The sequence below is a fragment of the Sphingobacterium populi genome (genome assembly GCF_001586775.1).
Lineage (GTDB): Bacteria > Bacteroidota > Bacteroidia > Sphingobacteriales > Sphingobacteriaceae > Sphingobacterium > Sphingobacterium populi.
The window spans coordinates 115,343-230,685 of record NZ_LQXS01000002.1 but is presented as its reverse complement, the minus strand read 5'-3'; the positions used below and the strand labels follow the sequence as shown (position 1 = coordinate 230,685).

Sequence of the window (115,343 nt, the reverse complement as noted above, 5' to 3'; positions counted from 1 at the left end):
GTATTGGCGTGCTCAATGGCTATCTCTTTCATCGATTTTTCCCGAATCTTCTTACGCCTAAACAGCAAAATACAGTAACAACAACAATATGAGTCCGGCATCGATTATCTCTATCCTTTTCATTTCGGCCTTTGCGGCTGGTATCAGTGTGTTTTTTGTCAAACGCGACAATGCACAATTTCTAAAATTGATACTATCGTTTAGTGGAGCCTATTTGTTTGCCATCACGGTACTTCATTTAATACCACATGCTTACTTAGGTGGGCAGACGGATCCCGAGATTATCGGACTTTATATATTAGGTGGCTTTATTTTTCAATTGCTATTGGAGCAGTTTTCTCAAGGCATCGAACATGGTCATATTCATCAGCACGATTACAAGATCTTTCCATTGGGAATCTTGATCAGCTTGTGCTTACATGCTTTTTTGGAAGGTATGCCACTGGTAGCAGGCCATCAAAACCAATTGGTATTTGGTATTGCGATACATCACATTCCTGCAGCATTTGCTTTAGGTAGTTTGCTGCTCAACACCAACTTATCGAAGGCGAAGATTATGTTGTACATCGGTATCTTCGCCGCGATGACACCGCTAGGATTTATGACCAGTAAAACCATTAGCTCAGGCGGTGTTGGTGAGATTTCACAGCATTTTGATAAGTTAATGGCGATTGTAATCGGTATTTTCTTGCATATTTCTACAACAATCCTATTTGAGTCTGGCTCTGCCGATCACCACAAATTTAACCGTAAGAAGATGATTGCTATCGTTTTAGGTATATTGGTATCGCTTGCAAATTTCTTATTCGACGGGCACGACCACTCTCATCATCCTCACCACGGCACACATCCACATGAGCATCATGATCATGATCATAGTCCTGATCATGTTCACTAAAGCGCATCCTTACCTCTAAATTTGTCCAGCAATTTGTTGAGCTCGATACACTGCTTTTCGGTGATATTGTGTGGAAGTACATCTACTAGCATCATTTGATGTTCAATCTCCTCCAATAGATCTAATCCTTTTTGTGTAATTAACAGATCGACGGCTCTTTTATCTTTATCGCAAGACGTGCGTGAAACCAGATCTTTGGCTATAATCCTATCAATCAGACGTGATATATCTGATGTTTTGGTGAGCATACGATCCCGTAATAACGAATTTTTTACCGGTGACGGGTATTGGCCTCGCAATATCCGCAACACATTAAACTGCTGTACCGTAAGATCATATTTGCTTGCACGCTCTTCTAGCAGATTGGTCAACCAGTTATGTGTATACACAATGTTTATCGTGGCTTTGTGCCATTCGCTACTGAACTTTTTCGCTTGAATTTTATCTTCCAATCGTGCCATGCTTAAATTATTTATACGTGATCTAAATAGCAATTAGTAGGCAATTATCTATATTTGCACAGGTAGTCTGTCATTCACGAAGTACTAAAATAGCAAAAAATGCAAAAGAATGTGAATCTAGGAAGTTTAATTACTGGAGAAAAAGCAAAAATAAGTCAGTTAGATACCGAATCTTTGCCTGCCAAGTTTTACGAACTCGGTTTTGTCCCGGGGGCGCTAGTAGAGGTAAAGCACAAGGCGCCATTCCACGGCCCTATCTGTATCAATATCATCGCAAATAATACACTAATCGCACTCCGCAAATCAGAAGCGTTACGCATCACTGCAGAAAGAATATAATGAAGAAAAAAGTCATCGCATTACTCGGAAATCCAAACGTAGGTAAAACCTCTCTGTTCAATCGATTGACCAAACTAAATCAGAAAGTCGGTAATTACCCCGGTGTCACCGTTGAAAAGCGAGAAGGCACACTGGTTCATCAAAACACGAAATATCATATCATAGATCTTCCAGGCACATACACCCTCTATCCCAATTCTTTGGACGAGGAAGTGGTGTACGATACGCTATCGGATACGAAGGGTTCATATCATCCTGATCTGGTCGTAGTAGTAGCAGAACCTGCTACACTAAAACGGGCTATTGTATTGTATCAGCAAGTGAGAGAAATGGGATTACCTGCCATCTTCGTCCTTAATATGGTCGATGAGATGACTGAGAAAGGTATCAGTATTGATTTTGACGCTTTGAGACGATTACTACGTACTGAAATCTATCAAACAAATGCGCGCACTGGCAAAGGTATTGAAGAGTTGATTGCGGGATTAGACAACGATCCATCTCTGTACATCAGCACCTTTCAAGTTCCCGCAAAATATGCTGCTGCCTTAGTCGATGCAAAACGTTTATTCCCTCTGGCAAAAGAATATAGTACTTGGCTCAATCTTGCTCAGGAAAACTCTAAAGTACTAACCGCCGATCAACGCGCAGGTATTGTACAAATTCGTCAGCAATATGGCATCACGCCACAACAACTTCAAAGAGATGAATCGTTGGTTCGCCACGAAGAGCTGGATCGCGCTCTTGAGCAAATTGTGATCAGGGGCGAAAACAAGGCATTGACTACGACTGCTAAAATTGATCGTTTCTTAATGCATCCTTTGATAGGTTATGCTATTTTCTTAGGTGTTCTGTTATTGATATTTCAAGCGATATTCGCGTGGTCAGCCCCACTCATGGACTGGATCGACAATAGCTTTAGCGATTTGGCAGCATATCTCAGCGCCCAACTACCCGAAGGGCCATTAAGCTCTTTATTCACGGAGGGAATTGTAACCGGCATCGGGGGTATCGTAATTTTTCTTCCGCAGATTGTGATTTTGTTCATCTTTATATCATTCATGGAAGAGACCGGCTATATGAGTCGCGTCGTATTCTTGATGGATCGATGGCTTCGACCTTTCGGCCTGAATGGAAAATCGGTGATCCCGTTAATGTCTGGTGCAGCCTGTGCTATTCCTGCCGTCATGTCTGCACGTAATATTGAGAATCCTAAAGAACGTCTTCTCACTATGTTGGTCACTCCTTTCATGACCTGCTCCGCGCGCCTGCCCATTTATATCGTGATTATTGGCTTAGTGATTCCCGAAGGCACTTTCCTAGGATTCAACATACAAGGATTAGTACTATTCGGATTATACATTTTAGGTGTAGTTAGTGCGCTAGCTTCGGCCTGGGTATTAAATATCTTTATCAAAAGTGTACACAAAAGCTATCTAGTCTTTGAAATACCAACCTATAAGATGCCAGACTGGAAAAATGTGGCTACAAATGTATGGGAAAAATCATCGGGCTTCCTGATTGGTGCGGGTAAGATCATCTTAGCAATATCCATTATCCTATGGGTACTCGGAAACTTTGGCCCGAATGATCGATTTTATGACGCAGAAAGTTACGTAGCGACAGAGCAACCTTCATTGGAAGGCGACGAACTAGAAACGGCTGTCGCGTCGTATCAACTTGAGCATTCTTTTTTGGGCTACATCGGAATGGGCATTGAGCCCATCGTGCGGCCTTTGGGTTATGATTGGAAAATGGGAATCGGCTTGATTTCTTCTTTCGCTGCACGTGAGGTGTTTGTCGGCACAATGGCCGTGGTCTATAGTTTGGGCGACGACGTGGACATCGAAGACGATGGTGAACGCACCACACTATTTGAGCGCATGAAAAATGAAACCAATCGCAACACAGGTCGACCAGCGTACAACTTTGCCTCAGGTATCTCATTGTTACTTTTTTATGCCTTTGCCATGCAATGTATGGCCACAATCGCTGTAGTAAAGAAGGAAACTGGATCATGGAAATGGACATTGATACAACTTGGTTTTATGACGGGAATCGCCTATCTTGCAGCCTTAGTTGCCTATCAACTATTAAAATAAAGATCAAATATTCGTTATGATCGTACAATATATTATCATTGCCATCCTATTCATTATTGCCATTGTAATGGTTATAAAGCATGTATTTCCTAAAAAATCTACAGACGCAGGTTGCGGTGGAAATTGTAAATGTGATGCCAAACTTCAGAAAAATTAGTTAACCAAACGTGCAAGAACAAAACGACAATCAACTCAAGCGAGGCTTAAGTAACCGCCATATTCAGCTAATCGCGCTTGGGGGCGCCATCGGTACTGGCCTTTTTTTAGGTGTTGGCCAAGCCGCAATTCTTGCAGGGCCTGCCGTAATCTTAGGTTATGGTATTGCCGGAATAATTGCTTTTCTAATAATGCGGCAGCTCGGAGAATGGTAGTCCATGAGCCCGTATCGGGTTCATTCAGCTATTTCGCTAATCGCTATTGGGGATCTTTTGCCGGATTTGCATCAGGTTGGAACTATTGGATTTTATACATCTTGGTGAGTATGGCCGAGCTAACGGCCATTGGCAAATACATGAATTACTGGTGGCCAGAGCTTCCTTTGTGGATTTCTAGCTTATTCTTTTTCATCGTAATCAATTTGATTAATCTGGCCTCCGTTAAGATATATGGCGAAACCGAGTTTTGGTTTTCTATCGTAAAAGTGATTGCCATCATCGGGATGATCCTGTTTGGTACTTACTTGCTCATTAGCGGCACAGGCGGCGATCAGGCTTCACTGAGCAACCTGTATCAAGATGGAGGTTTTTTTCCAAAAGGATTGATTGCCCAACTGCCCGACGGCTCTTACGAAGGTTTGCTCGTGGCACTCGTGGTCATTATGTTTTCTTTCGGCGGGTTGGAATTAGTGGGAATCACCGCAGCTGAAGCGGAGAATCCAGAGAAAAACATTCCTAAAGCGACTAATCAAGTGCTCTTTAGAATTCTCATTTTCTACATTGGAGCCTTGATCATCTTATTTTCTTTACTTCCTTGGCAACAAATAGATCGAGATACCAGCCCATTTGTCACCGTTTTCGCATCGCTGGATGCGCTTAAGCTACAAATTTTTGGCGCTACGATATCGTTTTCCAACCTGATCGCTAATGCGCTTAACTTAATCGTACTAACTGCCGCATTATCCGTATACAATAGTTGTGTATATAGCAATTCGCGCATGTTATACGGCTTAGCCAAGCAAGGTAACGCACCACAGTTCTTGACCAAACTCAATAGGAGCCACTCTCCTATCAGTGCCATTCTCGTATCGGCTATTTTTGTGGCAGTCACCGTGCTGATCAACAAATTGATCCCGGAGCAAGCATTAGAAATCTTGATGTCGTTAGTCGTATCTGCGCTGGTGATTAATTGGATTATGATCACATTGACGCATATCTTTTTCCGCAGGGAAATGAAATTGCAAAGAACGAGCACGAAGTTTCCAACTATCCTTTATCCCCTTACCAATTACCTATCCTTGATATTCTTGATTGGGGTACTTGTGATGATGTGCTTCACAGTTTTCAAAATCTCGGTGTTACTTATGCCAATTTGGATACTGCTATTGTGGATTTGCTACCGATTCATTGTACAACGAAAAGCAAGCGTGGAATAGTCCTTTAAGGATAGGGGAATTTGATCACCTATTGGCTTAGAATCACATATTTTCTTCCGTCCCCACATCAGTTTTATAGTGCTTTCGTAGCGCGGATTCGTAATGTGTCTAACAAAGAAAAAGTGCCTGATGTATGACATCGAGGCACTTTAACGTTTATTGGATTTTAATTGTTGACTGATTAATCTATTTCAAGTTGTCGCGGTACACCTTCGCTTTTTTCAACTCCGTTTGGATATCCTTGCGGGATGCGTCAAACGTCAATACTTTCTCGAAATCAGTAACCGCTTTATTATACGATTCTGTCGCAGCAGCTTTGTTGTAACCAGCACCAGCATTACCTTTCAGGATACCCAAATCGCGGTACGCCGTACCTCTATTCTGGTACAATTTTGCATCCTGTGCATCCATTGTGATGGCCTTTGTATAATCGGCAATGGCAGACTCTAATAAGGCTTGACGTTGCTTAGCATCAATTTTAGATTCTGTACTCACTGCCACTGCATTATTGGCTTTTGCTTTGTAATAATAAGCAGAAGTATTTTTAGGATTTAACGCTACAACCTTGGTAAACGAATCTGCAGCTTTCTTAAACTCTCCATTTTGAAAAAGCGCATATCCTAGAAGGTAATGTACATCCGCATCGGCCGATTCTGCTGGCATCGATTTTTGCAAATGCGTAATTGCCGTTTTAAAATCACCGCTTAGCAGGGCTTTTTCTCCTGCACGTACGTTAGGGTTTTTATGTTCTGCTTGCTGCGCCTCCGCCGAATAAACAGATAATGCAAGCGCTAAGGCTGCCATTCCAATTTTTACTTTTCTCATATTCAATCTCTTAACTTAAATTACAAATAGACTTCAAATAAATCCCCTGTATGGAGTAAAAGTGTACTAAATAGTTTAATCAAACAATTAATATTTATAAACATTTCCACATTTCCGCTAGGGAGTGTTGCGCCAAATAATTAACTTACGTCAATAAGTCTGACATTAACTCGAACAAAACTGACGTTATTGCAGTTATTCCAGAGGGTGTAAGCATAAATAGTACCAAAATAATCTTTGGCACTTAGGTTGCACCATCTGCATTTTATCATTTAAAATTCGTAGCGGCATTCTTGCGTAGACAAGATGTCAGCAAACGTAAGCTAATATATGAGTAAAGACAATACCTTCGATTTCAATAATGTGCTACCTATCATAAACGAAGAAACAGAGTTTTTCCCGCTTTTGAGCCAAGAAGATGAGGATGAAATGAGTAATGCTGATATTCCGGAAGTACTACCCATTCTTCCGCTACGCAATACGGTACTGTTTCCCGGAGTTGTGATTCCGATTACGGTCGGTAGAGACAAATCTATCAAGTTAATCAAAGATGCTTATAAAGGTGATCGCACGATTGGCGTAGCTTCTCAGAAAGATATGACCGTCGAAGACCCTCTGTTTGAAGAATTAAATGATGTGGGAACCGTAGCCAACATTATTAAATTGCTACAGATGCCTGACGGTAATACGACGGTGATTATTCAGGGAAAGCAACGTTTTAAACTGAATGCTGTCGTACAAACTGAGCCTTACATGCTGGCACAGGTGGAACGTTATGACGAGGAAAAGCCAAAAACCAGTAGCAAGGAATTCAAAGCTTTAATTTCTTCGATCAAGGAGCTAGCACAACAGATAATTCAGCTTTCACCTAATCTGCCCAGCGAAGCAGGAATCGCAATCAAGAACATTGATAGCCCTACCTTCTTAGTCAACTTTATATCTTCCAACCTTTCTCTTGAACTAGGTAGTAAGCAAGAGTTGTTAGAAAAGGTGGATTTCGTGAAACGGGCGAAATTGCTTTTGGAACACCTAACCACAGAGATTCAGATGCTGGAGCTGAAGAATCAGATTCAGAATAAAGTGCGCGTAGATCTAGATAAACAGCAGCGCGATTACTTTTTGCACCAACAGCTGAAAACTATTCAAGAAGAATTAGGTGGCAATACGCCTGATCTGGAAATCGATAGTTTACGTACTCGTGCTAAAACGAAGAAATGGCCAAAAGATGTCGGAACGCATTTCGACAAAGAGTTGGAAAAACTGGCTCGTATCAATCCAGCAGCCGCGGATTACTCCGTGCAACTCAACTACCTCGAACTGCTACTAGATTTGCCATGGCATAGTTATACTAAAGACAATTTTGATTTGGCTCGCGCCGAAAAGACGCTAGACAAAGATCATTATGGCTTAGAAAAAGTAAAGCAACGGATTGTAGAATATCTAGCCGTTCTGAAACTTAAAAATGACATGAAAGCCCCGATCTTATGTTTGGTAGGCCCTCCAGGAGTCGGAAAAACTTCTTTAGGAAAATCTATTGCTAAAGCATTAGGTCGCAAGTATACGCGCATGGCACTGGGCGGTGTGCGTGACGAGGCAGAGATTCGCGGACATCGCAAAACGTATATAGGTGCTATGCCAGGCCGCATTATTCAATCGCTGAAAAAGGCAGGATCTTCCAATCCCGTATTCGTATTAGACGAGATCGACAAGATTGGATCAGATTTTAAAGGTGATCCATCATCTGCCTTACTCGAAGTATTGGATCCGGAGCAAAATACGAATTTCTACGACACTACGTGGAGATGGAATACGATCTTTCGAAGGTCATGTTTATTGCCACAGCCAACTCTTTAAGCAGCATTCAGCCGGCTTTATTGGATCGGATGGAGATCATTGAAGTGAATGGATATACCATCGAAGAAAAAGTAGAAATTGGTAAAAAACACCTGTTGCCAAAGCAACGTGAGATGCATGGTCTGAAAACTAAAGACATTTCACTCAGCGCGAAAAGTATCGAAAAGATCATCGATGAATACACACGAGAATCGGGTGTACGTGGTTTAGAGAAAAAGATAGGAAGTGTGGTGCGCGGTATAGCGACGAAGATCGTGATGGAAAAACCCTATCAAACCAATATCTCGGCTACGCAGGTAGAAGAAATATTAGGCGCTCCTATCTTCGACAAAGACTTGTATGAAGACAACAACATTGCTGGCGTGGTTACAGGATTGGCATGGACTTCTGTAGGTGGCGATATCCTGTATATCGAATCCAGCTTGAGTCGTGGTAAAGGCAAACTGAGCCTTACGGGAAACCTAGGCGACGTGATGAAAGAATCTGCCGCAATTGCGATGGCCTACTTGCGCTCGCACGCAGAAGATTTTGGTATTGATTATCGAATTTTTGACGAGTGGGATGTGAATGTGCACGTACCTGCCGGTGCCACTCCAAAAGATGGCCCTTCTGCCGGTATCACGATGCTCACTGCCTTAACTTCCTTATTCACACAACGTAAAATTCGTGCTAATCTGGCGATGACAGGTGAGATTACACTCCGTGGCAAGGTACTACCAGTTGGTGGTATCAAAGAGAAGATCTTGGCAGCCAAACGCTCCAATATAGACACCATCATACTTTGCAAATCCAATGAGAAGGATATTTTAGAAATTAAGGAAGATTATATCAAAAACATGAAATTCCATTATGTAAAAGATATGCGGGAAGTGATACAACTAGCCTTACTGGATGAGAAGGTAAAGCACGCTAAAGATTTGACTTACGTGGGGCAAGATCTGCACAAGAAATAATCATAACGATCAATTCATACTAAAAAAAGACCCACATGAGCGTGGGGTCTTTTTTTTAGTATGAATTGTATGCTTCATGAAGCAATTACAGACGTTGATTTGCTCCTGATGAATCGATAGTTGATCCCAAAATAAGTTATTATTAGGTATGGCGCCGATGGTTATTTCCTAGCTAAGCTTTAGCCAATCGTAATTTTTCAGTAGGCAAATCATCTTCCATACCGACAAAGTAGCTTTCAAACCCAAATTTTTGCAAAATCCGCTTGGAAGCAGTATTTGCAGGATCGATGATGCCGATTATCGCCATTTCTGGAGCAACTTCATCGGCTAAAGCAAGCATTTGCGCACACAATCGCGTGGCTAATCCCTTTCCCCAGAATGCTTCTTTCAAAATATATCCCACCTCGAGGCAACGCGTATCCAGTGGATAAAACTCTAGCTTACAATCACCTATAAAAGTATCTTTATGATCATAAACCTTAAAATAACCTAATCGCTCGTGCTTTGCATTGATTTGCAACATACTATCAAACTTTTCCCTCGCTTCTGCCTCGCTCAAAGCCTTTTCGGTAATGTACTTCATCACCGCCTCATCACTTACCATCTGGTAATAATCTGCAAAATCACTTGCCTGGTATTTTCGCAGAAAAATAGATTGATCAATCATGTTCATAGATAGTTGAAAACACTAATTTAAAATCTATGTTCAACATTTTGGTCATCATATTGCATTCCGTAATTAGTAAACAAGCGAAAAATATAACTATTCAGCGCCTACGAACAAGCCTATTCCTTGTAGGAATGATACCATGGCGACATCCATATGCCGTAGCCCTTCGTAGATTTGTGCATGCAAATGCTTTCCAACAGCCTGAGATTCCAAAACCTCCAATAAACGATCAAATGGCTTTAAGCTCCATTCTGCATCCTCTGCCCCACCAATGCTTAAGAATATCTGCTGATTGGTAAGCCGATCACTCTCAGCAAAATTCTTTTGAAGATAGAAATCATGGTACCATAAGGATGGGCTTGCAGATACAAAACCCACAAAATCTTTCCGTTGTAGCGAAGCTTGTTTTAGTGAGGTGTACAAAGTAATATATCCTCCAAATGAATGACCTGCCAATATCCGTTTGGGATTAGTAAACCCATCTTGCTCCAACTTAGGAACAAGCTCATCCGCAAGAAAGTGATAATATTGGTCGCCGCCACCTGATGTTTCCATTTCATCAGAGGGCAATGCTTCGGGATACAGGTAATCCCGATTTCGTAGCGAATCCATTTTGTGCAAAGATCCATATCCAATTCCCACCAATATCATTGGCGGCCAAATACCTACTTCTTCATACTGATGCACAATCGGAGCAACAAGTGGAAAATAGAGATCTGCATCTGTCAATAGTACGATAGGATATTGTTGCGACGCATTTTTATCGTAACCCTTTGGATATTGCACACTGACCTCGAAAGAATCTTGCACATTTTTGGAATACATACGCTCCACTGTCCAATCCGGAGAAAAAGAAATATTTTCCACCTTGGTGGTCGTCTGGCAGGCGCTTAAACCTATAATTAATAGCAGCGTAACAACAATTGAGTTCTTATTCATTTTCATGTTTAGTTTTAATATATCTCATTAATTCATAGATAACAGTATCAGAAATATCATGGACGGAAGGTCGCTGTAAGCGGACAAATTCCTGCAATTTGATCCCCGTAAGTCCCGTCATTTTCTTCACTAAAAGAGAATCGAAATGCTGTTCGATATAATGGTTTTTGCTATGCCACACGACGTCTGCATCATCCCCTACGCTTTTACTTTTACGAAGCTTGCCAATTACAGACAAAAGATCAATCGACAGTAAGCTAGACGTGCTGCTCCCTCGATTGGGCAACATGGGCTTACTCAATGTAGCACGATCTATGAAAATGCTTTGCCAGCTTGGTGTTGTTTTTTGGGATAACTTTTTAAAATAATCCCGCGCTTGCAGACTATCAGGCTGAAAAAGCAAACGATTGATCTGGATCTCTTCCAATATAATCGTGTCAGCATCTTGCTGAAGCGTCGTTTGAAGAACTGGCTGTTGCTGCGGGCTTGTATCTCGTTGCTCTATCTTTACTTTAGAAATCCCGCTATTCCTACTCAGCGAAGGTGTTTTATGAGGGTTGTATTCTACGTGCCATAGCATAGTAGATAGGCTAATAATAAAGCGATAATAAGTCAGAAACATTTTCAATAGGTTGTCGATTCTGGAGGCAATATAAGATCACATCTTATTGATCAAAAGAGTTTTAACGAACATTAACATCGCGATTAGGAGCATTAGGTAGTTTAACTTGTACTGCTGCCACGATGGTATTCAGCTGGTTAAGCGCTTGATTGACTAGCTCGATATGATATTATTATTGAGAAATATTCCCTAGATTTATGCAAATACTAAGGAAACTAACAACCTTCCGGTCAACGGAATTATGAATATGCCGCGTCATTATTAATATAAACTTAACGCAATGGTGAAACCGTTGATTTTAAGATATAGTACTTTTGTGACGCCAGAACTACTCATGAAAATGATAATAAAGCGACATCAAACGCCACAAAATCTTACTGCCATCGCAGCTGGCGATGAGGTCGCGTTTGCTCAATTTTATCAATATCATTTCGAACGATTAGCTACCGAAGTATTTCACATCTTGAAAGACAAAAGGCAGACCGAAGAGGTGCTGCAAGATGTTTTTACAACAATATGGCACAAAAGAGAAAATCTACTCACTATTAACAACCTCGAAGGATATCTCTTTGTACTAGCTCGCAATGCATCTCTGAACCAACTGCGTCGTAATGTGCGACAAGCGCGAATAGAATTGGATTATTTGCAAGAGCAAGATAGGTGGTCGGATACACTGGACGAACCCACGCGAGAAGAACGCTACCTACCATGGATTGATCTGGCGATCGAACAATTGCCCGCACAGCAAAAGAAAGCCTACATTCTATCTCAATTCAAGGGGAAAAAATATTTGGAGGTTGCTAGCGAGATGAATATCTCTCGCGAAACCGTAAAAAAATACTTGCAACTTGCACGGCTTTCTATTAAAAGTTATCTCACCAAGCACCGGGACTCTATCGTCAGTCTTTTTTTTACTTTTTTAATTTTTTAATACCCCCTTTTTTCGCACGGCGTTGTCCTATCAATGTAAAGCATTAGCTTGACAGCCATACATGCCAGACGAGAACAAAGAATACATTGCATTAATACAAAAACAAATCGACGGGACAATTACGAAAGTAGAATTGGTCCGCCTTGACCACCTCAGCGCGCAAATTCCTGAAAGCGAGCAGGCATCATTATTTGCGCAAGTGTGGCAAAACGCATTAGAAAAAGACAATCCCAAAACGCATCCATTCTCTGCGGAAGAATCCCGCCATATTTTTCAGCAAGTCATCGCGGAAGATAGCCATACAATCGAACCTCAGAAGAATTATATACGACAACCGAAAATATGGAAATGGATCTCTACTGCCGCTGCGCTACTTGTGATAGGAATCGGAGCTGCGCTCCTGTACCATAAGTACAACGTAGCCAGCTTACCGGAAAGAACTTTAGCTGACGTGAATTTGGCATCGCCAGACATAGAGCCCGGCCGTAATCGTGCCGTATTCCTTACCGAAGATGGAAAAGCGATCACCTTAGATAGCAATCGTGTGGGACTGATCGAGAAAGATGAAACTTTCTCTATCGTACAATCAGAAACAGGGGAAATCCAATATACCCATACGCAGAACGCTCCTATAAAACAGCATACGGTAAAAACGCCACGAGGAGGGCAAATTAACTTTCTTCTTCCCGATGGCACCAAAGTTTGGTTGAATGCCGAATCTTCGATCAGCTTCGCATCTAATATGGGCGCAGGAGATCGCATAGTAAAAATGACCGGTGAAGTTTATTTTGAAGTCACCAAATCAGCCGGCCGTAGCTTTGTAGTTGATGGGCAATTTGGGCAAATCGAAGTACTCGGCACAAAATTTAACGTGAACACGTATGATACCAAAGAGACAACTGCAGCCTTATTGACCGGAGCCATCCGATTACAGACATCTGCGGGCAGTGTGCATATGCAACCCGATCAGCTCACCACTATTGCAGCCGATGGCAGTATGCACACCGTACACGATCCCAACGTCAAAAATATTATACAATGGAAAGATGGATTTTTTCATTTCGATCGTGCAGATGTTCACACGATTGCCGGTCAGCTAGCGAGATGGTACGATATTGATGTCAAAATTGCGGGAAAACGCCAAAATACCGCCATCAATGGAACTATATCACGAAACGTAAAACTTTCTACAATGCTAGAAATGCTGGATTACCTAGGACTAAAAGCAACCTATAAAAATAATAACCTCACTGTGAATGTCAAAAACCCTTAAGCCTATGAAATAAGAAATCTGCCAATAAGACTACGGGAGCGACGCTTTAAAAGCCAGAAGGTGCAGCAACACCTTCTGACGAAATGATCTGCTCCCAAAGCAACTGTACCAATCACCTATTTAACGAACAAAGATCAATTTAAAAGTATGCATTTTGATTTGAATGTACATGGAGGTCATAAAAATATACTTTATCGCTTCCTAGTAATTACCAAGTATGTAGTGATAGCGCTACTGCTATCCATATCTAATGTGGGCGCTACCAGTTATGCTCAGCACTTCACACTAAAAGAGCCCCAGGCGAAATTAACCACATTGTTAACCAAGATTGAAAAGCAGATTACACATCGCTTTGTCTACGACAACTCCGAGATTGAGCACATTCTAATACCAGCGACCAATCTACAATCCGTATCCCTAACCGAAGGATTAGATATGCTGCTTAAACAGCAGCAGTTGGATTACAAAGTATTTGACGACTATATCATTATTCGCCGATCAAATGTCGCGAAAACGAAAAAACTCCCAGCAAAACAGCACACCATTTCTGGTGTAGTACGCGATCAATCTGCACAACCTATAGAAGGCGTCAATATTGCAATCAAAGGCCAACCTCAACAAAGAACCAGCTCAGACCGAAATGGTGCATTTAGCTTGAGCACTTTGCAAGCAGATGCCACATTAGTGTTTACTCATATTTCTTTCGTGACAAGAGAACAACCGATACCCAATTCCGGCGAGATGAACGTGACCTTGCAACCCGGCAATGATAATATTGATGAAGTGGTCGTTGTAGGCTACGGCACGCAGCGAAAAGCAAACCTAACCGGATCGGTAAGTTCCATCTCGGGCGAAGCATTGGAAAGCAGACCTATCGCTAATATTGGAACTGGCCTACAAGGGCAAATGCCGGGTTTGACAGTACGAAGTAATGGCAACACAGCGCCGGGCAATCGATCACCACAATTTCGTATTCGTGGAGTCGGCACATGGGGCGATGCTAATCCGCTGATCGTAATCGATGGTATTCCAGGAGGGAATATCAATATTCTAAATCCGGATGATGTAGAAAGCATCTCGGTATTGAAAGATGCCGCTTCCTCGTCTATTTATGGTGTGCGAGGCGCGAATGGAGTCATCATCGTGACCACCAAAAAAGGTAAATCTGGGCAAACCAATATTAGTCTGAACAGCTATTTCGGACAGCAAACGCCTACAGCGCTGCCGAAGTTTCTAGGCTCGGCAGATTATATGACTTTGCAAAACGAAGCCAACATCAATGCCGGTACCAACCCAACCTACACTGACGAACAAATTGCAATAGCTCGTAATGGTAGCGACCCCAACTATTTCGCCAATACCAATTGGATTGACGAAGTGTACCGATCTAGTGCACCGCAGCAAAATCATAATTTGAGCTTGAATGGCGGAAGTGACAATACGCAGTATTACGCTTCGTACGGTTATCTCAATGAGGGTGGCTCGTAGTAGGTGACAATTTCAAAGCACATCGCCACAATGCACGTATTCGCTTGAATACACAGATCGGCGAAAGGTTAAAAGTGGATGGAAACTTGGGTTATATCGATCGATCGAACGATGGTAGCGCGTCGGGCACTGGAGCTCTTTCTGCGGCCTTAGGTATTCGTCCGCTAGTGCCCGTGCGATTTACAAATGATAGTTGGGGATATCATGGTGGACAGAGTAATCCTGTCGCTATCGCCTCTGATGGCGGCACGAATAGTTTTACATCTCAAGAGATCACAGCGAATCTAGCTGCCACGCTAAATATTGCAAAAGGTTTGGATCTAAAGGGGCAGTATGGATTAGTAAAATACAATTCCAAAAGAACGATACATTTAAAAACCATCAATTACTATAGCCCGGATGATGAACAATTGATCTACCAGACCAATTTCCCGAATAAAGTGACGATGGAACATTACTCCGGTACCTACCAAACTTTTATCGGAACGTTGAACTACAACCGTACTTTTCAGGAAAAACATAATTTGACTGGTTTACTGGGTTATTCTCTGGAAGAAAATGTAGGAGCAGATTTTGGCGCATCGCGTACGCATATCCCTGTTGATTTGCCATCGCTATCGCTTGGTACCGAAAATCAGTTGAATGAAAGCTCGAGCAACCAAAATGCGCTAATGTCTTTCTTTGGGCGTGTCAATTATGATTATGAGGGTCGCTATTTGTTAGAAGGAAACTTCCGTCGAGATGGTTCTTCCCGATTCCATCCCGATGTGCGTTGGAATTGGTTCGGCTCATTCTCGGCAGGCTGGGTATTTACCGAAGAAGCCTTTTTTGACAGTTTGCGCGACACATGGAACTTAGGTAAGGTTCGATTTTCCTATGGAACACAAGGGAACGATCGCGTAGGACGCGATCATCCATTTATGCCGATTCTTTCTTCAGCACAAATCACTTCTAATAATCCAATTGGCAACGTTGGACGAGTGGGCTTCCGCCAGTCCTTTATTCCAAATCAGCTCGTTTCTTGGGAATCTTCCGAAAAGATGAATATCGGGCTGGATCTCGCCTTTTTTGCTCAGCGACTCACTGTGACCGGAGAGTATTTTATTAATAACACCCGTGATCTCTTACTCAATACGCCACTACCGGATGTGATTGGTGTGGGGTCGGGCTATCCTTCGCAAAATGCCGGCGCCATGCAAAACAAAGGTTGGGAAGTAGTCCTTGGCTGGCAAGATCACATCGGCGACTTTAGCTACCGTGCGAATTTCAACCTTTCTGATGTGAGAAATAAAATCACCCATTTGGATGATTACGCGGTGAGTTTGGGCAACAATGTTCGCTTAGTCGGCCACCCATTGGATGCCTACTACGGATTTAAAGTAGATCGTATCGCACAGGAAAGTGATTTTACCACGGTAGACGGAAGGCTTGTACCTAACTTTCCGTTTCAGCGCGGTGACCTTGTGGGGCCCGGCGATCTCATCTATGTACCGACGGATCCAGAAGCGACAGAAATTACCGTGGGCAATGATCGCCATGTATTGGGAAGTGATATTCCACGATATACGTATGGATTTCGCGGTGATTTGGCCTACAAAAACTTTGATTTCAGCTTCTTTCTGCAAGGTGTTGGTAAGGTTGATGGATATTTAGGTGGCAATGCACGTCACGCATTTATCAACAATAGTGCTTTGCCACAGGAGATACATTTGGATCGTTGGACTCCTGACAATACCGATGCATCTTATCCACGCTTCGTGTATCTGCGTGATCACAATACGCGCTTATCATCCAAATGGATCGAAGATGCTTCGTACCTACGGTTGAAAAATGTACAAATTGGCTACACCTTCTCGCCGGAATGGATGGAGCGACTTCGCGTTAGCAAATTGAGACTCTACGCATCTGCAGACAACTTATTGACCAAAACTAACTTTTTCTATGGTTATGATCCGGAAGTGCCGGGAGGTAATACTGGTGGATATTACCCGCAAGTCAAAACGTTTGTATTTGGCATCAATTTAAATTTAAGATAAAAGGCAATGACATTACGACATAAAAAATACCACAAAATCATTTATACATTTTCGGCGATCAGCCTGATCGGCTTAGCGAGTTGCAGCGATTTTTTGGATCGTGTACCGCAGGATGAAATCGTAAATGAGACGTACTGGAAAACACAGGAGCATCTTGAGATGGCGGCTACCGCTATTTACTCCCGCGTGAAAGCAAAGAATTTCGTAGATATGGAAAACATGGGCGAAAATACCATGTGGCCGTCGACAAATCAGTACAAGGATATTGGTTCTGGTGTATTTCCTGTTACCCAACCTACCGTAAATAGTGAATGGGCAAATATGTATCGCGACGTACGAGAATGCAACGCATTTCTGGAAAACTATGCCGGAGCGACGGAGAATCAAGTGGGTGCCAAAGAGCGATTAGCAGCAGAAGTGCGCGTGATTCGCGCACTGGCTTATAGCTTTCTAACTTCGTTTTACGGTGATATTCCGTTGCTCACCAAAACATTGAATCCTGATGATCCCGAATTGTATGACGACCGGACACCGCAGTCTGAAGTAGTGGATTTTCTCTTGCAAGATCTTGATGCTGCCGCAGCCGCATTGCCAAGTGGAATACCATCAGGAGAAAATCTAGGTCGCGTGAGCAAAGGAACCGCATTGACCTTGAAGTCACGTATTGCACTTACCTATGGTAGGTATGACGTAGCGGAGCAGGCTGCCAAAGCGGTGATGGATATGGGCGTATACGAACTATATAACACGGGAAATCCTGAGACGAATTATTGGGAGCTTTTCACTCGTGCTGGCAAATTGGCCGGAGGTCGAAATAAGGAAACCATTTTTGCACGCATGCACCTTACTGATGTGATTATGCATAATTTAAGCCGTGAAATTCAGGTTCCCGACCAATTCGCACGCTTTGTGCCAACACGATCGCTGGTAGAATCCTACTTATGTTCTGATGGATTGCCTATCGACAAATCTCCGCTGTACAAGGATGACACTTATGCCGACATATTTCAAAATAGAGATCCGCGTATGACGCAAACGATCTTGGTACCGGGCGATAAGTGGGGTGGTAGATTTGACGGACGACCGATTGCAGAAAACTCCGACCCAACAATTTTTCAAGTACCAAAATTCAGTCAAGATGGCCGTGGATCAGTGACAACCACAGGTTATTATTACAAAAAATATGTGGAGCCTACTGCGGTAGGATTAGTCGGTAGAGATGATAACGACATCCACCATATGCGCTATGCAGAGGTGTTGCTGAACTATGCAGAAGCCAGATTGGAGCAAGGAAAATTAACACAAAGTGATCTAGATATATCTATCAATCTTTTGCGCGATCGCGTCGGGATGACACGCATGAATCTCAACTTCCTCGCACAAAATGGTATGGATGTACGTGCCGAAATCAGACGCGAACGCCGTGTAGAATTGGTGTTGGAAGGACATCGTTATTTCGACGTCAGACGTTGGAAGCAGGGCGAACTGCTTGGCCGAGACATCGAAGGAGTAAAAGCGAGCTGGTTCTCCCAGTTGAATGCTGATACTTACCGAAAAAGCACCGATGGATTTTTATTAGTGCAATGGACACGTGCTTTCGAAAGCCCTAAAAACTATTTGTGGCCTGTGCCACAAACGCAATTCGAGCGCAATCCAAATCTGGGACAAAATCCAGGTTGGTAAGCTTACATTTTGCACATAAGGTACGGCAGCCGGTAATGCTGCCGTACCTTTTCATACTACTCAACTAACGCTCAAGTAAACCGATATGGATATCTTAAAACAAGTAGCACTACTTTTAACACTAACGCTTTCTGCCATTGCAAACGTATCTGCACAATATGCTCCTTTGGCATCGGGAGACCAAGATCTGAAGATCATGTCTTACAACATACATCATGCAAATCCACCTAGCATAGCAGAAAAAATCGATATTGATGCCATTGTGGCTACTATTCGCAACCAAAACCCCGATTTGGTGGCGTTGCAAGAGGTAGATGTACGCACCAAACGTAGCGGACAAATCGATCAAGCGAAATTAATCGCGGAAGCCTTAGGCATGTATTATTATTTTGCTAAAGCCATTGATTTTGATGGTGGCGAATATGGGCAAGCAATACTTTCCAAACGACCATTTACTAATCCGCAGATACATCGTCTTTCGTCGGTAACAGACTCAAGGTCCGAACCACGAATTATGCTGACTATTGATGTGCAGTGGAATACTGATCTAGTAATAACCTTCGCTACGACACATTTGGATGCGCAGAGAAACCCGCAAAATCGCAACTTACAAGCAAAGGAATTAGTCGAAATCGCGGCTAAAAATCCTCATCCAATCGTAATCGCAGGCGATCTGAATATGACCACAGATCAGGAAGCTTTTGCAGTATTGAGAAAGGTGCTCCAACCCACGTGTAGCGACTGTGGCTTCACCATTCCGGTCATTAATCCAAATAAAACCATTGATTTTATCTTGACCAGGATCAAGGATTCTTGGAAAGTGCTGTCGCATCAAGTTGTGCAAGAGCACTATGCTTCCGACCATTTACCCGTCACAGCGGTGTTACGCTGTATTGATTAACTATTTGTGATATTTTATCTATCTTAATCCTTTCGATTAGTATAATCTACATCTATACCAATAATCTACGGACGCATGTCTGAAAAACATCTAAAACATGACATCAAATAAAATAATAAGACGCGATTTTATTAAGAAAGCGCTAGTCGGTGCCACTGCCTTTGCCATCGTGCCAAGACATGTGTTGGGCGGAAATGGCTTCTTGGCTCCAAGCGATCATCTTACCAAAGGAGTAATTGGCGTGGGCTCTATGGGTCGCGGGCATTTTGAGTATGCCGGCACTAAGACGGTTGCCATTTGTGACGTGGATACGCGGCATTTAGCATTGGCGCAAAAACAATTAAAAGACCGGGCAACAGAATACCGAGATTATCGGGATCTGATCCAAGATGCCAAGGTAGACATTGTGCATATCGCTACACCTCCGCACTGGCACGGCATCATGGCGGTAGATGCTGCACGCGCTGGAAAAGATATCTGGTGCGAAAAACCAATGACGCGTACTATTGGTGAAGGAAAGCGTGTAAAAGAAGCTGTAGCGCAACACGGCAATATGTTTCGTTTGAATACGTGGTTCAGATTCGACAGTATATTTTACGGAATGCAAGTACCGACCAAAAAGATTAAAAAAGTGGTCGACACGGGTATGTTGGGCTGGCCATTAAAAGTAACCATCAGTAAGCATACAGGATTCGATTGGAAATTCTACTGGGTGGGCAATGAGAATCTGCCCGAAGAGCAAATTCCGACAGAGCTGGACTATGACATGTGGCTTGGGCCAGCGCCTTACAAACCATATAGCTCACATCGCGTGCATACCACGTTTCGCGGTTATTGGGATTATGATGGTGGTGGGCTTGGAGATATGGGCCAGCATTACTTGGATCCTGTACAATATTTCTTAGGCAAAGACAATGAAAGCCCGATCAAGATCGAAGTAGATGCTCCACAACAGCATTATGACGCGGTAGGTACTTGGCGCAAAATCACGTATACTTATGCAGATGGCTGCCAGATCATACTCGATGGAGACGGCTCAGAGGTAGGAAAACCTTACATCGAAGGTCCCGATGGCAAACTATTTAAAGGTTTTGTATCCGATATTCCCGACCTAGAACGCAAGCTATCGCAATATCCCGATCCAGCGCCACAGGTAGATGATTTTCTAGAATCATGCCGTTCTCGCGAGAAGTTTGCACTTAATGAGCAAAATGGATATTATTCGGCTACATTGGTTAACCTGGGGTTGGCAGCATTACGGCTGAATCGCACATTACATTACGATTCCGACAAGCAAGAGTTTGTTGGGGATCCGGGCGCCAACCTCCTGATTAATCAACCCATGCGTGGACCTTGGACTATTTAAGAAACTCCGATGAAAAAAATCACATATACACTACTCCTATTCTTCTTGTTGCAGGCTGCTGCTTATGCGCAGTTACCAACAGATCGAACCACCGCAACCAAAATAGCGGATCTACTCATGCAGCAACCTGCGATGACGCAGGAAGCATTCGCTGCGGCAATGCAGGAGCTCGAACACTTTAACGCGGCAGAGATCGCCACCTTGGTAACAGAAATAGAAAATAAAGACAACGACATCACTCCTATTACCTATGCATTGAATTCGTATGCCTACTTCGTGATGCAGGACGGCAAAGAAAGCCAGCGCAAAACTTTTGTGGAAGGACTAGGCAACAGCCTTGCGCAATTGCAAGCCAAAGAGAAAAAAGCCTTCGTATTAGAATTGTTGAAAAAGACAGCCGATACAGAAAGTTTGGCGATTATCGCACCATATTTGTCGGATGACGATTTGGTAGATGATGCTACGCTAGTGCTGCATGCTATAGGCTCGGAAGAAGCCGTGGCAACGTTGGCAAAAGCCCTACCAAATGCCAAAAGTGAGAAGCAAGCTGCCGCTCTGATTACTGCTTTAGGAGATTTAAAAGCCAAACAGGCAGAAACTGATATCATTGCTACGCTCCAGCAATACACCAATACTGCTTTTCAACGCAACGCGCTCATTGCACTCAGTAAAATCGGTGGCAGCGCTTCCGAAAGATTGTTTCTGGATAAAGCAGCACAAGTTAGGTATGCATTTGAGCTTACCCTTGCGGCATCGCTGAGCTTGGATTATGCCGAAAATCGATTAGCTGACGGTGATAAAAAGACAACGGAAAAAATCGTGAATACCGTTTTCCGCCAAAGTAGCGTGACCGAATCACCTGCACTTAAAGGACGCGCATTAATGCTATCCGCTACGATCAATAGCAACAAAGCCAAGAAAGAGATCATGCGCGGCATTGTGTCCCCTAACGCTAGCTATCGTGGTATCGCACTGCAACTATTGGGCGAATATGGTACAAACAAAGATACCCGTGCATTAATAGGAATGCTAAAAAATGCCTCACCGGATATACAAGAAAGCTTATTTAATTATTTGAGCCATCACGGCGAAGCACAAGATGCCAAGTCAGTACAGAACAGCTTACCACAGATCAAAGATAGTCGCGTGAAAGTGGCAGCATTGCATGCATTAATACAATTAGACAACGCCGCCGCAACGGATCTGATGATACAGCAATTGACACAAGTAGATCAGCAAAGCAAAGAGGCGATAAAAGAACTACTCCTGAGCACGCAAGATCCCATTGCTGTGCAAACCGTGCAAAAAGCATTGCCTACTGCCGATGCAGCCACACAAATCATCTTGTTGCAATTCTTATCCACCCGTTCTGACGAACAATCGATGCAATCATTGCTACCTTTGCTGGCCTCGTCTGATTCGCTGGTACGTCAGCAAGCCTACAAAACATTACCTACTTTAGCTAATGCAAATCATATCGAGAAGCTCCTTTCATTGGCGACTGCTGCGACAGCAGAAGAGATCCCGTATGTACAAGAAGCCGTGGTGAATGCCTTGCAGGCAGATGCTAACAAATCAAAACGTATAGAGCAATTGGCAGCAAACCTCTCGCTAGAAGACAATAAACAAGTAGTATTCCTATTTCCAATTTTTGCTGGCGCCGGCGATGATAAAGCCCTGCCGCTAGTACAGCAAGCACTTAATACAGCTTCTAATCGGGAGATCGCAATCAACACCTTGGCCAACTGGTCTGAACCAGCGGCACTACCGAGCTTGATTGCACTTTCTCGCGAAGAGAAGAGCACTTCATTGAATGTAGTGCTGGCAGGCTTGGTAAAGCAAGTGAATGGCAGTACTGCCACGCCAGAGCAGAAAACATTGTACCTGAAGGACGCTTTTGAGCAAGCAGAAAGCAGCGCACAAAAACGGACAATACTACAAAGTTTACAAGCGACAGGCACTTTTCAGGCATTGATGTTCGCCGGTAGTTTCTTGGAAGATCCGGATCTGAAACGTGCTGCCACAAACACCGTCATGAATATCGCGCTTGATAACCGAGCATATACCGGTACGATGGTTCGGCAAATGCTAACGCAAGCTATGGATAATCTGGCAGGTGCTGAAAGCGCTTACTTAGCTGCTGCTATCGCACGTCATTTGGCCGAGATGCCAAAATCAGAAAGTTTTATCTCCTTGTTTAACGGAAAAGATTTAAGTGGCTGGAAAGGTTTGGTCGAAAATCCGATCAAGCGAAACGCAATGTCAGCACAAGAACTAAGTAAAAAACAAGTAGCGGCAGATCAGGATATGCAAGCCAGCTGGACAGCTGAAGACGGCCTTCTGATCTTTGGCGGAAAAGGTGATAACATCGCTACCGATAAGCAATATGGCGACTTTGAGCTATTGGTAGACTGGAAATTGGATCCTCAGGGCGAAGAGCCAGATGCTGGCATTTACCTTCGTGGCACTCCACAGGTGCAGATCTGGGATATTTCTCGCGTCAATGTTGGTGCACAAGTGGGCTCCGGCGGTTTGTACAACAACAAAACCCATGCAAAAGATCCATTGAAAGTAGCGGATAATCCACTAGGCGAATGGAACACATTCAAAATCAAAATGGTCGGCGATAAAGTGTGGGTATGGTTAAACGGTGAGCAAGTTGTTGACAGCACGGTATTGGAAAACTATTGGGATGGCAACCAATCTATTTTCCCAATGGAACAGATCGAATTGCAGGCGCATGGTTCAAAGGTATGGTATCGCGACATTTACCTTAAGGAATTGCCACGCAAAGAAGTTTTTGAAGTCACCGGCATCGAAAAACAGGAAGGTTTTGAAATGCTATTTGACGGTAATGATTTAGATAAATGGACTGAATCTACTGCTTACGAAATCACGCCACAAGGTTATTTACGAGCTAATCCCGAAGCCAAATACGGAAAGAATCTATACACCAAAGAAGAGTTTGGTGACTTCGTATACCGCTTTGATTTTAAACTTACCTCAGGAGCCAACAATGGCGTGGGCATCCGTACGCCATTGGAAGGCGATGCAGCTTATGTAGGCACCGAGATTCAGATTTTGGATAATGACGCCGATATCTACAAAAATCTAAAAGAGCATCAATATCACGGTTCGGCGTATGGAGTTATTGCTGCTAAGCGTGAAGGATTGAAACCATTAGGCGAGTGGAATACGCAAGAAATCTATTTGAAAGGCAATCGCATTAAGGTCACGCTAAATGGAATCGTGATCTTAGATGGCGATCTGGCCGAAGCCTCCAAAAATGGTACACTAGACGGCAAAGACCATCCTGGCCTCAAGAATACTAAAGGGCATCTTGGTTTCTTAGGCCACGGTTCGGAAGTCTTTTTCCGAAATATTCGGATAAAGCGCTTGTAGAACGAATAAGTTTACATAAAAAAAAGGAGCATCTATTGATGCTCCTTTTTTTATGTCCTAGTACACATACGTAGTAAATCATTTTTATCAATACAGCATACCGTGTACCGCGGACTACTGCCCTATCATCACAAGATCATTAAAATAAAAACTTTTTAATAATTTTTAAAAGATTATCTTTATTTGATAATTATTATCTATAGATTTGCCTTAGCGAAACGATACGCACTGTAGCCAAACCTATCCGTTGTGATTGAAACAAAAATATCTATTATAAAGTCCTTATGCTATCGGCGTTTACAGTCGATCAGCGAAATCGCCAATAACATAACGCGTAGCATCCCGAGCACAACCAAAAAACTGCAAGAATTAGCTATAGATGGCATTGTCACCCCAGTTGGTTTAGCGCGTTCTACTGGCGGTAGAAGAGCTTTGCAATATCAATTACAAGTAGACAATCTTCCTTTGATTATATCTGTAGCGATCGACCAATACTATAGCAGCGTCGCCTTACTCAATTTTGATCATAGTTATCATAGTAAGATACTAACGATCAAAAACACATTAAGTGATGTTGGAGCTTTCGAGAAGCTGGTAGCGCTTATTAACGAATTGAAAAGCAAGGCTGGGAAGCGCAAAATATTTGCTATTGGATTGACGGTGCCAGGTTTTGTCGATACGGCTCATGGCATTAATGCATCCTATCCGGCAGAAAATCCGTTTTGCAATATCAAAAACCGATTTGAGCAGTCGTTTGGCGTACAAACTTTATTAGAGAATGACTCGGCGGCGATCGCCATTGCCGAAAAGCGATTTGGTAAGCAGCAGGCGTCTAAAGATATGCTCGTAGTTAATCTTAATTGGGGTATAGGTTTAGGAATGATTATCGATGGCAAGCTCTTTCGTGGACATAGTGGTTTTGCTGGAGAATTTAGTCATATTCCACTTTCTGAAAAAGGACAACTTTGCTCTTGCGGCAAGCGTGGCTGTTTGGAAGTAGAAGCTTCGTTAATTTCTGCCATAAGCTATGTCCACAGTCGATTAGCAAAAGGTGAACCGTCGTCACTCATGGAATATTATGCGCAGAACGGGCATATCACGGGCGAGTGCCTAATTGATGCAGCAAAGTTGGGCGATCATTTGGCGTTATCGGCTATTGAGTCTATTGCGTATGCAATTGGCAAAGGATTAGCCACCTTGATTCACATTATCAACCCCGAACACATTGTATTAAGCGGACGCGGCGCTCGATTGGGAGATATTCTTCCTAATGCAATTCAAACTTCTGTCAGAAAATATACTATAGAAAGGCTACGCAGGCAAACACAGTTTTCCATCTCAGAAATTGAGTATCCCCAATTATTAGGCGGTGCATGTCTTGCCATTGAGAATGCCGATTATGAAAATCTAACAAAACACACTAAACAACTATAACATGAACAAATTCTACATCACTTACTGCACTATGCTGCTCATCATGCTGTACAGCATGCCGGCGGCTTTTGCACAGCAAATCGTCACTGGGAGGGTGACTGATGCAAATGGACCACTCTCGGGCGTTACTGTTCGTGTAAATGGAACCGATAGACAAGCACAAACAGACGGGAATGGAATTTACAGTATAAGAGCGGCTAACGGTAATTTAGTTCAATTTTCCTTAATAGGATACGGCGCGAGAGAGGTAATGATAACCTCAGATGTGCAAGACGTCGTGTTGAGCGAAGATACTGGAGATATTGCAGAAGTTGTCGTGACGGCCTTGGGGATCAAACGAGAACGCAAGTCTTTGGGCTATGCAGTACAAGAGATTGGAGGCGCTGAACTATTGGAAACCCGTGAAGCTAATTTAGCAAATGCCTTATCTGGAAAAGCAGCTGGCCTGCAAGTAGCGCGCTCAAGTAATGGAGCTGGAAGCTCAGCAAAGATCGTATTGAGGGGCTTTAATTCGCTCACAGGCGATAACCAACCACTCATAGTTGTTGATGGTATTCCTATGAACAATTTTACTGGCACGACGGAGAACGGCTATTTCGGTGCTGGCTTAGATATGGGAAATGGTCTTGGTGATATTAGCGCTGATGACATCGAAAGTATGACGATTTTGAAAGGCGGCTCTGCAGCGGCTTTGTATGGCACGCGTGCAGGTAACGGCGTTATCCTTATTACTACCAAATCAGGGCGTTCTAAAGCAGGATTAGGAATCACGGCCTCTTCCAATATGGGCATCGAAACAATCTTTATGCAGCCAAAATTTCAAAACCAGTTTGGTCAAGGACTGAACGGCGCATTTGATCCTACTAGTCCCATGAGTTGGGGTCCGCGTATTGAAGGACAATTAGTAACCAAATGGAATGGACAAGAGGAAGCACTAGCTGCCCACGACAATTTGAATGCGTATTTGCAGAATGGAATAACACAAAATCATAATGTGGCGTTTCAACAGCAGTATGGAAATACTAATATATACACCGCCGTTAATCGATTAGATAACCGCAGCATCCTACCGACCAACCGTTTTACGCGAACAAACTTGACCACACGTATGGGCACCAAATTCGGTGCAGACGAACGCTGGTATACCGATGTGAAGGTGCAGTATAGCAATACGCAAGGAGTCAATCGTCCGATCAATGGTCGCGATTGGAGTAGCATCTATGCCTTGCAAATGTTACCAAGGTCATTAAATATTTTAGATTTTCGAGATAATGTCAATGAATTTGGCCAGATGATCTGGTACCAAGGTGGTGCCGCGAGCTTCAATCCCTACTGGCGATTAGACAACAACCGCAATGAAGATCAAAGGGATCGATTCTTACTCAACGGATCGCTCGGTTATCAATTCAACGACTGGTTAAAAGGCGAAATAAAAGCTGGCGCCGACTTATATACCAATAATACACAAATGCGAGAACGCGCTGGCGGACCATCATCCGAAAATGGTAGTTTTAGTACTGGCAAAAATGTATTCCGCGAGACAAACTATCAAGCACTATTAATAGCCCAAAAAGATAATATCTTGGGTAAATTTGGTGGTAACGCCACTTTTGGAGGTAACTTAATGCACCAAAAGTCCGATGGTATTAACATTCATGTGGGTGAATTGCAAATTCCAAACTTATTTACACCAACTAACTCTGTCGGAGCACCAACCATTATTCCATTTTATTCTGAGCGGAAAATTAATTCTGTATTTGCCTCAGCAGGAGTTAACTACGATGCTTTTATATTCTTAGAATCTACTTTTAGAAATGATTGGACATCCACTCTACATCCAGATAATCGGTCATTCTTTTACCCTTCGTTCAATTTATCTTATGTGCTGACCGAACATATTACGAAAGCTGGCGGTACCCTACCTACGTGGTTAAATCATACCAAGCTACGCGCATCGTATGCCGAAGTAGGTAATGATATGAATCCATATCAACTGTACAACCTTTATGAGATTGGCGGTGATCCTAATGGAAATATTACTGCAAATCCACAACCCATTTTCTTTGATTCGATGGTGAGAAATGAGTTGATCCGTAATATCGAATTTGGTGGTGAAGTTCGGTTATTCGAGAATCGAATATCTCTTGATTTGAGTTGGTATAAATCGAACGCTTTTAATCAGCTCATAGACCTACCGCTTGATCCGTCAAGCGGATTTGCCGCGCGCAAAATTAACGGTGGAAACATACAGAACAAAGGTTGGGAACTTATGGCAAATGCCAACATCATTAACAGAGAAAGTTCTTTCCGTTGGGACGCCACACTAAACCTCAGTCGCAACATCAACTCTGTAATAGATATTGCTGCCAATTTTGATGTCGACCGCTATTCGATCGGTGGTTTTGACGATTTGACATTCTTCGCTAGAACAGGTGGCATGTATGGCGAAATTTGGGGTCATCGTAATCGTCGGGTTGATGACGCCAGCAGTCCATTTCACGGACAATTGCTGCTTAACGAACAAGGACTACCAATCCGTGCCGAAAATCCAGAATACCTTGGTGAGCAACAAGCACGCGAAATGGCTAGCATAATAAATAACTTTTCCTATAAAAACTTTGGCTTGTCATTTCAGGTCGATGCGCGCTTTGGTGGCCTAATGTACCTTGGTACACATCGTGGAATGCAAAGCGTAGGCACGGCAGCGATCACGGCGCAAAATGGGAATCGCGAGAATTTTGTAGTAGCTGGTGCAGTTGGATCTGCTGGCAATTATACTCAAAACGAAACTGCGGTAACACCACAACAGTACTACACCGCAATCGCCACTGCTAACAACTTAGGTATACACGAGGAGTACCTGTATGATGCAACTAATATCCGTCTACGCAATGTGCAGGTTAATTATAATTTCCCAAGAAAAATTTTGAGCAAATCTGCATTTCAAAGCGCTCGTATTTTCGCCTCTTGCAACAATGTATGGATGATTCACAGTAAGACCGATGGTATAGATCCCGAATCTACCTTCGCTACTGGAAGTAATGCCATCGGATTTGAAAATGGCGCTCCTCCCACTATGCGCTCATTTATCTTCGGATTTTCACTAGGGTTTTAACGCGTTCGAGAAAAAGATTTTGATATGAAAACAACATTAAAAAGAGGGATGATCTTCGTCCTAGCATCGTTGGCAATATTATCTTCCTGCAAGGATTTTGAAGATCTAAACAATGATCCCAATGGCGCTAATAATCAACAAGTTCAGATAGAATATTTCATTAATGGATCGATCACTGGTGCTCAGCAGGATCCACATATCGCCGAGCGCATTTTCGTATTATATTGGAAAACTGCAGGCCGCCAGCAATTGGGTGGTGGCATTGTTAGTGGTGCACACAACGACGGTTGGTCCGTAGATTATTATGGAAGAAGTTATATGTCAGGTTGGTTAGCCAGCATCTACTCAGCTGTAGATTTAGCCAATCAGCGCATAGCAGCGAATGCCGATGTACCGCATACAAACAATATGTTGCAAGTGGCGAGAATTTGGCGGGCTTATTTGCTCAGTGAATTAAGCGACACCTTTGGGCCCATCCCATTAGATGGGTGGCAAGGGCACAATCCTACGTACTCTTCTGTGCAGGATGTCTATAATTTTTTACTTACCGAATTGCGCGAAGCAAGCGAATCGATCAATACCTCAGTAACTGTACCAGCAGATGTGCGTCGATTTGATCCTGCGTACGGTTTTGACTTTGTTAAATGGCAGAAGTATGCCAATTCTATGCGCATGCGCTTGGCGATGCGTCTGTCTGAGATAGATGCGGCTAAGGCACGGACAGAATTTGAAGCAGCTGTATCTCAACCCTACATCGCAACAGCAGACGATATGTTTTCCGTTGCTGAGTTAGGAACAGCTTTTAATCCTCTTGCAGGTGTAATGACACGTACTTGGAATCCATTTATACTCAGCGCTACGTTGAATAACTTATATCTTGGTTTAGGTGGTATACATACGGCTACTTCTTTAGGTGCATCATATACCGATCACATAAAACCAGAGAATTATATCGGAATATATTACCCAAACCATTTTGCCACAGCCACCAATGATCCTTCTGCCGGATACTGGTTAGATGGATTGCCCGCAGTAATTGATCCACGAGCCTACGCCAGCTTTGCCATTCCAGGAGATTTCACCAATCCACAATTTAATTTTAGCCCAGATCAAGCGACTGCACGCGCAACCACTCGCAACCTGCTAAATAATGATGGCACCGGCACATATCGTACGATAAACGCTGCATTTACTTGGAATGCTTTTGCGCCAGGCGACTGGGCTGCAAAAGGCGCGAGAAATCAGGCAAGGGCATGGCCAGGTGCCATGCCTCGCTTAACAAACCAATTCCGAAATGGAACCAACAGCCGTGTGTTTTTTGCCAATTGGGAAACAAGTTTTTTGATTGCCGAAGCTGCACTACGTGGATGGGCTGTGCCAATGTCAGCACAAGTAGCGTATGAGGCTGGAGTAACCGCTAACTTTACGTACTGGAACTTGTCTGCGCACGCAGCCAATTATCTAACAAGTACAGACTATAACCGCATCGGCACATCAGTGAGTTGGACACACACCATAGAGCCGGGAAATACCCATACCATGCAGTTTGTGGATGGTGAAACAGGTGCTTCAGGTACAGTACAAATTCGTTATCCGTCGAATGGTTTGTACCGCGATGGTGCAGTACGCAATGATGCGTTGACCAAAATCATCACGCAGAAGTTTATTGCTCAAAACCCGTACTTACCTCTAGAAACTTGGAGCGATCACCGTCGCCTAGGTTTACCATTCTTTGAGAATCCTGCTGTAGAGCAACCGATCGTAACTATGCCGGACTTGAACGCTAGTAATTATATGACGAGTAGCATACGTTTCTTTCCACAACGGGTGAACTATCCGTCAACGCTACGCAACAATAATGAAGCTGGATACAATCAAGCTGTGAGTGCTTTGGGCGGACCCGACGCGGTGCTTACTCCGCTTTGGTGGGCAAAGCAACAGTAACATATTATCGATAAATAAAAATAAAGGCCATCTAAATAGATGGCCTTTATTTTTATTTACTGGACTGATTAATGACTATCTGCCAGTGTCCAGTCATTGTTAAAAAATCCAACATCTACTAAGCCAGATGCACCTTTCGTTAGCATATCAATCGAGAAAAACATATAATCTGGAAATCCGCTCGCACCTGCAAAATATTGATTGGCCGTAGCTGCTTTCATTCCTGTTATACCAGTCCCGGTGATGACGCCGATAGAATGGCTCGTACTTCCTGACTTTGGCCAAACAAAATATCCGCCAAAATCCTTGGCTGAAAGCACTTTTTCGCCCATCTTCAACGTGCCGGCATCAACTTGAATTGGACAATCTGCCAGCAACATACTCCACGCACTGTTTGTTTTAGCATTTCCAACCAAGATAATATTGCGATCAGCATATTTAGCTGGATCAAAATCCTTATCGGCTACGATATCAAACGAACCGTTGCCGCGGTAATACCAGGATTCAGCATCATAACGCACTTTTTCCCATGCCCACGCGTTCTCCTCTGCCGTCCCGTTTGTACCGTAGACGTAAACCATATTATGCTGGAAAGCTTCCTTAAAGGTGCCGTTGCGATGCGGACCTTTATCTGCTAAATTGGGCGCTGCTACGATTTGCCAATTCTCCGACTGTTTCAGTAAATAGATATGACCGTCTTGCACTTGCGCCAAAGACGATTCAATTTGGCTCAAACTATCCAGTACGATTGTCACCATTCCTTCTTGCCCAAAGTTAGAGACATCAAGCTTCAACATTTTAACATTATCCGTTTTTCCGATTATTTGGCGCTTTTCCAAATCGCGAGTTAGTTGAATATGTGAATAATCCAACGCCTTTTCCTGCTGATAAATGGTAGCCCAATAGTAGCTGGCTGAAATACCCGGATTCGAGGTCTTGAAATCCACTTCGTTCACCTCGCTGTCCGATTTGCGCTGATGCCATTTAAAATAGTCAAACAGAGGTTTCCAATCCACACTTTCATTGCTATACCAATGCGATCCACCCGGATATTCATAATAATTAAAATCGGGGTGAAAACTGCCCAATACGGCTCTCATTTGTCGAGCGTATGTAACTGGAACGGTACGATCTGCGTCGCCATGCAGTACATACACGCCCAAAGGTTTATAATTTGTGGCATATGCGATGACATCGCTCTGATTGCTCGATCTTAGCAAAGTATTTTCCAATGTATTACCTCCTTGATCTGGGATAATTCCATCTGCCGAGCCATATCCTTTCAAGGTTGGGTAACCAGCGCAAGGTGCAATCGCCGCCCATTTGTCAGGATAAGTAGCGCCGAGAAACCACGTTCCGTGGCCGCCCATCGAATGGCCAGTCAAGTAGACGCGTTTTGCGTCATGTTGAATAGTTTTCTTTGCTAGGCTTAATACTTCCAACGCATCCAATCTGCCCCAATCTTCCCAGTTAAAGCCGCGTGGTCGGCGATTGGTAGGTGCTACCAATGTACCCCAATCTTTGGATTCATACGCTTGCGCTTGTCCTAGGGCTTCTACTCCTGCACCATGCACCGAGAAAAACAAGCCTTTATCTGCTGCATCTCCGCCAATGGCTGGATTTACTGCATAATACTGCACGCTACCATCGATCTCACTAACAAAGGTGATGCGATAGGCTTGGCTATTGTCCAAAGAGCGTAAGGATATGACTTGTTCGTCTTTTACTTTCGCACCTTGCACCAACGCAATAGATGCCGCGATGTCACCCGTTTGCTGTACCCCAGATCCGTCAATTGCTGCCATCACCTTTCTCGTGCTATGTGGCGCGATAGCCGGTATTTCGCGTTCTAGCGATTTGCCAGCAACTGTAGTTCTAATTATGGTGTTTGTCATTGCTTTATCCGTCGCATTCACTACCGTAACACCGAGCAGCAAAGCTGCATTATCACGACCAGTGACGATATCTGGAAGCGTTAAATCTTCTGTAGCTAAGAATAAAGATTTTTCAGGGAAAACCAGTTCTGCGGCCACGAACGTTCCACGCACGTAGAATTCATTCTTTCCTTTTTTAAGACGCACTGGGATATTGAGCCAGCCCATTCTGTATGGATCGCCTGCATGCAGTTCACCATTCACCACTACCGCGCTATTACCTTTGATATTTAATACTGCATCTTGATTTTTAGCAGCTTGGTAGGTCAAGTACAAATAACTTGATCCAAATCCTCGCCTTTGTGGCGCCGGGGTGCGTGGCACATTTTCCGTTTGTACTGCAATGCGACCTGGCCCAGGAGGATTATTGGGGTTAGATAAATTTCCGCCCGCATTTCTTTGCGGCCGAAAGAAACCTGCGGTATCTGCCGTAATTTTCATCCAAGAGGATTCGGTGTCGCCCGTCCACGACTTGCCTTCTGCTGGATTTTCTATGCTATTTTGATAAAATTGGCCTAGAAAGGAATCAGCATAAACTGCTTCTCGACCGTAATTGAATGGAATTTGAAGAAATAATCCTTCGGTGAATGTGTGTTTTTTCTGCGCTTGCAACGTCAGCGCCATTCCGAGGGTACAGAGCCACGTGAGGGCGGGTTTAAGTGGAGAAAATGTCTTGTGTCTGCTCTATTCATAGATTGTTTACTAAAGTATAATTAAGGTTCGTTGTTTATTGCTGTATGCTGGTTTTCGTCGCCTGGTTGGTAGGGTAAATAGATCATCAAGAGCGTCATCATCTCCTGATCGGATTTCATATTGGAATAGGAGAAAATATTTTGCGGTGGCGAGAAAGGATTGAAAGGGTTAGCTGCGGTGTTGTCATATGCACATTCCATATGAATAACTGCGCCCTTCGGAATTTTCATGAATTTTTTGTACCGATACATTTCTTGCCATCGATAATCCCAGTCTGGGATATTTACTAACGGGATGGTATCATTATTCTCCAATGTGGCATATACTTTGAAAGATTTGCCGATGTAATGCATATGCGGCCATATATAGAGCATGGAAAGATCCTCCCCGGGATTTTTAAATTTCAAGGAGTAATGACTGACTTTATCAGCAGGAATCATAAAGAAGGAAGGCTGAATATCCAGTTCCCCTATTCCTCCGGATCCGAAACTGACCACTTTTACTTCTCGCTCCACTGGTACATCCGTGAAGAACAAGTGAACGCCATTGACCGATAGCTCATCAATCGGTGTAGCGGAAAAATGAACGGTTAATAAGATCACGCCGCGTTTTGGCATCTTCCAACCTATTTTTGGCGGATAAGCTTCTGCGGAAGCACCCGGAATCCAGCCGCCATAGTAAGCCATGTTTCGCTTAAACTTTTTATAGGGATCATTATATCTTATTTCTCCATCGGTATGATTAGCGATCGCTGGAGCAGCATGAATGTCTATTGCGGGATCTTCAATGATTTGAACCGCATAGTTAACATGATGAACGAGTTTTTTATTATTGGAGTAGAATTCGATGGCCTCCACGTTAAACGATCTTTCCAATTCAAAAGGAATCTTGAACTCTACGAAGCGCTCTCGGTTATTACCTTTCACTAAAAAGGTGTCTGCGGTGACCAATGTCATATCGGCAGCACGACCATAACCCGTGAATGGAGCCGCATCAGGTTGATTTTCTCTTACATTTCTTTTTCCTTCTTTTGCACCAGCATCTACCCAAGATACAATGGTTTGGATCTCTTTTTCGGTGAGCGAGCGATCATTGTCGAAATGCACATAATCATTATCTGCTTTCCAAGGTGGCATATAGCGCGATTGCACGACTTCTTTAATAAAAGTAGCCCGCTTGGCTAGGTCATCATAGCTAACCAATGGAAATGGTGCTGCTTCACCATCTCGGTGACAAGACACGCATTTACGCTGAATGATTGGTCGTACATCTTTAAAAAAAGTCTGTGCAGGCAAATCGAAGGGAAACCATAGGCTGACAAACCCAAATAGGAGAATAATAAATGTTTTCATCGTTATCGCATGTTAATGAAACAGCCTTTTGCGACCGTTTTGCTGATTCGAATAGGTTCGTGATGCAGCAAACTTTCAATAGCGTCTTTCAGGTAAAAATCGGTGACTACGACACGTTTTTTTCCTAATTCTTGTAAGGCGTTATCAATGGCACCAAAATATTGTACGCCTTCTGTATTGTATAAGGCTACTGAGGGCGTGACAGTAGCTCCTACATCTCGCGTCAATTCAAAATCGGAATCTTGATACAGCGCGATATCTAATGCATATTTTTCGGCGAATTTTCGGATCACATCTGGAGCATAGGCTTTACCAGGGAAAATGCCCAAAAATTGGATCTTTGATTTGTATTGCTGATTGAGTTGGATGATGGTTTGGGTATAGTTTTGACAGAGAGGGCACTCCGGCGACAGAAAAAAAAGCACTAAAGGCTTTTGTGTATCAATATGATAAGGCAATTCGGTAAAAATATCGAGCAATGTGTGCTTCTCGAAATTATGCTGTTGTGCTACCAACGCATGGCTCAATAGTAAGGAAATGAAAACAAGCAAGCTGCGTAGAGTTGAAGTAATAGGCATAACCGAAATTTATTTAAAAATAAGTATTGCTTGGTAGTAAGCAAATAGCACCAGCATAAAAGCTGGTGCTATTGCAATTATTAGATTTATTGTTTATCCCACCATATTCTTCCTTGAATATCGGATGGTTGTCCAAACTCTGGATCACTCATCATTTGGTCAATAGCGGCTTTTTTATTATCAAAATTGTATTCTCCAGTCACTGGGAAACCAATATTAAATCGGCGAGGCATTTTTGATACGCTGCCGGTATTTGTCCAATCTTCGAACATTAGCGCTGTATTTTTATTTGGCATACCTGTACGTTTTACCAATGCCCAAGCCTCATTGAAGTTACGGAAGTAATTCAAATATGCTTGTAACACGATTTGCTCCAATCCAGTAGCTGCATTGTAGGCAATTCCCGGTTTGGCTTTAAAGGCAGCGATCTCTGCGTCGGTTAGTGCTACGTAATCCACAATTTGTGTTGATGCAGCAAGCTTATCATAAAAACGCAACGAGGCTTCGATACCTTTGGTGTACCATTCGCTCGCATTTTCGCTAGACCAACCGCGTTGGGCGATTTCTGCTCTTATAAAGCATAGGTCTGCATAGGTAAGCACTGGAAAGATACCAATTCCTGTTCCTCCATTATTCTCTGGCTGAAATAAGCGATCCTGTATGCGTGAGACGGTATCTAAGGTAATGGTATTTTCACCATCACGAATCTGTAATGGCGCAAAGAATCGCGCTTTCGTAGGATCTTCCGCAGCTTCTGGGTTAGAGTATTGGCCGTAGTAACGTCTTGGATTATAAACAGCATTTGCAGGAATTACATTCTGCTCTTTCGCACGCTGGAAATTTTCCTCACTCCATTGATTAGGACGGAAGAAAAAGCGTAATCTTGGATCTTCATTATTCCACATGTAATTCACCACGCCTGACTCACCAACGAAAAGGCGACCATTACCGGTGATATTCCAGTTACCTCCTTGCGTGAAGTTCGGGCGAGCTGTTAAACTCCAATCGTCATCAGCGCTAGCGATCAATCCGGCAGGGTGATTCAGTACATCCTGTACTACAGCTTGCAATCTTGCTGGATCACGTTTCATCAATCGCAAAGCAATCATCAGCCGCAATGAATTGGCTGCTTTTGCCCATTTGGCCGCGTCACCATTAAAATACAAATCTTGATCGCCGTAGCTGAACTGCTCCACTGGCTGTGGTGTGCTTAGAATAGTCGCTGCCTCTTTCAATTCTTGATCGAAGATGGTGAATAGTTCCGACTGCGTTTCATATTTTGGTCGCAAGGTACCATTATAGCGCGCTTGGAATGCCTCTGTATATGGAATGCTACCATTTACATCTGACACATACCACGCCTGCCAAGCCTTGAGAACACTTGGAATCGCTCTTTTATATACATTTCTCGCTTTTTCGTCTTCGGGCATACGGTCGATGAGCGTTTGTACATCCACCAACAATGGCCCAATATCTTCAAAAAACTTCCCATAGCGATTGTTCGCGTTGGCCGCGTTGTCGGTCACCCCAACACTATTACCAGTGATCTGCAAGAAGACTCGAGACCATCTACTAATGTAGCTATAGTTATCATAAAAGGCTTCCATATCGTTATCCTGCGTCATGATAACGGCTTGGGTAAATAAGTAATCTACCGGCGGATTGAGTACCGCATCGGGATCTGTATTGTACTCTGCAAACTTGTCTCGGCTGCATCCCAAGATGGTGGCCTGTGCGACAAGGGCAAAGGTGATATATTTTACTGTTTTTAAAATTGTCATAACAGAGGTGTATTAGAAATTGGTATTGATAGTGAAATTGAAGTTTCTCATTAATGGTGTACCTCCACCTAACATAGATGCTGCTGCAGATGTAGAGCGCAAATCTTCAGGGTTCAAATTATCAGGCAATGAATTGTATAAGAAACCTAAATTGCGACCATTAACGGTCAATCTCAAATTGTTCAACTTAAGTCTGCTAGCTACTGTCTGTGGCAGGTCATAACTGACAGATACATCACGAACCATGATCCATGATGACTCGAATGCAGAGCGCTCACGAATACCTGTACCCCATCCGTAAGATGAGTTGTAGTAATTTACGTCACTGATCGGTACTGTTAATCCACGATCGGTGGTTTCTTGGTAGGTTAATCCGCCAACATCCTGTCCGCCAATTCGTGTACCTTGTGCAAATACACCATCAGGTACAACGCCCCAAGCTTGATTGCCAGCTGCATTAGTGAATTCGACACTACCCTCCATGCCTGGTCTACCCCAAAGCGAACTCGCAATTTGACCAGTTTGCATACCATAGTTGTATGTCGGTGAGTAAACGTAGCCACCAAATTTAGCATCTAGCATAAAACTTACTGAAAATGACTTGTAGTTGAAACGGTTAATAATACTTCCCATAAAGCTAGGCAATACGGATCCAATAACCGTTTCTCTTTCCAGTCCTTGTCCATAATCTTGAGAACGAACGAATCTACCCATGTTTGTGCCTAACAAAGTCATCACGTTTTTACCATTATTCACATGATCAACTGGATTGCCACTCGCATCTCTCGCTTGGAAAAGCGCATGTCCGTAGTTGGATACCATTGTACCATAAGAACCTCCTACTTTCGCAATGGTACGAATACCATCATCCGACTCCAACTCGTGGATATCTACGCCTGGTGCCAGTCGCAATATCTTATCGCGATTACGTGTAAAATTGAAGAATGTATCCCAGGAGAAGTCTCCCACTTTTACAGGAGTACCATGCACACCAAGCTCTATACCGTAGTTGCGGATATGGCCACTATTGATTAATGCTCTAGTTACACCGCTCTCACGAGATACGGGCAAATCAATAATTTGATCTCTAGTGTCGCGGCTATAGTACGTCGCATTAACACCAAATCGGTTGTTGAACATTTTCATTTCTGTTCCTACTTCCCATGTGCTACTACGCTCTGGACGAAGATTGCTATTTCCTAATCGCTTAGAATCAAAGTTATAAACTGAGATACCTTGTGTGTAAGGATCGCGAGGCGTATAGAAGCCAGTCATCGCGTTGTATACATTAGTTCCTTTACCTACCTGATTGTAGGAAGCACGTAGTTTACCAAATGATAAAACATCTCCGGTAAGACCTAACATATCGGAGAATACCCAAGCCGCATCCGTTCCGTAGTAGAAGTAGGAGTAATTACCCGTTCCATCTGGATACACCAAGCTCGAATCCCAGTCATTACGCCCGTACAAATTCAGGGTCAGACCATTTTTGTAATCGACCGCTGTTTGAAAGATAGCCGATACGGAACGCTGTTGGTTTGGCTTATCTTCAGTGGTGATAGGGCGCAAACGCGAATTGCTTAATCTGAATACATCAGGAATCAGCATACCATCGGTTCTCGAATTGATACCATTTCGTGAGGAGTGATTTAATTCTAGACCTGCTTGTCCCATTACATCAAAATCTCCGAAAGAGCGATTGGCACGCAAACTGTTAATGTAACGAGTTTGAAGAACTCTACTACTATAGTTACTGTAGTTACCACCTTCAAAGCGATCTTCAAAACCACGATTCATAATCTGGCGGTTGGTAGCAAAAAGGTTGGCGCTAAAATTACTTTCGAGCGTAAGCCATTCCGTAAAATTGATACGGCTATTTAAGTTACCTCTAAAATTATCTTCGGTATTCATCTGCTTTTGTTCGTAAAGATTGAAAAGCAGCGAAGTACGGCCCGAAGCGTCATCGGTATTCACTCCACCATTGATTGGATCGATATAGTTATCTCTCCAGTATAACAAATCATATTGTCTAGGTAACCCGAACGATAAACGGTACAGCAGGTTGTTGTTCATGTTCCAGCGATCACCTCCATACTGCGGGTTAAACGCCGCACTATTAACATACGTAACTCCCCCATCCAACTGAATTGCATTACCAAGTCTTTGCGTAGCGCGAAGATTAAAGTTATTCCGATCCAGTCTATTATTAGGGGAAGCACCTTTGGCATAAGCATTAGAATATGAAAAACGGAAAGTTGTACGCTCATTTCCACCTTGCAATGACAAGTTGGTATTCATATAACGCCCTGTCTCATAAATATCTAACGGATGATTATTTACCTGAAAAGGTACTACTCGACCATCTACGTCGCGTATTGGGCGACCATCGAATTTTTTACCAAAACTGTAAGCATAATTGGTAGTTGGTATCTGCTCGATCCCATCCGCTCCTACCACATACTCTGCATTGGGATTGGTTCCTGGACCATAAATATCCTGAAAATTAACCGTAGAATACGGTTGATCAAAACCCTGCGTATGTGTCAGTCCGATACCAAAACCGCGCTGCGAATAACCTTTTTTGGTAGTAATCATGATCACACCATTACTCGCGCGGCTACCATACAATGCCGTTACCGAACCGCCATTTAACACTGAAATAGATTCGATATCATCAGGGTTGATGTTTTTCAAAATGTTACCGAAATCCTGATCACCACCACGGTGTGGTAATACGACCTCTTCATCCATAATGATACCGTCTACTACGATTAGCGGGGTATTTCCGAATGGGTCTAAAGATCCTGCACCACGGATTAGGAAACGTGGTGAAGATTGCGGCCCGCCAGTTCCGACGTTCACCTGTAATCCTGGTACCATACCTTGTAAAGCAGCAATAGGATTGATTGCATTGGTTTGTCTAATTTGATCACCCGAAATTTGTGTCATGGCATAACCCAATTGGCGGCGCTCCCTCTGCTCGCCCAATCCGGTAACGACCACTTCATCGATATTACCCGCGTCGGCTTGGAGCTGTATATCGATAGTAGGCGCAGAACCGACCTGAAGTTCTGCAGAAATAAAGCCAATACTAGAGAAGCGCAAACGATCTCCAGAAGTAGCCGTAATTGTAAAGCGCCCTCGACCATCCGTCTGAGCAACACGATTCGTTCCGACCAACGTTACCGTAACTCCCGGTAGAGGTCCATTCACATCCTTCACCGTACCGGTGATCTGTGACTGCTGCGCGAATACTGCACCAATGGCAAATACCATTAGTAGTAGCAAAGCGCATGTTTTGAAATTGATTTGATTCATAATTATTATTGATTTGGTAATGTGCTGGCTAATGAATAGGCGGTTATGGTAGAGAAATCGAGTTCATAAACAGCTAAGGCATAGGTCCCAATAAGCTGTGGATTTTCAATATCGGATATAATTATTTGTGTAAAACGTGCAATATGCGGTATCGCATATTTTTGAATGGCAATTTGTATTTCTGGCAATAGAATGGCGTTCATTTTCGCTCCACGACCACTTATGGTAATATACTGTGGGTTGATAATATGAATGAGTGTCGCTATACCCTTACCTAGCATTCCAGCGATCTTCTGAGCTTCTTCTACAGCAAGCTGATCTCCTAGGTTTACGGCCTCTATAAATTCATCACCTGTTATCGATCCGTTTTGCTGATAAGTTACTGCCAGTAACGATGGCTCGCCCTTGTCAATACGTTTTACAACGGCCGTAAGCGCCGTAATTAGAGAAGCGCTTACTTCAAGGCATCCTCGCTTCCCGCAAGAACATAGCAATTCTGTATCGGCTAGTGGAATATGGCTAAATTCTCCCGCATGACCGCTGTGCCCCTTAAAAAGCTTACCGTCTATGATGATTCCCAATCCAACTCCCCAATTTAGATTGACGACTAAAAGATCCTTTGCATATTTCTGGGCACCGAATGACTTCTCGGCCATAGCTATAGCAACCGAATCATTTTCGACAACTACGGGCACATCCAACAAACGCTGCAAACCTTCTCTAAGGTTATGAAAAGAATCGGACTGCGGATAAGAATTATTGACACCTGTACGCGAATCGATGAATCCAGGCATAGACAATCCTATCATACATATTTGTTGTCTGCCGTACTGTGCAACAAAGGTTCTGCAGCATTCGATTAGCTTATTAAATGCCTCCTTTGTGTTTTTTAGTGGATTGTAAATATTCTTAATAGCACAAATAGGATTGCCCGAGATGTCATACACGCCGAAGGAAGTATAATATTGATCTATTGCAATGGAAAGAACGTAAGGAAGTTGCGCAACATTTAATGCAAAACGTTGCGCTCTTCTGCCCCCAGTAGATGGTGCTAACCCCTGCTCGACCACAAGATTTGCATCTAGCAATCGATTGATTATTCCTGTAATATTAGGAATACTCTTGTTTATCAGTAGAGATAGCTCTGCAATGGAATGCCCACGATTTATCGATAGACACCGCATTATTTGGCTAATTGATTTCGCCATTGGTAGAAAATAAGAGCTTGCACGGTAGACGTAACAGGCTAATAAGATTTGGTTTGTTAATAATATGTGGCAGCAAGATAATAACAAATTGTTATCAAATTAAAATCTTTTTAATTTTTTTATAAAGAAAATTTTAAATCGGATTTATTGTAAGTCCTTCGAAAGGTAATTTGACAAAAGTCAGATCGTACCTTTATTGTACGATAATGGTTGTTGAGGCCAGCATGCTGCGAACCTTAACGCGATATTCTTAAGTAGAAGAACGATTAAACTGATATTGAGTTACCAGATAAATCGTATTACCTTAATGCATAAATGATATACGCCACATATCAACACATATTTGCGCTATATCGCACACAGTCTTTTACGTTTGAAAAGATCAGCCAAACGGGAAGATGGCAGCACTCCAATTCTAAAAGAAAAATATTCGTAACGCAAAAAATCCCATCATTTCTGATGGGATTTTCTTGCGGAGAGTGAGGGATTCGAACCCCCGGACCTGTGACAGTCAACAGTTTTCAAGACTGCCGCATTCGACCACTCTGCCAACTCTCCGCGACAAAAGTAGAAATTCTGTACAGATTCCCAAAATTTAATTTCAAAATATTTGACTCAACACTTAACTATTCTTCAATTAAGGAAATAATACACTGTATAGCAACTAAATAGAATTTGCTACATAATTTCTTGTTTTTAGAATGCTAGCACTCTGCGCAGATCTGTTTTCGGATATATCCTTTTAGGATATACTTAAGGCGTAGAATTTGACAAAATAATTTTGCAATGCTGCGACAAATAGCTACTTTTGCTCCACAATAAGGCGCGCCAATAGCTCAGTTGGATAGAGCAACGGTTTTCTAAACCGTCGGTCAGGGGTTCGAATCCCTTTTGGCGTACTAAAAGTGCTTTAAACATGTTTAAAGGCACTTTTTACTAGTAAAATTTCTTCGCAACGTACTTATACTTGCGAAGTACCAAGTTTACAACGTTATCGTAAACAGCTGGAAACCATACAATTACCGTTCGTCAAAGATCAATCGCAAATTAAAGCACGAATAGCTCCAGAAGTATTTCTTTAAAAAATATCGCACTTCGCAACGCTATTTGTTATGAATGATCAGAACAATGATGTCAAATTTTATGTGGCATTAGACAGTAAAAAGAAAGCAAACGGAACTCAGAAAGTATTTCTTAGGCTTTATCAAAAGGGAAAAAAAATTGATTTCTTCACAGGAATTGTATGGACTGCTGAATACTTCGATAAATCGAATGAACGGTTAAAACCTAGATTTTCCGATGACCCTGACGTACATCCCCACAATATGACGATCGGTCAATATAAAAGCCTTGTTCACAAAATCATCATCAATGCTTATGTAAACGACTTATCAATCAGTATCGATGATATTGTCACGAATTTGAAATCACTTGATTCAAATACCGATTTCCTAATGTTTTGCCGAGAACTTGGTTTAAAAAACGTTAGAAGTGGGATCATTACATATGAAACATTTCAGAGGCACAGAGTTAGTTTCAATAAATTAATTGAGTTCTGGAATTCTGATATCATCCCCATTGATGAAATTACCACAAATAAAATTGAAGCATTAGATGCATACTTTCGAAAGCTATATAAAGCACATAATACAATCTCTGGCTATCATAAAGATATTAAAGGTTATTTGAATAAGGCAGTTAAAGCTGGACTTATTAAAACAAACCCTTACGATCACTTTAGACCGGTTAGATACATTCAAGGTGACCGAGAAGTTTTAACTCAAGATGAATTGAAGAGATTAATGGACGTATTTCGTAGCGGAAATTTACTTCCAGAAGAGCATGAAGTACTCAGAAGATTTTTATTTAGTTGCTTAACAGGAATCAGGATATCAGACACACATAGCCTTAGATCCGACCAAATAAAAAATGGATTTCTATTAATTAATCCCCACAAAGGCAGAAAATATGGTAAAAAGATCAAGCTGCCAATTTCCTTGACAGCTCAATCCTTAATTGCCAATCGCGAGGGTATCATCTTTACAAAATCAAGTGACCAACAGATAAATAGAATGCTTAAGGTGATAGCAGCTCATGCAAAAATCTATAAACGTATTTCCTATCACTGTGCAAGAGATACTTTCGGTACCATATTTATTGAAAGAGGTGGAGACGTAAAATCCCTCTGCGATCTTATGGGGCACAGCGATATAAGAATCACCATGATATATCTTAAAATGTCTGATCAACGTAAAGTACAACTCATGAACAATTTTGATGATATTTTTGATTAGGTTTTAGCGCCCTCCGCATGCTTTTATTTATTCTATTAATTATTCAAGAATTACAGGATTGCGTACGCTCCACATGTCCATTACAGCTAGGAATGCAGAATTTTGACACACCATATAATTGCTCTCATCAACCGCCATAGCATTAGCATTGTCTCCACTTCCAGCGGTAGCTGGACGTCTAGCAGCTGAACCTAGCAACGGGACGTTAAAGAAGGGAGATATAATGGCATAGAAGAATGTTGCTGCCGCAATGTAAGTACCGGTGCCAAACGCGAGATGTGTTCCGTCTCTTGTTAAACCATTTCCGCCGTCAACTATTGGATCGGTAACAAGTCTAGCATTTTGGATAGCTACTCCAGTCGGAATGATTATATCTATACCAATTTCATTAAAAACCTTTTTAGAGGCTTCCAACGTCAAATTGAGCCTTTCTAAACCAGTCGGTTTTGTAGCGTAACTGTCTGCATAACTCCATATGGAATTCCATGCAAAACAAACTTTTTGGTTTGTACAATACTTTCTAGCATGATTAATGATTTTCGAAACATTGGAGTAAGTCGCGAAGTTTGTAGAATATAATGATGCCTGTTGGAATACGATTACATCCCAATGTTTAGAAAGTATTGAATTAATTGATCCACTTTCTTCACCAATAGACAATGTGCCGCCACGACGTTCCAGGCTTACATTGCTATTATTTTGAAAATTACTCCACCAGTCATTTAGAGATCCTCCAGATTGAAAGGCTACAAATACTGCAATATTAGATGCTGGGATATTTGAAGCGTCAATAAATCGATTGATATCACGTGTAGTATCAACTGCGTAACTATTGGAAATAAATAAGATTCGGAGAGTTTGCCCTGCTGTTGGTAACGGATTATTCCTGAATCTAGGTGGTGTAAATAAGACTGATGGCTGATCACCACCCATAGCAGACTCTACAGCAGTTAATCTGGAGTCAAGTACTTCCGCTCTATTTCTCGTGATAGAAAGTGAAAAAGCAGCATAACCTGTTTGAATACAGGTTGTGTAAAGCCATCCGTCTTCGATGACCTCATAATTAAAAGGATTAGTCAATGTATTCACATTTGCAGCAGATAGTAGTTTGACTACTCGACTCACATTCGTGATATAATAACCTCTAGAATTTGCCCCACCTCTAGTTCGTAAGCTAATTATATCTCCCTTGAATATCTTCACCTTACCTGCATTAAAATCTTGTGTTGTGCCGTTCCCAAATATAGAAGGAGATTCGGGCATAACACCACCAACTCCTGCACTAGTATTCCAAAACCTACCCGTAGTCAAAATTGAATTATTGTAAGAAATAGTCTGAATGCTACTGTCTGGTATTTTTCCAAGATCAACCAACTGCCAGATTGAGTCATCCCAGTAGAAATACCATCTCTTATCACTTGTCACCTCAGGAAAACCCTGATAAAACCCAGGCCGTGGCTCAAACTTTCGCTTTTTCCCAGCTGGACCTGCTGGAATAACTGCTGGAACTTGCGCAGTTCCTGGTGCTATTGGATCTATTAAATCCCCAACGAGTCCATCTGCAATTTCTTTTTTAATTGCAGCCATTTTTTGAACCGCTTCCCATGCCGATGCTCCATCATAAACTGTAATATTTACATCGTTCATATCGTTACACTTGATTTTATAAAAAATTTGCCAGCAACAAAGCGACGAGTGGTGGTCGCTTTCTTAAAAAGAATATCATAATACAATACGTTTGCTCTAATTGTAATCAATTCCGCTCCAAAAGAAACTTTGACAGTATTATCATCCACACTAATTCCTGCACCAATTGTCTTTTCAAAAACTGGATAAGCCTCACTATTTGGCTCTGTTCTAGCGGTTAGTTTAATATCGTATCCAGCCAATGGGATCGCGCTACCAGCATCATCATTAAACTCCAAAATAACCTCACGGGTATCGCCTTGGATCAATGAAATATCCAGCGATACTTGGGAATCAAAAAGCGTCAAATTTTCAAACATTGTACTAGTTTTTTATCAAATATCATCACGCTAAAACCTTAATAAAAGGACACAAAAAAGCCATCCACGATTCACATCGGAGATGGCCCCAAGCATACAACAACTATCTACCAATTAAAACTAAACCATTCACTTCATCATATCTACATAATGCCGCAGAATCCTCAATATGTCGCACTTCTAAAACGGTATTCTTCCCTAACTTTTTATACTGCACAGGATGTTTAATACCCCACACAGTCAGCACATTTTGGCACCATTGCTTCACGTACGTTTGATCTTTCCCAAGCCATAATTCGGGATAAATGTAAACTACAGGCTCATCAGCAAACGCTTTCATTAAGCCCATCTCTTGTAGTTTTTTAATTGCGCTGAACTTCTTAGTTAGATCTTGAATTCCTTTTGTGATTGACATGATACAAATATTGCTTAATTGGTCACATAGGGAAAGGACACTAAATACCGGAATAGGTATTCAAGTCATCTGGTACAATTTCAATCGTGGTGTATGAATAGCCTCCACTTACATATCCAGTTATTAACCATTCCTCATCCGTATACAATGTCACATTTTCCGCCGTCTCAACATCGTAATCGGCAGCTGATTCTCCGGTAGGCACATGTAGGATCCTTTTAAATCTGAACTTAAATTTTGAGACTGTTTTAGGTATAGTCGCAAATGGATCAGAAAAGAATAGTAACTGAGGTTTTGCGTGGATCTCGTAGCTTCCGTTAGGGAATTCAGTTCTTTTTTCATCAATAAACCTCCACGCAATATAGACATGTTCAGCAGGCTCTACTGTTTCGAATGGTACTGCTTGCATGTCAGCAGGATTTATCAATCCATAGACCTTATGGTATAAATAGCCTTTGACTTTCGCAAAAATATTACTGCTTCTATAAGCTGGTTCAAATGTAATTCGATCTGGAAGGAACGGCGTTTTTATTCCGTTATATAGTGACATACTGCTGATCTGCATCGGGTTGACATGCATCCATCGATCTATTGGTATTCTTGCATCAAACTCTACTGATTCCGTTAGCGTCATCATCCGGTAGAATTTGCTCGCAATAGTTTCAAGCCAATTATTTGCTGCGTCTAGATTTGTACTGACCCAGCCCTCCCTTAATAATCCATTAGCATCACGATTGTCGCTAGTCGCGTACGGTATAAGTCGATCAAAAACAAACTGCCCAGTAGATCGAATGCCTCGAAATGAAACAAATCGCAACGTGAAGCCATTCTTCGAAATTTCCCCTTTTTTATTAAAAGCACTACTGTTGACATACTGATCACTATATACGTTGGCAACCTGAGAAACCTGAATTTGTCTAAAAGGTAGTGGCATAAATCCCGAAAATTTACCGCTATTCATAATTGGTGCGCTGATGGTGATGTCTACAGGTTTATGATCACCAGGCAACCCTAGGCGTTTGCTTCGCGTGAACGGCAAAAAATTGTATGTATCATCCCCATCATCGACGCCTAGGTTGAATAAAAATGCCTTATCCTTCACACCTTTCACTTTCGTCGTTTTATCAATAATCCAGCTAGAGAAATCGAGGACAGATGGATTACTGAGTATCTCCCCTGGCATTTCGAAACGCGCCTTTTTTGATAATGAATCGAAATAGATAAATAGTCCTAAATCATTTCTAAGTAATTTAAAGAATGAGCTGATCGAAATTTTTGGAAGATGCCTAGCTGGATAGATTACAAAGTTCCCTGCCGATATCTCAGATGCAGTGTAATATCCAGTGTTATAGATAAGCCATGTCATAACTTCCGGATCATTTAAAAAGCTCCCTTCTGCTTCAAATCCTACTCTTTTGCATATTTCTTTGATCACCCACACCAAATAGAACATGGGATTAAATAGGCGATCTCCGCTCACATCATATTGATCACCTGAACCGTCGGGTACGTACTGTGATAAAAAACGGTTGACAATTGCGGATTCGCTTAAATCTCTATTTCCCCAGATAGCAAAGTTTGTGTATTGAGGAAAGGCGTAGGGCAAACTATAGGGCGTCTGTGCAGATAATTTCATCTGCCTCTTCGAATCTTCCAGATCGTTACCAATATGCATGGACTCAGGATCTCTATTGAGTCCATCTACTTTAATGAAAATATCAGATAAGGTTTGCTCAGAAATCTTTTGTGATATGATTGCATTATCCACCAGTAGAACAGCTGGCAGTTTCTGGTGTTCAATATCTAGGCTTAATGTTGCGTTTTTCCATGTCTGTCCAAATAGAGATATGGAAACTTGCAGATCGATACGAGCTAATCTGTTTTCAATTAAGTTGGCAAAATTTAAAGCTAACAGATTCTTTTCAGACCATTTTAGATTTACTGGATAGGAGTAGCTTCCACGAAACAATTCGGATTCATTGAATACAGTGGAATACCACTCAACAGTGAGCTGGCTTCCATCCTCAATATCTAGATCAACATTTTTATATGTAATTGAAAAACCGTGTGCCATCTATTTACTCCAAATTCTGTTCTCATTTGCCGCTAACAATTCAAACGCAATTGCCTTTAAATTATCTCCATCCACGTCATCTACGATACTATCCGTATTTAAGGTGACCGGTACATATCGATCATCAATGATAATGTACTTGTACCCTGATAGCATAAAATCACGGAAGGCTGCAATTTCTGTAAGTGCGCGATATCCGCTGTTTACTTTCCACGTATTGCGTGCTGCAATATCCATTTCTCTTGTTTGATGCACTTGCCTATTATTGCTTTTCACGAATGTATTATCGGATCTTTTGATGTCATATCCAGATTCTTTTTTCCCATAAACCCAAACCGTTGAAAGTGAGCCCAAACTATTTATAAAAGCCAAACTAGTCACGTTCACCAGAAGACGACTTTCAACCTTTTGAGAATAAATAGTTGTGATTGGTGTATCTCCGGATTCCAGCCAAATAGAAAAATGTGATATATCTTGATCATGCATCAAAGCTGGATCCCATTGCGGAACTCCAACAGGAATAGTAAGCTTTTCATTAGATGACCAAGTTCCTATCGATTTACGAAACTGCCGCTGTAAATTATCTTTATAGATCACATTCATGCAAACAAATACATCAGCTCGATCCTCTTCAATGTTGAGAATACTTACCCATTGTGGTTGGGTAATATGTAAAGATCCCACATCATTGCTTAGCCACCGGAAAAGTCCGTTCGAATACTTTTCTCGAATATTGACACTATCGTCCGAATCAATGCCCCCCAATGCTACACGTAGTGTTTCCGAATTATGTATTGTTTGAACACGTTGTGGTTCTCCATACATTTCAGCAAAGCGGATGAAGAAAGATCTAATTGCGCGAGAATCACGTAACGGTGTGGTATCGTTTAAGTGAGGAAGTATCGGCGGAGTAGCCTGCAAAATTGTGGTTAAATAATCTTGTATATCCCACTTAACAGATCCACTTTGATCCACCTCTGCAATGGAGGAAGAAACTAATGTACTATTTACCCATAGTTCAAGATGAATTGCAAAGTTAGGTCTGTAAACTTTGTCAATAGCAGAAACTTGTTCAGATCCTACGATATTACTTAATCCAGGCTTTAGGGTAATCCCCATTTTAATGCTCGGATGTTTTGAGACAAATCGAATAGTAGTTTCATTAGGCATGGATAAACCAAAATCCTTATCGACATAGTAATTTGTCTTTAGCACATCCATTACATTTTGTTGCCATGTTCGATCACCATCACCGGTAAGTGGAAGAATAAAGCCTTTTGAGAATACCTCCGTCTGAAAAACAAAAATATAATCTGCTCCATTCCACGAGAGAATAAAGTATGATCCTACCGATGGTGGAACAATCAAACTGATGTCAAATACCTGTGGTCTGCCAGTCTCAGAAATTAAGCTGTCGGTTTTCAACTCAAAAACTACCGGATTACGGCTAAAGGCCACTTCGGGCGGATGCTGAAGGATTTGGATAGCCATCAAAAAGTAATTGGAATAGTAAAAGATATTGTAAACTGATAACCGTAATATCCAAGCAGTAGTGGACCTATCGGAGAATAGGTCGATTCTAGTTCATAGGTTACCAGTTTATTTGGAACAATACCTGTGAATCTTTTTTTACGAGTTGTCATCACAAGATCAAGACCGATTTGTTTGCAGCGATTGCGTACATCCCGAACTCGCTCCTTCCCCTTTTTGGAATCTACGATCATGATGTTAAAATTCATCGTATCCGTGTTGTTGGCAGATTCGTTACCCGACAATCGACCGTCAGGTTCATCAACTAATAAAGCCGGTGTACGGAGCAAATTGCGAAGCGCGTTATCTAATTCATCAAAATCATAGCCATCATCAATAACATAAAAGCTTACCCTTTTACCCGCTTCATGTGAAATCAAAGGATGTTCTGTAGCTAAGCGCTCAAAATAATCAAAGATGTCGCTGTGATTCATACACGAATATCGCGCACATCAGATCACAAGGAAAGGACAGTATTACTGCCGCGCAGCCATTGCGCGTTCATACTCATCGATGCGCTCAGCCATGTGCTTCAAGAAAAGATAAAGATTGGTGTTGCGTGTATGATCGAAGCTGCCAAACTTATCCCCACTATATGCTAAAATATGATCTTCTAAATCTTGCAATCCAGTATTAGGTCTAGTAAATGGCCCATCACTTGGAGCCGAAGTTTTGTAGATGGTTGGAAATGATTTTCGGACATATGTTCGACAGCTTTCATAATAAAATTTTATAGCTAGCAGCTTTACTGGATGTAATGTCCATCGAAATAAATTAGCGCGTTTACCAACAGTGTAGTCATCTAAGGGCAATCGTATATCATCCCCTCGACGCTTACCTTTAGGCCGAAAAAGTGTAGCAGCTAAAAGATGTAGGAATTTGGTTTGTCCAGTATGAAGGTACATATCGTAATAAAGCTCTGTTTGCCGGTATTCTGCAATGGTCAGATTAGACAACTTGTGAGCAGGGCCATAATACTTCATAAACCCTATGCGAAAAGAATCAAGTATATTATCCGTAGCCTGCGCGCTCAGTAAAAAATCCAATTTTTGGCGCAGTTCGTAACGATGCGCCGCATTAAGGAGTTTCCACCACTTGCCGGAAATGTTGTAAAATAATCTGGTGGCAAGATCCAGAGCTTCATCAACATGTAGCTCCATTCTCAAAATACCACACCACAGTAGGTATTGCCTGCGCGAAAGATTACTCCAACCATCCACTCGACGAAACTTCAAAGTCCGCCCTTTATATTCCAATTTGATTTCTTTCATATTAATTCGATTGATCAGACCACTGTTCCCCTAGCCATGCCGGTATCCGGTGCCCCAGATCCTCAATTAAAATTTCCTGTAGTCGAAGAGATTCAGCAGTCTTTAATTTACTGTACCATCTCTTGGGTTGACGAGATGCGTAGGATACATTTGCACCATATCGTTTACTAGCGATTAGGTTTGCTTTATTTGTTTTCCTTTCATACGCTTTTACACCTCGGCCAACTCCCATATCACGAAATCGCCCGTACATCGCAAACTTGATCATTACCGCTTCGACATCACCGCCGTTCATTTCTAACTGCCGTTTGAAGCTATTAAATAGATTTTGAGTAATACCAATTTTGTGTTTGCGTAACGATTCCTGAAAATGATCAATTGCATACTTCGCCCACGCTGAGACTATTCGACGTGGTACCAATTCCATAAGACTCTGTTCGTGGTTTGCCATTATGCATTCACTCTATTGGTAATCCGGTCAATCTCCTCTTGATGATCTTGGAAAACCCTGTTGCTGATCACAATTTGACGATTAGAATCATCCTTCTCTAAAATTTGTTGCAGGATAGCCACTACATCACTATTATCTGTACGCGGTGCACTAACTTGTACTACCGGTGCTGATGTTGTCATTGCTGATGATCTTCTGTATCTTTCAGATTCAAGTGCAGTAGTGCCAATATGAATTCTAGCTCCATTTTTCCGCTGTGAGCTATAAAGTAATGTGTCTACGACTTCCCGATTATTTGCATAGGTATTTCGTGATAGAATAGGTTCGCCGCCTTCAATATTCCCTAGAATATTTCCACCACGAGAATCCACCAGATTGATGCCGCCTTGGCTGTGTTGCGATCCTTGCGGAAGTATACCGCCCTTTTCAAATTGCGGTGCCTTCTGGCTTGCAATTACAGCAACCTGCGCCGCACCAGCAGCGCCAGCTGCCGCCGCTAGAAAGATATTAGGTAAAGCCCGAGTAACTGCCAATGCGGTACTGATTACTGCTTGTAGTAAGGATGCCTTTTGCTCGGCTTTCCAAGCGCGCAATTTTTCTGCACGCTCGAGTTTATCGTACTTATCATTGATCGCCTTTTTTTGGCGCTCAGTAAGATTCTGATTTTCGAGTTCACGCTGGCGATCTTTCTGCATCTGAGAAAGTCGCGCAGATGATTCGGCAGCGATATTGTTGGAGATAATAGAGAAGGTTGCATCAGAAATACTTTGAGCAATCCCGACCGCCATCTGCTTGCGCTCATCTTGGTACCGGTAATTAATTTCATTTATTTCTTTTTGCTTATTGGATTCATAAGCTGCAATCACTTCTTTGAATGCTTCAGACTCCTGAATCTCCGAGCTATTCTTCTCCTTTAGAAGCTTAATTTCCTTATCGTAATGCTTTACAACTGATGCGATACGCTGCTCACGACGCATATGGGAGAAGTTTTCGCCATCTTGTTCCAACTGTCGTTTTACTTCTTGTAGTCGCTCTTCCTCTCGGATCTTGGCGTCCGTAATTTCAATTTCACGGCTGACCTCGATTTGCTTTTTCATTTCTGCATTATCACCTGTGTCTTTTAGTAAAGAGTCATAATGCTTATTTATACGGACACGTTCTTGGTCATATTCAGAAAGTGATTTTTGAATCATCTGCTCGCGGAAAGCGAGTATGTTTTTCATTGCATCCTCTTCGTGTTTGACACGTAAATCGTCCGTAGCTTTCTTTTTTGCTGTTTTGAGGTCTTCAATCTTCTGGATAGCATTGGCTTTCTGTTCAGCTGTTACGCCTTCACGCGTCAAGAATTCAGTAAACTTGTCAATCTTTTGTTTGTATGATAATTCCAGCTGCTTGATTTCCTTATCATTCTTCTCCATCTGATTGATCAGTTGCTGCGCGGCAAATAATTCCTCCTCTTTAAGCATACGCTCGTAATGCTCTTTTGTCTGCTTTGCAATACGCTCCTGTTTTTCCTTCTCGCGCTCAGCATCTGTCTTAGGTTTCTTATTTTCCTTGCCGATGAGTTTGTTTCCTTCACCTTCTTTAGCTTCGAGTGTTTTTAATCTTTTTTCGAGCTTGTCAACCCATTCACTTGCCTCTTCAAAAACAACGGTTGATGTAGACGGATTTGCCATAACATCCTTCAGTTCCTCAATTCGTTTTTTGATGGCATCTGAGTCCTGCATGAATTTCTTAGTTCCTACAGATGATAATGCCTCCGCTGATTTCCGGAGGGCATTCGCCCCTAGTTTGTCAAGATCAACCTCTGTTACATATATCTCATTACGAACCTGCTCTAATTGGCCATTGATACTAAGGATATCATCATTTGTGGCTTTCCTAATGCTAGTCCTACCATCTCCATTTTCGTTATAAACTGAAATATTACCGCTTTTACGAATATCAGCAGCCTGAGCCAACAAACGTTTTTCACGCGCTTTTAATCGATCTCGTTCTGCTTTTCCTTCTGCAATCGCGGTTTTGTTAACGATAGATAAATACCGTTCATGTTCTAAAATATTATTTTTCAGAATACCGGTATTGATGCTTAGCGCATTCCCATATTTATCCACTTCTTCCACAGCGATAGGCCACTGCTCAGATAGCTGCTTGATAATATTTCTAAGTTCAATATGCTCCTCACGGTTCAATGTGCCTTTTGCCTTTAACTCTTCATACCTAGTTATCAATGGTGTAAGACTAGATTCCATTTCATTAAATTGCCTTTCTGTACTTTGGTAGGTACTCATTGCCTTTTCGAATTCGGAACGATTGTCAATTATTGCAGCGGTGATATCAGTCATCCATTTTCGAAAGCCTGAACTTTGCCACATTTGGTCTAATTTGTTCCAAATCTTATCAAGATTGGCGGCCAAATTATTGTTTACTGTATTGAATTCTTCCAGCACTGATGTGCCGGCCTTAAACTCATCATTGGATAACCGCTGACGACGACGAAGCATTTCGGTATTTTCAGCTAATGCCCCTAGTGCGGCAATTCCGCGTGCACCGGAGATCTCCAAAACACCCATGTTGGTTGCCAAAGCTTCCAATCCACCACCAGCAGTACGAGCCCCTTCCAAAACACGGATCAATGCCTCGTTGGCATCTTCATTCAAAAGTTTGGCAAATTCAGCCGTCGACATTCCGGCTATCTTGGCATTTTTCGGAATATCCTTACCAAGACCGACGATAAACTGACCAATCGCAGTGGCACCAGATTCCATTGATTGACCCAGCTCATCCACTGTCGCAGCAAGCCCTAAAGTATCTGCTAATGATATTCCAGCAGCTGGAGCGATACCGGCCATGCGCTGGGTGAAATCGACCAAGTTCTTTTCTGCCGCGGATCCACTAGCACCTAAACTATTGATGGCAGAACCCACTTTCATCAATGCTTCTTCTAAGCCATAATCATCCTTGATATTGAAAATATCGACTAGTTTACCAAGCGAGCGCACTGAATCTTCAACACCTCCAAGGTCTTCACCCAAAGCGACCCCAATTTTATCAGCCGCACGTACGAATCCTTCGACATCTTTTGATGCCGTGTAACCTAATTTACCAGCGATTTGCGCTAAGCCCAGCAAGTCATTACTAGCAGTCCTAGTGTCCATCTGCTTAAATTTTTCATTTAAGCGATCCACTGCTTCTTCGGAAAGTCCGGTGGTTTTCTGCACACCAGCCATCACATCAGATAACTCTGCATTTTTCTGAATGGCTGTAATTAAACCTGATTTTACAGTTTGAAAAAGCGCGGCAAAACCTAATCCAGCCGCTGCCTGCTTAGCGAGAGTTTTCCAGTTTAATGAGAGTTCCTTTGATTGATTATTGACGCCACGAATAGCATCGCGTTGTTCGTCCCAAGCACGTTTAACTTTTTGAAGCTCTTGAACTTTCCGTTGATACAATTCAGGATTGTCCGCCTCTTTCATCTTATTGAGCTCAGCGTTCAACTTGAAATAAGTATCACGCAAATCATTCACCGCTGTTTTTGCTTGCTTATTGTCAATTATAAGCTTTAAAACACTCTCCGTATCCGTCCTTCCCCTCGCCATAGAAACAAAAATGCCCCTTAAAAAGGGGCACCGAAAGGACAGTATACCTACAAAAAAGCCTGTTAACGACGCATATACAATATTATTGATATTATTACGATAGCTACTGCCATACCTATCCCAATCCACATTCCCCACGTTGCAAAAAAGGACGGTTTACTTTCACTTTCTTTTTTATGTTGCTCAATTTGTTGATTCTGACCTTCCTGTTCTACACTGTCTTTCTTATGTTGCAATTTTTTAGTTGCTTCTCCTGCTATATCGCGAGCCGCATCCGTATGCCGTTTGGTATCCTGTGTGATACTATCCGCTTCAGCTGTAATTGTACCGTCAGGTGCAATAGTTACTTGAGATCCTTTAGGTGGATAAATTTTTGTTTTCCCATTAAATGTCGTTACTGATCTCTCGTTTACATTTATGCGGCCACTTTCCACTACGGTCATATCGGTTTTTACCTGAGCATTCCTCGTAGATTCAACTTTTTCCGATGACTTCTCCGACCGTTTAGACTTTCTGAATAAGCCACAACTCGAAAGGGCAAAGCAGGTTAGCGCGATTAACAATATTTTACTCATAGCTTTTCAATTTTGGTAGATACGTCAGTTAATTTCACTGTAATAGAATCCAATAACGGCACAAGATCATCTAATGGCTGAGTAATGCTTTGCGTTGGTACTGGTCTACTCTGCGGTTGATCGCCAATTGTGACGATTAATGTTATTAGAATTATCCATTTCATTTTCTGTTCCCTCTCTGCTTTTGTTGTTGAGCAACACTATCCACCTTCACTGCTGCGCTATCTACTTTGATAGCTGCCTCAGTAACTTTGTTTACCGCCGGTCGGATCTCCTCGATCATCTGCTGATATAGTCCACCTTGCATTTCTAGCATCTTCTCATTAAGCTTTCTTTCTGCGTCGCGCGAATCCTTATTCAAATCAATGATGTAGTAAAATACTAGATTGAATACAGTTACTATGACAACCATCGCGTACGTAACTGGATGCTTTACAATCTGAAAGAAAGTTGGCTGCTTGCCTTGATCTTCCATTTTCATTTAACTGATAAGCTTAAAATAATACTGTACCCATTTACGAGTATCGTCAATACCATTGTACCCACCATTTATTCTAAAACGTATCAATCTGATGCTATTCTCACTAATATCCCTGACCAGATTCCAGAGATTCCTATCTTCAAAGTAAAAAATAGCGCTTTCCCAGTAATACTTATCTGCTACTTGTTCGGGGTGGGAAACTAGATCAACATCTAAAAAAGCACCCATACGCTCATAAGACCATTTTCCTGTTGCCTGCAATGCACCACGTCCTCGATAATTCCATCCGTCGTCTGGTTTGTCGTTTCCCATTCGTCCACCGTAAACATTGTTTGCTAGTGCTTTCGGATTACGTACAAAGGGCTGTGCATCGACGGTAGTTTTGAATCTCCTAGGCCAAACTGCCATAATTCTCTGTGCGGAAGTATAATTCATGTTTTCGGTATGAATTTTAAACCCGCCAGTTTCGTGATGAACATTACCAAACCAGTGAGCAACCATCGCTTTCGTAGGTACTTTAAAGTGGCATTGGAATTTTGTTAAGGTCTCATTCCCAATTACACCATCCGGTGTAGCTCCAACAATTTTCTGTAACGCTTGAATTCTCTCCATCATCACCCTCACTAATCGCATTTACATTAAATAAACATTACTTTCCGGATCATTAAAGCCCTCCGGATTAAATGGCTTTGCCACATTGAAACTTCCCCAATCTTGAGGATTTGCATCTATTAATTTTGCTGCCAAAATGATTTGAGATTCCCCTTCGCTAGTAAGTTTTGTTAACAAAGAACTCAGTATGCGTTGTTGTACAACTGTCAAACCTTCAATGTTGTCGGAATTCGTGCCGAACGTGGAAATTGAAGCTTGAAAGACTCCTGATTCGGTAACTTGAACCGCTCGGTATGGAATTGCCTCTGCAACAGCCAATGGCCCCAGAATTCTGTGAAAAATTCTTAATAACTTTCGGTCGACCATTTGCAAAGAGTCTTGTAATAATTTTGAATGCAAATGTGAGATCAATTCTGAACCAAAGTTCTTCACCAATACATCATCTTGTATAAAGCGTAATTGGGGTCGAATGATCTGAAAAAGATGTGCAGTAATAGTTATGCCGGAAAATTGAGCTAGTTCGTTTGAATTACGGAACAAGGTATCAAAGTAGTTCAGCCGCTCAATCGAGCTATGCCATAACGGAAATGATTTTTTATGCGATTCCATGTAAGATAGCAGCTGTTCAAATGCTTTCCATCCGCGCTCTTTGGCGTCACGCCGAAACGTGATGAGCTTCTTATCACTCGCAGGAAGCATCGTTCCAGATTTCATAACGTGAATACCGGAATTCGATATTTGCACCGCTCCAGTACTCGCATATCCATCAAGAGAAAGATTAACAACAGCCTTGCGCAGAATTCTTGCCCCGAAATTGTCTGCTAATAATTCGGGTAACGAGTTATCACCGATAAGTTGCAAAATTTCAAACTCTGCATCATCAATGAAAGTCTGTAAACCAACTAAGGAAAAATTGACATCAACGCCACTACAGGCTTCTTTGATCTGGTCATCTTGCGTAACTATTCTCATAATTTAGTTTACTACCTCCTTACTTGTCGAATGGCTCTTGTCTAAAGTTTCCAATTCAATTTCAATCATCTTAAAACATAAACCCGGATACTTCTGTGTCCAGCCATTGTACTCTGCTATAAAATATAGTGGTTCAAGTATCACGTCACGGTAAGGTTGGAGCAAAGCGACATATATGTTAAATGCCACTCGCTTATCGGAGCCAGATCCTCCACCCATTTTCTTGCCTGGTCCATCACCAACCAATGTCGGATCTACACCCAGTGCACGCATTAGGTGTTCGGACGCCTCGCGACTATCTTCTAAATTGTTGCCATCAATCTTGACCTGTTCAATCGGCACAATCTTCCAACCCGGCAGCTCTTTCCCAGCCATGTCGTATCCCACTTCTACAAGAATAGTTTTGCCCTCATTTAGTGATCCAGTAAGCTGATTATTGACTTCTTTAACCTTATTTTTCTTAATCTGCTTTTGCTCTTCCATGGTCAATTTATTCCAATCCTTATAGGCAGATGGCCAGTAGTTGACAGGAATTTGCAGTATATATTTTGCGGATAGCATTCGCTCCAATAGCGAGCGTTTACTAAGCGGTATCCTGCGTGCTATATCTGCCCAACCAGAGGTGAGAAATCCATTCCATTTCGCTAATTGGTAATATGATTTACCGGGACTTGGATACGATACTGGATAAATGAAAGAATCCTTTTTCAGATTTTGAACATCTTCTACCCTTGTGTTACTGTATGGATCAACGACATCATATTTTATAGTTTCCGGATCCTTAGCTTTTGCTTCCGGCCAATTTGCATTGACATAACAGTTCTTTACAGAACCTCTATTATCCATGCGCGACCAACGGCAAAAACTTGCGTCTTGCGTACCTAGGTATGCAATAGATTTCCCATCAACTGATTTTATCAATTCTGGAAATACATTCCAAAACCAGAATAGATCTGTAGCAGCTTCGCGCGTATATCGCTTGAAAGTAGTGTCTTGTAAAAAGCTATCTATATCCAGATCAACAACAGGTTTGAAAGCCCACGTTTGAGACTCTTCATTAAAGTAACGCTGAAATGCTACTACTTCCTTTCCTTGTAATGCGCGTGCCTGCCAATCTAATAGAGCAGGAAGTTCTGTGCTTTGCTCAGCTGCTTTGATAACCTTTTGAGGAAAATCATTGTCTTCGCCCCAGTTTGCGATCTCACTACTTTGACTCTCACCTTTTATTTTTGGACTAGAAGGTGGCTTGGATAATGGGGCAAGATTATTTACCTGCCCCATATCTACGAGCACTTCACCGCCACCTATTAACGCATATTGCTCATCTACAAAATCAACCTCACCAGCCATACATTATTGCGTTATTTTCAATCCGTTAAATTTTATCACTAAGTGAGGATGTATAGTCGTAATCCGGTCGCTATTTTTATGACGGATATTCCGTGTCATATTATCATAGTGATTTGGATTACGCACTTTATCCTCTCTCTTGGAGGGACCACCTACAAAAACGGCTGAATCATAAGTGATCCTCTTCCCTCCTGTTCCTTTCTTCAGATCTGCCGTTACGAAAGTGATGGAAAACGGGATAAAATCTCTATCCTGTCCGCGCATCATCATCGTATTAAGCATATCTCTCACACTTATGAATTCAACCATGGTCAAATATCTCCAGATACGCGCAGGCGCGAAAGGACACTCCAAAAGGAAAGTATTTCATACGCAAATCATTCCAGTCAAAAAAGACACATCTACCTTTTAATGAATAGTTTACCTCCAAAAACGAAAAAATAGCGTTAGAGAGACAGACAGATGACCCCGCCACGCACTATCGGCGAGGGAAAGTGAACGAGCAAAAAAAAAGGATATATGAATGGCTCGCCTCATACGCGGCGAGCCGAATTTGATTAGGCTGATATCAGATCGCCGATTGGAGTCTGGTATCCGTAAGTGGTATTGAACTTCCCGATGTAAAGCGTATCCATTGCATCGCCCAAGTGCGGCGCATCCTCGGGTTTGACTGCGGAGTTCTGCTCAGGACGTTTATCCTTTTCAAATCCATTTTTAGTTTTACGTGTTGCCGTTTGTTGCATTGAAGTCAGCAAAGCATCGCAATTGAGCTTATTGAACCGAACTGGAATAAACCGCTCATCTCGCTCAGCTAAGATGGACTCCCACATTCTAAATCTTATATCATGTCTAGGCTGTTGACCGATATACCTACGCTCTACAGACCACCCATTATCCTCATACCGCTTCACTACCATGTCCGCTAGGGTTTCCAAGCGCGTCGCGTCGGTTACGAGCGCAGTATGGTCATAGTAATAGATTACATGCCGAGTGTCGTGATATGTGTAGTAAGTGCAAAATTCATCAATCAAATCGTCCAACACTTTTCTTTCATCACGCTTCACATACATGGATTTCAGTACACGATACGCTCTTCTTGTTTCCTGTGCACATACCAATGATTTTATCTTGGAATTATAGTCTAGAGATATATCTATTGGCATCCCCTTTATAAGATCCGAATCCATCCGGCAATCTTTCACTAATCCATTAGGTAAATAAATACCTTGGCTATCTATGTGCGTATAGTCGAATGCATCATAGGTGTGGTGATCACTGTCTAGCAAATGGTAGAATCCATTTTCAGTCGTGATTGTTCGCTCATTCAATACAGCAGCACGAAATACTGGCCATATCAACTCACGTCGCCATTGCCGGATCTGCTCTTCTCCTAAAATCTGGATGTTATCTAGGCTCGATGCTTCAGAGTAGTATACAAGACCTTTGCGTAAATGATTAAGAACCTTGCTGTACTCCTTCAGTTTACGCAATAGGTATCTTTGGCGTGATACATTATTTGCTGACACGGCCTCGTAATATTCCAATTCCAGCTTATTAGCTTCCAGCTGAATCGCCATCACCTGAGAGGCATCCTTAGCGTCCATTTGCTCGCGCTTATCCAAAATCCAACGACCCTTGGGATCAGTAGGCATATCAGTAAACATCGTAATCATGTGGTGTTCAGGAAGGTTTCCAAAATATTCCAGATTACCACGATTAATTGGCGCAATATCATCCATATAGCGTTGGTGGTTTAGAAATCGTGCCTCATCAGCGATAATAGCATCTACGTTCTTACCATTTGCTAAACCTGGTCGATCTTGAGATATCAGATGAAATACATGACCATTGTACCACGTAATGCTATGCTCATAGTGCAGCACTGGGTAAATTGCAGGCTTAATGTTAAGTGATGTAGGCGGACGTTTCCGAACGAAAAAATGAAGATTCTCGACATATCCTAATCGTTCCCAGCTTTTAATCAATGGAGGCAACGTTCTATCAAGTAATTGCATGTAGGTCGTACCTACAATTCCTGTGGCACCGCGAGGCATTACATTGGCAGCATGAGAGGATCTATATGCAATCGGCCCTTGGGTTTTGCCAGTGGCTCTTCCCCATACACCATATTCTTCCTTTGCTAAAGTTAGTATCGATCTAAGCTGTGGCTTGTTCCACCACAACTTTACATCTTTATAATTACTCTCCATCTTCCTCCTCTACATCTTCTGCATCGTCAAGTATCTTTTCAATAACGCCTTTCTTCATTTCTTTCAGTAGTCGGGCTACCAAAGCATCAGGATTGTCAGTTTTGGGAAACGGTTGATCCAGTTCTGATGGATCACTAACAATAATAGGTCGTATTGGATGAAAATCCTCTGGCTTGAAGTTTTGATCATCTGGTCTATCCAGCTGGCGAATTTTTGCGAGTTCTCTGTATATTGCTGCAAACGCACGATAATCACCATCAGCCTGCGCTTTTGCTGCAACATCTTCGCCCCAATGAATCATCATACCTCTTCCAAATTCTTTATCAGCTCTACTTTCAGTAGTTAGGAAGAACTTTTCAGCCATTTGAATATCTGCATATGCTTGAGAAAGCGATACCTGAAATCGTGAAACTTGCCATTGTGCAAGCTCAGATTTCCGGTATGGCCTGCTATACTTAAAATCATATGCCGCTCCAGTAAGTACGCTTACTCTAGGCTCAGTCACTATGTACCCCTTCCGTAGGCGGTTGTCCACTTCGCTGATCCGTTCCAGAACCTGTTTATCATCAGGGGACAATTTATCCAAATCGCCTTTTAGGAAGGCTTTTAATATTCGATCTAAAACTGTTGTTCCTTTCACATCTTTCGGACGTAGAAAATTAGCCATTAGCAGCCTCCTTTCTCAACTCGTCCAATAGCTCCAATTTCGATTTTAGTAGCTGTTGTGTTTGTTCCCGATTACGCAATTCCGGTTTTTCCAGTCTTTTCCGAGTTTTCCATATCTGCACATATAGACGCTGTATTTCTGGGGTTGTGAATTCCGGCTTTTCCGCTTTTTCCGGTAAGGTTCCATGTAGCTCCAGATGGTCGATTTTGTCCAATGTTTCCTGTTTTCGACTCTGCAATCTTAATATTTGAAATGCAGTTTCTTTTAGCACTGATTCGGATCTAGCCTTGGTAAGGGCAAACATATTAGCATCTATTTGCCGGTAGATTTGCTGGCGCTCATGACGAAGTTTTTTGAGCAGGAATGAATTGTCTCGATGTGGCAATTCCGGCTTTGAGATCGGATCGGAATTACCGGAAATTCCGGAATTTCCGATAATTCCGGATAATTCTTCAACCAATTTGCTGCGCGTATAATCGCTCTCACCCTGTTGAAAGATATTCTTCAAAAACTCGTTCGTTCCGAATTGCGAATAAAGACGAACGCCACTTTCATAATCTGGATTTTTTAGCCAAATTCTCACACTCTCCATACATCAAAAATCCGAAAGGGAAAGTATCAGGGAAAGGACATATATTTGAACAATTAACCTATTAAATTTAACTTATGATCATTGTTCCGCATAGCTTACATTCCTATTCTGTTTTTAGATTTATTAATAAATTGTCTGAAGCTGACACTTCAAAAGATCTTGTAATTGATTTTTCGCAAAACACATTTATGGATCCATGCAGTATGTTAGTATTAAGCAGTGAATTAGCATTTTGCAAAAAAAAGTTTTACAATGTTCATTTGAAAAATTATGATCACCTAGGATATCCACTACATATGAATTTTTTCCACTCTCTTGGATTATCTGAATTAAGTAATGCTAATGCTCATCCTAACTATATTCCGATAATGATTCGAAGTTGTAAAGACATAATTAAAGATGCAGCGGATAGAAGTATGTTATATCAAGAATATTTGACAAACCATTTTGTAAAACAATTCACAGAAATATTGTCGAATCATTTAAACGAAGTTTCAAGTGAAATTACTGAATATTGTATACGTGAAATGTTAAGAAATATTTTAGAACACAGCGATTCTCCCCAACTTGGAATATGTGCACAATATTTTCCTACAAAAGGCCAAATCCAGATATCCATTAGAGATATTGGTGTAGGACTTACCGACAGTCTAAAACTAAATCCAAAACTAAAAATATCTTCACCTTTTGATGCAATAAAATACGCCACTGAACCAGGTATTAGTGGTAAAGTATACTCAGGCATGAAAAATAAGCCAACGGGAGAATGGGTTAATTCTGGCTGGGGCATAGCTATGACAAAATCCATCTGTACATTAGGAGGAAGCTTTTTAATAGCGAGTGATAATCTTAGTGCATATTATTGCACTCCAAGTATTTGGAATGATGGTGCCCCGATATACACAAAAAGTAATTTTTCAGGCACTGTAATCTCAATGAATATTCCTGTAAGATTCAACGAGAAGTTAAAGGATTTACTAAATCACTTCAACAATAATAGGCCAATCAAAGGTTTGAGGCCATCGCCAAAATCGCTGCAACTTTAAAAAAAGCTTCCCTTTTGGAAAGCTTTTTTTCTTACTTATTTTTTTCGGCAATTGATTTTCCCAGAGCTTGAGCACCAGCTTCAGGTGTTCCTGGCAAATCGCCCTTGTATACATAAAATGGCACTGCCGAATAAGCTTGGAAAGCGGAACGAATTCCAACTTCACCAGCGGGGCCGGTACCAAATGATACGTTTCCAGAAACAACTTGTGCTGCCAGTTCCTCGCTGCCTATCTGGTAGAAGTCACCTCCACCAATTCGCTTAATTAATACAATACCACGATAGTTTTTGATTGCTGCAGCTGTACCTAAATTACCGGCGTTGATGTTTGGCAAAAAGAACTCCGCGGGCCCTTGTCTAAATACCTTTGATAATTCTTCACCTTCCAACTCAGCTGTTGCACCAGATTTGGAATAGAGCATTTGAAATTCAATAGGGGTTTTACCGGATATCATTTCGTGACTTTCGGTAATTTCAACTACTGATGCTGCTGTGGTTCCATCTGTCGCAACTTTAGCCACTTTTGACATCCAAGACAATGGAATAAAGTAGGCTTTCTCCTGAAGTCCAGATGCATTTTCTTGACCATCAACAAACGTCTGCTTTAAGTCTGTAATGTTACTATAGTTTCTTCCCATAACTTATTTTGTATTAAAGTTCTGTAATTGCTCCAGAACCAATTTCTACTAAACGATTCAAAACATCGTTATCCTTGGCGATTTCCTCCGGTGTTTTACCATCTACGCCGAAGTTTACTTTGTATTGCTTGCTGCCAACTTTTGCTTTGACAAAGTTATCTTTTGGAGTATTGACTTGAGCGATGGCATCGTTTGCTACATCGGTAGCTTCCTTCAATTGCTTTTTCAAGCCATCATTTTCATCCTTTAGTTTTGCACTTGATTGCTTCAGGTTTTCAATAGTTTTATCTTTTGATGCCTGAGCATTTTTTACGGCTTCTGCCGTTTTAGTTTTGCTATCCGAAACTAACTTATCGTAAGCTTCCTGCGCCTCTTCTAGTGTTTTAAATTTTGACATGTGATATTGAATTAATAATGAGAATAAGGGAGCCATACCACGGCTCCCTTGTTAGCTAGATCTGATCGTTGATGGCCATGGCATCATAGTCTTGAACACCAAATCCAAGAACTCCAGTAATACCGTAGTCCAAATGATACATTTGTGGAATTACTCTGATATCACTGTAGTCGCTTTCTTCATCAGTTGCGGCAATTAGATTGTCTTTAGATACAACCTCCAAAGAGTCAGAGCCAGTTTTCCAAGTAACTGGACGCAATTCACATTTTTTGTCTGTCAACGGCAAATACTTCATTGTGCCATCTTTCTCAGTATATTTTGAGATGTTCTCAAAACTGTCTAGCAACTTTTCGAAGTTGGAGAAAGAACAATACAAAATGCCGCCTTGAGTACGTAACCATTCAGGCGCTCCACGCCATACAGCTTTGAACTGCTCGTATGCGTTATCTCTAGTGATTGCACCAGTTGAAATAACATTTTTGATTAACATATTTGCGCGAGCCTTACGGATTTTGGTGCCTAATCCTTCGGTGATTGCTTTTGCATCAGCTGCTTTAAATTTTTGAGGTGCTGTTAATGGCGTTTCGCCAGCAGATGTACTTGCCGTTACCTCATAAAAGCGAGTCTCACCATTCACTACATAATGAATAAGATCATCAACCGCATAAGTAGCACTCGAAGAATAAGCGGAGAAAGCGGTTTTTCCTTCACCCCACCATACGGTCACATCATTAATATCAGCTGCCAACTGCTTATTCACTTGCTCAAAAGTAAATTGAGCAAAGGGGATTGTCATGTTATTAGCTCCTTCTCCACGCCCACGCAATGATGAAAGATAAGTATCACGGTATCGATCTGGTTGAATTTGGAAATCGCGCTGCCATTTTTCCACTGTTAGCTCCTGATCAGAAAATACAATATCATTACCACGTGGACTGAATACCCCTGTAAATGGCTTTGGCTGATTATTGATTTTTAGCTTTAACAATTGCTCCCGATCTTTGACGCCATAACGGGCATTAACATCTTGAAATATAGTAAGGCCGTTAATAAATCTTGTATAAATTTGCTTTCGATACTTTCCAACATACTTCGCCAGAGCTGATAAATCGGGATTCATTGTATCAAAGAAAGCGCCTTGAGCTTTGGGGGCAAAACTCATAAATAAGGAAAACGCACCTACTCCCCAGGCAGCAGCTCTGCTTCCCGTGATCATCTCCACGAATCCCATCAACACCATAATCATCACAAGTCCTGCGCTTAGCAAGTAGAGTGCTCCAAATTTTTTCATTTTTTATTATTAGATTTTCGATTAATTATTCAGTTCTTTCAAAATGAACTACTTTGCGTTCATTTGTTGCGCTTTACGATCAACAGAAGTCATAAACTCTTCATCGCCAGATTCCTGCTCACCTGTGTTTACGACATCGTCCTTGTCGGTAGATGGCTTCCCTGCTTCCGCAGCTGGTTTACCTTTTAACGCAGCAATCTCATCCGACAGTTTCTTGATCTCCGAATCCTTTTCGGAAATAGAAGTTTCAAACGCCTTCTTGTCTTTCAAAAGGTTTTCTTTGTCAGTTTTCAATGACGTGTTTTCATTCTGAACCGTTTCCAATTCGGAATCCAAAACCATTGTAACGCCTTCAATCCCATTTTCCACCATCTGTGCATTTGCTTCCTCAAGCTCTTGAGCGGTGATTGATCCGGCGGCTTTTTTGGCTAGCGCGGACATTTTTGAAAATTTATTCCCAAACATACTTTCGTTATTAAGATTTTGATTTAATACAGGTTTAAGGCGGTTCGCCAATTTGTTCACTAATTCATCTGAAGGTTCCTGCGCATTTTGATCATACCATGCAGCTATTTGGCCGACCGACATATTTCGAACATTATCTGGAGTTTCGGTAGCCTCGTAATTTTCAATCACATCGATCAGACCTTCGTTAAGTGCTTGTTTAGGACTAAAAAAATGATCTTGATGATTTAGATATTCTGCTTTAACGTTTTCAAGAGATTCGCCAGTTCTGGCTGATATTAGATCGCCTAATACATCATCGTATGTATCCAAGACGTCAGCTTCCGTTCGAAGGTCTAAAGCGTTTCCATAAACAAGCGTGGATACTGAATGCAACATTAACAATGAACCTTTCGCCATATGTACCCGACCTTTCTTTGCCGAGATGGCAATCATTGCTCCCATGCTGTAGGCAATACCATCCACATAGGTATGAACTTCTTTAGTTGATGCCTTAATCAAATTACAGATCGGCAATCCTTCATGTACACTTCCTCCAGGGGAGTTGATATGTACATTAATTCGATCACAGGTTTTTTCAAGATTTTTGAAAGATCTAACAAAGTCATTCGCAGTATTGTCATCCCAATAACTGCCGATTACACCATAAATTCTCATCTCACCCACGTTCGGAGATTGTGAATTCAATACCGCGAAATATCTTTGTTTCATAAACCTAACAACCAATTAACAAATTCAATAACTCAAATATCAACATGTCAAAAGGTGAGAGAAAGGACAGCTAAAAGCTACAGCAGGGCAGGCAGTAATTGATCTACAGAAAAAGTCACCACATTATGATTCATATCTTTCGGGGCAGATCCTGTGTCGCTACTTCTTGACACTGTTACCGGTTCCTCAGGCGTTCCGATTACTCTGGACCGCCCATTAAGATCAGTAATTTTTAAAACTGAGACTTTGCCTATGTATGTTCTTAATTTAAATGAGACAACGTTCGATTGGTATTGTATTTCAAACAAGCCTTCGTAATGATGGTAAACACCGTTGTCACTATCTTTTTCCTCACCTTTCATTGTTCCAGAAGATGGGATAAAAGCTATCTCTTGCCAGCCTTTATTGGGATGAAATGATACGGGGTTGAATGACTTGAAATCAGTAATGTGAGCTATTTGAACTTTAGCAATACCACCAATATTGTCGCCTTGATGTAATTCGAATAATTTAGCCATAGTACAAAATGACCTATTGAATGATCAGATGGAAAGGACGAATTTATTTATTTGTGCGGAGACATGTATGTTTTTGCGTGGACACAATGGACATAAAGGACACGGATGTGATTGGGTTGTGTTTAAAATGTTGTTATACAGTGTTTTATATTATTTGTGTTAATGTTTTTTGTGTCCACGTGAAATGAAAACGTGCTAAATACTGTGTTTTTTGTGTCCACCTGTGTCCTTGGTTATTTGAAAAAATGTAGTATTTCTTTAAAATAATGAGAATTGGGTTTTCTCAACAGGTATTTCTTGTATCATCAATGGGATAGTCAATAGCGGCTCTTTAATCTCAGCTACCTTTCTTTTTTCTCTACGTTCACGGTTTCTATAGTACCATCTTTTTAGATTGTCGAAGGTAATATCATCTTCATAAAAATTATAAAACTCGATGTACCTGCGAATGTTGTAATCGACTAATTTATCAGTGCTGTTTGGATGATGGCACCACCGATACATGTCTTGCTTGATCATTAGATCTACAGCCTTTGAGAAACTTTTAATATCATCGCCACATATATATCCTCCATGTTTACGCAACATGCCATCTGAAACAATAATATCAATCCAGCCGCCAAGATCATATTTGCGAGATGGCCGCACCTTTGAAGGATCTACTTTATCAAATGGGCGAAATACACTTTTTAGTAAAGCGGTAATTGGATTATCCTCTGATAGTAAAATCTTTTTACCATACCAAAAGTTGATAAATATTTCAACATGAGGTTCAACCGTAAGTCGGATAAGGTTAGACATAGAGGTAATTATTGTTTGACAAATCAAAAATAAACAATCTAATTCTTTTGTTTTCAATATTTTACAAAAATAGCTTTACCTGTTTTACTGGTTGGACATGCGTGGACACGGTTGGACACGATTAATATGATTTGTAGCAGGAGAAAGTAGATAATCTATTTTATATAGTATTGATTATGAATAGTATAATATTGATCTATATAAAGAATGTCCGTAGTGTCCATCGTGTCCACGTGTATTATACGGTTTACGTACAAAATGTAAAAACTTTTTTTTATTGCTAAATCTAACTGCATTGAATATATATTTGCTAATAATATTAGTTTTTTAGATATGATTACAATCTACCATACATCTCCGCAATTCAGCTTTATTCCACTAACATATATCCATCAGGGTGTTAGCGCAGGTTTCCCATCTCCTGCAATGGATTTCGAAGATTTAAAGATTGATCTCAATACGGAAATTGTGAAGCATCCGAGCTCTACATACTACGGACGTGTAAAGGGTGTATCAATGAAGAATGCTGGTATTGATGATGGTGACCTGCTAGTGATTGATAAAAGCCTCGAGCCAATTGATGGTAGAATAGCGGTATGTTTCCTTGACGGAGAATTTACAGCCAAGCGGATACGTATTGTAGGACGTAGTGTAATGCTCATGCCAGAGAATGATGACTATAAGCCGATCACCGTTACCCCAGAAAATGATTTTGTAGTTTGGGGAATCGTTACGCATGTTATTAAGAATGTGTAGTCATGTACGCGCTGATCGATTGCAACAACTTTTATGCTAGCTGTGAGCGTGTTTTTCGTCCAGAGCTTCGTGGGAAACCCATTGTCGTGCTTTCCAATCAGGATGGCTGCGTCATAGCGCGAAGCAATGAAGCAAAGGATCTCGGTATTCCTATGGGCGCCCCAGCTTTTAAATATCAAGAGATCTTCGATAAGCAAAACATTCATGTGTTTTCCTCCAATTATCAATTGTATGGTGACATGAGCAATCGTGTTATGACAATACTTGGCCAGTACAGTCCGGAAAGTGAGATATACAGTATTGATGAATGCTTTTTAAAGTTTGACGGCTTTGAGCACTTTGACTTGTTTGATCACGGTCAGCGTATGCGTTTGGAAGTATTGCGCGGCACCGGTATTCCAGTGTCGGTGGGAATCGCACCAACAAAAGCATTGGCCAAGCTTGCCAACAGAATCGCAAAGAAGTTTCCCAATGAAACCAAGTCGGTGTTTATCATGGCAACAGAAGAACAACGTACTAAAGCTTTGCGCTGGCTGAAGGTAGAAGATATTTGGGGAGTAGGGCGGAAGCATGCGGCAAGGTTGATGCAGCAGGGAATAAAGACCGCTTACGATTTTACCCAGATGGAAGATGCTTGGATACAAAAGCACATGGCCATCGTCGGTATTAGATTGAAGCGTGATCTTTGTGGACACCGCACTTTAAACCTTGAAGAAACAGGCATCCGCAAAAACATTGCATGTACCAGATCCTTTGCGAAAAACATTAATAGCATCGAAGAGTTGGGAGAACGTGTATCAACCTATGCGGCCACATGCTCCGAAAAATTACGAAAGCAGAACAGCTGCTGTAAAGAGATGTCTGTTTTCCTGCTCACCAATAAACATCGTGCAGATCAGCCACAATACAATCGGAGCATCAATATAAAACTTCCATTTGCAACCAATTCGGCCATTGAGTTGTCAAAGTTTGCAACGCTTGCACTAATCAGGATATATCAATCCGGCTATGGGTATAAAAAGGCTGGAGTAATCGTACACGATTTAGTGCCAGAGGAAGCAGTGCAGCTATCTTTATTTACTGATAAAGATAACCGGCACCCAGATCTTATGAAGGTGCTGGATAAAATGAATAGGCGTTACGGACAAAACACCGTACGCCTGAGCATTCAAGAAAAAGGAAAGTGGCTCATGCGAAGGGAGAAGCTGTCCAAAATGTACACCACTGATATACGAGATATCATTACAATCGTTCTCTAAATAGCATCTTGAATGCTTGGATAGTTGGTGTCGCCTCTCATCTTAGTTACTTCCACCGTGCGATGGCTAGCAAGCTCACCTTTAAATGGGATGATCAGCTGCTCAATCTCCCCACGGCCATCAGCGAATAACCAAGCGTCACGACTTTCTTCCGGAACGATTAGAGGCATGCGTTTGCCTACGTTATGGATGCCAGCCATTTGCTTGTTTGCTTCTGTGGTCAATATGGAAAATGTAGGATACTCTTTTCCTTCTTCATTTCGCCACATATTGTAGACTATGCCTAAAGTAAATATCTCTCGATCCGGCATGTACACAAAGAAATTCTGATTATTGACTTGGCCATCTGTAGCATGCGGCTCAAAAAATCCATTAACATATAGTAAACCTCTGAATTTTCCAATTAGGTATTTGTAAGAGTTTTTCTCATATATCTCATCACCTCGGGCATTGAGCGTGTTGGCTGATTTGTTCGCATCTGCTTCGCTTTTTTTCCAATAAGGTATAAGCTTCCACCTGGCTGGAATTATCTCATCTACGTTGCTATTCAGTGTTACTGGAAGGTATGGCCGAGCAAATCCATTGATGTGAAAGATCTCAGGCTGATCGTAAAGCACGTCTTTCCCTTTAATCGCTTTCTGTAGTTCCCTTTTTCCTGGAGTGGCTGTATGATAGCACATAAGTAGTATATTTAGATACAAGTTACATCTATCTATGCGCTTTGTCAAATTAACTCATTACGAGCTGCGCAGGTTGCGCGACCAAGGATATAACATTCTGAGATCAACATCGCCGCTAAGCAGCGAAAATCCTTCTTGGTATCCAGATACTGTAAACCTAGATGATTTTATGCATTGGGAGAACAAGGATTTTCAATTACTGAATGTTCCATTCGAAGAAAAGCACCTGCTGGTTATTACAGATGCATTGGATAATATTCGGGAAGAGGATTTGATTGGTGAGGTCTGGGTGTGACAAAACACTAATATAACTAACCAAATTTAACTATGATGAATTATGAAATAACACTGCCTCCTATCTTTATGAAGGTGTCAAGTAAAGAAAGATTGGAAAGTTTTAGAAATGGAGACATATTTTTCTCAGATTTTAAAACTTTTAGGGACGATAAAAATCCGAACTATATAGACAAACTTGCTGCATCTGTATATGGTTTGGAGGCTAAAAGGCCAAATTATGATTATTATAGAAACGATCCGTTAGAAGGAGTTAAATCTATACATTTTGGCGAAAACTATGAAGTCAAAGTTACTTATAGAGATGATTTTGCAAAGGTTCTGTGTTTGTTTGGTTTCAGCCACAATTGGGCACCAAATTCTAAAATTTCTGAAGAGATGTCAGAATTCGGAACTCATTTTTTGATATTTAATTCACGATCATTTTTAACCAACCTATTTCCCGAGGTGCAAAAATATAGTCTAGGACCATCGCCAGTATTTGATTATGTAGAATTCTACGATATTGTGCCCAATAAAAACATAGATAACTTATCACAGCTTCACAAAAAAAGATATTACGAATATCAATGTGAATACAGAATATTAGCAAACTTAAATGTAGATACAATTAATATAGGGCCAAGTTTGACTACTGAGAACTCCAGTATATTACTACCAATACAGGAACTGAAAAATGCTGAATATATATTTGAAGAATTGCCAAAAGATAATGTATAACATATAATTTCAAACTTTTCTATTCACTTTCATTCTTACTCTTATTACTTAATCACTACACGATCCAGCGTCACAATTTGAGTAATCAATAAAATCCAATTGTGTCTGTAGCGGTAAACCTTTGATCCATTCCATTGATGCTGAGTAAGTACGTTTCCCGACTTGCCTACGCTTGAATGTATTACCTTTGAACTTCTCTGCATCATCAGCCCATTTCATACGATTCCAATTGATAGGGTCATTCCATTGCTGCTGTAGCTGTTGTATGGTATGGTGAAAACACATTACACAATTGGATATTGGAGGGAAAACATATTCCGGTCTGCCTTTCCAATATTTCACCACCTCGGCTTTTGTAATACCATGCTCAATCAATGGGAATGACGGCACGCGGTAGTAATCCTTTTTATAGTAGTTGAATGGATTCGGTTTCAGTTTTCGCTCACCTTTGCGTACCATATTTTCTACACCCATTATATCCCACCAACGAACCAAGTAAGATGGAATCTGCATTTGGTTGATCACAGTTTGGAGATCGAAAGTAGGATCCGGTACGCGATCCTTTATTTCAACTAGCCGAAAAAACATGTTTACCGTTCGGTCGAGCTCGTCTAAACGAAAACCTATGCGACACTCTACAGGGTCAACTTTAGATATCCTATTTCGAATGTAATTGTACATCGGAACAATCTTTAAATGCTCTGTGCACATGCGGGTTTGGGAGTTTGGCAAACGCTCAATTGCCATATCATCATACGTCTTGAATTTTGAAAGTCCCCAATTATGAGTAAATACGACTTCAACGCCACCTAGCGAAACAGGATCGCTTGAGCTGCATAATTCCTGTGAAAGCTTATGCATAACAACTAATGTCCGATCATCTTCCGCGCTCATCCAGAAGCCCGGGTGAAACATCCGAAGCCACGATTGAGCCGCAAGCAGTCCATCCACTTTGCCGCGTGCGCAATTAGATTCTGGAGTATACTTGTACGCTTCCTGTTCGACGCAAGCAAAAATGTTGTGATCAGCAGGGAAATGGATGCCCATGAATGATGATGTTTGTCCACCGGATAGGCTATTTACTTTTATCATTATGGTTTGGGATTTGAGTTTGAATATTGTACCCAAACTTATTGGACAATTCGATGATGGCTCGTTTGTGTTTGGGTTGAAGCAGTTCCAGATCAAGATGTGATATGTAGACGGTCCGCTCCCTTGAAGAATATTTTAACACGCCTTTAATTCGCTGGTGTAAACGATATCGGCGGCGTGCATTAGATTTTTGATTCATCTAATTAATCGGTTTTCATAAATGTTAGCCAAATAGTTCGACCGTGCTTTCCGGTAGTATGACCAAATAAGGGTTTGTAAGGAATTAAAGTCAAAACTTGACTGAGCTTAATTTGAATCTCATTCCATTTGAAAATCAGCACACCATTTGGTTCAAGCACGCGCATACATTCGTCGAACCCAGCTTTAATATCTAACTCCCAGGTCGGAAGTAATACACCATATTTTTTCGCCATCCAAGTCTCATGACCCAGCTGCTTTAAATGCGGGGGATCAAAGACGACTAGTTTAAATGACTGATCGGGATAAGGCATATCTCGAAAATCAGCAATAACATCTGGCTTAACGATTAATTGACGGTCATCGCACAATACATGTTCTTCGCTACGGATATCCTGATAGATAACATCAGGATGATTCTTATCAAACCAAAACATTCGACTTCCACAACATGCGTCAAGTACTTTTTTGCTTGTTAATTGCACTTTGACCCTCCTTTCACCAATTCTAAAACATCCTCTGATACTTCCAATTCTTCTAGCCAAGAAACGTAGCCTAGTTGTAGCATGCTCTCCTGTTTTACCAATACAGTCTCGCTGTAAGGGCGCAAATGCTTCACTCCACAATTATCGATCAACACGATCTTATCAAGCCTATGTGGCCTTTCGCCAATCACCGGCATACGCTCAGCGATTGGTACTTCTATGTATATTTTAGGCATGGGTTACCTCCGTAGCTGATTTGATAAGTTCTTTTGCCTTTTCTAAGCTTTCCATTAATATAGCAGAAGATGATTTTGATGAGTTTTCAAAGTCTGAAACAATTGTGTAAAGAAGGTTTAGCATTTCGGGAGCCTTGCTAATTAGTAGGGCGTCTGCATATCCCTCAGTTTCACCTTGCGAAATGCCCTGCGCGATGTAAATCTTTCCAAAGCTCCATCCTTCTTCCACAAGTCTAACGCCGTATGAATCATCAAAATCATCATACGTTGTTGTCCATTTTCCCTTTGTTCCTTTAAATTCCATTGGACACCTCGCTTTCTTGGTTTGCCGATCCTGCAATTGTACTTTCCATTTCAACGACTTTCGGCAAAATAGTAGGTTTAGTGTATTTCTTTTTACGGTTTACTATTGTGGTTGAGTTTTCCATTACGCTTGAGATATTTTTAAATACATATCCTTTAAATGCCATATTTTCAATAGTGTAATTGAGGTTGTATACATCCCAATACAATAGACCTTCACCAGTTCTTCCCTGCACGGTAAGTGTTTGAGGGTTCCAATTCTTTCGAAGAATATCAATGTAGTTCTGAATCGAATTGATGTAGATATTTGCTTTTAGCTTATCCAAATCAGTCATGTTTTGGAGTAATACTTCTTCGCTGATCGTTTTCATAATATTCCTTTTTAAAAATCCGCTGATAATTGCTGAGCAGGTGGGAATCCTTCCTCACCGCTGCTACCTGATTCCTCTTTGTCAGGATTGTATTCTAATTTCATTTCCTCATATTTCTGACGTAGTTTGGTTTCATCAGGATCGCGTATAAGGTCAACGTCCAACTCTTTGTAATTGAATTGAAGTGCGTAGCTATACTTCTTTCCAATTTTCTTTTTGATACGTCCTACGTAGGACTTTGAATCAGATTTTAAATAGTTCTCAAGCGTTGGCTTATCCAGTACATTGACTTCGCGACGATCATGCATAGCCTTTACATAGTGGTGGTATACATCCTGTAGGTAGATGTAGATGTATCCATTGGCAAGCTTAAAATGATCATCTTCGCTGATTTGATAGGTGGTTACCAGCTGCTCTACTACTTGCCAGAATTTCGAAGTATCATCACTTCCTTTCAGAATGAAATACTGATGCATTACCATATCAATGCACTGCTTTTTAAAATCTTCTATAGCAAATGGCAGCATATTAAGTTTGTCCATCATTTTCGCTACGGCCAGCAGCATCGAGTAATTACCTAATAGCCGTTCGTCTACTTCGTTGTTGTTGACATCGGTTGCCAACTCGCGCAATGTAGCTTCGTAGATCCCTTGAAAATCCTTTGCAAAATGTTCGCGGTTTTTAAGCATGTCCATAGTTAAATGGGATAGTCCCAAGTCTTCCATTCGCTGTAAATCGCGATAGTTTTTCCGCTGTTCCTCAGTTCGCTTTGTCTCAGCGAACGTTAGTAGAATGTGACGAGTGAATAATGCAGGTTCGGCAGTAGGCATTTCTTGGCCAGACAGCCAAACGGCAGACAGGATCGGTGTGGACTCTGTCGTGAATCCGTTATCTTTTTTACCGCGCTCATAGCCGATACGGTCGTACAGGTTTTTGATGGATTCAATTACTTTGATCGGAAGGTTATTCTTGTATTCATCTAGCCATACAAGGCCATTACTGAACTGCGCCATTTTGCGCATGAAGCCTACAATCGTGGTAGCACCGCCTAGCATGATCTGATCTTGCTTTAATCCCCACATCCGTGTTAATGATTGAGTCATGGTGCCTTTACCAGATCCGCGCTTTCCGTAGCTAAATGGCATGGGCATTCTCAAACCCATAGATTTGAAAAGGATATCGGAAAAGAGAGCACAAACCCAGAATACCAATCCGATGCGGCCATTCTCACCAAATACCTGCACATACTGTTTTGCCCAATCTTCGTACTTAACGGGACTGTCAATGTAAATGAACTTCTTCTCATTCATAAAAAGATCATCCTTATCGGCAAACACCTTCGATAAAGCCGGTATGAAGTAGTTCACTTTCTGCCCATCTTTCTCTTTGGTTACGATACCAAATTCGTCGATTTTATGAAATGTATTCTGGGTAGTATCAAACAAACCATTAGCAAAGCCATAGAACTTACCGCGTTTATTCCAGCCTAGTGTGCTGATATTTTCGGTGTGCAGCTCGTGGCGTTGCAACATGTCTTGTAAGCGTACTAAGTCCTGATCTGCACCTTTAAAAATGAAGTTTCCTAAACGTGCAATCACCTTTTTGAAAGATCCGGCACTCACAAAATCATCTGTATTGATTCGAAGTATCTTATCCAGTCCGTGTACATTGGTAATCTGCATCAGGCGGTAGGCTTCATCCGCTCCGGTGTTGATGTGATAGAGCACGCGCAGCTTGAAGTTTGATATCTCCCTAGCAATGCCTTTCAAATCTAAAGACCAGTATGTACCAGTTGACTGTTTGAAGTAAAGACCATACTTTATGTAATCATCTGATTCGATCCTATTCCCGATAATCTGAAATGCCTCATTAGCTTTCTGCGCTTCTTGAATGGTGCGTGGTAGTTTAGAATCTAAGCCATAAGCATTCGCTAGCGAAAAGAACTTTGCGGCGCTTTTGAATCTTCCTTTTTTGATAGCATCGGTGAATTTATCATCTGCTGCTTTATGATCATAAAAAGCATAGATCTGAGATACGCGGTGAAAATATTCTCTAGCTGATTCACCTAGCGAAGCAAGAGAAAATGCAATTAGTTGCCAATCATCGTAGCCAGATGTCAAATCCAAGTTTCTCGATTCCAATTGCTCTACTACATGTTTTACACGTAGCAATGTTTTGTTATCTGAGAATTGAGTTTCAGCATCACTTTCCTTTTTATCAGAATTGACAATGGCGCGCGCCGTAGCAATATCACCAGATGGCAAAGCTTCGTCCATATCGGGAGAAACTGGATACACTTTTGATGTAGCGTTGAAGTACAGATTCGAATCCCATGAGGTAAAGCAAACACGTGGCACATCCTTGCCTGACTCATCGATAGCAAGCTGAAAGTTATCGTCGAAGAATTGCGCAAGTGATCTAAAAGCTTGCTGCTGGTAAGCGGCTACTGTGGGAAAACGCTTTTCACCATCTATCTTTACTACTACTTTTAATCCGGCTCCAGATGGTGAAATGAAAACTAAGGCAACAAAGTCTATACTAGAAAAATCCTTTTTAAGCTGTTCGAGTTTTTTTGGCTCAATATCATCGAAGTCAAGGACAATAAGACCAGAATGAGACTTCAAAGCATCGGCAATGCGTTTGGTGAATGTACCAGAGAAAGTGAAGTAAGGTAGTGTATTTTTCAATCCGCGTCTTATATCTGGATTGTCGGCATTACGGATTTGCAGCACCTCAGCTTTGAATCGATCTGAACGGATCATTTCTACGGCTTCTTGAAGCGTGATCTCCCGTTGCGGAACTACACTACGTATTGGGCCAGGGTAATAACTAAACTTGTAGGTATTCATTTATGGTTTTTTGCGGTTTGATAGTTTGTAGATAAGGGATGCGCAGCACAACACTAGCGCGATCCCTATGTCAAATACGTTGATTTGGAAGTTAGAAAGGAAGGTCATCATCGTCCCCAGCTTTTGTAGCTTCCGCGATTACCGTAATCTGCTTCAATCCGACATTTACAGAGTAAGCCTTTCCTCCAGTGGATTTGTCGAATGATCGGCCTTGTAATGTGATGTCTGCTTCGACTACCTTGCCAACAGAATTGACATTGAATCCATGTTTATCAATATTCTCATTGAATACGCTAACACCCCATTCTTCATCTGCTGATTTCTTTTCATTGGTGTAACGATCCACATATCCTGGAACGAAAATCACGATTGTCTGGATTCGACCTTCGCCATTTTGCCCATAAGTTTGTACTGGTAATACTTCTTTGATTATTCCTTTGATTTTAGTTAATGCCATGATATTTTATTTAATGAGTGAGCGGACTTGATCTAGATTTACCATTGGTAGCATTGTACCGATGGTTTTTTGGGGTAGAGCATCATATGCCTCCGGGAAGTGTTTTTTCAATTGCACTGGGGTACGTAGATTAAGGATAGTATTTTCTACAATGGCCATCGCTTTTTTGTAATCTTTTCTTGCTTCATCCAATTTATTCTGTAGATCCTTTATCTCATGAAAGTCTTTTAGATTCAGATCTAGATAAAGATTGTATCCTTTAGGCGTAGTGGGAACGCGATTATTAAGACTTACCAAATCGGTTGTTGAGCGAATGTTCTGTCCAGTATTTTCATAGATAAAGAAACATTGCTTTGTGCTGCCGAAGTAATCTACGTATGTCTCAAAAGCTTTAAGTAATTCAGGTTTGTAGCACTTTAAAGCTTTTTCGGTTGCTAAGGTTGATAATTCCGTCTGAATGGTCTGAATTGATTTTAATTTCTTCGCTAGAAGTTTTTTGGCAATTTGACTTGCCAAGTTTTTTGAAATTCTTGTTGTTGACATGATTGTATAGTTTAATTATGAGTTTTATTGATAGCGTCTTTATATTCCTTGCACCACATCAGCATTGGGCCAATGATCTTATGTGCATACTCAAATTGTGAGCTTCCATTTTTTGGAATCAGGAGAAGAAAAAATTCCAGATTATCGACCACTCTTTTGCACAGAACGTGAAGCTTCGCAGATTGACTGTTAATCAGCATCAGCAAAATTTTATCTACAGCTGCCGCACGCTGCCCGTTTAGTTCCTTAGTCGCTTTGTAGGCTTTGTTTCGTTGGATAGTCCAAGAGCGAAGTGAATTGTATATAAAGCTGTGCACTTCGCTTTGCCACTTCCGTTCAACATCTACCCAACTAGATACATTGATCTCTTTGGAAGGGATGCGCATTTCTTTTGGGTAGAGAATAACCGCCTTGCGGCTTTGCTCATTAACATTTATTTGTAGCATGGTATTAGGGTTATTTGGGTTCGTAGATGTTTTTCCGGATAGCAAATGCGGTCATCATAGCTTTGCTATTGACACCTAGCTTCTGCTGTATATTTTGATTATGACTGGAAACGGTTTCCTCAGATATGAAAAGGCGATCTGCGATAAGCTTATTTGGCAATCCTTCAGCAACGAGTTTCAATACAAGTAGTTCCTGCTTTGTAAGGTGTCCGTTCTCAACTTTGATAGTAGCACACAACTTTCCTTCTTGTGCACAATTGCCGCGACGGCCACAATCGAAGTATTCGGTGTAATCGATCACACCATCAGAGTCGATATCTGGATCGTTATCAAAACCACCAAAGCGGCAAATAATGTATTGGCGAAGCATTTCCTCTTCTTGAGTAAGATCCCATTCCAATAATGCTTTGATAACTTCTGGATGTTCTTGCATATCCTGCAATACGCGCTCAAGAATCCAAGTAGGGAATTCACCCCAATTGTAAACCTTACCATCATGCAGACATTTGATGTCGTTATTATGTACGTAGAACTCTACACCCTTATCCTCCAATCCCGGTGGAATAGCTTGCTGTATATTGGTTAAATTGATCATTTCACAGCATTTTTTAGACGCTTAAGCCTTTTGTGTTTTTGCACTTTGCTTTCTTCAATTAATCTAATAGCGATGTCGATAACACTATCATTCATTCTTTTTCCCGAAAGCACGTAAGAAACCATTGATACGCTCAAACCAGTTTCGGACGATATAATTGTAATAGCGCCTTTTGGTAAGTTTTTCCGAAGTGTGTTTAGATCCTTATTCTCCATTTAGTATTTATATGGGATTTCAATAATGTAATGTAATGTGAATATTTGTTCCACAATTATAGAACATATATTCTTAAAGTGAAAATATTGTCAAATAAAAGTGAATATTATGTCTACAACATTCTGATTATCAAGGAAAAAAAATTCAGATTTTTACGACATGAAATTCGTAATAGGCGAAAAAATTAAGGAAAAAGTAGAAGAACGTGGCGTTACGCAAAAGGCTTTTGCTTCTGCAATAGGAATGACTCCTCGAAATCTAGAGCGATTTTTCGAGCGTTCAGACATATCAATAAATCAATTAGTAAGAGCTTCAGAGTTTTTAAACTTTGATTTTGTTTCCTTGTACATTGAGAACTCACCTCATGGAAAAAATATTCCACAAATAGTGAAAGAAAATTCTGTCAACTACCATAATAAACTGAAAGATGTATCGGTACAGATATCTATATCAGGAGATGTAGAAACTATATCGAAGCAACTTTCTTCATTACTGATTAAAATACAATCAGAGGCTGAGCAACGAGGACTGCATTTAATATAATGGTGATGATTAAAGATTTAGAGATTGGGAACTATGTTCTCATTAATAAGGAAGCGTTTGGAAAAATTGTTTCAATACAGAATGATGTGGCATTGTGCGATTTTAGAAATTTCAGAAATAACAGCCATGGTCGCGAATACTTTTTATTATCGATAGTACAACAGTTCGACCTTCAAACTTATTTGGAACAGGGAGGTGATTTATTATGCTAACGTCTTTATTACAAGAATGAATCGAACTTACATATCTTATATGGCCATTTTAATTGTTTATAAACATGATAAAATGGAATAGATTTTTGAGCTTTAGCGCTATAGTAATATATTCTATTATAGCGTTAGTGACATATTTTTATGTTCAACATTTCTTAGAAAATGCTCGTTTGCATACGATTATCTCAATCTCTATAAATGTAATCTCAGTAGCAGGGTTTTTAGTTACTATAAATCAACTGATGACTGTGCGAGAAAATGAAACTGCAAATAGAAAAGAAACCCAAAAGGAATTACAGAACTATTTTAATACGCTTGTATTTCAGGATTTAACAATGAAATTTCATGTATTGGATAGTACAGAAAGTGATATAAGAGGTGATCGATGGGAAGATAGTTTAAGAGGGTTAAGGGATATTACAAAATTACTTGACATACTAGAAACTTTAATTTCGAAATTAAACCTTGAAATTGATTTGGACACGGTTGCAGTTTATCGAAGATCTATCAACCATCATATCAGCCTAGTTGAACGTAAAATACAATTCCCGACTGCGAAGATTACAAAGCAGGATATTACCTCAAATCTACGTGACTTGTCAACATTAATACATAAGCAAATCATTAGTTTAAAAGCCAACACATACAATGGAGAAAATATATAAAATACTTGAACAGTTGCTTGAACGAACCAAAGCTAAAAAAGCAAATTGGAAGAAAGTCGATAACGGTTTTTTGATTAGTCTTGATGGAAAGTCTTATCTCACTATTTCATCTTATGAAAAAAATCAATGGGAGTATGTTTACATATTAACGATTTATAACGATCAAGGTTACAGAATTGTTAATCAGGACACTGACGGAGATGAGCAATTGTTTAATATTCTAGATCATTTGTATGAGGCAATCAACAATCTTTATTACAAAGTAGATGAGACACTCGATTCTATTATTGGCAAACTAGAGGGGTCAAGTGAAGCGGTAGGTGATCCCAATTTTAAAATCAAAAAGGTTGACGATGATCTTCCCTTTTAAATCTGAGTATTAATTATTCTCAAAATTTTTTGAAATTTTCGCACATACATCGCAATTTTAATATAAACAACTGAAATATAATACTCTGGGGTTATCCTTTTGGCGTACTACTCTAAAATACATTTAAAAGCCCTTTTTCAATCGATTAAGGGCTTTTTTTATGCGATGACCAAATGAGAAGCAACATTCCGTATAAGAACTACTCCACGGTATAGGTTTTTCTAAGATTGTCTAAACTTAGTCTGATCTACCTAGCATGCTATTAGCCATCATTACCTTTTCATCAAAAATATTATTCCTAAATTTTACCATATCTAGTTTTATAATATTCCTATGATAATAAAAATAGAAGTCAAATGATCCACCTACAATACCTTTCTCTGGAATATAGACAAACCTATCAATACCTCGATCTACCTCATATAAGTGAGATGGCATATGCCAATCTGTCAAAGACCAAAATTGATAAGCCTCTGAGTTTCCAATAATGAATTTTCTTGAAAGAAACTCCCTTCGATCTCTTAACCGATCAAAAGAAGAATAACCGTCGGAATAACTTTCTAATGGAAAATCACTTTTAATCCCTCTATAATATTCCGCCATTGAATTGATAGTGACCGGAGTTTGTTCCTTATTTATTGTACCCCAAACTGAATTGAACATATCAGGCTGATCACGTAATGCAAAAAACTGAAGCAAAGTGTTGTAAGCCTTGTAATATTCTCCATGTCTTTTTACAACAAATTTGTATTCATTCAAAAATTTATTGTTCTCGTTATACGTGCCAGAATATAATTCATATAATGAAAGCTGCTTTAATTTCAACAAGTCCTGAAAGCTAAGCGTATCGTCGGCAAGATCAGATAAATCAATTTTTTCCCATAAATCCAAGGATTCGACATCAGGCAATACACTAAACAAGATGATTTCTCTGCCATTCCTCGTGTCAGTCTTAAATTTTGGAAAAATATTAAATATTTCGACTTGCGAATTTACAGCATATAGTTCTTCAGTGTCGAGCGTATAACTCTTGATCGTATACGATGAATGCTCTTCGTTCAGTACAAAATACTTTTCTTGTGCTTGGCTGAAAGAGACAAGAACTAGAAAACTAATAAAGGTAAAAGCAGATTTAATTAAGGCATTCTGTCCCATAACTTCCATTTTTATAAGCTTTTTTATAAAAAAGATCACACATGCTACTTACATCTCGAGTTTTTTATAGTACTTCTGCCTCGTAATCGGCAGATTATCCACTATATTTATCAAAGCACAAAGCTATATTCAGCTTCACTTTTGTCAAAAAATATAGATGCGTGCCTAGCTTCGTGATACATGATGAAGCAATATATACTCTTTTGGCGCAGTATTGAATATTTTTTTGATTTAAAGTAATAGTTTTCATCGTGCCTATCTCAGGACATCCTATGCATCGTAGTAAATCTTATCAAATCAGTCGCCTTTAATACCTCGCCAGCTTTCATGATTCAGAGAGCACGCTGGCGAATGCCTGCCATAGCATTTATTACTTTTATAAATTCGGATTTAGGGTTATCATGATCTAAGGTCGAATAGAACTTCTTCCAATGATAAATGAATTCTAATAGAGTATAAAATTTCCGTTCCTTAACTTATGGTTATAGCAAATACGAAGTTTGATTCGTAAATTATTGATCAAAAAATACCAGCCTCTTTACTAGGGTAAAACAAAAAAAACAGATCTACGATCTGTTTTTTTACTAGTTAATAAAAAATAATCCCGCTCTATTTCCCAGATAGAGCTTTGTGGATTACTTAATCCATACGTTTGAAAACACCGTTTGCATCGAAAACCAGATCGAATCCATTCGTCAATTCGACATCGAATTCTTTTCCATCTTTCTCGATACTTGTGATCTGTTGTCCTTCGTAATTTCCATTAACATACGTAACGATTGGCTCAGGAATGAAGGTGTAAGGTATAGCAGTATTGTTATTTCCGTCCACTTCCGTCCAGTTGCCATTTTTATCAAAAACGATTTCGGTTCCATCGGTCAGGTAAACCGTGTACTCCCGACCTGCCAAACCTTCTTTCTCTTTCTTCACATGCGATACCTTAATATTCGCAAAATGTGTACTTAAAAAAGTGTTTGATGCAACAGGAAGATCTTCAGATTGAATTACTTCTTCTTTATCGCAGGATACGGTTGCCACGGCCATTGTCAATAATACCAAAGCGTTTAAGATAACATTTTTCATTTGTTGTAGTGTAGAGTTATTGTTGATTGATCTTTAAAAATTCTCCTTTATTATTAAATTCTAATTCGATTCCGCTGGATATCGCTACGATATACCGCTGCTTGTTTCTTTCTATTTTTGTCACCGCCATTCGCGGAAAGCTACGTTGCAAATAAGTAATAATATTCGTCGGTACGATTGAAAGCGGAACAGCTTCTCTCCGAGCATCTATTTCGCTCCAATTTCCAGATTCATCAAATTTGATTCGTTCTCCACCTTTAAATACCACGCGATAAACAGTACTTTCAAACCATGATTGTACATCTTCCGTTACCGAAAACACATTCATGCGCGCATAATGCCGCTGCAAAAATTCTCGTGATTTATCAGGCAGTCTAGAAAGCGAAATGCGTTTATCTTGACTGTACGATTCACCTGCATTTGACAGGAGTACCAAACAGCTCAAAAAAGATATATGATGCATCCTCATACCCTTGCTAAATCTTATTAGGAACAAAGATGACGTGGCTTTTGGGAAAGATTTAGGAATTTGAGAAACTAATCGAAAAAATGTGAAAATTTCTTTCAAAGTGATATTCTACAGATCCTCCAGGGGTTATTTGAAGGATTGACTTCACGAGGGAAAGCCCCAATCCATTGGATTGTATACTGTCAGATCCTTTGTAAAAGCGATTAAAAATATAACTTTCTGGCAATGCACCTAAAGTGGTGCTATTAGCTATTTTCCAATTCTGTGAATCAACAACTATACGAATTTCGCCGCCCGTATCTGTATAACGTATTGCATTCCGAATTAGGTTTGAAAAAGCCATTGTCAATAAATCACGATTACCTTTAACGTAAAGATCTGCCTCCAACTTCACGTTTACTGTAATCCCCTTATGCTCGGCTACATCCAAAAAATTATTAAGCAACTCGTTCGTCAACTCATTAACATGAATTAGCTCATTCTGTACAAACTGTCTGTTTTCAATTCGTGATAGAAATAATAATGAGCGATTGAGATCGATCAATCGCTTCAAAGATGCCTTCGTGTCGGCAAGCTTAGACATGATCGCTTTTGGCACATCTTTCTCTTCTAAGATCAAATCAATTTTGTTAATAGCGATCGCTAATGGTGTTTGCAGCTCGTGGGAAGCATTTTCAATAAACAGTTTCTGATCTGCAAAAACGGCGGCATTTCTTTCGACCATTGACGCTATGTGTTGATGCAGATGCTGAAATTCCAACACATTCGTCTCCACAGGAGCAAAGGAAGTTGTAATACCAACTTGATAATCATTCAATGCCTCTAAAATATCTCTGAACGGACGTAAAGCTCTTTTGACAATATATTCTCTTAGTAAATAGATACTGGAAATCATTACGATATACAGCACTAATAAGGCCGTGGATAGATCTATAATCAGATCATCTCTTTCTACCGTAGATGCGCGAATTTCTAACAAATAGGTTTGCTTATCTGGCCCATAAAACATAGTAGTAAGTACACGGTAAGGCTCTTCTTCATCGTCGTACGGCATATAAAAAAATTCGTGCGAAAATCTATTGCGCTCATCAAACACGGTATCACGCAATGGTGTAATACGAAACTCATTCACAGCGTACTCACGGAGCTGCAATAAGGATGGGTCTTCGTACACCGCGCGTAGTATGTTGATTTTTTGATTTCTCAATCCATCATCAACATTATCATACACCTCATCGAGTATGTACGCATAGAAAAGGAGTGCCCAAATGGTCATGACCGCAAAAATTGCAATCATCAAATACCGCATTGTAAATTGCTTGATCGAAATGGCCATAACGTAACTATTATACTAATTTATATCCCACGCCATATACAGCTTGTATATCGACATCTGCGCCATGGTCACGCAATTTTTTGCGCAAATTCTTGATTTGAGAATAAATGAAGTTCAAACTATCGGCCTGATCAATAGCGTCGCCCCAAATGGATTCGGCAAGCAATACTTTTTGAACAAGTTTTTCGGGTCTGATCAGAAAATAATATAAAACGTCGAATTCTTTCCTATTAAGTGGTAACGCTGCGTCATTTACAAATACCATACGATCATCCGGTGCCAGTACGACATTTTTGTACGTGATTCGGTTATCTACATGATTATTATGTCGTCTTACTGCCGACTTGATCCGAGCCAATAATTCTGCCAAGTGAAATGGTTTGGCAAGGTAATCATCTGCCCCAAGATTTAATCCCTCAACCTTGTCCACGATTGATCCTTTTGCTGAAATAATTACCACTGGCGTATTATCTCCCTGCCCTCTTAATTTCTGTAAAAGTTGCATACCACTACCTCCTGGCAAGGTAATATCAAGCAGAATACAGGAATACGTATATAATGAGATTTTTTCCAGTCCTTCAATAAAATTATTTGCTACCTCCACGACGTATCCTTCGGCCGACAGAAACTCTGCCATAACATCTTGTAGGTCAATCTCGTCCTCTACGATCAAAATCTTCATAAAATGAATAATAAGGTTAATTTAAATTTTCTTTCAGCGCGTAAAAAAAAGGAACGACATTTGCTAAAAAGTATTAGACAACAAAAATAATGCTGCAATTCAAAAGGTTGTAATTTTGTCTGTAGCAATAGTACTTTGTTGACCAACTTTCTGACTCCTGCAAACATATACAGCTACCAGGTGTTTCTAACGTGAATATTAACAATATATACTCGTATTTTGAATAGATTTGGAAAAATCGCACTGAAGACTCTTCTATGGATCGTCGGTTCTGTTATCCTTTTAGTGCTTCTACTTATTGTACTAATCCGAATGCCTAAGATCCAAAACTTTGTGGTTGGTAAGGTGACTAATTATGTTGAAGGTAAGATTGGTACACCTGTGCGAATAGGTTACATTAATATTGCTTTCCCGAAAAAATTGGTATTGGAAGACATTTATTTTGAAGATCAATCCCAAGACACATTACTTTCTGGCGAACGCATTTTGGTAGATATCAATATGTGGCGCTTGCTCGACAATACAGTGGAGCTCCAGGAACTGGAAGTAAAAGGTGTCACTGCAAAAATCAATAGAACGCTACCCGACAGCACATTCAACTTTGATTACATCGTCAATGCTTTTGCTTCGCCAGAAAAACAACCTAAACAAGAAGAAAGCGAATCCAGTATGGTGTTCGACCTAGACAAGGTGCTTTTCGAACGCATTCGATTTGTGTACGACGATCAAGTAATTGGTACAGCTGCAGACCTCAATCTACAGCATTTTAGCACGAATATTAAGAAATTTGATTTGACCGGTGATATGGCTTTTGCGATGTCTACCATTAATTTGGATGGTGTGCAGGCCAACGTACGCCAGTGGACAGTAGCCGATAGTACTGATGCACCAGATGCTTCAGATTTTGGAATCGAAACTGCCGACACATCTGCTAGTGCCGCCATGCCAGCATTGGCAATTAACACCATCAACTTAACTAATATTCATATCAAGTACGATGACGAAGCATCGGGTATGGATACCAAGTTTGACTTGCGCAAACTAATTGCCAATATCGACGAAATGGATCTCAACAAAGAAGTGGTTCGCATCAAAGACGTCACTTTAGAAGAGTCTGATTCTTACGTATTATTTGGCAAAACAGACCAGCCAACTCCATCAGCTGCTGCATCGCAAGATACAAGCGCGACCGAAGCACAGCCGATGAATTGGGTAGTTAGCTTAGGAAAATTGAATGTAGAGAAAACCAATTTCTGGTTTAAAGATGAAAATCAACCAAGAACGAAAGGTCTGGATTTTTTCAACATGCGGTTATCCAATTTGGAGACCGATTTACAAGATTTGTATTATTCGTCGGATTCGATATCGGGCTCTTTAAAAAATTTATCCGTAAAAGATCACTCTGGTTTCTTTCTGAAGCAGGTGAAAGCAGATTTCGCCTATCATACTACTGGTGCAATGATCGAGAACCTATACGTCGAAACTTCTAAAAGTTTGATCCGCGATTATGTAAAAGTGAGTTATCCATCATTAGACGCCCTGTCTAATGACTTGAGTCAAGTACAGATTGAAGCGAACATCAAGAAAAGTCATATCGACATGAGCGATCTACGCTACTTGGCGCCCGATCTAGAACAGGAAGAAAGCATGAAGCCGTTATTGGCTCAAAAATTCTATATCGATGGCAGAGTTCATGGCCACGTCGATGATTTGTATATTCCAAATTTTGAATTCAAAACACTGGATAATACACACATGCTCGCAAAAGCCCATATTAAAGGCTTACCAGATGTGGAGAAATTATATATCGATTTGGATTTAAGAAAGTTTACCACAGGTAGAAGAGATATTGAGCGACTAGTAGCCAAATCGATGTTGCCAGACAGTATTCAGCTACCAAATTCTATTAGCCTTACTGGAAAGTTTAAAGGTGGAATGACCGCCTTTGCGACCAACATGGATCTCATTACCGAGCAAGGAAACGCTAGCGTTAACGGTAACATGAGCATGGCGCGAGATACGACGTACGATTTGCGTGTAGCCATTAATGATCTTAACATTGGTCAGATTCTTGGTCAAGATTCGGTCCTCGGCATTATTGCTGCCGAAGCGCATATAAAAGGTACAGGTTTGGATCCGAAAACCATGCTAGCACAAGTTCAAGGAACCGTAAATCGTGCGGACGCCATGGGTTACTCCTACCGCGACATTACGATGGATCTGGAAGCTGATCGCGGCGATATTCGCGGTAAAATAAATAGTCCGGATCCCAACGTACGCTTCGATCTGGATCTGGATGCTAATATGCACGATACCTATCCGCGATTAACGGCTTCCTTGATGATCGACAGCGTGAATTTCCAAAATCTGAAACTGATGAACGATGATTTCCGATATCACGGAGAAATTGTAGCAGACTTCGAAACTTTGGATATTGATTACTTGAATGGATCACTGAAAGTACTTAATTCAAATATAGCGCACAACAATGATCGCTATTACTTAGACACTGTGGCATTGACCGCGATGACTACTGCCGAACGCAGTAGAATCCTATTCAACTCAGAGATGCTGAATGCGCATTTGGTTGGCCGTTACAAAATTTCTGAACTGGGAACATCCATTCAAGACATTATCCGTGTTTATTATAACCCCACGAATACGATTGACACCACGAGTTACTCTCGCCAGCAATTCGAATTCAGTGCTCGTGCTAGCCATTCGCGAATTGTCCGCGAATTAGTCCCAGATCTGGAAGAAATGCGCGACATCACGTTGGATGGTACATTTGACAGTGATTCTAAAACTTTGATAGCGAAGATTCTAGCGCCTAAACTAATTTATTCGGGCACAGAAATAGAAAATGTTGGAGCAGACATCATTACGGTAGATAGCACGTTGTACTACAATACCTTGATTAACAGAATAAGTGTGAGTAGTGTGGAGCTGATCAATACAGTAATAAGTGGTGATGTCGCTAATAACAATGTAAACTTCGGCCTGTGGATTCGAGATAAGGAAAGCCAACCACAATACCATCTTGGCGCTAAAATGACCGCAGATAACAATAATTTCATCTTAAGCATGCTTGAAGATGGCTTGATGCTGAACTATGAAAACTGGAATGTGATGCCCAATAATCAAATTGCTTTTGGTGATGCAGGCATATTGGTACGCGATTTTGTGCTTCGAAATAATGGACAGGAATTATCCGTTTTATCACAAGACTCCACCTTCAATTCACCTATAGCATTGAATTTTAACAACTTCAGAATTGAAACCATCAGCAGAATGGTAGATTCAGAATCACTAGATGTCGGTGGAGGTATTAATGGAACAGCTACCGTATCCCGCTTAGAGAGCAGTCCAGTATTTATTTCTGATCTCACGATCGATGCATTCAGCTTCGCAAAACAAGAGGTAGGTGATATCAGCATAAAAGTCAACAATGAGCGAGAAAATACTTTTGCTGCTGACGTCGCAATCACGGGGAATGGCAACGATGTGCAGTTATTAGGAACATTCGTATCGCCACCACAAGGTGACGCGCAGATCAATGCAAGCCTTGAATTTAAACCGATGATGATGAAAACCTTGGAAGCATTTAGCTTTGGCAACCTTCGAGATACAGAAGGAACTATCACCGGCAAGATCGATATTGCAGGTACGACAACAACGCCTCGTATCACAGGTGGACTTACCTTTAACGACAGTAAGATGAATGTAGCGATGTTGAATTCAACCATGTTGATTAACAATCAAACCATATCATTAAACAATCAAGGAGTACAATTTAGACAGTTTGAAATTCGTGACGCCAAAAATAATACTGCCCGTATCAACGGAGCCGTGCGCACGACCGATTACAGCGATTTTGCTTTCAATCTTAACCTCAACATGGATGATTTCGAGGCGATGAATTCTACGATGGAAGACAATGATATGTTTTATGGTAAAATGTATCTCACCACCAACCTTCGTGTAACAGGCGATATGAATAGTCCGCGCGTAGATGGAAGTATTCGAGTGAACGACAATACAGACTTTTACTTTGTCGTACCAAACGAAAATCCGGGTGTAGCCGAGCGTGACGGTGTGGTGAAGTTTGTCAATCGTAGCGATAGCACGAGTAGAAATATATTTGCCCAGCTTGATTCCATCGCCACTGCACCTGCAGCACTTACCGGTATGGATATCAGTTTAAAATTACAAACAGATCCTGAAGCACGTTTTACCGTCGTACTCGATCCGGGTACACAGGATGAGCTGCATATTCAAGGTATAGCCGAGTTAACCGCCGGAATAGATGCGAGCGAAAAAATCACGATGTCAGGCACCTATACGATCGAAAAAGGAGAATACACCGTGCCACTCGGACCTTTGTCTCGCAGGTTTACCTTCCAGAAAGGAAGTGTTATCACCTGGGGTGGCGATCCATTGGATGCGAACATGAACATTACCGCAGTATATAGTAATCGATTCCCAACATTGGAATTAGTTCAAGGTCAAGTAGATCAGCAAGCTCAAAACTTGTATAGACAGCGTATTCCTTTTAATGTCTTGCTGAAGTTATCTGGAGCTTTATTTACGCCAGATCTAGCATTCGATATCCAATTGGACGACAATAGCACCATGGTGCCGCAAGATGTGACGAGCAATGTCAATATTGCATTAGCGAATATGCGAAACGATCCAGCAGAGCTGAACAAACAAGTTTTCTCTCTGATTGCACTCGGTAGATTTATGTCGGCAAATCCGTTCGAAAGTTTATCTGGTGGTGGTGGCGTCGAGGGCATGGCTCGCAGTACATTAAGTAACTTCCTAACGGGGCAATTGAATAATCTGACCTCTGATCTAATCCGCGGTGTGGACATTGACTTCAACTTGCAATCTGAACAAGACTTCCTTACCGGGAGTGCGCAGAACCGTACCGACTTAAACGTAGGTCTATCCAGAACGCTGTTTGATGATCGGCTTAAAGTTACGGTAGGATCCAATTTTGAAGTAGAGGGCAACGCCAGACCAGGGGAAAAAACGTCTAACATTGCAGGTGATGTGTCCCTAGAATACCGCTTATCTGAAGATGGCCGTTATATTGGTCGTGTATTTCGTAATAACCAATATCAACCTACTTTGCAGGGGCAGTTTATAGAAACAGGAATCGGTCTCGTAGCCAATATAACGTATGATAAGTTCCGCGAAATATTTATGAGTGCCAGGTCGGTCGAAAACTATTACAACACTAATAATGTGAACTTCCGTAGACGGTTTGACGTGGATCGAATTGAAACCGATTCTGTTTACAGAGATAGTGTACGAACGATAATTCAAGACAGTTTGGAACGTCGACTAAATAGAGATCGCCGCCATAACTTATCAACAAGCAGACCCGTTACAGCACAAGATCGTATCAGCAATAACGGCGTAACAAATTTCGGCGCGCGACCACGCAGCCCTAAAGATACCGTAAAAAGAAAAGAAAATACAGCCATAAGAAATGAGGAAGAAGAAAGGGAGTCCAATGAAAAATAATCACCTTTTAATTGCTACCGCATCACTGCTTCTCGTAGTGGGCTGTAATGCCACTAAGTATATTGCGGATGGCGAGCATCTTTTCGAAGAAGCCACAGTGAATATCCAGAACGACACCTTAGATAAAGATCGGAAAGAATTATTTGAAAGTCGACTGCAAAGTTACGTACGCCCAGAGCCCACCTCAAAATTGAAGGTAGCTCTTTGGAATATGGGTGGCGGACCAGATACGACGGTTGGATTTATAAAACGATTTATCAGACGCCAAGGAAAAGCTCCCGTACTGTTAAGTGAGGTCAATTACGAATATAATGAGAATCTGTTGCGAAATCGCCTAGAGAACCTCGGTTTTTTTCAGGCGCAAGTTACTTCCGACACGTTGATTAATGGCAAGAAAGCAACCGTGCAATTCGATGCCGTTGCGGGACCGGGGTACAAAATTAGAGAAGTTGCCTTTGATGTAGATTCGACAAAACAATGGGGTCGTGATATGGCTAGCACCAAAGATGCTACTCTATTGCGCCGCGGTAATAATTACAATCTGGATGTCGTCATTAATGAACGGGAGCGCATTGATGTAGCCATGAAAAACAAAGGCTACTATTATTTCAATGCAGACAACATGTTGTTGGATGTGGATAGTACCGTAGGAAGACATCAAGTAGACATGTTTATGACCGTAAAACCGGAAACCGCGGAACGCGCAAAACATCCTCAACGTATTGGAAAAATCGTGGTTTTTCCAGATTACACTCAATCAGCTGAGGGTTACACACGACGTATTCCTAGAGGAACCGAGGCTTACGAAGGCGAATATTATATTTACGATCCTGACAACAAGTTTAGAAAAAAAGTACTCGCTAACCACCTGTTCTTCCATAAAGGCGAAATGTATAATAGGGAAGATCATAATATGACGATCAATCACTTGGTCAATATGAATACCTTCCAATTCGTAAAAAATGACTTTGTCGATAGTCCGGATTCGGCCAACACGATGGATGTATATTATTACCTCACTCCTATGAAGCCGAGGACGTTACGCACCGAGCTCATCGGAAAGACAGCGACTGTATACAATGGTATTGAAGGTAGTGTAAACTGGAGTCTGAAAAACGCTTTTAAAGGTTTTGAGACACTCACCTTAACGGCTTTTGCTGGATTCGAAACACAAGTAGGTGGTGCAGCCTTAAACTCCAATTTTATTCGCTATGGTGCCGAAGCAGCTATCAGCTGGCCACGCCTGCTGTCTCCATACAAATGGGCACCTTCGCGGAAATACATCCCTCGCACCTTCGCTAGTTTGCGCTATGAGTTTCTAGATCGTCGTGCGTTCTATAGTTTAAACTCATTGACTTTTAACTTTGGGTATTCTTGGAAGGAAAATGAGCGCAAAGTTCATGACTTGACATTAGCGGAGATTATCTATGCCCAGCCCCGGAATGTGACAGAACAATACCGTAATCAAGCCATAACGTTTCCTTCCTTATTACATATCATCGAGCCGCAATTCTCTTTCGGACCAAACTACGTATTTACTTTCCAGAACAATATGGAGGATCGTACACACACCTACTTTGTACGCAGTGCGTTGAATACATCGGGTAATGTGCTAGGCTTGATTCAAGGAGCAGACGCATCTTCAGATAGTCCTGAGTTTCTGTTTGGCACGCGCTATGCGCAATTCATACGGGGTGAAGCAGATTTCAGACATTATTGGAAAATAACGCCAAAATCCACTTTTGTCACGCGAGCCATGATTGGTGTTAGTCATTCCTATGGCAACTCCATTCAACTTCCTTATTTGAAGCAATTCTTCTCGGGAGGCCCGAATGGTATGCGTGCGTTTCGCGCACGCTCTGTCGGACCTGGGTTGGTCAATGCAGCAGACTATGTGCCTGATGATTTTTTTGCTGATCAAACCGGAGATTTCAAGCTGGAACTCAACGCCGAGTATCGCGCGCCAATTTCTGGGATCTTCAACTGGGCAGCCTTTGTGGATGCCGGTAATATTTGGTTACAACGCCGGGATGAAACCAGACCTGGTGCAGAATTGACCACCAAATTCTACGAACAATTAGCCGTAGGTGGCGGTTTAGGCTTGCGTGTTGATATCGACTTTTTAGTGATCCGTACAGATTTGGCCATTCCATTTAGACAGCCGTACGTGCAGGAAAGTAATGGTTGGGTATTCAACCAAATCGACTTTGGAAATCGCGAATGGCGACGCAGAAACCTTGTCTTCAACTTGGCCATTGGATATCCATTCTAATACTCCGCAGGTGTAGGTTATTTTTTGTATCTTTAAAAGAATCAATAATCCACTAAGACATGAAAGTAACTGTAGTTGGTGCAGGAGCCGTAGGTGCGACTACTGCTGATAATATCATCCGAAGAAACATTGCCGAAGAGGTCGTTTTATTAGATATCAAAGATGGTTTTGCTGAGGGCAAAGCACAAGATATGTCGCAGACCGCCGCCCTGTTAGGATTTGAATCGAAGATCACCGGTGTCACAAACGATTATAGTTCCACAGCAGGTTCGTCCGTTGCCGTCATTACTTCGGGTATACCGCGTAAGCCAGGCATGACCAGAGAAGAACTAATTGGCACCAACGCCAATATTGTTAAGACTGTGGTCGAAAATTTAGTTCAACATTCACCAGAGGTTATTATCCTGATCGTTTCTAATCCAATGGATACGATGACGTATCTCGCGCTCAAAAGTAGTGGACTACCCAAAAACAGAATTATCGGCATGGGTGGCGCACTGGATTCTGCCCGATTTAAATATCAAATAGGGCAAAAATTAAATGCAGCCGCGACTGATCTGAATGCCATTGTGATTGGCGGTCACGGAGATACGACGATGATTCCACTGATTCAGCATGCAACTTGGAACAGTGTGCGCATTAGTGAGCTTTTGACTGCCGAAGAACAGAATGATATTATACAAAAAACCATGGTTGGTGGTGCTACATTAACCAGCTTAATTGGTACATCCGCTTGGTACGCTCCCGGTGCTGCCGCTGCTGCTATGGTAGAGAGCATTATCCGTAATCAGGGCAAACTATTCACCGCATCTGTGTATTTAGAGGGCGAATATGGACACGAAGATATTGCGTTGGGAGTACCAGTCATAATCAATAATAAAGGTTGGGATCGTATCATACCTATGCCTTTATCAGACGATGAACAAGAACTTTTAGGTAAAAGTGCTGATGCCGTGCGTAAGATGAATCAGGTACTATCTGATGAAGGCATCATTTAAATAACTTGTTCGCTTTTTAAACGCACTACATGACCAAAATACCTTTGGAAATCATCCAATTACAGCCGGATGGTTTCCATACACTTATAGAAATTAAGCTCCTAGATAAAACCTTTAAAATGGTAGTAGACACTGGGGCTTCTAAAACCGTGTTGGACAAAACCACCCTGCTCGATGCTGGAATAACGGAAGCCCAATTGAACTTAACAGACGTGTTATCTACGGGACTGGGTACGAATGCTATGGAAAGTTTTTTTGTACATATTCCAGAACTTAAGATAGGTGACTGGCATATTAAGAAGTTTGATTTTGCTGTATTAGATTTAAGCTCCATAAATTATGCTTATCGCAAGATGAATCTCGAGCCCGTAGTCGGTGTCTTAGGCGGAGATATTTTGCAGGCATATGGCGCCATAATCAACTACAAAACGGCCACATTACAGCTTACCAATCGCAAACGCAGAAAATTACAGGTTACTAATACCGCTTAAAGAGACGCCGTTTTATGTGCAATCTTAGGTATAGATAGAAGCCAAGTGAAATTAACACAGCGCAACTGCCCATCACATACAACGTATTTTTTAATCCAATCCACTCCGCCAAACTTCCGATCAGCAAACTTCCGATTGGAAATATCCCTTGGAATGCCATCACATAGTACGACATGGCGCGCGCGCGATAAGCCGACATCGCATGCGTCTGAATGTAGGTGTTGATAGATGAGTTTTGCATCATCATTCCAAATGCCACACAAGCCGTAAAAATCAATGCAGAAGGCAAGAAATGGGCATATGCCAGAAAAAGCAATGCTACTCCCATAATACCAGCGGAGAACATCACGCGATAACGTAAATTTTCTCCAGATTTTAGTCTAGCCATATTCACGGCACCAATCATCGCACCAAGCCCAGCCATACTTTCGAACCAAGAAAAAGTAGCCTCATTCCCATTAAACAGTTCACGTGCGACTGCAGGTAGCAAAGAAGTATATGGAATGACCAACAAACTAGAACAAGTCAAGACGATAATCAAAGAAGCGATGTGCGGCGACCTTTTAAGATAATGAAACCCCTCGATCAACCCTTCCCAATTACTACCTCTCCTACCCTCAAATGAGCGCTCTGTGACGCGCATAAGCATCAAACAGATGATAACAGGTACGAAGCTAACGAAGTTAACTGCAAAGCAGAACAACTCCCCATACGTGGTCAACAAAATACCACCAATCGCAGGGCCAACCATACGCGCCGCATTAAATATCGAAGAGTTCAACGCGATCGCATTAGGCAAATCTTTCTTATCATCAACCAACGAAACCATAAGCGACTGCCTACCCAGGACATCAAAAGCGTTAATTACTCCCTGAATAAAACCAAGAATAGATAATAGCAGCACAGATTCCTGGCCAGTATACACTAGCAAAGTAAGTAAACCTGCCTGCGCCATTAGGCCAAATTGCGTTTTCCTTACCAGATTATATTTCTTCCTTTTGTCTATAAAAGATCCAATAAATGGCGATAAGAATAGCGAAGGCGACAGCGATATAAAAGACACAAAACCTAGCCAGAATACCGAATTGGTGAGCGAATAAACCATCCAGCTGATAGCAACGCGCTGCATCCAGGTACCCATCAGCGAAATAGCCTGTCCGATAACATGTAACCTAAAATTGGGGTATTGCAGCGATCTAAAAATATTCATCAATCAAGATATGATTCGAATTTAAGAATTACCATTTATTCTTTGTGTTTTTTATAGTTAACTTTGGAACAACTAACCTATATGTTAGTTTTCACCAATAAGTTAATACACTAAAAATCAATACATCGAATATGAAGTTTTTTATCGACACGGCAAATCTGGAGCAAATCAAAGAAGCGCAGGATTTGGGCGTATTAGATGGGGTAACCACTAACCCGAGCCTAATGGCCAAAGAGGGTATTTCAGGACAGGACAATATCTTGAATCACTACAGAGCAATCTGCGATATCGTGGATGGTGATGTAAGTGCTGAAGTAATCGCTACGACCTACGACGAGATGATCAAAGAAGGCGAAGCATTAGCCGCTTTAAATGCTAAAATAGTGGTCAAAGTGCCTATGATTAAAGACGGTATAAAGGCCATAAAATACTTCTCGAGCAAGGGAATCAAAACCAATTGTACATTAGTATTTTCAGCTGGTCAAGCACTACTTGCAGCGAAGGCTGGGGCGACTTATGTATCTCCATTTATCGGTCGTTTGGACGATATCTCTGTAGACGGTTTAGCATTAATCGAGGAGATCCGTTTGATCTATGACAACTACGCATTCGAGACTCAAATCTTGGCGGCTTCAGTACGTCACAGTGCACACATTTTGGGTTGTGCTAAGCTCGGAGCAGATGTGATGACTGGACCACTTTCGGCGATGCTTTCGTTGTTGAAACACCCACTTACAGACAGTGGACTTACACAGTTTTTGGCAGACTATAATAAGGCTGCTGGCAAATAATATCGGACCTCTTTTGGACCGTTGTAATACCGTTGTCATATCCCATGGCGACGGTTTTTTTTTGTGCATATAATACGTAATTTTATGCCCTATGAAAGAAGATCAAAAAGGGTTGGCAGAGCCGAGCGAGATGACAGGTTTCAAAGACTTGCTTCGAAAAAATAAGCTGAAAGTAACCCAGCCCAGACTCCGTGTTTTGGAAATTATATCGGCAAAAGATAGTGCCATCTCACAACCGGAATTGGAAAAATTACTCGGAAAGGAAACTGACAGAGTGACGCTATATCGCATCTTAGCCAGCTTCGAAGAGAAGGGTATTCTTCATAAAGTATTTGACTTGCACGGGACGGCAACTTACGCAACCTGCTCACACAATTGCTCGGAACACAAGCACGAAGATCAGCACATTCACTTCATTTGCTCCTCGTGCAATAGCGTGATTTGCCTAGAAGAAATCTCAATCCCACCAATTCGAGTTCCCAAAAATTTCGCTCTTCAATCTGTCGCCGTGAACGCTGTCGGGCTTTGTGATAGGTGCCAGAGTTAGCAGCATATACCACACGCTACAATGTGCTAAAATTCTGAGAAATTCTATATGCTAAAAATTTAGTATATTACACATAATACACTAATAACTAATTAATTGAATTTTATTTATTGCATTGTTTATTCACGCAATACTATTTAGCAAAAACCATCAACAAATGATGGTTTTTGCGTTTACTGCCCTAACTGCCAATACAAGCCTTTTTAATTTTAGCAATTCATACTATAAATATTTTATAATCAGAATATTGAATAAGCTAAAATACTATTTTAATTTACATTTCGAAATAGCACACCCTACCCCTACCCTTCTACCTTGTATATGCCACAAAAAAAAGATTACCTTCGGGTAGACACCATTCGATAGATGGCCGCAATTCGCCAGCCTATAATTGAATCAAAAATTCGACACGAAACGATGAAGAATAAGACAGACAAAATCTATAAAGATGTTTTCGTAAAACTAATTGTAGAGATTTTTGAGAAAGGAAACAACAAACCACTCAACTATAAACAGGTCAGCGCCAAGCTGAATATTGATGACAACGAAGCGAAAGAAGCAATACGAGACATTCTGTCAGACAACTCCAAAAACGGATTATTCGTATCTCATGATCGGGGCAAGTACAAATTGAAATCTTTGAAGGTATATGTGTCCGGCAAAGTCGACATGACTGCTGACGGATCGGCCTTCATCGTTCCCGAAGATTCAGAAGATGGAGACATCTTTGTTGCTCCCCGAAAGCTTCGACAAGCGCTGCATGGCGACCTTGTCAAAGTGCACGTTTTTGAGCGTAAAGGCGGTCGCAAAAAAGAAGGTGAAGTGGTCGAAATCATACAGCGCGCAAAGACCGATTTCACAGGTACTATCGACATCTCCGGAAGCTTCGCTTTCTTCGTCGCGGACGACCGAAAAATGCATCACGACATCTTCATCCCGTTGGACAATTTGAATAGTGCGAAGAATGGCGAAAAGGTATTAGTATCGATTTTGGAATGGCCGCGCAGCGCCAAGAATCCGATCGGCATTGTGAAGAATGTATTGGGCAAAAAAGGAGAGAACAATACCGAGATGAATGCGATCTTGGCAGACTTCGGCTTCCCACTTAATTTCCCTCAAGAAGTGGAAGAAGAATCCAAAAATATCTCAACCGAAATCACCACTGAAGAGATCGCTAAGAGACGTGATTTTAGAGGCACGACAACCTTTACGATTGACCCGTTGGATGCCAAAGATTTTGATGATGCGATCTCCTTCGAACAACTGGAAAATGGCAACTACGAAATCGGTGTGCACATCGCCGATGTGTCGCATTATGTAATTCCTGATTCACCACTTGATAAGGAAGCTTTTGACCGCGGCACCTCCGTCTATCTGGTAGATCGTGTGATTCCCATGCTGCCCGAGCGCTTGTCCAACAACCTGTGTTCACTCCGACCCAAAGAAGACAAACTGTGTTTCTCGGCCGTCTTTGAATTGAACGATCAAGCACAGATTCAAAACGAATGGTTTGGCCGCACCGTTATTCATTCCGATCGCCGCTTCACTTATGAGGAAGCGCAAGAAGTAATCGAAAATAAATCAGGTGATTTTGCTGAAGAAATTTTAAAGCTCAATGAGCTTGCATACATCCTACGTGAAAAGAAATTCAAAAGTGGTGCCATCAGCTTCGAATCCGAAGAAGTAAAATTCCACCTCGACGAAAATGGTAAACCGACAGGCGTATATACCAAAGTACGTAAGGATGCACACAAGCTGATCGAAGATTTTATGCTATTAGCGAACAGACGCGTGGCTGAGTTCATCGGTAAGCGCGGCAAAGGAAAGAATAAACCGACCTTTGTTTATCGCTTCCACGATGTACCAAAACCCGATGCGCTAGCTTCCTTCTCTCAGTTCGCCTCACGATTTGGCCACAAAATGAATACCCGCACGGATAAAGAAACCGCCAAATCGCTGAATGCGCTGATGACCAAGATCGAAGGGCAGAAAGAGCAAAACATATTGACCTCGTTAGCGGTGCGTTCGATGGCCAAAGCGATCTACACCACCAAACACACTTCGCATTATGGATTGGCTTTTGACTACTACACACACTTCACCTCGCCTATTCGCCGATATCCCGATGTGATGGTACATCGCCTGCTACAATTCTATTTAGATGGCGGCGAGCAGGTCAATCCAGAGCATTACGAGAAATTGTGCGAGCACAGCTCGCAGATGGAAAAGAAAGCAGCAGAAGCAGAGCGCGCATCCATCAAATACAAACAAGCAGAATTCTTGCAAGATCAGATCGGCGTAGAATACACCGGATTAATTTCTGGCGTGACTGAATGGGGCATGTACGTAGAAATTGAAGAGAATAAGTGTGAAGGAATGATTCGCTTACGCGACATCAACGATGACTTCTACACATTAGACGAAAAGAATTATGCCATCATCGGACAGCGCAAGAAAAAAGTGTATCAACTTGGCGATGAGGTACAGATCAAAGTCAAAAAAGTAGATCTGGAGAAACGTCAAATTGATTTTACCTTAGTAAGCTAGGGTAATTCACGAAAAGCATTTAAAGAGCAAACACCATGCAAATAGAACAGGTAAATCACGATAATAAAGGCTATTTCAAAGCAACAGAAGATCATAAAGAAGCAGGGAGAATGACTTATTCTTGGGCCGGCGACAGCCGGATCATTATCGATCATACGGAGGTAAATCCTGATTTTAAAGGAAGAGGTGTCGGTAAGATCATACTGATGGAGATCGTGAGTTTCGCGAGAGCAAAGAACATCAAAATCTTGCCACTTTGTCCTTTTGCTAAAAGCGTATTCGACAAAGATGAAGAGATTCGGGATGTTTTGTAGTGTATCTCATCGTCCTAGCGACGAAGTACGACAAGGTAATCTGCCATAAGCAGAATACTATAACTAAAAAAAGCGCCAGAACTGATGTCCTGGCGCTTTGTATTGACCAAACTAACTTAGTATTGAAAACTAAGCACAGTAGGTGTAGTATCTGGTAAAATATCTTTGGTTTGTTCAACAATCACTCGACCGCCTTGTTCAATTTTATAAACTAATTTAAAAGGCTGCGTGAAGGCTGCAGCAGAAATTGTTACACTGGCAGCAAGATAGGAAGATGTGCTTTCGAATGTTGCCGTTTTTCCACCAGCAAAATACTCTTTGTTTAAGTCATAAATTGATTGACCTGATGTACCTGCTGCTCCGTTAACTTTCCATAATGTAGGACCTTGAGCACTTGAACCAATTACTTGCGCAGACATAGTACTTCCGCCTTCTCCCGTGTACCCTTCGGCTGTAACAGTAACCTTTAATACTCCTTTATCAGATGTAGGATTATCATCATCCTTAGAACATCCAACAAATGCAAATGTCACCAACGCCACTACAATAGCAGCTACCAACTTATTTTTCATAGTTTTAAAAAGGTAAATTATTAATGTTTTAAATAGTTTTTGTGCATTTGACAAATTACATGCCATAAACATACGAAATAAGCAAAATAATTATGTAAGATTGCTATTGAGCATGAAATAGTTATTGGCACTGGTAGAGCCATTATGCTTAATATTAAGATGCCCTTATTTTACATTCCACCTAGAGAATAGTAATAAATAATAAAAACACAGCAACTATTTACATCTAACTATTTAATATTCAAAAGGGAATAAGTATCTTTGCGGACTTTAAAAATTAATTTTAAACGAATTAAAAAACTAGAACAGGTAAATGCCTACTATTCAACAATTAGTTAGAAAAGGTAGAGTAGCTCTGGTTGACAAGAGTAAGTCACCAGCGTTGGACTCATGTCCACAGCGAAGAGGTGTATGTACACGTGTATATACTACTACCCCTAAAAAACCAAACTCAGCAATGCGTAAAGTTGCGCGTGTACGTCTTACAAATGGTAAAGAGGTGAATGCCTACATTCCAGGAGAAGGCCACAACTTGCAAGAGCACTCTATCGTGTTAATCCGCGGTGGTCGTGTGAAAGATTTACCAGGTGTACGTTACCACATCATCCGTGGTGCTTTAGATACATCAGGTGTAGCTGGTCGTAACCAACGTCGTTCTAAATACGGAACTAAACGTCCTAAACCAGGACAAGCAGCAGCAGCTCCTGCTAAAGGCAAAAAGAAATAATTAAACGGAGGAAAATAAAATGAGAAAGTCAAAACCAAAAAAGAGAATCATTTTACCTGATCCGAAGTTTAATGACGTTCAGGTAACGCGTTTCGTAAACAACATGATGTTCGATGGTAAAAAATCTATCGCATATTCTATCTTTTACGATGCAGTAGAATTAGTAGAGTCAAAAACTCAAGAGAACGGTCTTGAAGCTTGGAAAAAAGCATTAAACAATGTGATGCCTGCCGTAGAGGTAAAATCACGTCGTGTAGGTGGTGCTAACTTCCAAGTTCCTATGGAAGTTCGTCCAGATCGTAAAATCGCTTTGGGTATGAAATGGTTAATTTCTTATGCTCGCAAACGTGGTGAAAAAACTATGTTCGAAAAATTAGCAGGAGAAATCATTTCAGCTTCTAAAGGTGAAGGTGCAGCTGTGAAGAAGAAAGAAGATACGCACAAAATGGCGGAAGCTAACAAAGCGTTCTCACACTTCAGATTCTAATCGTGAAAACAACCAGAATCTAATAAGGCATACGCCGGCTTTGACATCCCGCAAGGGCTTGACAAAGCCGGTGTACTTATTTAAAAACATTGAACAACAATACAGGCATTAGCCTATCGCTTTAAAATTATTATGGCAAGAGATTTAAGATTAACTAGAAATATTGGTATCGCTGCCCACATCGATGCTGGTAAGACTACAACGACAGAGCGTATCCTTTACTACTCTGGCGTAAACCACAAAATCGGTGAGGTTCACGAAGGTGCATCTACCATGGACTGGATGGAGCAAGAAGCAGAGCGTGGTATCACGATCACTTCAGCAGCTACTACAGTTTTCTGGAACTACCGCGACAAAAAATACCAAGTAAACGTAATTGATACGCCAGGACACGTGGATTTTACCGTAGAGGTAAACCGTTCTTTGCGTGTATTAGACGGATTGGTATTCTTATTCTCCGCAGTAGACGGAGTAGAGCCACAGTCTGAGACAAACTGGCGTTTGGCTGATAACTACAAAGTGCCACGTATTGGTTTCGTAAACAAAATGGACCGTTCTGGTGCTGACTTCTTGAAAGTTGTTGGTCAAGTAAAATCTATGTTAGGTTCTGAAGCTGTTGCTTTGCAATTGCCAATCGGTGCCGAAGATACCTTCAAAGGTGTGGTTGATTTGATCAACAACCGTGGTATCGTATGGAACGAGCACGATAAAGGAATGACCTTTACAGAAGTGCCAATTCCTGACGATATGTTGGACGAGGTGGCTGAATACCGCGAGAAATTATTGGAAGCAGTAGCTGGATATGATGAGACTTTGATGGAGAAATCTTCGAAGATCCTAATTCATTGACTGAGCGCGAAATCTTGAACGCATTACGTGCAGCTGTTTTAGATAACTCTATCGTACCTATGGTATGTGGTTCATCTTTCAAAAACAAAGGTGTACAAACCATGCTTGACTTGGTAATGGAATTATTGCCTTCGCCAATGGATTCAGAAGGTGTTCAAGGTACACATCCTGACACTGGTGCTGAATTATTGCGTAAGCCAGATGTAAACGAGCCTTTCGCGGCTTTAGGATTCAAAATCGCGACTGACCCATTCGTAGGTCGTTTGTGTTTCATCCGTGCATACTCTGGTAAATTAGATGCAGGTTCTTACGTATTGAACACACGTTCTGGTAACAAAGAGCGTATCTCTCGTATCTTCCAAATGCACGCTAACAAGCAAAATCCTATCCCTTTCATCGAGGCTGGTGATATCGGTGCAGTAGTAGGTTTCAAAGACATCAAAACAGGTGATACACTTTGTGATGAAAAACACCCTATCGTGTTAGAGTCGATGAACTTCCCTGAGCCGGTTATCGGTTTAGCGATCGAGCCAAAAACACAAGCTGATATGGATCGTTTGGGTATTGGTCTTGGTAAATTGGCTGAAGAGGATCCAACATTCGTTGTGAACACCGACGAAGATACTGGTCAAACCGTAATCTCTGGTATGGGTGAGCTTCACTTAGAGATCTTGATCGATCGTTTGAAACGTGAGTTCAAAGTAGAAGTAAACCAAGGAGCTCCTCAAGTTTCTTACAAAGAGTCTATCAACGGTACTACTGAGCACCGTGAAGTATTCAAGAAACAATCAGGTGGTCGTGGTAAATTTGCGGACATTAAAGTGGTAATCTCTCCAGCAGATGAAGATCACGACTTGTCAAAATCTCCACTTCAATTCGTGAACGAGATCGTTGGTGGTAAAATCCCTAAAGAATTTATCCCTTCTGTTCAGAAAGGTTTTGAAACTTCAATGGCAAACGGTGTATTGGCTGGATATCCATTATCTGGTATGAAAGTTCGTTTGATCGATGGTTCATTCCACGCAGTCGATTCAGATTCACTATCTTTCGAGTTAGCAGGTCGTCAAGCATACCGTGAGGCATTGCCAAAATGTTCTCCAGTATTGATGGAGCCAATCATGAAAATCGAAGTATTGACTCCAGAAGAAAACATGGGTGATGTAATGGGTGACTTGAACCGTCGTCGTGGTCAGATGCAAGGTCTTGATTCTCGTAATGGTGCTCAAGTAATCAAAGCATTAGTTCCACTTTCTGAGATGTTTGGTTACGTGACTCAATTGCGTACGATTACTTCTGGACGTGCTACATCTACGATGGAGTTCGATCACTATGCAGAAGCTCCTCGTAACGTGATGGAAGAAGTAATCGCGAAAGCAAAAGGTAAACTTAAAGGTACTGAAGAATAATTCAGTCCTCAAAAATAAACCGATCGCCAGTTGTTAATAGCTCTAATTGGCGATCTTTTTAAAACAATTAAACAATAAACAATGAGCCAAAGAATCAGAATCAAATTGAAATCTTACGATTACAACTTGGTTGACAAATCAGCTGAGAAAATCGTAAAAACGGTAAAACCTACAGGTGCAGTAGTTAGCGGACCAATTCCATTGCCTACAGAGAAAAAAATCTATACGGTTTTACGTTCACCACACGTTAACAAAAAAGCGCGTGAGCAGTTCCAATTAAGTGCTTACAAAAGACTATTGGATATCTACTCTTCTAACTCTAAAACAGTTGACGCGTTGATGAAACTTGAATTGCCTTCAGGCGTTGAAGTTGAAATCAAAGTGTGATCGATTTTCAATCTGAAAAATCTAAAAGCTTCCAGTCCAACTGGGAGCTTTTTTCGTATATGTAATTTTGTGATTTGTAACAAATTCATATATATTTATAAACACTAACTGTGAACTACCTATGCAGGACTCCGAACTAACCAACGAGATACTGCTGTCCAAGTTAAAAGAAAGTGATCACAAAGCGTTTGAGGAAATATATAGACGCTTCTGGCGGTCATCATTTAGACAGCTTTATGCAAAATCAGGTGATCAAGAATTGTCCGAAGAGCTGACGCAGAAGATCTTTGTATCTCTGTGGGAGCGCCGTGCCGATTTACAGATCCAATATCTCCCAGCTTACTTCGCCGCCGCCGCGAAATTCAGTTTTATCAATCATCTTAAATCACGAATTAAAGTCGAGCGCTTTATGCACATTACGCAATCGGAAGATGAATTACAGCAGCAAAACAATAGCCTGGATACGTTGGCTGCTAAAGAACTGATGGAGCAGCTTTACAACGGGTTAGAGCGCTTGTCACCCAAGACACGACAAATATTCTTGATGAGCCGCATAGAATTCCAACCAATAAAAAAGATTGCGCTAGCCCTTCATCTATCTGAAAAAGCAGTAGAATACCACATCACCAAATCCCTAAAGACATTGCGTATCGTATTACGCGACTACCTTACGATAGGTATTGTCGCTATTGGGTTCAGTAGCACAGTTCTATTTTCCTAAAACAAGGAAATAAAAAAAGTTCAATTTTTATTTAGGGGTGTGGCTTACTTGTGCTACTTATAGTGTAGATCGCCGGATTATTTTCTGCGTTCGCTAACCGATATACACTATAAACTGACTTTTCTGATGAGTCGTAAACAATTTCAAGCTATACTGCAACGCTATCTGCAAAAAACTTGTACACCCGACGAAGCGCGTATGGTGCAGCAATGGTACGACAGCCTTCCAGAAAAAGATAAATTATCTTTTAGAGAGGAAGATTATCAAGCCATGGAAGAACGATTATGGCTTAAGATATCTCGATCTACGGAGAAGCCCCAACCTATCATTAGGATACCTACAAAAAACTATCGTTGGATAGCTGTTGCCGCTACGTTGCTATTACCAATCTTGGTGTTTACGTTTTGGCAACCGGCAGAACCGTTAGAAACTGTTTGCAATGATGGTACCGACACGGTTCGCGTGGGTTTACCGGACGGGTCGATCATTCAACTGTTGCAAGGTGGAAGATTAAGCTATCTTTCTGATTTTTCGCAGCGCAGCGTTTCGCTAGAAGGTAGTGCGATCTTTGATATTACGAATGATCCACTTAGACCTTTTCGAGTACTCCACGGTAAGATGACCACGGAAGCATTAGGTACTCATTTTTTGATACAAGACACGGATAAAGAACGGAGTGAAGTAATCGTATTTTCGGGCAAGGTACATGTATCGCAAACCTGCCATGATACTGCGCTACCAATGCGCCTCTTTACGAAATCATCCACCAATAATCTAACATTAGCCACTAATCATCGCGCAGTATTTAATAAAAAACGAGAAACATTACACGCTACCATTGTCGAAAAACCTAAACCTGTGGTGCTAGACAAGGCGTTACTTGCTCAAGTACGCTATCAGGCCATTGATCTCTCCAAATTGGCCAACAAGCTTAGCAAAATATATGAGCTTGATATACGGGTAACCCCCACCCATCAAAGTACCACGTTTACCGGCGATCTAGACAATCTAACACTGTTCGAACAGCTTGATCTGATCTGCGCTGTAACTGCTACACGCTATGTAATTAAGGATCGTCAAATTTCAATATTATAATGACTAACAGTAAAACACACAACTATGATAAAAACAAAAACTCAATTTCAAACCACCCACCTTCTAACTGCCAACAACATGTTGAACCAGCAGATGGACATCTGACCGAGAAAACCATTGGTAAACGAAAAAAATCAGAATTATGAACTTCACAAAATACAGTACCAGATTAGTCGCTATCAATAGAAAAGCCCTACGTTGTGGCTTGCTATTCTTAGCGCTGCTGGTTGGAGCGGAAACGCAAGGCGCAAAAAGCGAAAATCCAACCCATCAAAAAGTGACACTCACAGAGAAAAGAATTAGTTTGCAACGTACGATTAACGAAATCGAAAAGCAGACCGAAATCAAGTTTGTCTACAGCCCATCGGTATTGCAGACCACACGTATGCTTGATCTGAAAACGACAGATTGGGTACTCGGGCAGCTATTGAACCAGATACATACGGATCTTGATGTGCAATACAAATTAGAAAACAAGAAAATTTTATTGCTTCGTGCAACTGCACAAAATACTATTCGAGGCCAAGTAGTTGATGCTGCAAATAAACGAGGAATTGAAGGGGTAAGTATTGTCCTAAAGGGCACGAACATCAGTACGCGCACAGATGAAGACGGAAACTTCCAAATCAGCGCTAATGTGGGCGACGTGCTTACGTTTGATTACATCGGCTACACACAAAAAGATGTATCTGTGACATCTGCAACTGGTAATTTAACAGTACAAATCAGCGAATCCACCAGTAATTTGGATGAAGTGGTGGTTACTGGTTATGCTACACAGCGCCGTAAGGACTTAACCAGTGCAGTTTCTGTAGTAAATGTTTCAGAAATGAATCGCCAACCGTCTGGACAGATCAACAATCAATTACAAGGACAAGCATCAGGCGTTACGGTAATCGGTTCGGGTCAGCCCGGTCGCGAGCCGCAGGTGCGTATTCGCGGTATTAACACATTTGGCAATAACTCACCGTTATATGTAGTCGACGGTATTCCGATTCAGAACATCGTAGATCTTAACCCAAATGATATCGACCAGATGCAAGTATTGAAAGACGCTGGTTCGGCCTCGATATATGGTGCACGTGCAGCCAACGGTGTCATCATCATTACCACCAAAAAGGGAAAACAAGACGGCGAAGTGCGCGTGAATTATGATATGTTCTACGGTAGTCAGCGTCCTATTCGCGGCAACATTTGGGATATCGCTTCACCATTAGATAATGCTCGTTTGACCTTTCAGGCACAACGCAACAGCGGCTTGACCGACATTGGCAATGATCTTTATGGTACAGGTGCAGAACCTCGCCTACCAGATTACATTGCGCCGCAAGGCGCGATGGAAGGTGATCCTCGCGTAAACCCTGCATTATACAATGTGAATCCAAACTTTTTCGACAGAAATGCAGGCGATTTTTACCGTATAAACAGAGCCAATCATGCAGGCACAGATTGGGCAGATGAGATTTTCAGTAACGCACCGATCATGAGTCACAATATTGCGGTAAGCCACGGTAATGAAAAAGGCGCATTCCTATTCTCCGCGAATTATTTTGACCAGCAGGGTGTGCTGAAAAATACATTTATGAATCGCTATACGGTGCGTGCTAACTCCAACTATAAAATTGGTAACCGAGTGCGTATTGGAGAAAACATCACCTATTCCCTACGCCGTTCACCACAAACTGGTGAAGGTTCTATAACTGGAGGCATGGGAAATGACGGTATTGGCGAATTGGATGAAGGAAATGCCATTGGCATGAGTTTTCGACAAGCACCTATCATTCCGGTTTATGATATTATGGGAAATTATGCCGGTACTGCCGGTGGCGGATTGGGAAATGCACGTAATCCTGTAGCTATGCTGGATCGTATGCGCAATAACCGCAGCCAAAACAGCCGATTGATCGGTAATGTATTCGCCGAAGTGGATCTATGGAAAAATTTCACTGCGCGTACCGTATTCGGAGGTGAGATCAATGCCGGTAATTCACAACGTTTCGTATTCCCTCAATACGAAAACTTAGAAAACGAGGTGGCAAATGCCTACACAGAAAACTCCGTAGATGCTTGGAACTGGACATGGACCAATACCATTAACTACAAACAGAACTTCAATAATATCCATGATATCTCGGTAGTAGTAGGTACCGAATCTTTTCAGGAAAATTTCCGCTTTATGGAAGCAAGCACGCAAGGTTACGTGTCATTCGACCGTGATTTTGTCGACCTAAGTACAGGCTTTGGTGCGCAGACAGCCCGATCAGCCCGTGATGCTTCTACCCTATCATCCTATATCGGTCGTGTAGATTACAATTTTAAGCAAAAGTATTTGCTGGGTTTAACGATTCGCCGCGATGCGTCTTCTAAATTTTTAAATAATCAATCGGGTTGGTTTCCTGCAGTAAGTGCGGGTTGGCGCGTATCTGATGAGCAATTTATGTCGGGAGCTAAAAATTGGCTGAACGATTTCAAAATTCGTGGTGGATATGGAGTAATGGGTAATCAGCTCAACGTCAACTCACGCAACGCTTATGACACGTTCGTAGGGGTACGCCGTTCCTCCTACTATGACATCACAGGATCTGGAAATAGCACTGCATTAGGTATTCAACCTTTCCGCATAGGTAATCCCGATGCGCGTTGGGAGAAAAACATTAATACAAATGTTGGTTTTGATGCCACTTTATTCTCCCGCTTAGAGCTGAACGTAGATTACTATAGTAAAGTAGTGGACGACCTACTGTATAATCCCGAATTGCCTGGAACAGCGGGTCGCGCACTACAGCCATTTACCAACGTAGCTCGTATGAAAAACTCCGGACTAGATCTAGCCATTACCGGAAACTTTGATCTTGGACCAGATCTGAAATTAACCACGACCGGTACGTTGACTACCTACAAAAATAATATCGAAAGTATTTCGCAAAATAGTGACTACTTTGATGTGATCGGCACGCAATATCGGTACAATGGCAACTACGTCGTGCGAAACTCCGTAGGCAATCCGATGGGATCCTTCTTCGGATACCAGGTAGATGGATTCTGGAACTCACAAGAAGAAGTAAATGCAGCCAATGCGAGTGCAAGACAAGTCTCAGGAAATCCTGAAGCTGTGTATCAAACGGATATTGGCGTAGGTCGATTCCGTTATGCAGATGTTAATGGCGATGGTATCATCACTGCGGACGATCGTACCGTATTAGGAAACCCTAACCCAACGATGAGCTACGGACTAAATCTTGGGTTAACTTACAAAAATTGGGATTTCAGCGCATTCTTCTACGGCGTAGCGGGTAATGATATTTGGAACAATGTACGCTGGTATACTGACTTTTATTCGTCGTTCAATGGCAGTGCTAATAGCAATACGGCCGTGTACAATTCTTGGACACCAGAAAACATGAATGCCAAAGCACCAATACAAGAGCTAGACGGATTTACCAGCACCAAAAATGTACCTAACTCCTATTTCGTAGAGCCAGGAGGCTACCTCCGTTTGCGTAATGCGGCCTTGGGATATACTTTGCCACAAGAATGGTTGACTCGAGCACGTCTAAAACGCGTACGTATATATGTGCAGGCTGCCAATCTATTTACTATCACTAAATACACAGGACCAGACCCAGAAATCGCTGGTTCGACAACCGCATTCGGAATTGACCAAGGAACATACATCACACCTCGTCAGATCTTATTTGGATTGAATGTTGGGTTTTAAAATTTAGAAATTATGAAAACGAAACTTCTAACAATTATACAATGGGGATTATGCAGTACTTTGCTGATTTCCGGCTGTAGCAAATCATTTTTAGAACAAGGTCCAATAGGCGAACTTCCTGCAGAAGACCTTGGGAACAAAGTAGGCGTCATGTCTTTACTTACCGGAACCTACTCAGCATTAGCCGCCGCAAGCAACGACGACGGCTTAGGTGGTGGTGGTCCTTGGGAATCTTCGCCCGATAACTGGATTTATGGTTCGGTAGCGAGTGGCGAAGCCACAAAGGGAGTGATGGTGGAGATCAGCCCGCGATCAATCAGATAGCGCGCCTATCGTTTGATGCTAGTAATGGTTTTTTTAACAATAAATGGAAATCGTCTTTCGAAGGTGTTAATCGCGCCAATCAGACCTTACGATTTTTAAATCTTGCGACAGACGTAACCGATCAAGAGCGATTAGAAATTGCTGCACAAGCGCGTTTCTTACGTGCACATTTCTATTCGGATCTCAAGAAAATGTTTAATCAAGTGCCATGGATTGATGAAGCGAGCGAAACTTACTATGCACCGAATACAGCAGATATTTGGCCACAGATTCAGGCTGATTTTGAATATGCATACGAGAATCTTCCGGCGACACAAACTGAGGTGGGTCGAGTAAATAAATGGGCTGCAGGCGCTTACCTAGGCAAAACCTTGTTGTATCAAAAAAAATATCCAGAGGCTGTTACTGTTTTTACGGATGTCATCACCAATGGAGTAACCAGTAATGGACTACAGTACGACTTAGTGCCATTTAGAAACAACTTTGATGCGGCGACGAAGAATAACGCTGAGTCGGTATTTGCCATACAGATGGTAGCTAACGATGGGACAAACTCCATCACGTTTGCCAACTCTGGCGGTCGTTTGAATTTTCCATACGAAAGTCCATTTCGCTGCTGCGGGTTCTATCAGCCAACTCAAGATTTAGTCAATTCATATCGTACATCGCCGACCACAGGATTGCCTTATTTGGATGATTATAATAGTACTGCTATCGCTAGCGATATGAATGTTGCTTCCGATGCGGCTTTCACTCCTGATTCTACTACAGTAGATCCTCGGTTGGATTGGACGGTAGGAAGACGTGGAATTCCCTTTCATGATTGGGGCTTGCATCCAGGTCGTCGCTGGATTCGAGAACAATCGAGCGCAGGACCTTACAGTAATAAAAAGAACATTTATTGGCAAGCTACACAAGATAGGTTCTCAGACCAAAGTTCGTGGGCACCTGGCACCGCGATCAATGTACTAGTGATTCGTTTCGCGGATGTGTTATTAATGGCGGCCGAAGCTCAAGCACAAACCGGTTCTTTGGCAATAGCGCAGACGTATGTGAATCGCGTAAGAGCGCGAGCTGCCATACCATCGGGCTGGCTCTATAGTTACATCAATAACAGTGCACCAATGGCGGGCTTCAATACTACTCCTGCGGCTAATTATTTGATCAATGAATATCCAGCAGGCTACTTCAGTTCTCCTGAAATAGCATTGAAGGCAATCTATTTTGAGCGTAAGCTGGAGTTGGCCATGGAAGGTCATCGTTTCTTTGACTTATCGCGCTGGGGAATACTACAAACCACGATGAATACCTTCTACGAATATGAAGGCGGTATTACGACGGATGTGCGCGGTGCTACAGCTATTTCCCGCACAAACTATTTTCCGATTCCACAGAATCAAATTGATTTGAGTGTAATCAATGGATCGGCTACTTTAACTCAAAATCCGGGGTATTAGGATTAATCAATTTCACTATACATAACAAGCCCAGCCAAATGGCTGGGCTTGTTATTCTTATAATTTCGAAGAGTCTCACAAAATTATCGATGTTTGAAGTAAAAATTCAATCTCACTTATGTCTTACATACTACAGTATCAAGATAACACCAAATTGTGCACTTCTCAAGAAATTATTGAAAACGTTGAAGTTTGTTTTAAATTCCGAACTAGAACTACGAGTACTATTATCTCCGTTGTGGACAGTGCTAAATGTATGATAGGATAAGAAGTTTGGGTACAAGAAGTTCAACGCAATGCCTTTATCAAGAAAGAAATTAGCGCCAATCCCAGCTTTCGCCAAAACACCTTTCATCCTGTATTCTGATAAAATTTTTGATTGTTGCCACTGTTCTTGTCTAATCAAGTGGTAACCGACTGCCAGCTCCGTATATGGCTTTAATCGTGAACCTATTTCTAAAAAGTAGTAGCGGCCGAATGTTCCGACATCAAATGTTTTTAATTTTTGTCGATCCTCAGCTATAGTTCTAGGACGCCCTTCGGTGTTGCCATTCCCAAAACCAGCCGCCAAACCTACCGCAAAATGATCACTTAAAAAAGTTCCCACCTTTGGAACGAAATTAAAAGATGCTGTCCTGTCAAGGGTACTTTTATCGCGTACTACAGATGTCTGAATACTAGCCTCCAAAAAAATATCCTTCTTTTTAAATCCGAAATCCTGCGCTGATCCCGCAGAAGCAAACACTGCGATCAGGGTAATGGTCAATAATAATCTTTTCATAATTTGGTAAAATGCCCACGAAGATAATCTAAAGAACAGACATAATAAATTATTTTGAGAGCACAGTCTCAAATAAAAAACGCAGTGAAAATCACTGCGTTTTTTATTATTTAAAGAGAAATTTGTCTGTTTAGCCTGTTACTAGCTTCTTAGAATTGGATGCACTATTGTACAAAGCATCAATCGTCTTATTCAATGTTGTCGACGGACGCATCGCTTCAGAAGCTAACTCGTCTTTCGGGAAATAGTAACCACCAATATCTTGTGCTTTACCTTGCGCGTCGATCAACTCTTGATTGATTTTAGACTCGTTTTCTGCTAGCGCTTTTGCTACTGGCGTAAAACTTTCCGCTAACTCAGCATCAGCAGTTTGTGCTGCTAAAGCTTCAGCCCAGTAACTTGCCAAGTAGAAGTGCGATCCTCTGTTATCTAATTGACCAACTTTACGAGCTGGTGATTTATCATTAGCCAAGAATTTAGCATTTGCTTGATCCAAAGCATCCGCTAATATTTGCGCTTTTGCATTGTCTTGTGTTTGTGCTACATGCTCAAATGAAGCTTGCAATGCCAAAAACTCACCCAGTGAATCCCAACGTAGGTAGCCTTCAGTGACAAATTGCTCTACGTGCTTTGGTGCTGAACCGCCCGCTCCAGTTTCAAACAATCCACCGCCGTTCATCAATGGTACGATAGAAAGCATTTTAGCAGAAGTACCTAACTCTAAAATTGGGAATAAGTCTGTCAAATAATCACGCAATACATTGCCAGTTACAGAAATGGTATCCTCGCCTTTGCGAATACGATCAACCGAGAATTTGGTAGCTTCGATAGGCGCCAAGATCCGGATATCGACATCGCTAGTATCATGATCTTTTAGATAGCGTTCTACTTTTGCAATGATCTCACGATCGTGCGCACGATCTTTATCTAGCCAAAATACCGCTGGTGTATCAGATAATCGAGCACGATTTACCGCTAGTTTAACCCAGTCTTGGATCGGAGCATCTTTCGTTTGGCTCATGCGGAAAATATCGCCTTCCGCAACCGCTTGCTCCAATAGCACTACATCTTCACTACTCACGACACGGATCGTACCTTCTTCGGTAGCCTGAAACGTTTTATCATGTGAGCCATATTCTTCTGCTTTTTGTGCCATCAAGCCCACATTCGGCACTGATCCCATCGTAGTAGGATCGTATGCACCATTAGCTTTACAGTCTTCGATCACCGCTTTATAAACACCTGCGTAAGAACGATCTGGAATAATCGCTAATGTATCGCGCTCAGCACCATTTTTGTCCCACATCTTACCACCAATACGAATCATCGCTGGCATAGAAGCATCTACAATTACATCCGACGGTACATGTAGGTTGGTAATTCCTTTGTCCGAATTCACCATCGCCAAATCAGGACCTGCTTCTATTGCTGCTTCAATCGCAGCCT

Annotated in this window: 96 protein-coding genes, 2 tRNA genes and 3 pseudogenes (2 of these 101 running past the window's edge); 45 read left to right on the top strand and 56 right to left on the bottom strand. The window is 41.4% G+C overall.

What is annotated here, in order from left to right; genetic code table 11:
- Both A0125_RS05305 and A0125_RS05300 read left to right on the top strand, forming a co-directional pair.
- Positions 1 to 92 carry the 3' end of a phosphatase PAP2 family protein gene (locus tag A0125_RS05305; RefSeq protein ID WP_066753273.1) on the top strand. Its footprint begins 511 nt before the window's first position, so 92 of the gene's 603 nt are visible here — the last part of the coding sequence; its start codon lies beyond the left edge, outside the window; it ends in the stop codon at positions 90 to 92.
- Entirely contained in the window at positions 89 to 898 is an 810-nt protein-coding gene (locus A0125_RS05300) for a ZIP family metal transporter (protein ID WP_066753270.1), read from the top strand. Before A0125_RS05305 ends, A0125_RS05300 begins: the two co-directional genes overlap by 4 nt.
- Here A0125_RS05300 and A0125_RS05295 read toward each other — a convergent pair.
- Positions 895 to 1,359 (bottom strand): MarR family winged helix-turn-helix transcriptional regulator, encoded by a 465-nt coding sequence (locus A0125_RS05295; RefSeq protein WP_066753268.1) that lies wholly within the window; start codon positions 1,357 to 1,359, stop codon positions 895 to 897. The two genes, A0125_RS05300 and A0125_RS05295, sit on opposite strands and share 4 nt — an antisense overlap.
- A gap of 99 nt (positions 1,360 to 1,458) precedes the next feature.
- On the opposite strand from A0125_RS05295, the gene A0125_RS05290 reads away from it, so the two are divergent.
- The 4 genes and pseudogenes from A0125_RS05290 to A0125_RS05280 all read left to right on the top strand — a co-directional run bounded on the left by A0125_RS05290 (position 1,459) and on the right by A0125_RS05280 (position 5,391).
- The gene (locus tag A0125_RS05290) at positions 1,459 to 1,698 is read left to right on the top strand and encodes a FeoA family protein (RefSeq protein ID WP_066753265.1); all 240 of its coding nucleotides are present in this window, start codon (positions 1,459 to 1,461) and stop codon (positions 1,696 to 1,698) included.
- Entirely contained in the window at positions 1,698 to 3,800 is a 2,103-nt protein-coding gene (gene feoB / locus A0125_RS05285; RefSeq protein WP_066753261.1) for a ferrous iron transport protein B, read from the top strand. The genes A0125_RS05290 and feoB overlap by 1 nt, the downstream gene beginning before the upstream one ends.
- 16 nt (positions 3,801 to 3,816) lie before the next feature.
- On the top strand, positions 3,817 to 3,957 hold the full coding sequence (locus tag A0125_RS16585; protein ID WP_156472426.1) for a FeoB-associated Cys-rich membrane protein: 141 nt from the start codon (positions 3,817 to 3,819) through the stop codon (positions 3,955 to 3,957).
- Between the two features lie 10 nt (positions 3,958 to 3,967).
- Positions 3,968 to 5,391, top strand: a pseudogene (locus A0125_RS05280) (amino acid permease).
- Positions 5,392 to 5,577: 186 nt separating this feature from the next.
- Here the strand turns inward: A0125_RS05280 and A0125_RS05275 are convergent.
- Complete coding sequence (locus A0125_RS05275) at positions 5,578 to 6,216, bottom strand: tetratricopeptide repeat protein (RefSeq protein WP_066753258.1); 639 nt, start codon at positions 6,214 to 6,216, stop codon at positions 5,578 to 5,580.
- A 330-nt stretch (positions 6,217 to 6,546) separates the two neighbouring features.
- On the opposite strand from A0125_RS05275, the pseudogene lon reads away from it, so the two are divergent.
- A pseudogene (gene lon, locus A0125_RS05270) lies at positions 6,547 to 9,023 on the top strand (endopeptidase La).
- Between the two features lie 172 nt (positions 9,024 to 9,195).
- Here lon and A0125_RS05265 read toward each other — a convergent pair.
- The 3 genes from A0125_RS05265 to A0125_RS05255 all read right to left on the bottom strand — a co-directional run bounded on the left by A0125_RS05265 (position 9,196) and on the right by A0125_RS05255 (position 11,212).
- Positions 9,196 to 9,690, bottom strand: a complete 495-nt coding sequence (locus A0125_RS05265; protein WP_082784912.1) for a GNAT family N-acetyltransferase — start codon at positions 9,688 to 9,690, stop codon at positions 9,196 to 9,198.
- Between the two features lie 96 nt (positions 9,691 to 9,786).
- Positions 9,787 to 10,632 (bottom strand): alpha/beta hydrolase, encoded by an 846-nt coding sequence (locus A0125_RS05260; protein ID WP_197464797.1) that lies wholly within the window; start codon positions 10,630 to 10,632, stop codon positions 9,787 to 9,789.
- Positions 10,625 to 11,212, bottom strand: a complete 588-nt coding sequence (locus tag A0125_RS05255) for a hypothetical protein (RefSeq protein WP_156472425.1) — start codon at positions 11,210 to 11,212, stop codon at positions 10,625 to 10,627. Before A0125_RS05255 ends, A0125_RS05260 begins: the two co-directional genes overlap by 8 nt.
- A 376-nt stretch (positions 11,213 to 11,588) precedes the next feature.
- On the opposite strand from A0125_RS05255, the gene A0125_RS05250 reads away from it, so the two are divergent.
- From A0125_RS05250 to A0125_RS05200, 11 genes are all read left to right on the top strand, one after another.
- A complete protein-coding gene (locus tag A0125_RS05250) occupies positions 11,589 to 12,185 on the top strand; it encodes an RNA polymerase sigma factor (protein WP_066753249.1) in 597 nt (198 codons plus the stop codon).
- Between the two features lie 61 nt (positions 12,186 to 12,246).
- Complete coding sequence (locus A0125_RS05245) at positions 12,247 to 13,458, top strand: FecR family protein (RefSeq protein WP_066753246.1); 1,212 nt, start codon at positions 12,247 to 12,249, stop codon at positions 13,456 to 13,458.
- 147 nt (positions 13,459 to 13,605) lie between these two features.
- Positions 13,606 to 14,946: a SusC/RagA family TonB-linked outer membrane protein gene (locus tag A0125_RS16355; RefSeq protein ID WP_066753244.1), complete on the top strand. Its 1,341-nt coding sequence runs from the start codon at positions 13,606 to 13,608 to the stop codon at positions 14,944 to 14,946.
- Between the two features lie 44 nt (positions 14,947 to 14,990).
- On the top strand, positions 14,991 to 16,982 hold the full coding sequence (locus A0125_RS16350; protein WP_066753241.1) for a SusC/RagA family TonB-linked outer membrane protein: 1,992 nt from the start codon (positions 14,991 to 14,993) through the stop codon (positions 16,980 to 16,982).
- Positions 16,983 to 16,988: 6 nt separating this feature from the next.
- Positions 16,989 to 18,665, top strand: coding sequence for a RagB/SusD family nutrient uptake outer membrane protein (locus A0125_RS05230; protein WP_082784910.1), 1,677 nt, complete (start codon positions 16,989 to 16,991; stop codon positions 18,663 to 18,665).
- Between the two features lie 85 nt (positions 18,666 to 18,750).
- Positions 18,751 to 19,566, top strand: coding sequence for an endonuclease/exonuclease/phosphatase family protein (locus A0125_RS05225; RefSeq protein WP_066753238.1), 816 nt, complete (start codon positions 18,751 to 18,753; stop codon positions 19,564 to 19,566).
- A gap of 97 nt (positions 19,567 to 19,663) precedes the next feature.
- Positions 19,664 to 20,932, top strand: coding sequence for a Gfo/Idh/MocA family oxidoreductase (locus A0125_RS05220; RefSeq protein ID WP_066753235.1), 1,269 nt, complete (start codon positions 19,664 to 19,666; stop codon positions 20,930 to 20,932).
- Positions 20,933 to 20,941: 9 nt separating this feature from the next.
- Positions 20,942 to 24,334, top strand: a complete 3,393-nt coding sequence (locus A0125_RS05215) for a DUF1080 domain-containing protein (RefSeq protein ID WP_066753232.1) — start codon at positions 20,942 to 20,944, stop codon at positions 24,332 to 24,334.
- 249 nt (positions 24,335 to 24,583) lie between these two features.
- Positions 24,584 to 25,768 (top strand): ROK family protein, encoded by a 1,185-nt coding sequence (locus A0125_RS05210; protein ID WP_066753229.1) that lies wholly within the window; start codon positions 24,584 to 24,586, stop codon positions 25,766 to 25,768.
- A gap of 1 nt (position 25,769) precedes the next feature.
- Positions 25,770 to 28,883 carry a SusC/RagA family TonB-linked outer membrane protein gene (locus A0125_RS05205; protein ID WP_066753225.1) on the top strand — a complete coding sequence of 1,038 codons (3,114 nt, stop codon included), beginning with the start codon at positions 25,770 to 25,772 and terminating at the stop codon, positions 28,881 to 28,883.
- A gap of 24 nt (positions 28,884 to 28,907) precedes the next feature.
- Positions 28,908 to 30,827 (top strand): SusD/RagB family nutrient-binding outer membrane lipoprotein, encoded by a 1,920-nt coding sequence (locus A0125_RS05200; protein ID WP_066753222.1) that lies wholly within the window; start codon positions 28,908 to 28,910, stop codon positions 30,825 to 30,827.
- A 68-nt stretch (positions 30,828 to 30,895) separates the two neighbouring features.
- On the opposite strand, the gene A0125_RS05195 is transcribed toward A0125_RS05200, so the two are convergent.
- The 7 genes from A0125_RS05195 to A0125_RS05165 all read right to left on the bottom strand — a co-directional run bounded on the left by A0125_RS05195 (position 30,896) and on the right by A0125_RS05165 (position 42,249).
- The gene (locus A0125_RS05195) at positions 30,896 to 33,385 is read right to left on the bottom strand and encodes a carboxylesterase family protein (protein WP_082784909.1); all 2,490 of its coding nucleotides are present in this window, start codon (positions 33,383 to 33,385) and stop codon (positions 30,896 to 30,898) included.
- 89 nt (positions 33,386 to 33,474) lie between these two features.
- Positions 33,475 to 34,806 carry a c-type cytochrome gene (locus A0125_RS05190; protein ID WP_066753219.1) on the bottom strand — a complete coding sequence of 444 codons (1,332 nt, stop codon included), beginning with the start codon at positions 34,804 to 34,806 and terminating at the stop codon, positions 33,475 to 33,477.
- A 2-nt stretch (positions 34,807 to 34,808) separates the two neighbouring features.
- Positions 34,809 to 35,384, bottom strand: a complete 576-nt coding sequence (locus A0125_RS05185; protein WP_066753217.1) for a redoxin domain-containing protein — start codon at positions 35,382 to 35,384, stop codon at positions 34,809 to 34,811.
- An 86-nt stretch (positions 35,385 to 35,470) separates the two neighbouring features.
- Positions 35,471 to 37,165, bottom strand: coding sequence for a SusD/RagB family nutrient-binding outer membrane lipoprotein (locus A0125_RS05180; RefSeq protein ID WP_066753215.1), 1,695 nt, complete (start codon positions 37,163 to 37,165; stop codon positions 35,471 to 35,473).
- A gap of 12 nt (positions 37,166 to 37,177) precedes the next feature.
- Positions 37,178 to 40,483, bottom strand: a complete 3,306-nt coding sequence (locus A0125_RS05175) for a SusC/RagA family TonB-linked outer membrane protein (protein WP_066753213.1) — start codon at positions 40,481 to 40,483, stop codon at positions 37,178 to 37,180.
- Between the two features lie 5 nt (positions 40,484 to 40,488).
- Positions 40,489 to 41,691, bottom strand: coding sequence for an ROK family transcriptional regulator (locus tag A0125_RS05170; protein WP_082784908.1), 1,203 nt, complete (start codon positions 41,689 to 41,691; stop codon positions 40,489 to 40,491).
- Positions 41,692 to 42,164: 473 nt separating this feature from the next.
- Positions 42,165 to 42,249, bottom strand: a tRNA-Ser gene (locus tag A0125_RS05165).
- A gap of 267 nt (positions 42,250 to 42,516) precedes the next feature.
- Here A0125_RS05165 and A0125_RS05160 point away from each other — a divergent pair.
- A tRNA-Arg gene (locus A0125_RS05160) sits at positions 42,517 to 42,590 on the top strand.
- Between the two features lie 213 nt (positions 42,591 to 42,803).
- Positions 42,804 to 43,985, top strand: a complete 1,182-nt coding sequence (locus tag A0125_RS05155; protein ID WP_066753207.1) for a site-specific integrase — start codon at positions 42,804 to 42,806, stop codon at positions 43,983 to 43,985.
- 39 nt (positions 43,986 to 44,024) lie between these two features.
- Here the strand turns inward: A0125_RS05155 and A0125_RS05150 are convergent, their stop codons facing one another.
- From A0125_RS05150 to A0125_RS05065, 18 genes are all read right to left on the bottom strand, one after another.
- Entirely contained in the window at positions 44,025 to 45,632 is a 1,608-nt protein-coding gene (locus A0125_RS05150; RefSeq protein WP_066753205.1) for a DUF4886 domain-containing protein, read from the bottom strand.
- Positions 45,629 to 45,991: a hypothetical protein gene (locus tag A0125_RS05145; protein ID WP_066753202.1), complete on the bottom strand. Its 363-nt coding sequence runs from the start codon at positions 45,989 to 45,991 to the stop codon at positions 45,629 to 45,631. The genes A0125_RS05150 and A0125_RS05145 overlap by 4 nt, the downstream gene beginning before the upstream one ends.
- A 103-nt stretch (positions 45,992 to 46,094) precedes the next feature.
- Positions 46,095 to 46,406 (bottom strand): hypothetical protein, encoded by a 312-nt coding sequence (locus A0125_RS05140; RefSeq protein ID WP_066753199.1) that lies wholly within the window; start codon positions 46,404 to 46,406, stop codon positions 46,095 to 46,097.
- A 40-nt stretch (positions 46,407 to 46,446) separates the two neighbouring features.
- Positions 46,447 to 48,480, bottom strand: coding sequence for a hypothetical protein (locus tag A0125_RS05135; RefSeq protein ID WP_066753196.1), 2,034 nt, complete (start codon positions 48,478 to 48,480; stop codon positions 46,447 to 46,449).
- Complete coding sequence (locus A0125_RS05130) at positions 48,481 to 49,971, bottom strand: hypothetical protein (RefSeq protein ID WP_066753194.1); 1,491 nt, start codon at positions 49,969 to 49,971, stop codon at positions 48,481 to 48,483.
- Positions 49,971 to 50,444: a hypothetical protein gene (locus tag A0125_RS05125; protein ID WP_066753192.1), complete on the bottom strand. Its 474-nt coding sequence runs from the start codon at positions 50,442 to 50,444 to the stop codon at positions 49,971 to 49,973. The genes A0125_RS05130 and A0125_RS05125 overlap by 1 nt, the downstream gene beginning before the upstream one ends.
- Positions 50,445 to 50,486: 42 nt before the next feature.
- Entirely contained in the window at positions 50,487 to 51,281 is a 795-nt protein-coding gene (locus A0125_RS05120; RefSeq protein WP_066753189.1) for a hypothetical protein, read from the bottom strand.
- 1 nt (position 51,282) lies between these two features.
- Positions 51,283 to 51,732 (bottom strand): hypothetical protein, encoded by a 450-nt coding sequence (locus tag A0125_RS05115; RefSeq protein ID WP_066753186.1) that lies wholly within the window; start codon positions 51,730 to 51,732, stop codon positions 51,283 to 51,285.
- Complete coding sequence (locus A0125_RS05110) at positions 51,732 to 55,331, bottom strand: phage tail tape measure protein (protein WP_066753183.1); 3,600 nt, start codon at positions 55,329 to 55,331, stop codon at positions 51,732 to 51,734. The genes A0125_RS05115 and A0125_RS05110 overlap by 1 nt, the downstream gene beginning before the upstream one ends.
- A gap of 62 nt (positions 55,332 to 55,393) precedes the next feature.
- On the bottom strand, positions 55,394 to 55,906 hold the full coding sequence (locus A0125_RS05105; protein WP_066753177.1) for a hypothetical protein: 513 nt from the start codon (positions 55,904 to 55,906) through the stop codon (positions 55,394 to 55,396).
- 160 nt (positions 55,907 to 56,066) lie between these two features.
- Positions 56,067 to 56,387 (bottom strand): hypothetical protein, encoded by a 321-nt coding sequence (locus A0125_RS05100; RefSeq protein WP_066753172.1) that lies wholly within the window; start codon positions 56,385 to 56,387, stop codon positions 56,067 to 56,069.
- On the bottom strand, positions 56,388 to 57,002 hold the full coding sequence (locus A0125_RS05095; RefSeq protein ID WP_197464796.1) for a glycoside hydrolase family 19 protein: 615 nt from the start codon (positions 57,000 to 57,002) through the stop codon (positions 56,388 to 56,390). It abuts the gene before it with no gap.
- 18 nt (positions 57,003 to 57,020) lie between these two features.
- Positions 57,021 to 57,971, bottom strand: coding sequence for a DUF6712 family protein (locus tag A0125_RS05090; RefSeq protein WP_066753166.1), 951 nt, complete (start codon positions 57,969 to 57,971; stop codon positions 57,021 to 57,023).
- 3 nt (positions 57,972 to 57,974) lie between these two features.
- Positions 57,975 to 59,321 (bottom strand): hypothetical protein, encoded by a 1,347-nt coding sequence (locus A0125_RS05085; protein ID WP_066753163.1) that lies wholly within the window; start codon positions 59,319 to 59,321, stop codon positions 57,975 to 57,977.
- A 3-nt stretch (positions 59,322 to 59,324) separates the two neighbouring features.
- Positions 59,325 to 59,630 carry a hypothetical protein gene (locus A0125_RS05080; protein WP_231863131.1) on the bottom strand — a complete coding sequence of 102 codons (306 nt, stop codon included), beginning with the start codon at positions 59,628 to 59,630 and terminating at the stop codon, positions 59,325 to 59,327.
- A gap of 248 nt (positions 59,631 to 59,878) precedes the next feature.
- A complete protein-coding gene (locus A0125_RS05075; RefSeq protein WP_066753160.1) occupies positions 59,879 to 61,531 on the bottom strand; it encodes a hypothetical protein in 1,653 nt (550 codons plus the stop codon).
- Positions 61,521 to 62,198, bottom strand: coding sequence for a hypothetical protein (locus tag A0125_RS05070; RefSeq protein ID WP_066753157.1), 678 nt, complete (start codon positions 62,196 to 62,198; stop codon positions 61,521 to 61,523). Before A0125_RS05070 ends, A0125_RS05075 begins: the two co-directional genes overlap by 11 nt.
- Positions 62,191 to 62,781 (bottom strand): hypothetical protein, encoded by a 591-nt coding sequence (locus A0125_RS05065; RefSeq protein ID WP_156472423.1) that lies wholly within the window; start codon positions 62,779 to 62,781, stop codon positions 62,191 to 62,193. The genes A0125_RS05070 and A0125_RS05065 overlap by 8 nt, the downstream gene beginning before the upstream one ends.
- A gap of 83 nt (positions 62,782 to 62,864) precedes the next feature.
- Between A0125_RS05065 and A0125_RS05060 the strand changes: the two genes are divergently transcribed.
- On the top strand, positions 62,865 to 63,836 hold the full coding sequence (locus A0125_RS05060) for an ATP-binding protein (RefSeq protein WP_066753152.1): 972 nt from the start codon (positions 62,865 to 62,867) through the stop codon (positions 63,834 to 63,836).
- A gap of 31 nt (positions 63,837 to 63,867) precedes the next feature.
- Here the strand turns inward: A0125_RS05060 and A0125_RS05055 are convergent, their stop codons facing one another.
- The 6 genes from A0125_RS05055 to A0125_RS05030 form a co-directional block, all read right to left on the bottom strand.
- Complete coding sequence (locus A0125_RS05055; RefSeq protein WP_066753149.1) at positions 63,868 to 64,473, bottom strand: hypothetical protein; 606 nt, start codon at positions 64,471 to 64,473, stop codon at positions 63,868 to 63,870.
- Positions 64,474 to 64,486: 13 nt separating this feature from the next.
- Complete coding sequence (locus A0125_RS05050) at positions 64,487 to 64,870, bottom strand: hypothetical protein (protein WP_066753146.1); 384 nt, start codon at positions 64,868 to 64,870, stop codon at positions 64,487 to 64,489.
- A 55-nt stretch (positions 64,871 to 64,925) separates the two neighbouring features.
- Positions 64,926 to 66,161 carry a hypothetical protein gene (locus tag A0125_RS05045; RefSeq protein WP_066753143.1) on the bottom strand — a complete coding sequence of 412 codons (1,236 nt, stop codon included), beginning with the start codon at positions 66,159 to 66,161 and terminating at the stop codon, positions 64,926 to 64,928.
- Between the two features lie 48 nt (positions 66,162 to 66,209).
- Positions 66,210 to 67,337 carry a head maturation protease, ClpP-related gene (locus A0125_RS05040; protein ID WP_066753141.1) on the bottom strand — a complete coding sequence of 376 codons (1,128 nt, stop codon included), beginning with the start codon at positions 67,335 to 67,337 and terminating at the stop codon, positions 66,210 to 66,212.
- Between the two features lie 77 nt (positions 67,338 to 67,414).
- Positions 67,415 to 67,855: a hypothetical protein gene (locus A0125_RS05035; RefSeq protein ID WP_066753138.1), complete on the bottom strand. Its 441-nt coding sequence runs from the start codon at positions 67,853 to 67,855 to the stop codon at positions 67,415 to 67,417.
- Between the two features lie 258 nt (positions 67,856 to 68,113).
- Positions 68,114 to 68,656: a hypothetical protein gene (locus tag A0125_RS05030; RefSeq protein WP_066753135.1), complete on the bottom strand. Its 543-nt coding sequence runs from the start codon at positions 68,654 to 68,656 to the stop codon at positions 68,114 to 68,116.
- A 333-nt stretch (positions 68,657 to 68,989) separates the two neighbouring features.
- Here A0125_RS05030 and A0125_RS05025 point away from each other — a divergent pair, with 333 nt between their 5' ends.
- On the top strand, positions 68,990 to 69,412 hold the full coding sequence (locus A0125_RS05025) for a LexA family protein (RefSeq protein ID WP_066753132.1): 423 nt from the start codon (positions 68,990 to 68,992) through the stop codon (positions 69,410 to 69,412).
- Positions 69,413 to 69,414: 2 nt separating this feature from the next.
- The gene (locus A0125_RS05020) at positions 69,415 to 70,671 is read left to right on the top strand and encodes a Y-family DNA polymerase (protein WP_066753129.1); all 1,257 of its coding nucleotides are present in this window, start codon (positions 69,415 to 69,417) and stop codon (positions 70,669 to 70,671) included.
- On the opposite strand, the gene A0125_RS05015 is transcribed toward A0125_RS05020, so the two are convergent.
- Positions 70,668 to 71,351: an SOS response-associated peptidase gene (locus A0125_RS05015; RefSeq protein ID WP_066753126.1), complete on the bottom strand. Its 684-nt coding sequence runs from the start codon at positions 71,349 to 71,351 to the stop codon at positions 70,668 to 70,670. The two genes, A0125_RS05020 and A0125_RS05015, sit on opposite strands and share 4 nt — an antisense overlap.
- A gap of 34 nt (positions 71,352 to 71,385) precedes the next feature.
- Here A0125_RS05015 and A0125_RS05010 point away from each other — a divergent pair, with 34 nt between their 5' ends.
- Both A0125_RS05010 and A0125_RS05005 read left to right on the top strand, forming a co-directional pair.
- Positions 71,386 to 71,646, top strand: coding sequence for a hypothetical protein (locus A0125_RS05010; RefSeq protein ID WP_066753123.1), 261 nt, complete (start codon positions 71,386 to 71,388; stop codon positions 71,644 to 71,646).
- A 32-nt stretch (positions 71,647 to 71,678) separates the two neighbouring features.
- Positions 71,679 to 72,365 carry a hypothetical protein gene (locus A0125_RS05005; RefSeq protein WP_066753120.1) on the top strand — a complete coding sequence of 229 codons (687 nt, stop codon included), beginning with the start codon at positions 71,679 to 71,681 and terminating at the stop codon, positions 72,363 to 72,365.
- 48 nt (positions 72,366 to 72,413) lie between these two features.
- On the opposite strand, the gene A0125_RS05000 is transcribed toward A0125_RS05005, so the two are convergent.
- From A0125_RS05000 to A0125_RS04955, 10 genes are all read right to left on the bottom strand, one after another.
- On the bottom strand, positions 72,414 to 73,457 hold the full coding sequence (locus tag A0125_RS05000; RefSeq protein WP_156472422.1) for a hypothetical protein: 1,044 nt from the start codon (positions 73,455 to 73,457) through the stop codon (positions 72,414 to 72,416).
- A gap of 203 nt (positions 73,458 to 73,660) precedes the next feature.
- The gene (locus A0125_RS04995) at positions 73,661 to 74,140 is read right to left on the bottom strand and encodes a class I SAM-dependent methyltransferase (protein ID WP_231863130.1); all 480 of its coding nucleotides are present in this window, start codon (positions 74,138 to 74,140) and stop codon (positions 73,661 to 73,663) included.
- Entirely contained in the window at positions 74,131 to 74,376 is a 246-nt protein-coding gene (locus tag A0125_RS04990; protein ID WP_066753112.1) for a hypothetical protein, read from the bottom strand. Before A0125_RS04990 ends, A0125_RS04995 begins: the two co-directional genes overlap by 10 nt.
- Positions 74,369 to 74,680 (bottom strand): hypothetical protein, encoded by a 312-nt coding sequence (locus tag A0125_RS04985; protein WP_066753109.1) that lies wholly within the window; start codon positions 74,678 to 74,680, stop codon positions 74,369 to 74,371. The genes A0125_RS04990 and A0125_RS04985 overlap by 8 nt, the downstream gene beginning before the upstream one ends.
- Entirely contained in the window at positions 74,670 to 75,050 is a 381-nt protein-coding gene (locus A0125_RS04980; protein ID WP_066753106.1) for a hypothetical protein, read from the bottom strand. Before A0125_RS04980 ends, A0125_RS04985 begins: the two co-directional genes overlap by 11 nt.
- Positions 75,051 to 75,061: 11 nt before the next feature.
- Complete coding sequence (locus A0125_RS04975) at positions 75,062 to 77,899, bottom strand: BT4734/BF3469 family protein (RefSeq protein ID WP_066753103.1); 2,838 nt, start codon at positions 77,897 to 77,899, stop codon at positions 75,062 to 75,064.
- A gap of 91 nt (positions 77,900 to 77,990) precedes the next feature.
- Positions 77,991 to 78,356, bottom strand: a complete 366-nt coding sequence (locus tag A0125_RS04970; RefSeq protein WP_066753100.1) for a hypothetical protein — start codon at positions 78,354 to 78,356, stop codon at positions 77,991 to 77,993.
- A 6-nt stretch (positions 78,357 to 78,362) separates the two neighbouring features.
- A complete protein-coding gene (locus A0125_RS04965; RefSeq protein WP_066753097.1) occupies positions 78,363 to 78,899 on the bottom strand; it encodes a hypothetical protein in 537 nt (178 codons plus the stop codon).
- 11 nt (positions 78,900 to 78,910) lie between these two features.
- Positions 78,911 to 79,345 (bottom strand): hypothetical protein, encoded by a 435-nt coding sequence (locus A0125_RS04960; RefSeq protein ID WP_066753094.1) that lies wholly within the window; start codon positions 79,343 to 79,345, stop codon positions 78,911 to 78,913.
- 10 nt (positions 79,346 to 79,355) lie between these two features.
- Positions 79,356 to 79,940, bottom strand: a complete 585-nt coding sequence (locus A0125_RS04955; protein WP_066753092.1) for a response regulator transcription factor — start codon at positions 79,938 to 79,940, stop codon at positions 79,356 to 79,358.
- A gap of 375 nt (positions 79,941 to 80,315) precedes the next feature.
- Between A0125_RS04955 and A0125_RS04945 the strand changes: the two genes are divergently transcribed.
- The 3 genes from A0125_RS04945 to A0125_RS04930 all read left to right on the top strand — a co-directional run bounded on the left by A0125_RS04945 (position 80,316) and on the right by A0125_RS04930 (position 81,946).
- A complete protein-coding gene (locus A0125_RS04945) occupies positions 80,316 to 80,699 on the top strand; it encodes a helix-turn-helix transcriptional regulator (RefSeq protein ID WP_066753086.1) in 384 nt (127 codons plus the stop codon).
- Between the two features lie 277 nt (positions 80,700 to 80,976).
- Entirely contained in the window at positions 80,977 to 81,576 is a 600-nt protein-coding gene (locus A0125_RS04935; RefSeq protein WP_066753078.1) for a hypothetical protein, read from the top strand.
- Positions 81,560 to 81,946 carry a hypothetical protein gene (locus A0125_RS04930; RefSeq protein ID WP_066753075.1) on the top strand — a complete coding sequence of 129 codons (387 nt, stop codon included), beginning with the start codon at positions 81,560 to 81,562 and terminating at the stop codon, positions 81,944 to 81,946. The genes A0125_RS04935 and A0125_RS04930 overlap by 17 nt, the downstream gene beginning before the upstream one ends.
- 237 nt (positions 81,947 to 82,183) lie before the next feature.
- On the opposite strand, the gene A0125_RS04925 is transcribed toward A0125_RS04930, so the two are convergent.
- From A0125_RS04925 to A0125_RS04905, 5 genes are all read right to left on the bottom strand, one after another.
- Positions 82,184 to 83,101 (bottom strand): hypothetical protein, encoded by a 918-nt coding sequence (locus A0125_RS04925; RefSeq protein ID WP_197464795.1) that lies wholly within the window; start codon positions 83,099 to 83,101, stop codon positions 82,184 to 82,186.
- Between the two features lie 639 nt (positions 83,102 to 83,740).
- Positions 83,741 to 84,184 carry a PepSY-like domain-containing protein gene (locus A0125_RS04920; RefSeq protein WP_066753069.1) on the bottom strand — a complete coding sequence of 148 codons (444 nt, stop codon included), beginning with the start codon at positions 84,182 to 84,184 and terminating at the stop codon, positions 83,741 to 83,743.
- Positions 84,185 to 84,200: 16 nt separating this feature from the next.
- Positions 84,201 to 84,647, bottom strand: a complete 447-nt coding sequence (locus A0125_RS04915; protein WP_066753066.1) for a PepSY-like domain-containing protein — start codon at positions 84,645 to 84,647, stop codon at positions 84,201 to 84,203.
- 58 nt (positions 84,648 to 84,705) lie between these two features.
- A complete protein-coding gene (locus tag A0125_RS04910; RefSeq protein ID WP_066753063.1) occupies positions 84,706 to 85,989 on the bottom strand; it encodes a sensor histidine kinase in 1,284 nt (427 codons plus the stop codon).
- Positions 85,990 to 85,999: 10 nt separating this feature from the next.
- On the bottom strand, positions 86,000 to 86,671 hold the full coding sequence (locus A0125_RS04905) for a response regulator transcription factor (RefSeq protein WP_066753060.1): 672 nt from the start codon (positions 86,669 to 86,671) through the stop codon (positions 86,000 to 86,002).
- A gap of 312 nt (positions 86,672 to 86,983) precedes the next feature.
- On the opposite strand from A0125_RS04905, the gene A0125_RS04900 reads away from it, so the two are divergent.
- From A0125_RS04900 to A0125_RS04885, 4 genes are read left to right on the top strand one after another with little or no spacing between them, the layout of a single operon-like run.
- Positions 86,984 to 92,203, top strand: coding sequence for a translocation/assembly module TamB domain-containing protein (locus A0125_RS04900; protein ID WP_156472421.1), 5,220 nt, complete (start codon positions 86,984 to 86,986; stop codon positions 92,201 to 92,203).
- Complete coding sequence (gene tamL / locus A0125_RS04895; protein ID WP_231863129.1) at positions 92,193 to 94,475, top strand: translocation and assembly module lipoprotein TamL; 2,283 nt, start codon at positions 92,193 to 92,195, stop codon at positions 94,473 to 94,475. Before A0125_RS04900 ends, tamL begins: the two co-directional genes overlap by 11 nt.
- 59 nt (positions 94,476 to 94,534) lie before the next feature.
- Positions 94,535 to 95,473 (top strand): malate dehydrogenase, encoded by a 939-nt coding sequence (locus A0125_RS04890; RefSeq protein WP_066753050.1) that lies wholly within the window; start codon positions 94,535 to 94,537, stop codon positions 95,471 to 95,473.
- 29 nt (positions 95,474 to 95,502) lie between these two features.
- On the top strand, positions 95,503 to 95,964 hold the full coding sequence (locus tag A0125_RS04885; RefSeq protein WP_066753047.1) for a retropepsin-like aspartic protease: 462 nt from the start codon (positions 95,503 to 95,505) through the stop codon (positions 95,962 to 95,964).
- On the opposite strand, the gene A0125_RS04880 is transcribed toward A0125_RS04885, so the two are convergent.
- A complete protein-coding gene (locus tag A0125_RS04880) occupies positions 95,951 to 97,174 on the bottom strand; it encodes an MFS transporter (protein ID WP_066753046.1) in 1,224 nt (407 codons plus the stop codon). The two genes, A0125_RS04885 and A0125_RS04880, sit on opposite strands and share 14 nt — an antisense overlap.
- A 131-nt stretch (positions 97,175 to 97,305) precedes the next feature.
- Between A0125_RS04880 and fsa the strand changes: the two genes are divergently transcribed.
- The 4 genes from fsa (at position 97,306) to A0125_RS04860 (ending at position 101,373) form a co-directional block, all read left to right on the top strand.
- Complete coding sequence (gene fsa / locus A0125_RS04875) at positions 97,306 to 97,965, top strand: fructose-6-phosphate aldolase (protein WP_066753043.1); 660 nt, start codon at positions 97,306 to 97,308, stop codon at positions 97,963 to 97,965.
- A gap of 91 nt (positions 97,966 to 98,056) precedes the next feature.
- A complete protein-coding gene (locus A0125_RS04870) occupies positions 98,057 to 98,512 on the top strand; it encodes a Fur family transcriptional regulator (protein ID WP_066753040.1) in 456 nt (151 codons plus the stop codon).
- A 417-nt stretch (positions 98,513 to 98,929) separates the two neighbouring features.
- The gene (rnr, locus tag A0125_RS04865) at positions 98,930 to 101,059 is read left to right on the top strand and encodes a ribonuclease R (RefSeq protein WP_066754223.1); all 2,130 of its coding nucleotides are present in this window, start codon (positions 98,930 to 98,932) and stop codon (positions 101,057 to 101,059) included.
- Between the two features lie 35 nt (positions 101,060 to 101,094).
- Positions 101,095 to 101,373 carry a GNAT family N-acetyltransferase gene (locus A0125_RS04860; protein ID WP_066753037.1) on the top strand — a complete coding sequence of 93 codons (279 nt, stop codon included), beginning with the start codon at positions 101,095 to 101,097 and terminating at the stop codon, positions 101,371 to 101,373.
- Between the two features lie 116 nt (positions 101,374 to 101,489).
- Here the strand turns inward: A0125_RS04860 and A0125_RS04855 are convergent, their stop codons facing one another.
- Positions 101,490 to 101,945: a beta-barrel fold lipoprotein gene (locus A0125_RS04855; protein WP_197464794.1), complete on the bottom strand. Its 456-nt coding sequence runs from the start codon at positions 101,943 to 101,945 to the stop codon at positions 101,490 to 101,492.
- 313 nt (positions 101,946 to 102,258) lie between these two features.
- On the opposite strand from A0125_RS04855, the gene rpsL reads away from it, so the two are divergent.
- From rpsL to A0125_RS04815, 9 genes and pseudogenes are all read left to right on the top strand, one after another.
- Entirely contained in the window at positions 102,259 to 102,672 is a 414-nt protein-coding gene (rpsL, locus tag A0125_RS04850; protein ID WP_002993550.1) for a 30S ribosomal protein S12, read from the top strand.
- 19 nt (positions 102,673 to 102,691) lie between these two features.
- Positions 102,692 to 103,159 carry a 30S ribosomal protein S7 gene (rpsG, locus tag A0125_RS04845; RefSeq protein ID WP_066753031.1) on the top strand — a complete coding sequence of 156 codons (468 nt, stop codon included), beginning with the start codon at positions 102,692 to 102,694 and terminating at the stop codon, positions 103,157 to 103,159.
- Positions 103,160 to 103,291: 132 nt separating this feature from the next.
- A pseudogene (fusA, locus tag A0125_RS04840) lies at positions 103,292 to 105,414 on the top strand (elongation factor G).
- Positions 105,415 to 105,495: 81 nt separating this feature from the next.
- A complete protein-coding gene (gene rpsJ / locus A0125_RS04835; protein WP_066753028.1) occupies positions 105,496 to 105,801 on the top strand; it encodes a 30S ribosomal protein S10 in 306 nt (101 codons plus the stop codon).
- Between the two features lie 121 nt (positions 105,802 to 105,922).
- The gene (locus A0125_RS04830) at positions 105,923 to 106,522 is read left to right on the top strand and encodes a sigma-70 family RNA polymerase sigma factor (protein ID WP_066753025.1); all 600 of its coding nucleotides are present in this window, start codon (positions 105,923 to 105,925) and stop codon (positions 106,520 to 106,522) included.
- Positions 106,523 to 106,648: 126 nt separating this feature from the next.
- Positions 106,649 to 107,617, top strand: coding sequence for a FecR family protein (locus tag A0125_RS04825; protein ID WP_066753022.1), 969 nt, complete (start codon positions 106,649 to 106,651; stop codon positions 107,615 to 107,617).
- Positions 107,618 to 107,759: 142 nt separating this feature from the next.
- Entirely contained in the window at positions 107,760 to 111,335 is a 3,576-nt protein-coding gene (locus A0125_RS04820) for a SusC/RagA family TonB-linked outer membrane protein (protein ID WP_066753020.1), read from the top strand.
- A gap of 12 nt (positions 111,336 to 111,347) precedes the next feature.
- Positions 111,348 to 111,659, top strand: a complete 312-nt coding sequence (locus tag A0125_RS15815) for a hypothetical protein (protein ID WP_197464793.1) — start codon at positions 111,348 to 111,350, stop codon at positions 111,657 to 111,659.
- On the top strand, positions 111,581 to 113,116 hold the full coding sequence (locus A0125_RS04815; protein ID WP_317038806.1) for a RagB/SusD family nutrient uptake outer membrane protein: 1,536 nt from the start codon (positions 111,581 to 111,583) through the stop codon (positions 113,114 to 113,116). The genes A0125_RS15815 and A0125_RS04815 overlap by 79 nt, the downstream gene beginning before the upstream one ends.
- Positions 113,117 to 113,246: 130 nt before the next feature.
- On the opposite strand, the gene A0125_RS04810 is transcribed toward A0125_RS04815, so the two are convergent.
- The gene (locus A0125_RS04810; protein WP_066753017.1) at positions 113,247 to 113,897 is read right to left on the bottom strand and encodes an outer membrane beta-barrel protein; all 651 of its coding nucleotides are present in this window, start codon (positions 113,895 to 113,897) and stop codon (positions 113,247 to 113,249) included.
- Positions 113,898 to 114,027: 130 nt separating this feature from the next.
- Positions 114,028 to 115,343 carry the 3' portion of an NADP-dependent isocitrate dehydrogenase gene (locus A0125_RS04805; RefSeq protein WP_066753014.1) on the bottom strand. Its footprint extends 937 nt past the window's final position, so only the last 1,316 of its 2,253 coding nucleotides appear in the window; its start codon lies beyond the right edge, outside the window — the gene reads right to left on this strand; its stop codon occupies positions 114,028 to 114,030.

Bases quoted from the DNA above. Each gene is read 5' to 3' on its own strand.
- A0125_RS04810 (WP_066753017.1), bottom strand. From the start codon at position 113,897: ATGAAAAGATTATTATTGACCATTACCCTGATCGCAGTGTTTGCTTCT.
- rpsL (WP_002993550.1), top strand. From the start codon at position 102,259: ATGCCTACTATTCAACAATTAGTTAGAAAAGGTAGAGTAGCTCTGGTT.
- A0125_RS05070 (WP_066753157.1), bottom strand. From the start codon at position 62,198: ATGGCTAATTTTCTACGTCCGAAAGATGTGAAAGGAACAACAGTTTTA.
- A0125_RS04880 (WP_066753046.1), bottom strand. From the start codon at position 97,174: ATGAATATTTTTAGATCGCTGCAATACCCCAATTTTAGGTTACATGTT.
- A0125_RS05035 (WP_066753138.1), bottom strand. From the start codon at position 67,855: ATGGCTAAATTATTCGAATTACATCAAGGCGACAATATTGGTGGTATT.
- A0125_RS05195 (WP_082784909.1), bottom strand. From the start codon at position 33,385: ATGGCGCTGACGTTGCAAGCGCAGAAAAAACACACATTCACCGAAGGA.
- A0125_RS04980 (WP_066753106.1), bottom strand. From the start codon at position 75,050: ATGAAAACGATCAGCGAAGAAGTATTACTCCAAAACATGACTGATTTG.
- A0125_RS04920 (WP_066753069.1), bottom strand. From the start codon at position 84,184: ATGAAAAATGTTATCTTAAACGCTTTGGTATTATTGACAATGGCCGTG.
- A0125_RS05190 (WP_066753219.1), bottom strand. From the start codon at position 34,806: ATGAAAACATTTATTATTCTCCTATTTGGGTTTGTCAGCCTATGGTTT.
- A0125_RS05005 (WP_066753120.1), top strand. From the start codon at position 71,679: ATGATGAATTATGAAATAACACTGCCTCCTATCTTTATGAAGGTGTCA.
- A0125_RS05025 (WP_066753132.1), top strand. From the start codon at position 68,990: ATGATTACAATCTACCATACATCTCCGCAATTCAGCTTTATTCCACTA.
- A0125_RS04870 (WP_066753040.1), top strand. From the start codon at position 98,057: ATGAAAGAAGATCAAAAAGGGTTGGCAGAGCCGAGCGAGATGACAGGT.
- A0125_RS04900 (WP_156472421.1), top strand. From the start codon at position 86,984: ATGCCTAAGATCCAAAACTTTGTGGTTGGTAAGGTGACTAATTATGTT.
- A0125_RS04820 (WP_066753020.1), top strand. From the start codon at position 107,760: ATGAACTTCACAAAATACAGTACCAGATTAGTCGCTATCAATAGAAAA.
- A0125_RS05045 (WP_066753143.1), bottom strand. From the start codon at position 66,161: ATGAAAAAATTTGGAGCACTCTACTTGCTAAGCGCAGGACTTGTGATG.
- A0125_RS05030 (WP_066753135.1), bottom strand. From the start codon at position 68,656: ATGTCTAACCTTATCCGACTTACGGTTGAACCTCATGTTGAAATATTT.
- A0125_RS04915 (WP_066753066.1), bottom strand. From the start codon at position 84,647: ATGCATCATATATCTTTTTTGAGCTGTTTGGTACTCCTGTCAAATGCA.
- A0125_RS05135 (WP_066753196.1), bottom strand. From the start codon at position 48,480: ATGGCACACGGTTTTTCAATTACATATAAAAATGTTGATCTAGATATT.
- A0125_RS05110 (WP_066753183.1), bottom strand. From the start codon at position 55,331: ATGGCGAGGGGAAGGACGGATACGGAGAGTGTTTTAAAGCTTATAATT.
- A0125_RS05010 (WP_066753123.1), top strand. From the start codon at position 71,386: ATGCGCTTTGTCAAATTAACTCATTACGAGCTGCGCAGGTTGCGCGAC.
- A0125_RS05075 (WP_066753160.1), bottom strand. From the start codon at position 61,531: ATGGAGAGTAATTATAAAGATGTAAAGTTGTGGTGGAACAAGCCACAG.
- A0125_RS04945 (WP_066753086.1), top strand. From the start codon at position 80,316: ATGAAATTCGTAATAGGCGAAAAAATTAAGGAAAAAGTAGAAGAACGT.
- A0125_RS04970 (WP_066753100.1), bottom strand. From the start codon at position 78,356: ATGGCATTAACTAAAATCAAAGGAATAATCAAAGAAGTATTACCAGTA.
- A0125_RS05115 (WP_066753186.1), bottom strand. From the start codon at position 51,732: ATGGCAAACCACGAACAGAGTCTTATGGAATTGGTACCACGTCGAATA.
- A0125_RS04930 (WP_066753075.1), top strand. From the start codon at position 81,560: ATGGAGAAAATATATAAAATACTTGAACAGTTGCTTGAACGAACCAAA.
- A0125_RS05200 (WP_066753222.1), top strand. From the start codon at position 28,908: ATGAAAACAACATTAAAAAGAGGGATGATCTTCGTCCTAGCATCGTTG.
- A0125_RS05290 (WP_066753265.1), top strand. From the start codon at position 1,459: ATGCAAAAGAATGTGAATCTAGGAAGTTTAATTACTGGAGAAAAAGCA.
- rnr (WP_066754223.1), top strand. From the start codon at position 98,930: ATGAAGAATAAGACAGACAAAATCTATAAAGATGTTTTCGTAAAACTA.
- A0125_RS05055 (WP_066753149.1), bottom strand. From the start codon at position 64,473: ATGGGAAGAAACTATAGTAACATTACAGACTTAAAGCAGACGTTTGTT.
- A0125_RS05265 (WP_082784912.1), bottom strand. From the start codon at position 9,690: ATGATTGATCAATCTATTTTTCTGCGAAAATACCAGGCAAGTGATTTT.
- A0125_RS05140 (WP_066753199.1), bottom strand. From the start codon at position 46,406: ATGTCAATCACAAAAGGAATTCAAGATCTAACTAAGAAGTTCAGCGCA.
- feoB (WP_066753261.1), top strand. From the start codon at position 1,698: ATGAAGAAAAAAGTCATCGCATTACTCGGAAATCCAAACGTAGGTAAA.
- A0125_RS04935 (WP_066753078.1), top strand. From the start codon at position 80,977: ATGATAAAATGGAATAGATTTTTGAGCTTTAGCGCTATAGTAATATAT.
- A0125_RS05275 (WP_066753258.1), bottom strand. From the start codon at position 6,216: ATGAGAAAAGTAAAAATTGGAATGGCAGCCTTAGCGCTTGCATTATCT.
- A0125_RS04925 (WP_197464795.1), bottom strand. From the start codon at position 83,101: ATGGGACAGAATGCCTTAATTAAATCTGCTTTTACCTTTATTAGTTTT.
- A0125_RS05105 (WP_066753177.1), bottom strand. From the start codon at position 55,906: ATGAGTAAAATATTGTTAATCGCGCTAACCTGCTTTGCCCTTTCGAGT.
- A0125_RS05080 (WP_231863131.1), bottom strand. From the start codon at position 59,630: ATGGTTGAATTCATAAGTGTGAGAGATATGCTTAATACGATGATGATG.
- A0125_RS05130 (WP_066753194.1), bottom strand. From the start codon at position 49,971: ATGGCTATCCAAATCCTTCAGCATCCGCCCGAAGTGGCCTTTAGCCGT.
- A0125_RS05245 (WP_066753246.1), top strand. From the start codon at position 12,247: ATGCCAGACGAGAACAAAGAATACATTGCATTAATACAAAAACAAATC.
- A0125_RS04985 (WP_066753109.1), bottom strand. From the start codon at position 74,680: ATGGAATTTAAAGGAACAAAGGGAAAATGGACAACAACGTATGATGAT.
- A0125_RS05220 (WP_066753235.1), top strand. From the start codon at position 19,664: ATGACATCAAATAAAATAATAAGACGCGATTTTATTAAGAAAGCGCTA.
- A0125_RS04960 (WP_066753094.1), bottom strand. From the start codon at position 79,345: ATGCTACAAATAAATGTTAATGAGCAAAGCCGCAAGGCGGTTATTCTC.
- A0125_RS04830 (WP_066753025.1), top strand. From the start codon at position 105,923: ATGCAGGACTCCGAACTAACCAACGAGATACTGCTGTCCAAGTTAAAA.
- A0125_RS05300 (WP_066753270.1), top strand. From the start codon at position 89: ATGAGTCCGGCATCGATTATCTCTATCCTTTTCATTTCGGCCTTTGCG.
- A0125_RS05100 (WP_066753172.1), bottom strand. From the start codon at position 56,387: ATGAAAATGGAAGATCAAGGCAAGCAGCCAACTTTCTTTCAGATTGTA.
- A0125_RS04825 (WP_066753022.1), top strand. From the start codon at position 106,649: ATGAGTCGTAAACAATTTCAAGCTATACTGCAACGCTATCTGCAAAAA.
- A0125_RS05295 (WP_066753268.1), bottom strand. From the start codon at position 1,359: ATGGCACGATTGGAAGATAAAATTCAAGCGAAAAAGTTCAGTAGCGAA.
- A0125_RS04860 (WP_066753037.1), top strand. From the start codon at position 101,095: ATGCAAATAGAACAGGTAAATCACGATAATAAAGGCTATTTCAAAGCA.
- A0125_RS04885 (WP_066753047.1), top strand. From the start codon at position 95,503: ATGACCAAAATACCTTTGGAAATCATCCAATTACAGCCGGATGGTTTC.
- A0125_RS05205 (WP_066753225.1), top strand. From the start codon at position 25,770: ATGAACAAATTCTACATCACTTACTGCACTATGCTGCTCATCATGCTG.
- A0125_RS05125 (WP_066753192.1), bottom strand. From the start codon at position 50,444: ATGAATCACAGCGACATCTTTGATTATTTTGAGCGCTTAGCTACAGAA.
- A0125_RS15815 (WP_197464793.1), top strand. From the start codon at position 111,348: ATGAAAACGAAACTTCTAACAATTATACAATGGGGATTATGCAGTACT.
- rpsJ (WP_066753028.1), top strand. From the start codon at position 105,496: ATGAGCCAAAGAATCAGAATCAAATTGAAATCTTACGATTACAACTTG.
- A0125_RS04965 (WP_066753097.1), bottom strand. From the start codon at position 78,899: ATGTCAACAACAAGAATTTCAAAAAACTTGGCAAGTCAAATTGCCAAA.
- A0125_RS04855 (WP_197464794.1), bottom strand. From the start codon at position 101,945: ATGAAAAATAAGTTGGTAGCTGCTATTGTAGTGGCGTTGGTGACATTT.
- A0125_RS04910 (WP_066753063.1), bottom strand. From the start codon at position 85,989: ATGGCCATTTCGATCAAGCAATTTACAATGCGGTATTTGATGATTGCA.
- A0125_RS05145 (WP_066753202.1), bottom strand. From the start codon at position 45,991: ATGTTTGAAAATTTGACGCTTTTTGATTCCCAAGTATCGCTGGATATT.
- A0125_RS05250 (WP_066753249.1), top strand. From the start codon at position 11,589: ATGAAAATGATAATAAAGCGACATCAAACGCCACAAAATCTTACTGCC.
- tamL (WP_231863129.1), top strand. From the start codon at position 92,193: ATGAAAAATAATCACCTTTTAATTGCTACCGCATCACTGCTTCTCGTA.
- A0125_RS05215 (WP_066753232.1), top strand. From the start codon at position 20,942: ATGAAAAAAATCACATATACACTACTCCTATTCTTCTTGTTGCAGGCT.
- A0125_RS05170 (WP_082784908.1), bottom strand. From the start codon at position 41,691: ATGGCGAAATCAATTAGCCAAATAATGCGGTGTCTATCGATAAATCGT.
- A0125_RS05090 (WP_066753166.1), bottom strand. From the start codon at position 57,971: ATGAGAATAGTTACGCAAGATGACCAGATCAAAGAAGCCTGTAGTGGC.
- A0125_RS04955 (WP_066753092.1), bottom strand. From the start codon at position 79,940: ATGATCAATTTAACCAATATACAGCAAGCTATTCCACCGGGATTGGAG.
- A0125_RS05085 (WP_066753163.1), bottom strand. From the start codon at position 59,321: ATGGCTGGTGAGGTTGATTTTGTAGATGAGCAATATGCGTTAATAGGT.
- A0125_RS05015 (WP_066753126.1), bottom strand. From the start codon at position 71,351: ATGTGCTATCATACAGCCACTCCAGGAAAAAGGGAACTACAGAAAGCG.
- A0125_RS05255 (WP_156472425.1), bottom strand. From the start codon at position 11,212: ATGCTATGGCACGTAGAATACAACCCTCATAAAACACCTTCGCTGAGT.
- A0125_RS05185 (WP_066753217.1), bottom strand. From the start codon at position 35,384: ATGCCTATTACTTCAACTCTACGCAGCTTGCTTGTTTTCATTTCCTTA.
- A0125_RS05050 (WP_066753146.1), bottom strand. From the start codon at position 64,870: ATGTCAAAATTTAAAACACTAGAAGAGGCGCAGGAAGCTTACGATAAG.
- A0125_RS05180 (WP_066753215.1), bottom strand. From the start codon at position 37,165: ATGACAATTTTAAAAACAGTAAAATATATCACCTTTGCCCTTGTCGCA.
- A0125_RS05225 (WP_066753238.1), top strand. From the start codon at position 18,751: ATGGATATCTTAAAACAAGTAGCACTACTTTTAACACTAACGCTTTCT.
- A0125_RS04990 (WP_066753112.1), bottom strand. From the start codon at position 74,376: ATGCCTAAAATATACATAGAAGTACCAATCGCTGAGCGTATGCCGGTG.
- fsa (WP_066753043.1), top strand. From the start codon at position 97,306: ATGAAGTTTTTTATCGACACGGCAAATCTGGAGCAAATCAAAGAAGCG.
- A0125_RS05230 (WP_082784910.1), top strand. From the start codon at position 16,989: ATGACATTACGACATAAAAAATACCACAAAATCATTTATACATTTTCG.
- A0125_RS05060 (WP_066753152.1), top strand. From the start codon at position 62,865: ATGATCATTGTTCCGCATAGCTTACATTCCTATTCTGTTTTTAGATTT.
- rpsG (WP_066753031.1), top strand. From the start codon at position 102,692: ATGAGAAAGTCAAAACCAAAAAAGAGAATCATTTTACCTGATCCGAAG.
- A0125_RS05175 (WP_066753213.1), bottom strand. From the start codon at position 40,483: ATGAATCAAATCAATTTCAAAACATGCGCTTTGCTACTACTAATGGTA.
- A0125_RS04975 (WP_066753103.1), bottom strand. From the start codon at position 77,899: ATGAATACCTACAAGTTTAGTTATTACCCTGGCCCAATACGTAGTGTA.
- A0125_RS05020 (WP_066753129.1), top strand. From the start codon at position 69,415: ATGTACGCGCTGATCGATTGCAACAACTTTTATGCTAGCTGTGAGCGT.
- A0125_RS05040 (WP_066753141.1), bottom strand. From the start codon at position 67,337: ATGAAACAAAGATATTTCGCGGTATTGAATTCACAATCTCCGAACGTG.
- A0125_RS04905 (WP_066753060.1), bottom strand. From the start codon at position 86,671: ATGAAGATTTTGATCGTAGAGGACGAGATTGACCTACAAGATGTTATG.
- A0125_RS05000 (WP_156472422.1), bottom strand. From the start codon at position 73,457: ATGATAAAAGTAAATAGCCTATCCGGTGGACAAACATCATCATTCATG.
- A0125_RS05155 (WP_066753207.1), top strand. From the start codon at position 42,804: ATGAATGATCAGAACAATGATGTCAAATTTTATGTGGCATTAGACAGT.
- A0125_RS05260 (WP_197464797.1), bottom strand. From the start codon at position 10,632: ATGAATAAGAACTCAATTGTTGTTACGCTGCTATTAATTATAGGTTTA.
- A0125_RS16355 (WP_066753244.1), top strand. From the start codon at position 13,606: ATGCATTTTGATTTGAATGTACATGGAGGTCATAAAAATATACTTTAT.
- A0125_RS05120 (WP_066753189.1), bottom strand. From the start codon at position 51,281: ATGAAAGAAATCAAATTGGAATATAAAGGGCGGACTTTGAAGTTTCGT.
- A0125_RS05095 (WP_197464796.1), bottom strand. From the start codon at position 57,002: ATGATGGAGAGAATTCAAGCGTTACAGAAAATTGTTGGAGCTACACCG.
- A0125_RS04890 (WP_066753050.1), top strand. From the start codon at position 94,535: ATGAAAGTAACTGTAGTTGGTGCAGGAGCCGTAGGTGCGACTACTGCT.
- A0125_RS05150 (WP_066753205.1), bottom strand. From the start codon at position 45,632: ATGAACGATGTAAATATTACAGTTTATGATGGAGCATCGGCATGGGAA.
- A0125_RS16585 (WP_156472426.1), top strand. From the start codon at position 3,817: ATGATCGTACAATATATTATCATTGCCATCCTATTCATTATTGCCATT.